Origin of the sequence: Streptomyces sp. NPDC016309, assembly GCF_043077235.1 — a bacterium.
Lineage (GTDB): Bacteria > Actinomycetota > Actinomycetes > Streptomycetales > Streptomycetaceae > Streptomyces.
Genome location: NZ_JBIBSG010000015.1, coordinates 1 through 115,343, shown reverse-complemented (window position 1 = coordinate 115,343; position 115,343 = coordinate 1). Strand labels below are relative to the sequence as shown.

Genomic DNA, 115,343 nt, shown 5'->3' with positions numbered 1-115,343 from the left:
GTGCGCCGACAGAAGGATCTTGTCGCCGGTCCGCCGGTGCCACCACAGGACGGTGTCGGCCATGACCCGGTCACGAAGGCGCTGGGCGGCGGCGACCGAGGACGGGTCTCCCGCGTCGAAGCCGGCGAAGGCGAAGGTCTGGGCGATGTTCCGCGCGTGTTGCACCGCCCACTCGCCCGCCTCGCCCCCCGAGGCCTCAACGGCGGCGGTCACCAGGTCCAGGGCCTCCTGCGCCCTGGCGGCGTTCTGCCGTCGCTCCGACGTCGGCTTCTCCAGGTAGGCGAAGATGTCGTCCATCGGGCGCAGACCCGCGTACAGCTCTTGGAGGCGCGGCAACGACGCGGGACGCGACCGGGCCACCTGGGCGGTCACCCGGTCGAAGACCCGGTCGCCGAGCCGTGGTGCCCCGATGTCGTCGCCCATGAAGTGCACCGTGCGCTCGGGGTGTCGGCGGTTGTGGTCACGCATCCAGTCGATCAGGTGCACGAACTCGTCGCGCTCCCACGGGGACCCGGCCAGGGTCTCCTCGGCGATCCGGTGCGCGCTCCCTCCGCCGCCCTGGAGGTAGTCGTCGATCTCCAGCCCGGCGGACCAGCTCATCTCGAGGGAGAACGTGGTGAAGCCCTTCTCCTCCACGAGGTACCGGAAGACCCGCTCCTTCATGGTGAAGAACTCGTGCGAGCCGTGCGTCGCCTCACCCAGGCCGACGACCCGGGCGTCGCCGATCATCGCGCCCAGCGCCCGCAGATCGGTGGTGCCACCCGAGGGTGCGGTGGAGCGCAATGGATGGGCCATGCGCTCCAGCGCGCGTACGGCAGCGGTCCGTTGACCGTCCGCCGGCGGTGTACCGGTCCCGGTGCCAGCCGGAACCGAGGTCGGCGCCGTGGCACCGACGGCAGCCGCCGGAGCCGAAGCCGCCGAAGCCGGAGCCCGAGCCGCCGGAACCGACGCCGCCGAAGCCGGAGCCGCCAGTGCCGGAGCAACCAACGCGGCGACCGCGAACGCCGCGGTCGTCCTCAGCGCCCCCTTGCGTGCGATGCCCTTGCCGTGCCTCATCGTGCGCCGCTCCCGCCATGAGAAGTCCTCGTGCTCTCGTTCCCTCGATCTTGGCGTTCGGCGGGGAGCGGCGCACTGGTGCCGTCCTCCACGTATTCCGGGGGGATAACCCCCTCCTCCCTCCAGCGTGGCCGGTGGCGCGGGCGGCCGACCGCAGCGATTCCCACCCGGATGGTATGGACCTGACAAGTAGGCCCGGCTAACCTGACGGGCATTGAGAGCGCTCTCACCAACTGGTCGGGGCCGGTGGTCGCCGGACCCCGTCGCCCATCGGAGGAAGCATGAGACGCCTTTCCATCCAGCGTGCCGCCGCCGCGGTCCTACTGCTCACGGCCGCCTTGAGCGGCACCGGACCGCAGGCCGCGGCAGCCGGGGTACCCGAGGCTCCCCGGCCGGCATCGGCCGGAATCGTCGAAGGCATGCGCCGCGACCTGGGTCTGACGCGGGAACAGGCCGAACAGCGGCTGCTGGCCGAGCGGACCGCGGTGACGGTCGAGCGGCAGGCACGGCGTCACGCCGGTTCCGCGTACGGCGGCTCCTGGTTCGACCCGGCGAAGGGCCGCCTCGTCGTCGCGCTCACCGACCGCGCGAAGGTCCGCGGCGTGCGGGCACTGGGCGCGGACACCCGGATCGTCCGGCACGACGCGGCCCTCCTCGACCGGGTAAAGAGCCGGCTGGATGCCTTGCGCGCGCCCGCCGGGGTGGCCGGCTGGCATGTCGACCCCCGGGTCAACCGCGTCGCCGTCACCGTGGTGCGTACCGACCGGAACGACCCCGCCGTGCGGGCGTTCGTCGCACGGGCCCGCACCACCGGCCCCGTCACGGTCACCGAAACGGAACGTGCCCCGATCACGTACGCGGCGGGCACCGTCGGCGGCGACCCCTACTACACCGGCAACGTCCGCTGCTCCATCGGCTTCTCCGTGCACGGGGGCTTCGTCACCGCCGGTCACTGCGGTCGTGCCGGTGCCGCCGTGCGCGGCTGGGACGGCTCCGCGATGGGAACGTTCCAGGGCTCCTCCTTCCCCGGCGACGACTACGCGTACGTGAGCGTCCACAGCGGCTGGTGGACCGTCCCGGTGGTGCTCGGCTGGGGCACGGTGCCGGACCGCCTGGTGCGCGGCTCGGCCGAGGCGCCCGTCGGAGCCTCCGTCTGCCGGTCGGGCTCCACGACACGGTGGCACTGCGGCACGGTCCTGGCGAAGAACGAGACCGTCAACTACAGCCAGGGCGCCGTCCATCAGATGACCAAGACCAGTGTGTGTGCCGAGGGTGGCGACTCGGGCGGGTCCTTCATCAGCGGGGACCAGGCCCAGGGCGTCACCTCCGGCGGATGGGGCAACTGCTCCTCCGGCGGCGAGACGTGGTTCCAGCCCGTCAACGAGATCCTCGCCCGCTACGGCCTCCGGCTCCACACCGCCTGACCGGGCCACACCCCCACGTGCGGGCGCCCGTCACGGTGCCGCCCCTTTCCGGGGAGGGGGCGGCATCGCCCCGCCCGCTGCTGCGTCCGGCAGGGCTTGGCCGGTCGTCAGTAGGACCGTGCACGGCCCTCGCCGCCGGTGGGCCGGAGGCCGCCCGGCACGGCGGTGGCCGGGCCGGGCCGTGACCCGTTTCCTCAGGAGGACAGGGCGGGGTAATCGGTGTAGCCGCGGTCGTCGCCGCCGTAGAAGGTGGCCTGGTCGGGGGAGTTGAAGGGGCCGCCCCGTTCCAGTCGGTGGGGCAGGTCGGGGTTGGCGAGGAACATCGCTCCGAAGGAGACGAGGTCGGCCGTGCCGTCCTCGATCAGGGCGAGGGCCTCGGGGCCCGTGGGGGCCGGGTGGGTGAAGGGGTTGAGGATGAAGGCGGCCGGCCAGTCCTTGCGCAGGCGGCGGGTCAGGTCGCGGTCCGGGCCCTCCAACAGGTGCAGGTACGCCAGGTCCAGTTGGGCGAGACGATCGGTGAGGGACCCGTACGTCTCTTCGAGGTCGTCCTCGGCGATGTCGTTGTACGGGTTGCCGGGGGAGAGGCGCATGCCCGTCCGGTGGCCGCCGATGGCGTCGGCGACGGCCGCGGCGGTCTCGACGGCGAAGCGGATCCGGCCCTCGGCGCCGCCACCCCAGGCGTCGGTGCGGCGGTTGCTGTGAGGAGCCAGGAACTGGTGGATGAGATAGCCGTTGGCACCGTGGATCTCCACCCCGTCGAAGCCCGCGGCGATCGCGTTGCGTGCCGCGTCGGCGAAGTCGGCGATCGTCCGCCGGATCTCGGGTTCCGTCAGTTCCTTCGGCGTCACCATGTCCTTCGGACCCTGGTGGGTGAAGACCTGGCCCCGGGCGGCGACGGGCGAGGGGCCGACGGGGACCATGCCCTCCGGCAGCAGGCTGGGGTGACCGATCCGGCCGGTGTGCATCAGCTGCGCGAAGATGACCCCGCCCTCCCGGTGGACGGCGTCGGTCACGGCGCGCCATGCGGCCACCTGCTCCGGCGAGTGCAGGCCGGGGGTGTCCGGATAGCCCTGCCCCACCACCGACGGCTGCGCTCCCTCGGTGATGATCAGCCCGGCACCGGCCCGCTGGGCGTAGTACCTCGCCATCGACGGTGTGGGGGTGGCGCCCGGGCCGAAGGCGCGGCTGCGGGTCATCGGGGCCATGACGATGCGGTTCGCCAGGCGTACGCCGCCCAGCTCGAGCGGGGTGAAAGCGGTCTTCATGATCAGGGTTCCTTCGACGTGGACGGTCTCCGCGCCCGACGGGCAGCACGGGCGGCTTTAGTATCTGTCTGAACAAGTAAATCACTCGCGTCATTCCGTACGGGGAGTGACCTGCCGCACAGGCGCGCCGGGCGGCGTCGGACACGCGCGGGGAAACGCGGGCGGCGGCGCTGGCCTACCCTGTGTGCTGTCCAGTCGGGTGCGGCGTCGAGGAGCGGGTGCGGGATGAGCGGAGCAGGCGGGGGGCGCGGCCGTCCCGGCCCGTCGGCCGGGGATGCGGCCGAGGCGGCGGAGAGTGCGGCGACGGTGCCCGTCCCCGCGTCCGCGAGCGGCGGCCCCATCAGCCACGCGATCTTCCGTGTCGCCCGGCTGCACCGCATGCTCGCCGGGCAGCTCCTGCGCCGCGTCGGTCTGCACCCCGGTCAGGAGCTGGTGATGATGCAACTGTGGGAGCTGGGGCCGCAGCGCCAGACCGACCTCGTCCGGCTGCTCGACTCCGACGCCGCGACCATGACCCGTACCGTCCAGCGCCTGGAGCGCGCGGGGTTCGTCCGCCGGCGGCCGAGTACGACCGACAGGCGGGCCGTCATCATCGAGCCCACCGCCGCCAGTATCGCGTTGCGCCGGGAGGTCGAGGGGCTGTGGGCGCAGCTCGAACACCTCGTCACCGCCGGGCTGACGCCCGCGCAGCGCGATGAGGCGCTGCGGTCGCTGGAAGCGATCGAAGCCGGCCTGTCCGAGGCTGCGGCCGCACCGGGGGAGGGGCTCTAGCTGACGACCGATTCCTGTTCGGGCAATTAATCGGGTCTGATGCCGGCGGACGCATCGGCCGGGGGTCCGCCCGGCCCCAGCCGCCGCCGCGCGCCGGCCATCCGGCGCGCGGGGGGCGGGACCGGGCCTCCTCGGCCTACGCACGGGCCTCCTCGGCCTACGCACCGGGCGTCCCCGGCCTGCGTACCGGGCGTCCCCGGCCTACTCGGTGTGCAGCACCTCGGAGATGGTGAGCCGCGCCGCCGTCCGCGCCGGTACGAGCGCGCCGAGCACGGCGATCGTGACCCCCGCGAGGACCAGCACGGCCAGGTGCGGCAGGTGCCATACCTGCTTCATGGACTCCGGGAACGAGACCACTCCCACATGGTCCACGACCAGCCGGTGCGCGGCGACCCCCAGCGGGATCCCCAGCAGCGCGCCGACCACCCCCAGCGCCGCGACGGACGCCACCGTCATCACCACGACCTGGCGCGGCGTCATCCCGATCGACTTGAGCATGCCCAGGTCGCGGCGCCGCTCCCGTACGTTGAGCAGGACGGTGTTGAAGACACCGAGGGCGGCCACGACGGTCAGCAGAACCGTGAACACCGACGCGAAGCCGACAACGGTGACGGTCGCGGTGTCGTCCGGGCGCCGCAGCGCCGCCCGGAGGGCCGGGTCGGCCGCCTCGACCGCTCGGAGGTAACCCTGCGCGTCGGCGTCGCGGGCGAGCCGGACCGTGTACTCGCCGGGCTGCACCGCGCGGTCGAGCCGCGCCAGGGTCTGCCAGTTGGAATCCAGTGCCTGGGCGTTGCCTTCCATGAGTTCGCCCACGAGGGTGACGGGCGTCTGCTCGCCGTTCAGCCGGACGGTGACCCGGTCGCCCACGGACAGCCCGTGCTGCTGGAGGAACGCGGGCCCTGCCGCGGCCTCGCCGGCACCGCTCGGCCAGCGCCCCTTCACGATCCCGGCGGCCAGGTCCCGGGTGTCCCCGCGGTAGAAGTTGACGAACGCCGTCTGCGTGTACCCGGCGAGGCTCACCTTGGTGAGGGCACGGGCGGTGACCCCGTCCGCGCCGGGCAGGGAGCGCAGTCGCCGTTCGGTCCGTCCGGCGTCGCTCCGTTCCGGAGCGGCGGCCCCGCCCCCGGCCGGGGTTTCCGCCAGTACGTCGACACGGGCCGCACCGTCGCCCTTGCCGGCGTTCCCGTAGGCGACCATGGTGCTGGTCAGCCCGGTCGTCAGGGTCACCGTGGTGACCCCGAGGACGATGGCCGCCACGGTCAGCAGGGAACGGCCCGGACGCGCGAACGGCTGGCCGAGTCCCAGGCTCACCGCACGGGGCAGCCGGGTCCCGCCGAGCCGGCGCTGGACGCGCCGCCCGCGTCCGGTCCGCGGCGCGCCGCCCGCCATCATGGTCCGGGCCGCGGACAGCCGGTGCGCGCGCAGGGCGGGGACCAGGGCGGCCAGGACGACGAGGGCCGGCATGCCCACCAGGCACAGGACGGACGGCCACGGGCTCATGCCGACGGAGGCGCTGCCGGTCTCGATGCCGGAGAAGGCCACCCGCAGGACGGGGGCGGCCACCGCGTTGCCGACCAGGGTGCCGATGACGCAGCCGATGACCGCGGGCACCGAGACCATCGTCAGGTAGACCGCCACCACTTGGTTCGGGGTGAAGCCCAGGGCCTTGAGCACGCCGATGTGCCGGTGTCCGGAGACGACGGCTCCGCTGACGACGTTCCCCACGATCAGGACGGAGACCAGGAGGCCGAGGACGCCGAAGAGGGTCATGAACGGCAGGTACGCGTCGGCCTGTGCGGAGAAGGCCCGCTTGAGGGTGAGGTAGGACTGCGTGGTGGTCGGCGAACCGGCGGGCAGTGCGGCGGTGGCGCTCGCGAGACCGGTACGGAGCCGCTCCTCGCTCGACGCGTCCGCGAAGCGGTACAGCATCTGCGCGGAGGTCGGGTGGAGCCGGTCCATCTGCTCGGGGGAGACCCAGGCCCCGGCGGACCTGCTCATGCTGGTGGCGAAGCCGACCACGGTCAGGGCCGGCGCCCCCCGGGGCCTGATCCGGGTGCCGAGCTGCCCCGGCCCGGGCGTCCCGTCCACCGGCCAGCTGACGACGATCTCACCGGGGGCCGTGGCCCAGCGCCCCTCCAGGAGACGGACGCGGTCCACCGGGCCGTCGGGAGCCGCCCGCCCCACCACGGACAGCGAACCGGCCGACATCCACAACCAGTCCTCGGGCATGTCGAGAACCACCTGCCCGTACGGACCCGCCGCGGCCTCCACGCCGGGACGCCGGGCCGTCCCGGCCAACTCCCGCTCCGTCACCCTCGACAGGTCGAACGCCGCCACCGCGTGCGCACCGCGCTGCTGGGCGAAGGCCCTGTCGAAGGGGCCCGAGGCCGCGGTGAGCAGCCCCAGCCCCAGCAGCACGGTCGTGGTGGAACACAACACGACGAGCCCGATGACGACCGTCTGGAGTCTGCGGCGCTGCACGGCCGCCCGCGCGGCCCTCCACACGGCGCTCATGCGACCGGCTCCAGGGCGCGCTCGCCGGCGACCCGGCCGTCGGCGACCTCGATCAGGCGGCCGGCGCAGCGGGTGGCGAGGTGAGGGTCGTGCGTGACGATCAGCAGGGTCTGCCCGATCTGGTTGAGGTCGATCAGCAGGTCCATGACCTGCTCGCCCGAGCGGCTGTCCAGCGCTCCGGTCGGTTCGTCGGCCAGCAGCAGGGCCGGACGGTTCATCAACGCCCTGGCCACCGCCACTCGTTGCCGCTCACCACCGCTCAACGCGGCCGGGTAGGCGTCCCTGCGGTCGGCGATGCCCAGTTCGTCGAGGAGTTCCAGTGCCCGGCGGCGGGCCTGCCGGGTGGACGTGCCGGTGAGCTGGGCGGCCAGCATGACGTTGTCCAGGGCCGGCAGGTCGTCGATCAGGTTGAAGAACTGGAAGATCATGCCGATGTGCCGCCGCCGGAACAGCGCCAGTCCCGTCTCGTTCAGCCGGCCGAGGTCCTGGCCCTGGACCCGTACCGTCCCCGAGGTCGGGCGGTCCAGCCCCGCGATCATGTTGAGCAGGGTCGACTTGCCGCATCCGGAGGGCCCCATCACCGCGACCGCCTCCCCGGCCCGGATCTCCAGGCTGAGCCCGTCCAGGGCCCTCGCGTCACCGTACTCCTTGTGCACGTCGTCCAGCCGCACGACGACCTTCTCCATGGTGTCCCGTTCCGAAGTCATGGGACGAACGTAGGAGTTGGGGGACGGGTACGACGTCCCTCCCCGGGTGTAACCGGCCGGGTGGGTCATCCTGGGGATGTAGGAGACTGGGCCCCGGGCATGACGCGGGTGGGCGGTCCGGGCTGCGAAGCTCGTGCGGTGGGGAGTACTGGGTTGATCTGGCTGGGTACGGCGTTGGCGGCGGCGTGCGCCGCGGTCGTCCTCCTGGGCGTGGCGCTCGTCCGGGCCCGGCGGCGGCACCGGGCGGCCGTCGAGGAACGCGGCTGGTTGCTGGAGCGCGAGCGGGAGAGCGCGGCGCGGAACGCGGTCGACGCCGAGCGGGCCAGGATCGCGGCCGAGCTCCACGACATCGTCAGCCACAACGTGAGCCTCATGGTGGTCCAGGCCGGAGCCGCCCGCGAGGTGCTGGCCTCCCTGCCCGACGAGGCCGAGGCCGCCTTGGGTGCCGTGGAGAGCGCCGGACGGACCGCGATGACCGAACTGCGGCATCTGCTCGGCCTCCTCGCCCCCTCGCAGAGCGGCGAGGACGAGCACCCCGGCGGGGACCTGGCACCGCAACCCGGCCTGAGCCGGCTCGGCACGCTGATCGACAGGATCGCCTTCGCCGGACTGCCCGTCGAGGTGAGGATCTCCGGGGAGCCCCGCCCGCTGCCGACCGGGATCGACGTCACCGCCTACCGGATCGTCCAGGAGGCGCTGATCAACGCCCTCAAACACGGCGAAGGAGCGCAAGCCGAGGTGACGGTGCGGTACACGGAGCGCTTCCTGCGCGTCGAAGTGCTGAACAGCGGCCCCAGCGTCCTGTCCGGCGACCTGCCCGGGCCCCGTCCCCGCCCGGCCCCGGACCGGGCCGACGGAGCGCGCCGAGGGCTGCTGGGCCTCCGCGAGCGGGTCGCCGTCTACGGCGGCGACCTGGACGCCCGGCGCCGCCTGGGCGGCGGCTACCGCGTCCGGGCGCGGATCCCCCTGGACCGGCCGTGACCACGCCCCCCGCACACGCCCCCCGCGTCGTCATCGCCGACGACCAGGAGCTGGTCCGCACCGGCTTCCGGCTGATCCTCCACGCGCGCGGCATCGACGTGGTGGGCGAGGCCGCCGACGGGGCCGAGGCCGTCGAGGTCGTCCGACGTACACGGCCCGACGTCGTCCTCATGGACATCCGCATGCCGGCCATGGACGGCCTGGAAGCCGCCCGGCAGGTCCTCGCCCGGACCCCGGGCTGCCGCGTGATCATGCTCACCACCTTCGACCTCGATTCCTACGTCTACGCGGCCCTCGCCGCCGGCGCCAGCGGCTTCCTGCTCAAGGACGTCACGCCCGCGCACCTCGCCGCGGCCGTACGCCTGGTCGACACCGGTGACGCCCTGCTCGCCCCCTCGATCACCCGCCGCCTGGTCGAACGTCACGCCGCCGCCGCACGGACCGGCCCGGGTGCGACGTCCCCCGCCGTCCACCGCGACCTCGCCGTCCTGACGCCCCGCGAACACGAGGTCCTGACCCTCATGGGCAGGGGCCTGTCCAACGCCGAACTCGCCCGGGAACTGACCCTGAGCGAAGCGACGGTGAAGACCCATGTGGCGCGGATCTTCGCCAAACTGAGCCTGCGCGACCGGGCCCAGGCCGTCGTCCTCGCCTACGAGACGGGACTCGTCACACCCGGCGGCCCCACGCGCTCCACCGACCCCGGCCGCTAGGTCGTGTCTCGCCGATCTTGCCGGGCTCGCGGTGCCCGAGCGCGCCGCCCGCGACGCGATGTAGCGCACCCCCGCGCGCTGGGGCCCTTACCCCGGGTGAAAGCGGGCATGACCGTCTGCACAGTGACGTACGAAAGCCGGCGGCGGCGGGGGATGGGTCGGATGAGCAGCGCACCACAACGGCGGCCACGCCGTCCGTCCGACGACCCCGAAGCCGGCCGGGACTCACCCGACGAGGCGGACCTCCGGGTGCTGTTCGGCGAGTCGACGGCCGTGTTCGCGTCGATGGCCGGACCCGCCCACCTGCTGGAGGCCGCCAATCCGACGTTCTTCGCGCCCTCACCAGACGGCACGGCGAACACGGCAGCGGCTTCGTCACCCTGGTGTACGGCCACTTCACCGACACCGGCGCCGGGCTGGACATCGACCTCGTCCGCGCCGGCCACACCCTCCCCGTACACCTGGGCGAGGCCGGCGCCCGGCCCGTCCATAGCGACGGCCCCCTCCTCGGCATCCTGCCCGACCCGCACCTGGCCACCCGCCACCTGCACCTCGCCCCCGGCGAGAGCCTGATCCTCTACACCGACGGCATCACTGAGGCACGCGACGCCCGGGGGGGAACAGTTCGAGGAGGACCGCCTCGTCCGGGCGCTGTCCCCCGGGCTGCGCCGGGCTCCCGCCGTTCTGGACGCCCTCACCCAGGCAGTGCGGGACTTCACCGGCGAGAACGGCATGGACGACGACCAGGCCGTCCTCATCCTGACCGCAACCGCAACCGCAACCGCAACCGCAACCGCAACCGCAACCGCAACCGCAACCGCACCCGTCGGCTCGGCCGGCACCGGAGACCGGGACTGAGGACCGGCCGGGGGACAGGACCGGCCGGGACTGGGGGACAGGACCGGCCGGGTCGGAAGACCGGCCGTCCCTCCCTCCCCCCGGCGGCGCCGGGTCAGGCGTAGCGGTGTTCGGGGAACTCCTCGACGAACCCGGCGCCCGCCGCGAACAGGTGCGCGTCACCCGGTACGAGCCGCACCGCCGCTCGCAACCCGAGCCGGAAGCGCGCCGTCGCCGCGCCCGGCGGGCCGCTCCGGGAGGCGTCGCGCACCTCCTGGGCCAGGCGGACGAAGAAGTACCCGGTCAGCCGGTCCTCCTCCCGGGCGAGCCGTGCGTCGGCGCCGGGGTCCTCGGGCAACAGCCGGCGGTCGTGGAGCACACGGCACGCCTCGGCAGCCGTACGGTCCTTGCGCAGCACGGTTCCGACCGCCGTCCAGGACGCCTCGTCGGGCGGGCGGGAGGGGAGCCCGCGGCAGAGCTGGGACACCAGGCGGTCGTTGTCCCAGCGTTCCGCCGCCCGGCACTGGTCCTCCGAACCCCACCGTGCCACGCAGCGCCGCAGCCACCGCCCCAGCCGCTCCCCGTCGGGCACACGGCCCTGGTCCACGGCCGTCCCGAACCGTGACCACCAGGCGGCGTCGATCGCCGCGAGGTTGGCCACCAGCTCCACCAGCCGCTCGCCCACCGGGGCGGGCCCGCCGACGCGGTCGAGCAGACGGCGGCGGCTGTCCGTGTGCGGACCGGCCAGGATCAGCACCGGCCGCCGGCCGCCCTCCGGAAGTTCCAGGTCGACCTCGCGTGCCGTCCCGTACGGCCGGAGCCGCGGCGCCGGCTCCACGGGCCGGGACCGGCCGCCGGTCCCGGCGGCCCCGGGGCACCTGCCCGCCGTGGGGCCCGCGCCGGCCAGCAGGTCACGGATCTCGTCCGGGCGCGCGCTCCGCCCCCTCCTGAGCGCCACGTAGTCGGGCGCCTCGTCCTCCATCTCCCGCCACAGTGCCTCCAGACGCCGCCACGCCTCGTGGTACTCGTCGCGGGACAGGCCGCCGGCCGACTCGTGCGTCCGTACGCGCCGCACCAGTTCGTGCTCCGCCTCCAGCACGGCCGCCGGGACGCCCGCCGGAGCGGGAACGGTGCCGAGACCCAGCAGCTCGCCCAGCGTGCGCGACTTGCCGCGTTCCACCCAGGTGAGCGCCTCCGTGAGGTATGCCGGGTCCTGGAGCGTGTCGGCCAGGACCAGGCAGAGCTGCACGACCTGTTCGTACAACTCGGACCGGTCCTCCACGAAGGCCAGCCGTGATCGCGCGTCACCCACGGTCGCGCGGCTGTCCTCGACGAGGCGCAACGCGGCGACACAGGTGCGGTGCGCCGGCTCGTACGCGCCCCGGGCGAGGTGCACGGAGGAGAGCTGGGCGAGGGCCTCGGTCTGCTCGGGGCGGAGCCGCTCCCCGGCGGAGAGCTCCACGGCCCGGACGGCGTCCTTCAGCGCCCCGTCCTGGTCGCCCAGCAGCATTCCCACCTGACTGAGCCGGATCAGGTCCCTGACCGCCTCGCTCGCGCCGACGTCCGGGAGCAGGGCCCGCAGCCGCGGGGCCAGCCGCTCGGCCTCGGTGAGGTCCTGGCGCCGCAGCCCCAGGGTGATCCGGCCGGACAGGGCGGCCGCCTCGGCCGCGCGGCCTTCACCGGCGTCCCTCGTGGAACCGCGGGCCCGGGCCCGCTCGGCGAGGCGCAGGTATTCCTCCTCGGCCCTGTCCCATTCCCCGCCGTAGGCGAACCGCACCCCGGACACCATCATCAGGTGGAGCACCAGGTCCGTGCGCCCGGCCTGTTCGGCGCGCGCCCGGGCGAAGTCCACGATCCCGTCCGCCTCACCGGGCGCGTTCCGCCAGGTCGCGAGCGCCGCCAGCCGGTTGGCGGCCTGCACCAGCCCCTCGATGTCGTCGGCCTCCGTCGCCAGGACCGAGGCCTGGCGGAAGGCGCCCTCCGCCTCCGCGGCATCGCCCAGTTCCATCCAGGCGGCGCCGCTGTGGAAGACGGCCCGGCACCGGTCCTGGGCGGATCCGGCCAGCTCCAGCGCTTCCGCGAACCGGGGGACCGAGTCGCCGGGCAGTCCGGCGCGCAGGAAGTACAGCCCCTGCTCCAGCGCGGCCGTGAAGCGGGCGGCGCGGGTGCCGGTGGCGTCGGCGGCCACGTCCAGGAGCGCGAGCAGCGTCACCGCGTCGGGCCCGTCCGCCGACTCGTGGGCGTGCCGGGCGAGTTCGGCCAGTTGGGCGGTCAGCCGCTCGGCCGTGCCCTCCGGCACCTTCCGGAGCAGCGCCCGGAACTCGGCGACTGCGTCCCGCACGTCGAGGACCTCGCCGAAGACGACCGTCAGCCACTCCTCGACGCCCGTCCGGCCCGCCCCGTCCGGCCGCTCCTCGACGCCCGTCCGGCCCGCCCCGTCCGGCCGCTCCTCGGCGCGAGGCCGGTGCGTTCCGTCCGGCCGCTCCTCGGCGCCCGTCCGGCGCGCGCCGGCCTTGTCAGTCCTCTTCTCCACGGCCCAGTCCCTCCTGTCGGCGGCGCAGCGCGGCGGCGCCCTCCTCGTCACCGAGCCGTTCCGCGATGAGCGCCAGGCGTCCCAGGGTGATGCGGGCGTGGGCGTGAGCCTCGGCACGCAGGTGCACGCCCAGGGCCCAGCGCTCGTAGCGGGCCGCGGTGTCGAGGTTCCCCAACCGCGCCTCGGTCATGGCCAGGTTGCTCAGGGCCGTGGCCTGGGCGACCTGGTCCCCCCGGCCGCCGGCCAGGGCGAGGGCCCACCGGAAGGCGGCCCGGGCGCACGCGGTCAGTTCGCCCGGCTCCCCGCCGGTCAGGGCGCGGGCGGCGTCGGTCAGGGTGCCCCGCAGGCCCCAGGGCACGCTCTCGTGCAGGCCTTCCCTCAACGCGGCGACGAGCCCGCCGATCGCCTGCTCCGTGGCCCGGCACGCCAGCGTCTCGTAGGCGGCGCCCATCCCGGTCAGGCACCTCGTCGTGTCGTCCGGGTCCTCGCGTTGCAGGCACACCGCCAGCGCCGGGTAGTAGCAGGCCAGGGCGTCGCCGGGGCGCCCCTCCGTACCGCGCAGCCGGTCCGCGTGGTCCAGCAGGGCCTCCAGGTCCTCGCGGCCGCCGCCCGTGACGGCGGGCCTGCCGGGTGCCCGGGCGAGCAGGGTCCGCCGGGCCGCCCGGACCACGGCGTCCACGTCGCCGTCGACCGTGAGCGCCAGGTCGCCCGCCGCCCGCCGGGCGCTGCCCAGCCGTTCGCCGTACGCGCGTGCCTCCTCGGCGCGCCCCAGCCGCTCGGCCAGTGCGACGCACTCCCGCAGCGCGCCGATCTCGGTCCGCCAGTCCTCGGCCTCACGCGCGGGCTCCAGCACGGACCGGTACCACGCCGCCGCCGCGTGCGGGCGCCCCGCGGCCCGCGCGGCGCGGCCCAACGATGTCCTCAACCGTGCCTCGGCGGACCGGTCGGCCGTCCGCAGCGCGGCCGTCAGCGCCGCGTGCAGGTCTTCCGTGCGGGCCTTCCCGGCGTGGTCCGCGGCGCAGGCGGCCCTGCCCTCGAGGCAGCGCGTCCGGACATCGTCGGCGGACCCCTCGGGCAGCAGCGCGAGGGCGGCGGAGTACTGCTCGCGCGCCTTGGCGCGCCGCCCGAGTCCCGCGAGGGCGACCGCGTGCCGTTCGTGGAGCCTGGCCCGGAGCGTCACGGTCGGCGCGGGACGCTGGGCCTTGCGGACCAGCAGCCGCAGCGCCACGTCGTGGCGGCCCCGGGCGGACAGCCGGGTCAGCTGGGAGAGGGCCGACTCGACCTCTTCACGGCTCCAGGGTTCGAGGGCGACCGGCTGCCGGGCCAGGGCCCGGAGGAGTTCGGACAGGTCGGGGAGGTCCGGCGGGGCGGGGGTACGGGACCGGAACCTCCTCCGTGCCGCGCCGTCCACCGCGGCGTCCTCGGCGCGGGCCTCCTCGATGCGCCACAGGGCCCGCAGCGACCGGGCGCGCAAGGCCCGGGCCTCCGCGGACGGGTTCTTCAGGCGCCGCAGTTCCGCCAGGGCCCGCTCGTGGTCGCCGGCCATCTGGTGGGCCTTCGCCAGGTTGTACCGGGCCCGCTTGTCCCTCGGGTCCTTGACCAGCGCCGCCTCGAAGGCATGGGCCGCCTCGGCGTACCGGCCGATCCGGCCGCTGACCACCCCGTAGTGGATCAGCTCCGCCGCGGTCGCCGACACCGGCGGCTCGGGCGGGGGAGTGAACGGCTCCTCGTCCCAGGGGTCGCCGCGCCGGACCTCGCCGGGGCGCGCCGGCCGGTCGTAGGTGCGGAGCTGTACGCGCAGACCGTGTGCGGCCGCCAGCAGGCCCATGGGCAGCGGGCTGTCGTCGGCCAGGGCGAGCAGGGTGCGCACCAGCCGGTCGGTGTGCCGGGCGGGCGGGTGGCCGGGATCCCGGCGCAGCGCCTCGGCGGCGTCCGCGCGGGCCTCACCCGTCCTGCCGAGTTCCAGCGAGCACCGGGCACGGTTGACCCGAGCGGGTACGAAGCCGGGGTCGGCGTCGAGGGCGGCCGAGAAGTGCGCGACGGCGGCACGGAACCGGTCGTGCTCGGCCAGCACGCAACCGCGGTGGTTGAGCGTATCGACGGGGGTGCCGAGGGGACCGGTCCCGGCCAGTTCGATCTCGTGCGCCACGACGGCCAGTCCCGTCGCCGCGCCCGGGTCCCTCATGGCCAGCGCGAGCGTGAGCCCGCGCAGCCGGAGGAGCGGCCAGGTGGCCTCCACCGACACGTCGTTGATCAGCCGGATGCCGGTCTCCCGGAGGACCAGGACCTCGGCCGGGCCGACCGCGGGGAGCCGGCGCAGCCCGCGCCGCAGCGCCCGCTCGTCGGATCGCGGGTCGACGAGCAGCCCCTTGAGGGCCTGTTCGAAGTTGTGGTGCCGGGTCATGTGACGGCGCCTCCCGGGTCGGGTGCGCCGACGCCGCCCGCCGGGGCGGGACTCGGCCCGGGCACGGGACGCGGCCCGGCGGCGGGAGGCGGTCCGGGCGGCAGCGGAAGCGGCCTGGTGACCACGGCCGTCGTGTCACGGGCCGCCCGCGTCAGCTCCGTGGCGAGCAGGGGTTCGACGGCCACGACGAGGGTGTCCGGCCCCGCGTCCGGCCCGATGTCCGGCCCAAGGCCCGGGCCGCCGCCCGCCCCGGCGCCGGGCCCGGAGGCGGCGGGCGCGGGCAGGTGGCGGAGCACGAGGACACCGGGGTACTCTGCGGCGACGGTGTGGTCGGCGGCGAAGAGCGAGAGGTCGACCCGGTCGCCGGGACGCAGGGTGCCGCCGAGGCCGTCCGGGCCCGTGACGGCGAGCCCCACCGCGGTCAGCGGACCGCTTCCGCCCGGGTCCGCCGCACCGTCCGCCGCGCCCGTTCCCGCCGGGCCCGCCGCCGCGTCCGCGCCGAGCAGGAGCCGTACGGGGACCGGCCGGCCGGCCTCCAGGGGCTGCAATGGGCACCGCCCCACGACGTCCTCGACGGCGGTGGCGCACAGCTCGTCCGGCACCTGGCGCCAGACCCAGCGCGGCTGGACGTCGGCCGGGGCGACCGGATGGAACGCGGGCAGCGTCCGCACGGGCACGGGGTACAGCCGGGGGGCCGGGGCACCGGCGTCGTACGCCTGCTCGGCGCCCCCGTACCGCACCAGGGACGGGTCCGGCGCGTAGCCGCGGTGCAGCAGGCCGGTCACCTCGCCCCACACGAGGCGTTCCTGCCCGGGGTCGGCCGGACGCCCCATGTGCAACTCGTCCAGCAGGCGCCACCGGTGGAGGTCCACGGCCGCCTTCACGTGCTCGCCCCAGGCGACGGCGCTCTCCACCGCCGCCCGGTACGTGGCCGTGGCCAGCAGCGCCACCACCGCGAGCCCCGTCAGCGCCCAGGGGAGGCCCACGCCGGCCCGGCCGGCGGACCAGCCGTCCGGCAGCTCCGGCACCCGTACCGCCAGCGCGGCGGCGGACAGCAGGGCGGCCGGCGCGGAACGGACGGCCACCGCGCAGAGCAGCGGCAGGAGCGGCAGCCACCACGGCATCGGGCGTACGCCGCCGAACGGTACGGCCACCGACAGCGGCAGCCCGAACAGGACGACGGACAGGCACACGTTGAGCAGCAGGTCCAGGACGGTACGCGCCTGCGCCTCCGCCTTCACCACCACCTCGGGCAGCAGCGGGTGCAGCCGGGGCCACACCAGCACCGTGTCCACCCCGTACCGCTCGCCCCCGTAACCCTCCACGGCGCGTACGACGTTGCCGAGGGCGGTGGGCATGACCAGCGACCGTTCGGCGGGGTAGGCGCCGAGCCGGGCGAGCAGTTCGGCGCGCTCCGCCTCCACCGACCGCTCCGACCTGGCGACGCGCCGGGCGAGTACGCGCACGGCGGCGTCCAGCCGGCGCGAGAGCTCCGCCCGCGCCGCGCCGTGCGTGGCGACCGGCCGGGGAGGCGCCGACCAGTCCCACCAGGCGCGCAACCGGCCCGGCAGGTCCCGGACGTCCTCGTCGCTCAGGTCGCCGGCCGACTCCGCCCGTTCCAGCAACACCTCCCGCTCCTCCTCGGTACCGGGAGGACCATCGCCACCCACGGCGGGGTCCCCGTCGCCCCGCGCCGGATCCGGTGGGGCGGGCGGATCCCGCGGGGCCGGTGGGGCGGGCGGATCCGGCGGGGCCGGTGGGGTCGGTGAGTCCGGTGGGGCCAGCAGACGGCCGGCTTCGAGCAGCGCCAAGTGCCGCACCTCCAGGACCGTGTCGGCCGCCTCCAGCGCGTCCACGGTCCTCAGGTGCCGGGCGCGCAGCCGGCCCCGGACAGCTCCCGCCGCGCCCCGCCCGGAGCCGTGACCGGCGAGGAAGCGGAGGGACCGGGTGCTCATGGCGGCGGTCAGGAAGGCCCACAGACCGCACCAGACGAGGAAGGCCGCCAGGGCCAGCCCCTGGGCGACCGCGCCCACCGCCTGCCAGCCGTGCAGCGCGGCCCGCCGGCCCACGGCGGCGTCCAGCACCGCGACGGCTGTCAGGCCCCAGAAGACCACCGCGGGCAGGAAGGCGGACAGGAGCGTCCTGCGGTCGAACACCGCCGACCCCCGGGCCAGGACGGTCGTCAGCACCAGGTGGCCTCCCGCTCCATCGGGCCGTGCCGCAGGTCCACCGGGCAGACGGGCCGCTCGCGCCCCGCCCGCGGGAGCCGGCGTACCGGCGGGTCGCAGCGCCGGCAGACGTAACAGCGGGCAGGTGTCATCGGGATCCCGCCGCCCGGCCGTTCCTGCTCGTCGGCCGGGAACGGGAGCGCTTCGGCGAGGTCGAGCCACGGGACGAACCCCACCGGCCGGCCGCCCTGGACGATCACCAGACCCTCCGTACCGTCCGACGCCAGCAGCGCCAGCGCCTCCGCCTCGCCGACGGTGAGGTCGTCGAGGTCGGAGGGCCGGTCGACGTGGAGGACGGGAGAGACGGGCGCGCGGTCCGCGCACGCGCCGACGGGGGAACCGGCCGGCAGCCCGGCCAGCAGAGCGCGGCTGAACGCCCCGGAACAGCGGGCGCCGGACCCGGGCCGCGGACGGCCGGGTGCGGGACGGCCGGTCTCGGCGTAACCGGACTCGGCATGGCCGGACGCGCGGTGACCCGGCAGGGAGTGGTCGACGACGGCGTACCCCGCCCCGGCGGCGTCGAGCGCGGCCAGGGCCTCGTCGCGGTCGCTCCCGGCGGTGAGGACGGCGAGCGGGCGGATTCTGTCGGTCAGTCGGATCACGGGATACCTCAGCAGCCCCGGGCGGGGGTCAGGACCAGTCGCCGTGCAGGACGAACGGCGCCCAGTGGTAGGGGTGGGCGAAGGGACGCCTGCCGTAGTCGGGCGCGGCGGGGAGGCGGGCCTTGAAACGCAGCAGGGCTGCCCGCCGGGACAGCCGGGGGGCCAATGACGGATCCGTGGGGCCCGGCAGGGCCGGGAGCACGTCGAGCGCGGCCAGGTATCCGGCGGCGGCCTCTCCCGGGTCGAGCGCGGCGGCCTGCATCTGCGCCCGCGCGAGCAGTGCGGTCAGTCGTCGCTCCGGATCGTCGGCGGCGGGCGCCTGTTCCCCGTCCATGGCGTCGAGGACGTCCCGCACGGTCAGCGACTTCAGGTACAACTGCGCCGCCCGCAGTGCTTCCACCGGGGACCGCGCCCGGCCGGCGGCCATGTCCGTGACGGCGGCCCCGGGCGGACCGGCGGCCCCAGGCGGACCGGCGGACCCGGGCGGACCGGCGGCCACGTCCGCTTCCGTGCGCAGCTCCGCGTACAACCGCCCCATGAGCAGCCGGGTGGAGAGGTCGGCCACGTTCCACAGGCTCAGTACGGTGGCGCGGGCGCCCGCGTACAACAGGGCCCGGGCGAGGCCGAGCAGCTCGTCGCCGGGCGCGAGCCGGTGCAGGCCGGTGCGGCAGGCGCCGAGCGTGACGAGATCGGGACGCATCCTTACGGTCAGCAGGTCCCGGACCGTCAGCCGGTCGTCCTCGCCGCCGGTCCCGAGGTCGATCCCCGAGGACATCGGATCGGCCGCGTCGAAGGAGCCGTGGCACGCGAAGTGCACGAGCGCGGGGTCCTCCCGCTCCAGCCGCGCCAGTACGTTCTCGCGGGTGGCTCGGCCCCCGATCAGCGGGTCGGTGCCCAGGACTTCGCCGACGGCCACGGCCTCCTCCCGGGCGTTCCGCAGGTCTCCGCCCGGGTCCCCCACGACGAGGGCGCCCCGGCCGTCCCCGCGGACCTTGCGCCGGCACTGCTGCATCACGGTGGCGCTGGGGGCGTAGCACACGGGGTTGCGGTCCAGCAGCCATTCGCCCCCGGGCAGCGGTGCGGCGTGCAGCGGCAGCAGGTGCAGCACGTCGTGGCCGACGAACCAGAGGACCTCGCCCGGACGGCTGTGGCGCACGGCGGGCTCGACGAGGGCACGGGCGGTCTCCGCCCACTCCTCGGCGTCCCCCAGGGGCCTGCCGTCGGGTCCCGGCGCGACGGCGGAGTCGGCCACGAGCGCCGCGGCCCGCCTGCGGTCGACCGGCAGTTCGACCACGTACGGGTGGTCGGATTCGGGCCGTAGCACGAACACCACCAGCCGGTCACCGATGGCGAAGTACTCGGCGAGGACCGCTCGTCCGGCCGGGTTCCCCTCGACGTACGGTGCCGTGCCGCGTTCCGCGGGCCACGCCGCAGCAGCCTCCGTCATGCCCCCGCCCTTCCGCCCCCCGCTGCACACCCACCGGCAGCGCGCAGTGACGCAGAGCGCCGACTGTAACGCAACGCGCCCCTGCCGCAACGGGCTTCGGTCCGATTGATCCCGCACGACGAGGGGCCGGACGGGCCTGAGCAGCGGGTTCAAGGTTTGCGGCAGGTTCCGCGAAGGCCGGCCGGGCACGGTGGTTCCGCAACGTATCCGTGTACCGCAGAGCAGAGGGGAGCAGTTGTGCGTCGAGGACGGATTCTCGCGAGCGGGCTGTTCGGTGCCGCGCTCGTCCTGGGCTTCACCACGTCGCCGGCGTCGGCGGCCGACGGTGTGCAGCGTGCGTCGGTGGTCGGCGGGAGCGGCCCGGACTCCGGGTACTGCGGGCTCATCACCTGGAACGCCACCGCGTGCTTCGAGCCGTACGGCGAGTGGTTCTGGCTGAAGGACGAAGACGCGGACGGCCTGCCCGTCGCCATCAAGTGGTCCTACAGCAACCCGGGGTACCCGAGCCGCAGCGGCGTGATCTACAACGACCACGGCAAGGCCGCCGGTTGGACGAACGTCAACAAGAGCTTCGCGGAGGACGGCCTGCTCTACTACGAAGTCTGCGAATACCACGTCCCCACCCAGCGGACGTCCAACTGTACGGGCCCGGCCTGGTCGTACACCTGAGCCACGGCCCCGCCACGGGGAGCGCTCCGGCTCGCCCCGCCCCGGGGCCAGGGGCAGGGGGACAGGCGCCGGGGCGCCCTCCGCCGGCCGCCACAACATCACGAAGCATGGCGCGGCGGACAACCGCCCCCGCCCGCACCGGTCGTGGAACGGGGCAGGGCCGGCGGCTCAGAAGTCGCCGGGAGGCAGCGGGAGGGGCAGCCCGGGCAGGCCGTCGAGGCTCCGCGCGATGTGGTCCTTCTTGGCGAAGTACGCGCTCAGGGAAGCATCGTCCTCCCGCGAGAAGCGCCTGCCGTGCAGGTCGCGATCCTCGTCGTACGACATGAAGGGCACCCCGTACCCACAGGAGTCCCGGACGAGTTCGGCCGTCACCACGATGATCGCGCGCAGGCCGTGCAGTGTCGGATCGATGTCCGGGAAGTACGCGAGCAGTTCCTTGAAGCGCGGGTCGTCACGGAACACGGGCTCGCCCCGGCCGTGCACCCGCACGATGTTGGGCGGCCCCTGGAAGGCGCACCACATCACCGTGATGCGGCCGTTCTCGCGCAGGTGCGCGATCGTTTCGGCAGTGCTGCCGGCGAAGTCGAGGTAGGCGATCCGCTCCTCGTCGAGCACCGCGAAGGAGCCTTTGAGGCCTTTGGGGGAGAGGTTGACCGTGCCATCGCCGGCCAACGGGGCGGTCGCGGTGAAGAATATGGGCTGCTGCTCCATGAAGGTACGCAGTCTGCCGTCGATGCGCTCGTAAGTCTTTCCCATGTCTAAGGATTATGTAGGGAAACTTTTCGCCTGTCTAACGAATGGCGTCGGGGTCAGCCGAGCCCCATGGCCGTGCCTCGTCGGTGCCGTCAGGGCGCAGTCGGACGGCCGTCGTCGTCAACTCCCCGGCCCCGCGCTGCCGGCGGAGCCGACGCGGGAGCGGTGCTCCCCGCGGCCTCCAGCAGGCTCCTCGGCAACCGGCGGGCGGCGCCGAAAACCTCGATGCCCAGCAGCCGTCCCTCCGAGTCGTAGTCGAGGACCGCCGTGCCGTCCTCCGCCGCTACATGCCGGACCGCTTCGCCGGACGCGATGCCGTCGGTCAGGTAGATGTACGCCATGTCCGCCGAGGCGTCGTATGCGACCCGCATCGCCGGCCCTCTCCTCTTCGTCGGCCGTGGGGCGCCCGGTCGTCCGGGTCCCCATGGGCCACAGGCTACTGTCGCCGGCCAAGGGGCCGGGGGCTCACCGGCGGGTGATGGCCTGCTCCAGGAGGCCGTGCAAGGCGCGCCCAGGGAGCGGCCCGCCACCGGCTCGCCCTTCCCCACGTGCCCCAACCCGCCGGACCCGAGCTTGTCGACGAGCCGGTAGCGGCCCGCCACCAGACGCCCCGCGCTGCCCTCGCGTGCCATCGGCCTCGTACCCGCATCCTCGGCGAAACCCACGATCGCACGGACGCGTTGCCGTCAGGAAGAGCGCCGCCACCGGGCGGCCCCGGCGGAAGGGGCAGGTCCAGCGGCGCGGGACACCGCGGCGGGCCCACTGGCGCGGACCTGCTGGCGCGGACCCACTGGCTCGGGGCCTCCTACAACATGCTGAGTGCCCGCATCGCGTCGCGTTCGATGCGCGAGAGGTCGTGGAGGAGGGAGCCCGCCCGTACGAGGTCCTCGGTGTCACCGGACTCGCCCGCCGCCGCGACGAGCGCGGCCACCTGGGTCCACAACGAGGCGGCCTCGGTGTACAGGCGGTGGCCGGTACGCAGGTGATCGCTGTCGACCAGCTCGGCGCACTCGGCCAGGAAGTCCCGGTAGAGATTGCGGAACAGGGCGCCGCCGGTGCCGGCCTTCTCCATCAGGAGGGCGGCCCGGGGCAGGTCCTCCCGCGGATCGTCGCTGCGCCGCAGCCACGTCGGCAGGAGCTTGGCGGCCTTCTCGATGCCCCGGTGACCCAGGTTCGCGATGGGCGGGTTCAGGAAGGCCTCGGCACAGGTCCTGATCGCGGGGACGACCCGGTCCTCCGGCGACGGAAGCCCCGCGGGCGCGGTGATGGTGAAGGAGCGGTGCCTGGCGGTCATGGGGCCACGCTCGGCCCGGGCCATGGCCAGGCTGGCCAGGCTGGTCGAGACGGCGCTGCCCTGCGGTTCGGTGTCCACCAGATAGGCGTGCTGTTCGTCGTAGCCGTACATGGCCACGACGTGCCCGCCGAAATGCACCTTGGTGCTGAAGTAGTCCAGGTGGTAGCTGTCGAGCTGGAGGCCGACAGGCCGACCGGCGTCGAGGAGTGCCGCGACGTTCTGCCACGCCTTGCGCGGGGACGTGGTCTCCCCGACCAGGAGCTCGGCGCCGAGGACGGCGGCCAGGTTCCTGGTGAGCTCGAACGGCTTGACCCGGCCCCCCAGGAAGGGGAAGCCCATGCTCTTGCTGTCCCAGTAGATGAAGGACAGCCCGGAGCCGAGTCCGAACAGCATGGGTTCGGACAGGTCGAGTCCCTCATGCCGCAACAGCACGCCCAGTGCCGTCGTCTCACAGTGCTGCATCCCGCGAACGTCGATGTCCTTCACCATGGCCATGCCGCCCATTCTCCTCCCTCACCGCCGGCCCCGACGCCTTCGCCGATCCGTACTTCGCACGGCCCCTCGCCACCCTCCGACGCGAGTGTGCCGCCCGTCATAACAGGCCCATGTCACGTCCGGCCGGCTGCTCCCATCCGGTGGGGGTCAGCAAGGGGGCCAAGAGCGACGGGAAATGAGCGCACGACAAAAGACGGACACGGAGACCGCGCACCGGGCCCGGCGCAGCACGGCCGGGAGGGCCGCGGCTCCCGGCAGCGGTGGTGGGACGGCGGGAGGACAGCGGCACGGGTGGCGCGGCGGGCTTGGGGCGTGGTGCACGAGGACGCACGGGGGTTCGGGCCCTCAGACGCGACGCTCCGCTGCGAGCCGCTCCAGTACCTCGATGTCCGGTACGTCGAGGGCCGGTATTCGCAGCCACCGGAAGGGGAAACCGTATGCGCCGGCTTCGCGGTCGCGGAATTCCATTCGCAGGTAGGCGCCCAGCTCCTCTTCGTGGACGCTGGCGTGGACGAAGCTGTAGCGCAGCACGGTGATGTCGTCCCACGGGATGTGGGTGTCCTGGTGGTGAAGGCCGCCTCCGTCAGCGGTCAGAGGACCGAACTCCACCCGCCCTCCCGCCGCCAGGATGGTCTCGGCCTTGGCCAGTTGCACCGCGGTCACGCGGGTGTGGATGTGCGCCAGCAGCGGCCAGATGGCGGAAGGAGGGTGATCGGCGATCCGGCCCGTGCGGAAGACGGCCCCGGGGGTGGTGACCGGCGGGTCGGCCAGCCGGGAGGTCACTACAGTGCCGTCGGCCAACTCAAGGCGCTGGACGTAGACCCACCGCGTGACGACCGAGTCGCCCTCGGTGGAATGTCCATCGAGATCATTCGCGAACCATACGTGCGTGATCTCGGCCCAGGGATACATCCGAGGGACCCGGGCCGACCGCCCCGCGCCGTCATGCGCGGTCAGCATGAGACCGCTGTCGTGCACGCGTAGCATCACCGCCCGCAGCCCGCCGGATTCGTCGACCTGTCCGGGCAGCGCCCCGTGCACGGGGTCCGTGGGCCGCTCTTGCCCCGAGGGAGCGGCTTCGACGCCTTCCGCCCTCTGCTTTCCCCGCCACCAGCGTGCCATTCGCCACCCCGCCCCACGATCGCGAGCCCCGATCGCCGAGCCTTGCTCGACGTACCATCGCCAGCATCTTCCCCAGGCCCGAGTTGATCCATTCGGGTCATCCGTCGACCTGGCGATCGGCGTCGGCGCCACCCCTGCCTTCGGCGTCCTCAGCGGCTGGTGGTCGACCGACCGCGCGATCGCTTCGCGCGGACCCTCGAAGCCGATATCGTCGCACTCCGCGAGCGGTCGGCCAGTTCTCCATGAAGAACACCGGCCGCAGCACCGTCGTGGGCACGTCGATGGCATCGTGTGCGCCTCGATCTCCGCCTTGCTCTCGAAGTGCGCGACGCCGGACCTACGCGCTGCGGCGCCCACGGAGCTGTAGAGCAGGTGCGCGACGCCTGCGGCTGCGGCCGCGTCGGAGACGTTCCTGCCCTGCCGCACCTCGACTTCGGGGTGCGGGTCGGCCTTGTCGGCCGGCTGCACGCTGAAGACGCCGTGCACGCCCTGTGCCGCCGTGCGCAGCGACTGCGCGTCGTCGAGGTCGCCGGTGACCAGTTCCGCGCCGAGCGCCTTGAGATCCTTCGCCCCCTGCTTGCCCGGGTCACGGACGAGGGCTCGTACCCCCAGCCGTTGTCGAGCAGTCCGCGGGCAACGGCGCCGCCCTGGCCGCCGGTCGCGCCCGTGACCAGAACGGTCTTGTCGTACGGCATGACGAAGTCCTTCCGTTGAAGATCAGCCGCGTGAGCGGGTGGGCGTGGGCAGCTGTCCCGCGACGATCGCGGCGAGCGCGAGCCCGAAGCCCAGGAGTTGGACCGGACCGAAGGTCTGGCCGAGCACGACGGCGCCGAGCACCGCGGCGACCAGCGGTGAGAGCAGGACGAGAACGGCGACCGAGGTGACGGGCAGCGTGGCGATGCCGCGGAACCACAGGACGTACGAGATCAGTCCGCCGAACAGGCCCATCCAGAGGTAGCCGAGGGCGGCGGTCAGGTCGATGGCTGGGGGTGCCCCCTCGGTCAGAAGCGTGATGGGCAGCAGGAACAGCCCTCCCGCGGTGAGCTGCCAGGCGGCGAAAGCGGTGGGGCCGGCCTCGGGAGGGCGTCCCCAGCGTTTGGTGAGAGTTATACCGAGCGCCATGGACGCCGCGCTGCCGAGGGCCGCCAGGATCCCGACATCGTCGAATGCCGCGCTCGGCCCGATCACCACCAGGCCGACACCGGCCATGCCGGCCAGTCCCCAGGCGAGGCGCCAGGCGGACAGCGCCTCGCGCAGGAGTGCCACGGCCAGGAGGGCGATGATGAGCGGCTGGGCCGCTGCCAGGGTGGCAGCCACGCCCCCCGGCAGGCGTTCGGCCGCGAGGAACAGCAGCGGGAAGGGGAGGCCGATGTTCAGCACGCCGAGCATCGCGGCTTTCCCCCACCACCCTCCGCGCGGCAGCGTCCGGGTGAGCGCCAGTGCGATCAGGCCGCCGGGCAGCGCACGCAGCACTCCCGCGAAAAGCGGGTGGCCCGGGGGGAGAAGCTCGGTGGTGACGAGGTAGGTCGTGCCCCACGCCATGGGAGTGAGCGCCGTCAGGACGGCACGCGGCAGATGCCCGTGCGGAACCCCGCTGACGGCCTCGGCGGGGACTCTCTGTGTCGCTGGACTGGTCATGCCCGCAGTCTCATTCCGCGGCGATCAATGAGTCCAACACATGTTCGTCATCCAATTGATCGCCAGAGAAGATGAATCCATGGAGCTCCAGCAGATGCGCTACGTCGTCGCAGTCGCCGAAACGAACAACTTCACCCGGGCTGCCGAGCGATGCCTGGTCGTCCAGTCCGCCCTCAGCCACCAGATCGCCCGCCTGGAGAAGGAGCTGGGTGCGAGACTCTTCGAGCGCACCAGCCGCCGGGTGCGGCTGACACCGGCCGGTGCGGCGTTCCTTCCCGCCGCCCGTCAGTGTCTGGACGCCGCCGAGCGTGCGGCCGCCGAGGTCGCCGCGGCCGTCGGTGAGGTACGCGGACGGCTCGCCGTGGGCCTGATCCCCAGCGTCGCCGCGGTCGACATCCCGAGCGTCCTGCGCGACTTCCGCCGGCAGTACCCGGACGTGCGCATCAGCCTGCGCGTGGGCGCGAGCGAGGAACTCGTCGAGCAGGTCAAGGAAGGGGCCCTCGAAGTGGCCTTCCTCGGGCTGCCGACCACCGCGCGACCCGAAGGTGTCGACGCCTTCGAACTCGCCCGTGATCGGCTCGTCGCCGTGGTCGCGCCGGACCACCCCCTCGCCGAGGAACCGACCGTCGACCTTCGCATGCTTTCTTCCGAGGTGTTCGTGGACCTGCCGGCCAATACAGCCGGACGTGTCCAGTCCGACCAGGCCTTCTCGGCCGCCGGTCTCAGTCGCGACGTCGCTTTCGAAGTGACCAATGCGGACTTCCTGGCTCGACTGGTCGGGCAGGGACTGGGCATCGCCATGCTCCCCTCCGCGTACGCGTCCCAGCTCACCGGTGTGACCACCATCGAGGTCACCGACGCGCCGGCCCGCATCGAATACGTCATCTGCGGCCGCGCCGGCCGCGCCGGCCGCACGCCCGCGGCGACCGCCTTCCTTGCCGCTCTTGATATCCCGTCGGCGAGGAATCACCCGAACAGTTCATCGTGCGGGACCGCGCGGCGGAGCGGGCGTTGATCGGCCTGGCCAGCGCACAGCGGGGCCGCTGGGAGGGCGACGAGGTGGTCGTGGACCTGCACGTCACCTCCGCCGGGGTGGCCGTCCGGGCATCGCACCAGCCCGGCCGGACGCGTACGGAGCCCGACGCGCTCAGCCTGTGCGGCGCCCGGATCGGCGACGGCCGATGAATTTCCTCCGCCCCCACAGTCATAGATCATGGTTGGCGCGCGGCGGCCGCGAGTGCGGTGGACGCGTACGCCGATCGACATGCCTGCCGGCCGCACACGAGACACCGAGGAAGCCACCCATGCGCACTCTGATCAGCACTGCGTTCATCTCGCTCGACGGCGTCGTCGAGGCGCCGGGCGGCGAGCCCGGATACCGTAACTCCGGGTGGACGTTCAAGCACATCGAGTTCCTTCCCGACGCCTTCGAGATCAAGGGACGGGAACAGAAGGAAGCCACGGCCATGCTGTTGGGCCGGGTCAGCTACGAGGCGTTCAGCCCGGTGTGGCCCGACATGGAGGACTTCGCCGACTACAAGGTGATGCCGAAGTACGTCGTCTCCACCACTCTCACCGAGGACGACCTGGTGCCGAACTGGGGCCAGACCACCATCCTGCGCTCGCTCGACGAGGTCGCCGCGCTGAAGGAGACCGAGGGCGGCCCGATCATCATCCACGGCAGCGCCTCCCTGAACCGGGCGCTGTCGGACGCAGGCCTGATCGACCGCTATCACCTGCTCGTCTTCCCGCTCCTGCTCGGCGCGGGCAAGCGCCTGTTCAGCGTCACGGACAAGGACGCGCAGAAGTTGCGCCTCGTCGAGCACGAGGTCTACCCCAACGGCCTGCAGAAGCAGGTCTTCGACGTCGTCCGGTGACGGGCCCCGGCACGGATCTGCGGTCGCGTCCCCGGAGGTAGGGACGTGACTGGTCGCCCTGCGGCGGCATCTCGCTCTCACCTCGGGGCATCTGAGAAGCACCCGACCCGAGGAGAGTCGCGATGCCGCCGACGGACGCCTTGCCGATCGCCTACAAGGGCCTTGACACGATGCCCACCTGGTTCGTCGTTGCCGTTGTCGTACTCGCCGTCCTCGGTATCGGCCTGGCAGTGAAACGGCGAGGGCGCTGACGCCTCCGGCGGCCCGAACCCGGCCAGGTGACGCGGCCCTAGCCGCATGCACCGTCCAGCCCTTGTCTCCCGCCCGTCGAGCTCGCATCTCATTGAACAGCCAGGACTGGTTGCGGCAGGGGCAAGCATCGATAGCCTTGTCAACTGTGAACAAGCGGTGGCCAAAGAAGCTCTCCCGTCATCTCTTCGCAGCGATCCTGGCGGCTGAACCCGCACGCGTACAGGCGCTCCTGCGGGGCGGGGCGCACCCGGAGACAGCGAGCAGCGAAGGCACCACCCCTCTGTATCTGGCTTCCGTACAGGGGGAAACGGAGATCGCGCGCCTGCTCCTGGAGGCGGGTGCCGCTCCCGACAGGGAAAGCAGGGGAGTGGGCTCGGAAGGCACACCGCTGTGCGCAGCCGCATGCTGGGGGCGCGCCGAGACAGTACGCGAACTATTGGCGCACGGAGCCGACCCGAACCTCCGTGAAGACCACGGAACCGGCTGGTCTCCTTTGGACTGGGCGACCCACGGCCCCCACCCGGAAACCGCCGCAGTCCTCGTCGCAGCCGGAGCGCACCTCACGATCGAACGATCCAGCGGCCACGCTCAGTCCCAGGCGGCGTGCACGCTGTCCACCGCGACCCCCATGACAGATGCTGCCCCTGCGACCAAGGGCTGTCCCGCTGGCTGAGCGTCGTACCTTTGCCGATCCCCGATCGGACAGTGCCGGTGGCTGGTGACAGGATCGACGGGTGCTGATCAAGGGATATGACGTCGGTCCGTTGGTGCCGGGCGAGTCACTACCGGTCCGACCGGGCTTCTGGTCGAACTACCTCTTGGCGATGTGTAGCGACGGGGAGTGTGCCGAGCGCCCGGTTCCGGAGTGGTTCGGTGAGGACGGCGCCGATGCCGATGCGCTGTCCGAGGTGCTCTTCGATCCTGAACGCTGGCCAGTGTTCAGAGTGCCGGCAGAAGACGGCCCCGGAGCCGTGGTGATCTACCGCAACCTGGATGGCGACTACGGCACCGATTACCTTCTTACCCATCCAGGCAGAAGCTACGTCGAGCAGATCGCCAGCTGGGACGGAGACTTCTCGGGGCCCGGGCTGACATGGCATGAGCTGATCCGGATCGCTGACAGCCCGCTCCTTGCGGACGACGGCGTCCAGGACACGGCCATCCGCTTCCTGCTGCTGCTTCCTCTCCTGACCGACCCGGACGTGCCGGAAACAGCAACGGCAAGGCTCATCGCCGCCCTGGCCGTTGTCGGCGCGCCGCAAGACACCGTCTCCGTCACGGCGGAGCACCTGCTGGCCCACCTCACGAGGAGATCCGGACACGACCCCACATGGGCGTCTCCGCTGAGCGGCGGCTGAGAGGCGGGGCGGTCGCCAGTCACCAGATGGCACGATCTTGATATGGCTGGTGTGGTGACGGCGTCGGATCCGTCCTGGACAGCCGTAACGGCGAGCGACCTCACGATGAGGCAGCTCGCTCCCCTGCTCGAGGTGCCCAAGTCGGCGGCGCACCGGATCACCGGACCGGAATCAGCACCGCGACAAGTCCCTCAAGCAGGCCGCACCTACGTCGAGCACGTCTTCGCCCGCACCTTCCGCCCCGTCCGGCACCTCCAGTACCCGCCCATCCGCACCTCCGCGTACTGCACGGCTTCACCGGACCGGACGCCGCCGTCAAGCTTGTTTCCCAAAGCGGTGGTCTATCGCCGTCGCAACCATCCGCCCCGGACTCGCCTGTGTGATGCGTGTGCGGCCTCCTGTACCACCAGCGGTTCGACTGGGCGCCGGACGGCCGCCGCCTTCTCCTGGCGCTGGGCGGCGAAGGTCACCGGCAGGCTGGTCAAGCGGCGTGACATCCATGTGCCCACGACCTGCAATTGATCATTGCCGACGGCGAGACGCAGGTCCGGGATGCGTTCCAGGAGCAGGTCGATACCCGCCTCCGCGATGGTGCGGCCGAGGTCCTGGCCCGGGCATTCATGCACGCCGGCGCCGAAGGCGAGGTGGGACCTGTTGCCGTGCATGGGTATCGTCGGATCAGGGCGGATACCGGGATCGACATTGCCGGCAGCCAGACCGAGCATCACCATGTCCCCAGCCATAATTCGCTTGCCGCCGAGCTGCGTGTCGCCTGTCGCCCAGCGGGTGGGGACGACCGCGAGCGGCGGGTGGTCCCACAGCACTTGTTCCAACGCGTCGGGCAGCGTCATCTGGCCCCCCGAGAGATGGCCGCGGAAGCGCCCGTCCGTGAGAACCATGCGCAGGGCGCTGGCGATGAGGTTGGCGGTGGGCTCCAGCGCGGCCACCAGCACCAGCCGCAGATGTTCGCGGACCTCTTCGTCGGTGAGGCCGGCTTGATGGACGAGTAGCCAGCTCGCGAGGTCGTCGCCAGGCTGCCGCCTTTTGCGCTCCACCAGGTCACGCACGATCTCGACAACGAGGTCGTTGCTCGCCATGGCCGACTCACCACCGCTGATCATGTCGGCTACGGCTGCTCCGACGGTCAGGGCGTCGCTCTCCTGAATGCCCAGCTGTTGGCAAACGACCTGAGCCGGCAGCTTCCTCGCAAAATCGGCTACCAGATCAGCCCTCCCCGCCGTGATGACGTCGTCGATAAGACGGGTGGCGTAGCGGGTGATGTACCGGCGCATCCGCGGGCGGTTCACACGCGCAAGGCTTTCCGTGACGGCCTGGCGCAGGCGGGCGTGCTCGGCTCCGTCGGTCAGGGCCACCAGTGGCTGTGGAGCAGTGATGGGCAGCAGCGGCGAGTCCGGCGCCAGAGTGCCTTCCTTGATGGCCCGCCAGTGCCGGGAGTCGGAGGAGAAGCGAGGTGAGCGCAGCACCTCCAGGTTCTCGCGGTGTCCCAGCACCAGCCAAGCGGGTTCGTCCCCGTAGAGCAAGACGGGCGCCACAGTGCCGTGCTCGGCACGAAGCTGCTCGTACAAGGCGTACGGCCGCGCCTCGGCCTCCGGCCCGTACAGCGCGCGCAAGCCACCGGTGGCCTGCATGTGCGCGGGACAGCCGACAGGGGCTGTCGTCTCGGGGCTGGTCCATATGGGGGGCGGGGTGGTCACGTGGCCTCCGGGGCGACGGCGGGACTGGGTAGAGACGACTCCGTACCGAGAGTGACGGCAGGTCAGCACCGCGCAGCCTACTGGCGGGTTGTACCGGCAGGTTGAGCACCCCCCGTCTCAACTGCGGTAGCCCGCTCGCAAACTGGGGTATCGCTGATCTTGGTCGGGAGTGGTCGACGTCGTCGACGCGAGGACCGCCCCCCACCGCCTGCCCGGGCGGTGAAAGCCGAGCCCTGCCAAGCACACCCCGAAGATAGTGAGGTCCTCGAATGCCACCGATCGCTCAGGCGCGGCCACTCGCCTCCGTCCCGCGCGTGCCCGGAGCGGTGCCGCTTCTCGGCCACGCCCTCGCTCTGTGGCGCGACCCGCTGGGCTTCCTGTCGTCACTGCGGCAGTACGGTGATCTCCTGCGCGTCGACCTGGGCACCATGCCGATGTACGTGGTGACCACGCCGGACCTGGTCCACGAGGTGACCGTCCGGCAAGCCGGGAACTTCGAGAAAGGCCGCTTCTTCGACCGGCTGCGGCCCCTCGCCGGCAACGGGCTCGCCAACTCGGACGGCGAGCTGCACAGGAAGCACCGCCGGATGATCCAGCCCATGTTCTCCCGCGACCGCATCACCGGCTACTCCGAGATCATGAGTAGCAACGCCCAGGCCCTGGCCGACTCCTGGGCACCCGGGGACGTCATCGACCTGGAGCCGGCCATGGCCGGGTACGCGGTCGAGACTCTGGCCCGCACGCTGTTCTCCGCCGATGTCGGTCTGCCGGCCGTCGACGCCGTGCGCAAGAACCTGCCGGTGCTGCTGACCAACCTCCTCGTACGCGCCGCCTCGCCGAAGATGTTCGACCGGTTGCCCATACCCGCCAATCGTCGGTTCGACCGGGCGGCGGCGAGACTGCGCGCGGTGATCGACGAGGTGGTAGCGACCTCACGGGCGGCCGGTCCTACGCACCACGACGACCTCTTGTCGTTGCTCCTGACCGCTCAGGACGAGGAGAGCGGCGCCCGCATGTCGGACGTCCAGGTGCGCGACGAACTGGCCACCATCCTGTTCGCGGGTGCCGAGACGACCGCGGCCACCCTCGCGTGGACCTTCCACGAATTGGCCGGCCGCCCTGACGTGGAGGAGGACCTGGTCGCCGAGGTCCGCCGGGTGGCGGGTGACGGGCCGGTCACGGCTCTGCACGTGCCCGAGCTGAAGGGCATCCGCAGGGTGATCGACGAGGTCATCCGACTGCACGGTGTCACGCTCCTGATGCGGAGAACCACGCAGCCCGTCACCCTGGGCGGCGTGCGGATGCCGGCCGGCACCGAAGTGGCTTTCAGTCTGTACGCACTGCACCGTGACCCGAGCCTGTACGACAAGGCCGACTGCTTCGACCCGGACAGATGGCTGCCCGAGAGGCAGGCCGAGGGCCCGGGTCGCCGTGCCTATATTCCCTTCGGCGCCGGCAACCGCAAGTGCATAGGCGACCTGTTCGTCTGGACCGAGGCGACCATCGCCATCGCCACCATCCTCCGCCAGTGGCGGCTCGTCCCCGTGCCGGGGCACCTGCCCCGGGAGGTCGCCTCGGCGGTCGCACATGCCGATCGCATCCCGATGACCGTGGTGGCTCGCTCGTCATACCGTCCCGTCGGTCCGACGTAGGCCGGGCGTGCCCGCGGGACCCGCGGGCTCAGACCGTGCCGACCAGACTTCCCTCCCCCGGCCGGGGAGCCACCCGCCGCCCCGCCTGGGCCGGGGCGGCGGGTACCACGTCCCACCACCACGAGACCGCGTCAATCCCGAGCGGCTCGGCGCTGCCGTCGGTAGGCGTGTCCGTGAAGCCCGAGGGGAGCTTTGCCGGGTCCTCCGGCGTGGTGTACCGGATGGAGCTGACGCCCCAGTCCTGCGAGCCGCGGATGAAGTGGCACAGGCCCTGCATGTACTGCCGCATCTGGGGACTTCCCACAACGGACAGATGGTCGGCCAAGCGGGCGAACGCCACCAGCACCCGGTCCCGCTGGGCGATGGCCGTGGTCATCGCCTCCTGGGGGGTGAGGCCCCCCGCTTCCAGGACCCGGAGCACGTTCAGGAAGTAGCCGTGCCCTGCTCGTTCCTTGTGGTCGGACAGGATGTCGTTGTCCCACGTGATGACGAAGGACGCCATTTCTTCGGCCGCTCGCACAGCGCGGTAGTCCCGCTCGTACGGCTGGAGTTCGTACCCCTGGGCCATCTCCAGCAGGGGGAAGACCACCGTCGTCGCCCCGTCGTACAGCCGCATCAGGGTGTAATCGGAAAGGCTCGGCACCGTGCCCGCGCTCCGGTGGGACGCCTCCCACACCACGGAGAAGAAGTATTCCCGCAGGTGCCCCACCCACCGTGCCGCCTGGCCGGCCGTGCCGTACCTGTCGACCCGGGTTCGTAGGTCGCGCAGACCACCGGCCATCGGGTCGTCGAGCAGTAGGGGCGCCTCCGGGTTCTGCGCCACACGCAGCAGGCGGTGCAGCGTTCCGGCGAGTTCCCCCGGGCGGCGGCCCAGGTCTCCCTCCTCGCAGCAGCCGTCGTCCACGCCGAACAGCCACAGGACGAAGTCGGCCATCAGGCCGACGACTTCCTCGCGGCCGTGCGGCATGACGCGGGCGGCGAAGCTTCCGATCTCGTGCTGTACGAGCCGCCGGCGCAGATCATCGGAGCCGATCCGGTGGGACTCGGCCCACCGGGCCGTGCGCTGGTCGAGCTCGGCGTGCCGCGGGTGGATCGCGGGCGCTATGGGGGAGAAGAGCGGCGGGACTATCACGGGTGGGGGTCTCCATCTGTAGCGGGTGGCGAGGCACCGCCGAATCGACGTGTCTCGCACACCCGTTCCTGATTCTCGACCGTGATCATCCGGCACGTACATGGCTTGATCCAGTATGACTAACTGACGCGTAGGTCTTATGTCGCCCAAACCGGTCCTGTGCATGCGGTCCACGGCGCCTGCCCGGGACGCGGTGGGGTCGGCGGCCGCGCTCCCGCCTCCGTGCCCGGGCGCCTCCTGACCCGGGTCGGCAGCGGCGCGGCATCCGGTGCCCGGAGTCAAGGGGCCACAGCCGCCTGTTGGCGCGTCCCAAGCCCGGAACCGCTCCGCTTCGGTGAACGCCAGCTTGGCCGCGAGGCGGATCGAACGGACGTTGGCGGTCTGGGTGGCGAGCACCACCGGCTCACTCGGAAGGATGTCTTGCCGCCCGCCGCGGGCCGAGCTCCTTGTGGTTGCGGACATGATCGGCCTGATCCGGTGTGGTGCGGGCCCCCTTATCCACGCGGGGAATCGGTTTCTCCGGGCGGCGTGGGTCTTGTCCGCACACGCGTCGACCTTGGCTGGAGCCCGGCAGAGCCCTCCTCCGAGGTGCCGTCCCGCTGCCAGAAGCGGTAACGGGTCGTGCACGCGGCAACCGCCCCGGCCGGTCCGGGGCTGCGGGAAGCGAACTGCCCGCCCCGCCGTACCCATGGCGAGCGGAGCCGTCCGCGGTTCAGCCCGTCGCCCGCAGCGACAGCCGAGCGTAGGCGGGGATCAGGACACCGCGCGCCGGGCGCCGCGCGGTTATCACCAACTGCGGGAAGCGGCGCAGGACGGCGGTCACCGCACGGATCTCCGCCATGGCCAGCGGCATCCCCAAGCAGAAGTGCGGGCCCGCGCCGAACCACAGCCGGCGCAGACCGGCGGTCTCGGAGGGATCCCGGTCGGGGGAGAACGGGCCGTACGCCCCCGTGCACAGCAGTGTGGCGATCACCACGCGCTCCCCGGCGTCCACCCGTACGCCCCCTATCCGCCCGGCCCGGGCGGCGCTGCGCAGCATCACCGGGGTCGGCGCGGTGACCCGCAGCGCCTCCTCCACCAGGGCGCCGGTGATCGCGTCCGGCCCCCGGCCCGTGTCATGGGCCAGTGCGACCAGCCGGGGCAGGAAGGAGACCAGCGTCTCGGTGCCCGTCAGCAGGAACAGTCCGACGGCACCCCGCGCCTCGGTCTCGTCCAAGCCCAGCGCGCGCAGTCGCCCCGGAACCGTGGACTCGTCGCCGGCCCGGTAGGCCGCCACCGCCGCCTCGGTCAGCCGGGTCAGTGCCGCCCGGGCACGCCCCATCTGGCGCCCGGTCAGTGTGGTCCGCCACAGCCGTACGGACGAGACCACCGCGGCGGCCTCGGCGAAGTCGGTACCACCGGCCGGAAGCCCGACCAGCTCGCGGATCACCTCGGCCGCCCCGTCCCGGACCACCGGGACGAGATCCACCTCCTCGCCCGCCGCCAGCCGCCGCTCCAGTGCCCCGAGCGGAGCGCGCAGCACCCGCTCGCACACGGCATCCACATGAGCCTGCGTGAACAGCCCGCTGAGCCGCCTGCGCAGCGCCGCGTGCTCGTCGCCCTCCAGAGTGATCAGCACCCGCGAGCCGAGCACCGGGCTCCACAGCGCGGCCGCCGCGCCCGGCCCGGTCTTCGTGTACCCCTCCGGGTCCGTGAGCACAGCCCGGGCGAGACCGGCGTCGCTCACCACCACACCGACCTTCGGCACCCGCACCACCGGGCCGCGGGCGGCGACCGCGCGCACCAGCCGGTACGCCACGGGATGCGCCGCCGTCTGCACCCGCCGCTCCCAGCGCTCCCAGGCCTCCATCCGGGCACGATAACGCCCCCGGTGGCAGGTAGGGAGACCGGGCACCGCACCGTCCGGCCGCCCCCTGGTGGCTGCGCACCGCCACCGTCGTGGAGAATCGGGACCATGAGTGAAAACGTCTACTTCCAGGTTTCCGCCAACGGTGAGGACCTCGGCCGCATCGTCTTCCGTCTGTTCGACGACGTCGTGCCGAAGACCGCCCGCAACTTCCGCGAGCTGGCCACCGGCCAGAACGGCTTCGGCTACAAGGGCGCGCCCTTCCACCGTGTCATCCCCGAGTTCATGCTGCAGGGCGGTGACTTCACCAACGGCAACGGCACCGGCGGCAAGAGCATCTACGGCGAGAAGTTCGCCGACGAGAACTTCCAGCTCAAGCACGACCGGCCGTTCCTGCTGAGCATGGCCAACGCGGGCCCGAACAGCAACGGTTCGCAGTTCTTCATCACGACCGTGGTGACCCCGTGGCTCGACGGCAAGCACGTCGTCTTCGGCGAGGTCGTCGAGGGCGCGGATGTCGTCAAGGCGATCGAGGCCCTCGGCAGCCGCTCCGGCACCACCGCCAAGAAGCTCGTCATCGAGGAGTGTGGCGTCGTCGCCGCCTGATCCTCACCCGGCGCGACGCCCAGGGGCCTGTCCCGGTGCGGAACAGGCCCCTGGCCGGCAGGGCCGGTCTCGCGCCGTACGCGTCCGGCCGGCGGGAGCACCTTCCGCCGGGGCGGACCGGCTCCCTATGATGATCGCCGCCGAGGCACGCGGGAAGCCCTGTGGACCGTCGACGGCGGGCGCGCTCGGGGGGAGCGGACATGACGGCGCAGGTGAACGACGGGCTGTCCGGTAGACGGACCAGGCGCACCCTCCTCGCGACGGTGGCGGTTCTGGTGGTCCTCTGCGCACCGATCGCCGGATGCTCCTCCGGGGCCGAGGGACTTGGGCGTCGTCTGGGACACCCCCGCGGACCGCAAGGCGGAACAGCAGGGCAACGGCGCCTGGCTGTCCGGCGCCACCCTGGTCCGCAGCCGCTTCGACGCGGTGCGCGGGTACGACGCCGGTAGCGGCGAGCGGAGATGGGAGTACGTGCCGCCCGGCCGCTCGGCGGTCTGCCACGCCCGCGCGGACACCGACGCCTCGGTCCTGGTCCTCACCCGCGACGGGGACGGTGCTCCCCACGCGGCCAAGGGGGAGCTCTGCGCCACCGCCGTCGCGATCGACATGAAGAACGGCCGCGAGATCTGGAAGGCCCCTCTCACCGCTGGCGAGTCCGGGCTCCATCCCCTCCAGCCCTCTCCGGTGTCCGTCGGCGGCGGCGTCGCCGTGCTGCTCACACCGGACGAGCTGCACGCCGTGGACGTGCACAGCGGGAAGCCGCGCTGGAAGGCGGCCGTGCCCAAGGGCTGCGTCCCGGGCCGGACCGCGGTGGCCGAACGCCAGGTCGTCGCGCTCCTCGCCTGCGGCGGAGCGGACGACCCCCGGGGCGACAGGATCCCGAGGGACGCCGAACTGCACGCCGCCGCCTTCGCCCCGGCCACCGGCGCACTCCTGTGGTCCGCTCCCCTCGGCGGCCGGAGCGCCGTCCCCTGGGACGCCCGGGCGGACTTCGTCTCGGCCGACCCGCTGATCGTGGCGGCTTCGGCATCGGGCGACTCCGACTTCGGCGCCTACTTCTCCTTCGACAGGAACGGCCGCCCGAACCCGCCCATCGACTTCAGCGGTCCCTACGGCGAGATCCGGCGTGAACAGCGGCTCACGGCGGTGACCGACGGCAGCAGGCTCTACGCCCTGACCCGCCATCAGGTGCGGATCAGCCGGTACGTCTACGGCCTGACCGCCTTCGACCTGGCCACCGGAGACCTGGTCTGGGGTGGCGACCCGGACGACGACCGCCTCGACGGAGACACCGGCTACCACATCCAGTCCCAGGACGGGGACATCACCGTCCTCACCTCTCGCCACGAGACGTCCTTCCTCGGCGACCGCGATTCCACCTACAGCCTCCGGGTCCTCGACGGTGCCACGGGCGAGCAGCGCGAGGTCCTTCGATTCCCCGAGGGCGACGATCCGGTGGACACCCTCTTCGCGTACGAGGACCGGTTCATCGGCGCCCGCTACGAGTCGTACGGGGCACGGAACAAGCCCTTCACCGCCTACGAACGCCGCTGACCGTCCACCCTCGCCCCCGTGGCGCGCGGGCCCGCGTCCAAGGCACCGGAGAACGCGGGGAGGCGCCTGGGCGCGCGTGGTCAGCCGTGCCCCGGCGATGGCCTCGCTCGGTGGCAGGCCCGGCCGCCCCCGTATGTCCGGTCGTCTCCGCCAGGAGCGCCGGTGCCCGCCCCCGAAGACGTCGGGGGCGGGCACATGGCTCACAGCGGCGGGTACCGGCTCACGGGGGCGGCCGCCGAGGGGCCGCCGGAGCATGCGGGAGCTCACCCCGAATGCCGTACCACCTCGCCGGTCAGCGTTCCGTATTCTCCCGAGGCTCCGCGGCGTCGGCGTCCACCGCGGCCCCGTCCGGCCCGGCCGGCGGAGCGGGCTCGTCGGTCTCCCGGGCACCGGTCATCGCTACGGTGCCGGCCGCGGGCGGCGCCGCCACGGCGGCAGTCGCTCGATCCGGTCCCCGCGCGACGACGCGCCTCGCTTCGGCGACAGCCGCGTCGAAATCGGTCGCCGGGTTCAGCCGGAGCAGCTCGGTGGCCCTGGCGTGCGTCGCCACTGCCGGGTCCGGGTGCGTCGCAGCCTTGGTCAGAGCGGGCACCGTCAGGTCTCCCAGGGATACGAGGGCCCGGGTGAGGCTCAGCCGCACATGGCGATCCCCGCGGCCGAGCTGCATGACCAGTTCGTCGACCAAGCTTTCCCTCTCGTCCTCGGGTACGAGGGCGACCGCGACCCGCCACGCGGTCCGCGCGAACTCGTCGTCGCTGTCCCGCAGCATGGACCACGTGATCCAGGCCCAGGCGCTTTTGTCACCGATCTTCGAGAGCGTGTGCAGCGCCTGGCTGCGCGCCTGAGGCCGGTCCGAGGCGAGCTCCTGGCGGAGCCGGGGCAGGGTGATCTCCGGCGAAAGGCGGGCCAGGGCCCAGGACAGCGTGTCCCGCACGAAGAAGTCCGGCTCGACCGCGCACCGCTCGACGAGCGGCTCCAGGAAGCCAGGGTCGGGGGTCGAGCCCGCCGCCATGGCCGCCCGTAGCCGGATCGACGCGTTCTCGGCGCTCAGTGCGGCGGTCACCTGGGCGTTCCGCGGGGTTCCGTTGGTCGGGTTGATGGGAAGCACCTCCTTCACTCAAGGGACACCTTGTCACGACGACAAGGGCACGGCGGGCCGGTATTTCGGCAAGGGCCCCTGTCGCCACGACCGTTGCGGCCAGGGCCTGTTGGCGCCACGACCCATTGATGCCGAGGCCCGGTGTCGCCCGTCGCGGACCGGGCGTGCCGGGAACGGGGAGGCGGGTGCACGCATGCCGCCGGGGCGGAACGCGGACGACCTGGGACTTCGCCCGGAACACGGCAGCGGTACGGGCCTGTGCCGGACGCCGCAAGCAGGTGAAGGCACGTGTCCGGTGGCGGGGCGACGGGCGTGTGGGGGAGATCACCGCAGCGACGGGGGTGTCCAGGCGTGGTGACGCAGGATCATGCGTGTGGCGATCCGGGACGGTGTCAGCCGCATCGCCGTGTTCCGCAGGCCGACGGCGAGGGGGTGCGAGAGCTGCCGGCCCATTCTCCCGGCCTGCCGGGCGGCCCGTGCGACAGCCTGGCTGCGCGGCCGGCGCTCGGCGTCGTAGCGGACGAGCGCGGCCTCGACGGTGGACTCGGAGCGGAGGGCGGCGGCGAGGGTGACCGCGTCCTCCAGTGCCTGGCAGGCGCCCTGCCCGAGGTTGGGGGTCATGGCATGGGCCGCGTCGCCCAGCAGCGCGATCCGGCCGGCCGTGAACGAGGGGAGGGGCATGCGGAGCTCGTGAACGTCGTGGTGCAGCACGGCCTCCGGCAGGGTCGCGTCGAGCAGGGCGGGGATCGGGTCGTGCCAGGTGCGGAACCGCCGGCGCAGTTCGGCCAGCGGGTCGGCGAACCACGTTCCGGCGGGGAGATCGAGGGCGGCGTGCCACTCGGCCCTCCCGTCCAGGAAGGTGATGTGTCCGAACTCCGCGCCCCGGCCCCAGGTCAGCTCGAAGTCGGTGTGGAGATCGACCGCGTGCTCGGTGATGGCCCGCAGCACCGTCGAGCCGCTGTGCACCGGGCCGGGATGGTCCGGGAAGAGGTGGCCGCGGACGGTGCTGCGGATGCCGTCGGCCGCCACCACCAGATCGGCCTCCAGGACCGTCTCGCCACAGCCGACGCGTACTGTCCCCTGGCCGGTCTGCCGCACCGAGGCCGCCTCGAAGCCGACGACCAGTGATGCGGCGGGCAAGGAGTCGCGGAGCAGGCGGTGCAAGGTGGAGCGGGGGATGCCCACGATCGGCGTGCCCACCGCTTCCTCCAGCGCCGCGCCGTCCATCCGCGTCAGCCAGCGGCCCCGGGGCGTCCGGGTTCCGCCGGTGTACTGGCCTCGGGACGCGTCCCGAAGTGCCTGGCCGACACCGAGTTCGTCCAGGGCCCGCATGCCGTTGGCCGCCAGGGAAATGCCTGCCCCGGCGTCCTGGAGCACGGCCGCACGCTCGACCACCGTCACCTCCCATCCGATCCGGTCCAGACCGATCGCGGCGGCCAGCCCGCCGATCCCGCCTCCGACCACCACTGCCCTGCTCCCCATGCCGGAGCTCCCTTCTTCTACATCTGTAGAAGAAGGGTAACTCGGCTCTCTACAGGTGTAGAAAGGAGCTATGACTACCGATCGGCGCACCCTTCTGGCGGACGCGGCTCTCGACGTACTCGCCGACGAGGGAATGCGCGGCCTGACGCACCGCGCGGTCGACCGGAGAGCCGCCATGCCGCCGGGCACCACCTCGGCCTACTTCCGCACCCGCGCCGCCCTGCTCACCGGACTCGTCACCCGCCTCGTGCACCTCGACCAGGCGGAACTGCACGCGACGGCCGAAGAGCTCCCACCCCTCCGTAACCGCGAGGACCTGGTCGACGGCATGGCGCTGCTCACCCGGCGGCGACTCACCGGTGAGGGACGCCGTCGCTCGCTCGCCCGCCATGCCTGCGCCGTCGAGAGCGTGCGCGACCCGGAGCTGCGCGACATCCTCGTCCCCCGTGAGAACGCCGGCCGCGAGGCCGTCCGCCGGTTCCTCACCGCGCACGGCGTCCCGGACGTCGAAAACCGGACCGACACGCTGCTGACGTGCCTCGACGGACTGGTCTTCGACCGACTGGTGAACGGTGGGGAAGTACGGCGCGAGGCACTCGAGGGCCTGGCCGCCGCCGCTCTGCGTTAGGGCGACGGCGATGCCCGCCATGCCGCCGGTCCGGACCGGGGGCCGGCGTCACGCCACCGTGGGGGTAGCCCTCGTGGCTCGCGCGGTGGACACCCTCGCCCTCGGCCGCGGGTGGTGGGCCACCTCCGCGATCCGTCTGCCCGCCCACGCGCGACTCCTCACCGGCGACACCGCCGGCGGTCCGCGGACCCCGCGGACGGCGGGGGAGGGGAGGGCCCTGGCGGCAGGTGCGGCCCGCCTTCCGGCCCGCGTTGCTCGCGCTGCCGGCCGGCACCGCCCGGCATGCGAGGTGGCTCACGAGGTGCCGCTGAAGAGGCTGTTCCCGGCTCCGTGTCCTCACTGTGCGCCGCTATGCTCGCTTCCGTGGGCGAGATCGTGGTGGTGCGCGATGGCTCTGGGCCGGAGGTTCTGCTGGTGCATGGCGGTGCCGGTCCGCGGACGACGTGGGGCGCTCTCGCTCCACTGTCGGACCGGTGGACGCTGGCGTACGTCCATCGCCGGGGTTATCCGCCGAGTCCACCACCGCTGGAGCGCCAGGACTTCGAGGTGGACGCCCGGGACCTGGCGCCGCTGCTCGCCGGCCGCCCCCACGTGGTCGCCCATTCCTACGGCGTTCTCGGGACGCTGCTCGCGGCCGCTGCCGCGCCGGGCGGCATGCGCTCACTCACCTTGATCGAACCGCCGCTCAACCACCTTGTCCCGGACGATCCCGATGTGGCGCGGCTCGAGCGCATCGGCGATGCGGTCCTCACCCACGGAATGGGTACGGACCCGACCGAGCTGCGCGAGTTCCTCCGTCTCGCGGGCGCGCCCATCGGCGACGGCCCGCTCCCCGAAGGCGTGGTCGCCGGCGTCCGGCGGGCGCACGGGAGCCGGCCGACCAGCGAGGCGCGCCCACGGCTCGAGGTGATCCGGGACACCGGCGTTCCGGTGCTCGTCGCGTCCGGGGACCACTCGGCCGCGCTCGAGCGGATCTGCGACGCCCTCGCGGATGCGCTCGGTGGCAAGCGCAGTGTGCATCCGGGCGCCGGTCACTTCGTCGCCGCGGCGCCGGGGTTCGCCGAATACCTTGACGCCTTTCTGCGGAGCGTCGCGCATCGAGGGTCCGGCGGCCACTGAGGACGGCGGCGAAGGCGCTGCCACAGAACGAGCGGGGCGGTACAGAAAGCTGTACCGCCCCGCTCGCGTTCAGAGGGCGCGTCCACGCGGGTGGCGTGCCCTGAGCCCGTCCTTCATATGCCGCCCGGCCGGACTCCTAGACCAGGCCCGGCGGGTACCCGTAGTGCTGTCCGCCTCGTGTGAAGGCGCGCCAGGACTCCTCCGCGCCGGAGCGGTCCGGGAGGACCTCGACCCTGAACCCGCGGCTCGCCTCCAGGGTCAGTGCCCCTGCCGGGCCCTGAAGGACCGTCTCGACCTGCGGGCAGGCCCCGCCGAGAACGCGGCTGAGGAGCGCCGCGCGGTCGTCGTACACGGTGGCGAAGGTGTCGAAGGCCTCCGGTTCGGCGCGGCCGCGCGCATACGTCATGTCGCGTGAGCCCAGCAGTACCTGGCCGTCGTGGAGCACCCGGAAGGCGCACTGGATGTGCAGCGCGAGGTCCTCCCCCTGTCCGCCCGTGAGTTCCAGCACTCCCATGTCCGCGGCGCGGCCGACCGAGCGGATCACTGCTCCGGTCAGCAGCCGCCGGACGCCGGTCGACTCCATGTCAGCATCCACCGAACAACCCCTTGGCCTCATCGATGATGCGATGGTAGTCGTACCCCTGACCGGTGATCCGGTCGTGCAGGGCACGGCGCTCGGCAGGGGTCACCTGGCGGCCGAGGTCGCGCTCGATGGACCGCAAGGCGTCCTTGAACTGCTTGTTCTCCGCCTGGTTACCGCGAGGTGAGTGGTGGCCGTCGTCGTTCTGGTTCCCCGACTGCCAGTCCCGCTTGAGCTCCTCCAGCCCCTTTTCCCAGTCGAAGCCGCCGTCGTTGTGCACGAGGACGGTGGTGGCGCCGGCCTTCACGTAGAAGGTGTGGGTGTGGGCGACGGTGAGGTTGTAGACCGTACGTGTTTCCGCCCACGCACGTGTGGCGACGACGGTACGGAGCTGCCCGTCGGCACTGCGGAGCCGGTCGCCCGGGCGTACCTGCCCGGCCTCGACCCAGGCACGTCGGTCGACATGCCACAGCGGGTGGTTGTCGGTCGCCGTGAACGAGCCCGTGGCGCCGCCGCTCGGACCATCGGTGTCCAGGGTGAGACGGACGAGGCTTTTCGGCCCGGTACCGGTGATCACTCTCTGTACCGTCTGCGGCAGCGTCAGGCCGGAGCGCGGGTCGGTCGCGAGGACCTGGTCCCCGAGTCGTACGTGCTGGATCTGCTTCTGCGTGCCGTCCGCCATGAGAACGGGTGTCCGGGGCGTGAAGCTGTTGGCCCGGGGCACCGGGCAGACCTTGGGCTTCTTGCCGAACATGCCCTTGAACATGCCGTAGGCCTTGTCACCCCACTTGCCGAACTTCACGGCGGAGGCCCCGTAGCCCGCCACCGGAACGGCCGAGGCGCAGGACAGGGCTGCGTCGACAGCGTCGCCCTCCGCCCCGTACCAGGCGCAGTTGGCGCCGTCGGCGAACTCACCGAGGCCGGGGACGAGGCCGGCGACGTCGAGCAGCAGGTGTCCGCTGTCGGACCAGGTCCACTCGTCGGCCCGGGCCTCCTCCTCGGCGGTCTTGCGCAGCGCCTCCTCGCGGGCCTTGCGGGCCTGCTCGTCCCGGCGCCGGGCCTCTTCCTCGGCGCGCCTCTTGGTCTCGGCGATCGCCTTGGCCTCGGTGGCGGCCTTGTCGGCTTCCGCCGCGTCCTTCCCGGCAGCCTCGGCGGACGCACGCGCCTGCCGCGCGGACTCGGAGGCGTCCTCGGCGGAATGGCGGGCCCACGCGGCGGAGGTGCGCGCCTTCCCCGCCGAGAGCTGTGCTTCGGCGACGGCCTTCGCGGCGTCCGCCTGCGCCTTGCGGGCCGCCTTGGCCGACTTCTGGGCCTCTGCGGCCGACGAGGACGCCTGATTGGCGGACTCGCCGGCTTCGGCGGCGTACTTCTTCGCCTCCTGCGCCGATGCGCCGGCCTTGTCGGCCCACGTCTTGGCCTCGCCCGACTTGCTCCGGGCGAGCGCGGCCACCCGCTGCGCCTCGGCGGCGTTCTGCTGGGCGGTGGCGGCGGCGGCGGCCGCCTCGGCGATCATGTGCTGGATGTCGGCGATGTGCGTCGCGGCCAGCGCATCCTGGCGTCGGGCCCGGTGCTGGCCCACCGTGATGAACTGGTGCAGTACCTGGGGAGTGCCCTCGACGGCGACGCTCGCCGCGGCCTTGAGCTCGGGGCCGCCGGTGCTGGCGAGCCGCGAGGCGCCGAGTTGCTCGTCCTTGACGCGCGCGGTGTATTGACCGGACGTGAGGAACGTCCGCAACGTGGTCGTGTTGCCGTCCAGGGCGGCGGTGGCCGCCTCTTTGGTGGCCACGTCGCCGGTACTCACGAGCTGCGAGATCCGCAGCCGGTAGTCGTTGGCCGCGGCCTCGTGCTGTCCGGTGGTGAGGAAGGCGTGTATGCGTGTGGCGTCCGTGCCCAAGGCCTGCTCGGCGGCCTTGCGCACAGCCGGCGACTCCGCTTCCTCGGCCAGGCGCTCGACACGGGCCCGCTCGTCCCGTTGCGCGGCCTCCTTCCAGCCCGTACGCATGTAGGCGACGACGTCCTCGTCGGAACCCGCCAGGACGTCGCCGGCCGCGGTGCTGCTCCACGGGCCGCGCGTCTTCATGGTCACCAGGGCGACCCAGCGGCCCTTCGCGACGATCCGTGACCGGTCCGCGTCCGGCCGGGCGGCGTACTCGGAGACCTGGTCGACCAGGGTGTCCAGGCCGTCCAGGGCCTTGGCGTTCTTGCTGGCCTGGGCCGCGTTCCGTTCGTAGGCCGCCCGGCTCTCCCGTGCGGCTTCCAGAGCCGCGGCGGTTCGGGCGGTGAGTTCTTCGGCCTCGCTCTTGCGGGTCAGCTCGAAGGTCTCACGCGCCTGCTTGACCGCGACTGTCGAGATGTCGGCGGCCTTCTTCGCCTCGTCGGCGTGAGCGGTGGACTCCTTGGCGGCGTCGGCGGACTTGCCGGCCTGCCTGGCCGCCTCCTCCGCCGCCCCGGCCGCGTTGTCGGCGTGGTCGGCGGCGCTGTTGGCGGCGTCCCTGGCCTGGTGGGCCGCTGCGGCGGACTCCTCGGCGAGGCTCTGGGACACACCCGCGGCGCGGGCGGCCTCGCGGCCCTGACGGCGGGCGGTGGCGGCGGCCGCGTCGGCCTCGGCGGAGCTCCCCCCGGCCGCACGGGCGAGAGCGCCGGCACGGTCGGCCTCGCGGGCGGCCTCGTCGGCGTTGCGGCCCGCGCTCGTTGCCGACGCGGCGGCGGAACCGGCGGCGAGCGCGGCGACTCCGGCGGCCTGGGCCGCGAGCGCGGCCTGACGTGCCTGCTTCGCGATGGACCGTGCGTCCTCCGCGGCCTTGCGGGCGGCGGAGGCCTGGCCGGCGTCGGTGGCGGCCGCTGACGCCGCCCCTCGGGCGCGGGCGGCCGCGTCCGCGGCGCCGGCCGCGGCGAAGGCGGCCTGCGATGCCGCAGCGGAGGCGACCCGTGCGGCGGCGTTGGCGGCGCGGGCTGCGGCGATGGCCTGCTGTGCTGCCGCGGCAGCACCCTTGGCGGCGCGGGCGGCCCTTCCGGCGGCGGCGGAGGCGAGCTTCGCATCCCTGCCGGCCGCCGCGGTTTCCCTGGCGGCCTGGAGCGCCGACTCCTTCGCCAGGGCAGACGCCTGGACGGCTCGGGCCGAAGCCTCCTTGGCGGCATCGGTCTGCTGCTTCGCCTGCGCTCCGGCCGCCTTCGCCCGTTCCACGAGCTCCGCGACGGTGGCCCGCTCCTTGTCCCTCGCGCGGGCGATGTACTGCCCGACCTGGAGGAACTCCCGTACGTCCTCGATGGTGCCGTCGACGGCGGCCATCGCCGCCGCCTTGGTCGCCGGCCCACCGGTGCTGACTATGCGGGAGAGAGCGAGGCGGTCGTCCGCCTCGGCAGCGGTGAACTGGCCCTTCTCCAGAAACTCACGGACCTTGTCGGGCCCCCCGTCCAGCGCGGCGACACCGGCGGACTTGACGTTCGGGCCGCCCTCGCTGATCAGCTGTGAGATCCGTAGCTGTCTGTCCTGCTGCAGCGGCTCCCGCCAGCCGTCACGCAGGAACGCGCGTGCCTGGTCGGCGTCACCGCTGTCCAAGGCCTTGACGGCCGTTTCCCGCACCTTGGGTCCGCTCACGGAGTACAGCTGCGAGAACAGCATCTGCACGTCGTGGCGTTCCGCGACGGCCTGCTCCTTGTCGAGGAACAGCCGGATGTCGGCCTCGGATCCCTGCAGGGCCACCTCTGCGGCCGCCCGAACGGAGGGGCCGCCGGCATTCCAGGCGTCCAGGATGCGTTGACGGTCGGTCACGGGAGCCGTCGCGGTGGCAGCCGGTGCGTCGTCCGCGTGCGCCGGCGCCAGGGCTCCCAAGGTCAGCGAGAGCGTCAGGGCGCCGAGGCACACCGTACGCATGCCCCGCGCCCGCCTTCTCCCAGCTCTATTCACGTTTCAGTTTTCCATTCAATAAACCTCGCCTGGTCAGGGCGAGGTCGCCGAATATCGGCCGACGCAGCATATATCTCAGGACGCCGACGTCCCTCACGAAATACGGAATAGGAAATTCCGGGGGGTGACGGGTTGTCACGCTCCCGCGTTCCATTGGTCGGTCATCTGTTATGACGTCGTTATGCTGGCCGAAGGTGTGACGGACCGGTGAATGGAGGTGATACTTTTTGGAAAGGCCCACGCGATCGGGCCTTCTTTGCGGCTGCCGTCTTGCGCCGCGTCCTTCGAAGGGAAAATCTCGTGATACTTGGCGTGCGTAAAATGATGCTCGCGGGCGTCGTCGGCACTGTGTTGACGCTCACCGGGCTCTCGGCGCTCACCTCGGCGAACGCCGCTCCACGGACCGCGCCGACGGCCCTGGCGGCCGCGAACGGAGCAGAGGCGGAGCCGCCCTTCGCCGTAGAGGACTTCACCTACCCGGACGCCGAAGGGATTCTCAAGGAAAAGGGAATCCGGCTGCACCGCGGTGACGGTCGCATCACCTTGACGGACTGTTCCGCCCCGCATCAGATCCAGGTGTGGACCCTGCAGAACACCGAGGGCCGGTACTGCTTCAGCACGTCGGGAAAGACCGGATATCTCAGCCTCGAAGTCGATCGCGTCCACGCCATCCGGACCGACGACCGTGCCGTCCGGGCCAGTCTCACGGCGGAGGGGAAGACCACGACCGTCGATGTCCCCAAGGACGACTACAAGCCCGTGGGTGAGGGCGACGAAAAGGACCCCCGCCCCGCGGTGCTCGTGGAACTCCGGGTGACGGGCTGAGGCCTGCCTGCGCTTGCGGTGCCCTTCCGCCACCAGGCCGGCCCTCCGCCCCTAAGAAGGGCACTCATCCGGCCGCCGGTGCCGCCGGTGCCGCTCACGGCCCGTTGGCCCCGCCCACGACAAGAAGATCACGGCGCTCGCCGAGCCCGAGTCGTCTCCTGACCCCCGCCTCCCGACGGTGCCCCGTGTCTCGCGGGACCGTAACGGGGCGGTGTGCCGTTGCTGCTCGGTTCGGCGCTCTCCGGCTCGGCTCTCCCCACTCCCTGCAGAAGGAATGCTCATGTTCGATACGCGTCCGCGGCGTCCGTGGATGGCGGCCGGTCTCACGCTCGCCATAGGCTGCAGCCTCCCCTTCGCCATCGGCTCCGCCCACGCCACCGTCGGCACCCCGGACACCGGTACGTACGCCTACACGGCCCAGCTCACCATCGGCGACGAGGCCCACGCCCGGGGGTGCTCGGCCACCCTGATCGCCGCCGACTGGCTCCTGACCGCCAAGAGCTGCCTGGGGACGGACGCCACCGCCGGGGCGTCGAAGCAGCCGATCAAGGCGACCGTGGGCTCGACGACCTACCGCGTCACCGAGCTCGCTCCCCGTACGGACCGGGATCTCGCCCTCCTGCGCCTGGACCGGCTCGTCACCGACGTCACCCCGGCCACGCTCACCTCCGCCGCTCCTGCCGCCGACGCCGCGGTCACCGCCGCCGGCTACGGCCGCACCAGGACCGAGTGGGTCCCCGGCAAGGTGCACACGGCCTCGTTCAAAGCCTCCGCCGGTACCGCCACCACCCTCACCCTCGACGAAGCCGGGCCGGGCGGAACCATCTGCCAGGGCGACGCCGGAGGCCCCGTTCTGAACGCCGGCGGCGAACTCGTCGCCCTCAGCAGCCGCTCCTGGCAGGGCGGCTGTCTCGGCACCGACCCCGCCGAGACCCGCACGAGCGCCATCGCCGTCCGCACCGACGACCTGCGCGAGTGGATTCTCCAGACCCGTTCCCTGGCCACCGGCTGGAAGACCGAGACCCTCGTCCAGGCCGGCAACACCGTCTACCAGAGCATCCGTCTTGCCGGTGGCGACTGGACAGGCTTCACCGACGTCCAGAGCAAGGCCGGTGACATCGGTGGCATCCGCGCCGCCGCCTCCGCCGGCATCAATGGCGACACCCACGTCCTCGCGATCAGCAAGGACGCCCGCCTGTTCCACACCATTCGCAAGGCGGACGGAACATGGGGCACCTTCGGCGACGTCGGCGCGGTCGCCGGCCGTCTCGGCAACCTCACCCAGGTCTCCGCCGTCTCCATCGGCAACGACCTCCACGTCGTCGCCCTCGCCGACGGCAAGATGTTCCACACCGTCCGCAATGCCACCGGCCACTGGACCAGCTTCGGCGACATCGCCGGCGCCGTCGGCCCGATCGGCAAGGTCACGGCCGCCGCCACCGCCAGCGCCGGCGGCCAGCTCCAGGTCACCGCCATCAGCGGCGGCAAGGCCCACCACACCATCCGCAACACCGCTGGTCAGTGGACCAAGTGGGGTGACGTCGCCGCGGCCGTCGGCTCCCCCGTCGGCCCCATCACCTCCGTCGGCATGGCCGGTACCGCCAACGACGCCCACATCGTCATCGCCACCGACAACGGCACCCGCCAGTACCACGCCATCCGCAACGGCAACGGCACCTGGACCCCCCTCGGCGACCTGAAGGGCATCCTCGGCACCGTCACCGCCACGTCCGTCTCCGCGGCCGCCGTGGACGGCGAGCTCCAGCTCGCCGTCACTACCGCCGACAACAAGGCGCTGCACACGGTCCGCCACACCGACCGCACCTGGACCGCCACCAGCCAGGTCGACCTCCGGGGTGTCCCGGCAGTGCCCGGCGCCATCGTCCTTACCGGCACCCTCTGACACCCGCGCCTTGCCCGCTGCCCCTGGCGTCTCCGGGACATCAGGGGCACCAGGCGCCCGTCGCGGGGCCCATCGTGAAGGAAAGCCCATGACTGATACCCGTCCGCGCTCGGTGCGGATGACCTGCCTGCTGGCCACGGCCACCGCGGTGGCCGCAAGCCTGGTCTCGGCGGCCCCCGCCCAGGCCCTCGCCGGTTCCGAAGCCCCGTCCGGTCAGTACGCTTCCGTCGTCAAGGTCGACATCGGCGACGAAGCGAACAGCCGGGCCTGCACCGGCACGCTCGTGGACGAGTGGTGGATCGTCACCGCCGCGAGTTGCTTCGCCACGAGCGCGGGCGGGCAGGTCCCCGCGGGGAAGCCCGCTCTGCCGGCCACCGTGACCCTGGCCGGCGGGGAGACCCGCGAAGTCACCGAACTCGTTCCCCGCGCCGAGCGCGACCTGGTCCTGGCCCGTCTCATGCTGCCGGTCAGGGGCGCGACCACGGTCAAGGTGTCCGCCACCGCCCCGGCCCCCGGTACAAGCCTCAACTCCGCCGGTTTCGGCCGGACGAGGACCGCTTGGGTGCCGGGCAAGGTCCACACCGGTACCTTCACCCTCGACTCCGCGGACGCCACCACGCTGGCGATCACCGGCAAGGGAACCGACGCCCTCTGCAAGGGAGACACCGGCGGTCCCCTCCTCGACACCGCGGGTGAACTCGTCGGCGTCAACAGCCGCTCGTGGCAGGGCGGCTGCCTGGGCACCGACCCGGCCGAAACCCGCACGGGTGCCATCGCCGCCCGCATCGCCGACCTCGCCCAGTGGATCACCAAGACCACCGAACCGCGGCGTTCCGCCGCCGCGAACGAGGCCGGCGGCGCCGACCAGATCCGCTTCGCCGACTGGGACGGTGACGGCAAGCCCGACTACATCAGCATCGCCGCGAACGGCAACGTCAGCGTCTGGCTGAACCGCGGCCCCAACGCCTGGTCGGGCATCGGCAAGGTCGCCAGCGGCACCACCACCGACCGCTCGCGCGTGCGTCTCGCCGACTACGACGGTGACGGCAGGGCCGACTACTGGGTCATCAACCCCAACGGCTCCGTCAACGTCCACATCAATCGCGGAGGCGATGGTGGCGGCGGTTGGCAGAACCGGGGCATCATCGCCTCGGGCATCACCAGCAAGCACGATCAGGTCCGCTTCGCCGACTGGGACGGCGACGGCCGCTCGGACTACCTCACCATCCTCGACGACGGCAGCGTCAGCGTCTGGCTGAACCACGGCGACAACGCCTGGGCGGGCATCGGGCGGGTCGCCAGCGGCACCACCACGGACCGCTCGCGCGTGCGTCTCGCCGACTACGACGGTGACGGGAGGGCCGACTACTGGGTCATCAACCCCAACGGCTCTGTCAACGTCCACATCAACACGGGCGGGGACGGACACGGTGGCTGGAAGAACCTCGGCCAAGTCGCCTCGGGAGTCACCACGGAACACGGCCGCGTCCACTTCGCGGACTTCGACGGCGATACCCACGCCGACTTCCTGCTGCGCGGCAGTGGCACCAGCACCGCCTACAGTGCCTGGCTCGGCAACGGCAGCGCCAACGCGTGGAACGGCATCGGACAGATCGCCAGCGGTGTGTAACCGTCCCGGGACGGCAGGCGGGTCGGAAAGCCCGCTCAGCCGTACGTCACGGACCTGACGGCGCCCCGGGGACGGGCTCGTCCCCGGGTTCCGGGGTGTTGCTTCCCGGCGAGGCGGCACCGCCCATGGCGCTCACCGCGGTCCGCGCGGCGGCCACGAACGCGGCGATCGCCGGGTGCGTGCCGCCGCCCGCGCGGTAGGCCACCCGGGAACGGCGGAAGAGGGGCAGCCGGATCAGGACCACGCCGTCAGGTGCGTGGTCGGTGGCCATCTCCGGTACGAAACCGACGCCTTGCCCGATCGCGGCCAGTGCCAGGACCGTACGGAAGTCGTTGACCTGATGGCGGATGCGCGGCTGGAAGCCGGCCGCCTGACAGGCGCGTACGGCCATCGCATGCCCGGTCGTACCGTCCCGCGCCGTGATCCACGGGGACGCCGCCCACGGTCCGAGCAACTCCGCCAGCGTGCCACCGCGGGCGGCGGGACGGGCGGCCTCACCGGGGTCGCCGGCGGCACCCGTGGCCAGGAACACCGGCTCCTCCAGCAGCGGCACCTGCTCGACCGTGGTGTCCGGCGACGCGGGGACGAAGTCGTAGTCGTGGACGAGGGCCACGTCGAGCTCGCCGGCGCGCAGCCCGTCGGAGACCCGAGCCGAGTCGATCTCCCGCACCATCGGTTCCAGCGCCGGGTGCCGCAGGGCCAGTTCGGCCAGCGCGGCGGGCACGATCGCGGGACCGCCGGAGGGGAACGTACCGATCCGCAGCGAGCCGCCGATGCCCTCGCGCGCCCCGGCCAGCTCGCAGACCGCCCGCTCAAGGCGTTCGAGAACGGCGTCGGCGTGGGCGGCGAGGGTGCGCCCCGCGGGCGTGAGCACCACCCGTCGGCCACTCCGCTCCAGCAGGGGTACTCCCGCCTCGCGCTCGAGCACGCTCAGCTGCTGTGAGACGGCCGAGGCGGTGAAGGACAGGGCCTCGGCCACGGCCGCGATGGTGCCGCGTCGGTCCAGTTCACGCAGCAGGTGGAGGCGTCGCACATCGAGCATAAGGACAGCTTACGCATGAGCCAAGAAACCTGAACTGGTTCTACTGCATCTGGTCGTCCAGGCTGGTCGCATGAAGACCGACGTCACACTCCACGGCCTGTACGTCCCCCTGGTGACACCGTTCACCGACGACCTGCGCCTTGCCCCGGACGCGCTCGCCCGCCTCGCCGACGAGGCACTCTCCGGCGGCGCACAGGGACTCGTCGCCCTGGGAACGACCGCGGAGGCGGCCACACTGACGGCCGAGGAGAAGCAGACCGTGATCCGCGTCTGCGCGGCCGCGTGCCGAGCCCACCGCGCTCAGCTGATCGTCGGCGTCGGCACCAATGACACGGCCGCCGCCATCACCACACTTCGCCGGCTCGCCGAAGGCGGCGAGGTCACCGCGGCCCTGGTGCCCGCCCCGCCCTACACCCGGCCCGGTGAGGCGGGAACACTGGCGCACTTCACCGCGCTCGCCGAACACGGAGGCCTGCCGCTGGTCGTGTACGACATCCCCTACCGCACGGGCCAGCCCCTCAGCCCCGGCGCGCTCCACGCACTCGCGCACCTGCCGGAGGTCGTCGGCGTCAAGTACGCCACGGGCGCGATCGACGCCGCCACGATGGAACTGCTCGGCCGGCCGGCTCCGGGCTTCGCGATCCTCGGCGGCGATGACGCCGTCATCTCGCCGCTGCTGGCCGCGGGCGCCCAGGGCGGCATCCTGGCATCGGCGAACATCCGCACCGCGGACCACGCCGAACTGATCGCCCTGTGGCACCGCGACGCCACCGGCCCGGCCCGCCGTCTGGGAGCCGAACTGGCCCGGCTGTCCGCCGCGCTCTTCGCCGAGCCGAACCCGACCGTGATCAAGGCGGTCCTGCACGCCCAGGGCCGCATCCCCACCCCGGCCGTCCGCCTCCCGCTGCTGGCCGCCTCCCCGGACGTCGTCCACCGGGCGCTGAACGTGTGCGCGGCCCGCACCCATCGGACCGGTGACGAGACCGTGTCGTAACACCGCCCCCCTGGGCGTCCGCCCGCAGCAGAAGGAAGCCGACCCCGCCCGGCGTTTCCGACCCGCACCGGCGGCGCTCCGTGCTCGGCGACGGCCGGCGGAGGGCCGGCGGACGTCCGACCGAGGTCCGGCCGACACCGTGCGGTTCGCCCTCACCGGGCCCTTTCCTCATCCCCTCCGCGTATCCTGCTGGCCGCCCGCGGGATCCGCGGGTGCCGTCGCCCCACGGGTGGGACGGCAGGAACGGGGGAGGGCACGTGAAACCGGTGGAGGCGACGGACCCGGCTGCCGTCGGGGGATATCCCATCCTGGCCCGCCTGGGCGCCGGGGGCATGGGCCAGGTCTATCTGTCCCGTACGACGTCCGGACGGCCGCTCGCGTTGAAGACCGTTCGCCCGGACCTGGCCCAGGCCCCCGACTTCGAGGCGCGCTTCGCCCGAGAAGTACGCAACAGCGACCTCGTCCGCTCGCCGTTCACCGTCTCCGTGATCGACTTCAGTCCGCCCGGCCACCGCCCCCAGTGGCTCGCGACCGAATACGTCCCCGCCCCGTCGCTGGCCGACTGGGTCGTGGCACACGGCCCGCTCGCGGCGGTCGCCCTCCGTGCGCTGGCCGGCGAACTGGCCGCCGCCGTCGCGGCCGTTCACGCCTGCTCGCTGGCGCACCGGGACATCAAGCCGTCCAACATCCTCCTGGGCAGGAAACGGCCCATGCTCATCGACTTCGGTATCGCGCGGGCGGCGGACGACTCACGGCTCACCCACAGTGGCGGCGTCATCGGCTCTCCGGGTTACCTGGCCCCCGAGCAGGTCTCGCGAGGCATCGTGACCGAGGCCGGTGACGTCTTCTCTTTCGGCTGCGTCCTCGTGTTCGCGGCGACCGGACGCAGCCCGTTCCAGCATCCGGGCGAGGAGGTCTCGGCGGCCTCGCTGCTGTACCGCATCGTGCACGAGCAGGCCGACATCGATGATGTGCCGCCGGATCTGTTGCCCGTCGTGAGACGCTGCCTGGCCAAGCAGCCGGAGCAGCGTCCCACCAGCAGGGAACTGACCGACCTGCTGCCCCGCCCCTCCGGCTCGACCTGGGCCAAGACCCTGCCGGCCGGGCTCGACGACGAACTCGCGGCCCGCGAGACGGAGATGACGCGCCTGATCACGGCGCCCATGGCGCCCATGCCCACGGCACCCCGCGTCACGACGGCCGCGCCGCCGCCCGCCCCGCCCGCCACCCCGCCGGCTCCGGCTGTGGCCGGCCCCGGCGGAGTCTTCGGACCCCCGCCCTCTCCCGGGGCGAATCCCGGCAGGCCGTCGGGCGGATGGCCCGCCGCCACCGGTACCAGCGGGCCTACGGCATCCACGTCACGCACCGGGTGGCTCGCTGCCGCCGCAATGGCCGTCACCCTGACCCTGGCCGTGTGGCTGTACCCGTTCGACGGAGACGACGACCGGACGGGAACGGATGCGAAGGACGGCGGGCGCCCCGCGCCTTCCGCCTCGGCGACCGTGCCGACGCTGCCGCGCGAGTGGGCGGGGGTCTGGACCGGCACCGGCCCGGGCAACCCTCGTGCCGATGGGCGACTCGCGCCCCGTACCACGTCGTTCACGGTCACCCTGACCCTGCACGCCGCCGCTGTCGGCGAACTCGCCGGCAAGCAGGTCAGCAACGTCACCGAGGCCGGCACGCGACGGGAGGTGGGCTGCACCGAAGCCCTCGAACTGCGGGGCGTACGGGGAGCCACCGTCACCCTCGAGGCGGTGACCAGCCACCCCACCGACCGCTCGGCCTCCCTCCTGACCTGCGAGAAGGGCCACCTGTACGTCGTCGAGCTGTCGGGCGAGGACACGATGACCCTCGGCGAAGAGGGCGCCCAGTCCGCGGGCGCCCCCTCCCGCCTCCACCGCAGCACCGGAACCCGATGACCTCTTCATCCGGCTGACCGCGTCACACCGGCGCCCGCTCCATCGCTCAGGCCGGTGACCGGGCCCCGTCAGGCCAGCTCGATCTGGTAGCGCAGGAAGCCGCGGTTCTCGGCGACCTTGTCGTAGAGCCGCCGCGCCGTCGCGTTGGACTCGTGGGTGTTCCAGTACACCCGTACGCAGCCCTGCTCGCGCGCCCAGTCCGCCACGGCGGCGATCAGCGCCCGCGCCACACCCCGGCCCCGCACCGCCGGGTCGGTGAACAGGTCCTGGAGGTAACAGACGTCCGGGCCGGAGGTGTTGGCGTGCACGAAGAAGTGCGTGATGCCGACGACCCGGCCGTCGAGCCGCGCCACGCGCGCGTGCATCCGCGCCCCCGCCAGGAACTCGCCCCAGGCCCGCTCGTACATCGCGGGCGGCTCGACCCGCTGGTAGAAATCGATGTAGGCGCGGAACAGCGCTTCCCAGGCTTCCCGGTCGGCCGGCTCGGGCTTCTCGATGGTGATCATGCCGCCACTGTCGCACGGACCCTCCCTGACGTCACAGAGCGCGGACGGCCCGCTTCCCGTCCCCCCTCGCGCGGCCGCCCCCTTGACAGCGCGGCCCGTGTTGTGGCTGGTCAGGGCGGTGAAAAGGCCCTTCTGACCCTCCGTCATAGTGGGCGCCATGGACTATGACGTAGTGGTGGCCGGAGCCGGCCCGGTCGGACTGATGCTGGCCTGCGAGCTCCGGCTCGGAGGCGCGCGGGTGGCCGTCCTGGAGCGCCGCACCGAAGTGGACCCGACGATCAAGGGCGGGGCGATCACCACGCCCAGCGCCGAGGCGCTCTACCGCCGGGGCATGCTGCCCGCGCTGGCCGAGGTGCAGCGGCAGACCATGGACCGCTTCCAGGCGTTCCTGCGCGAGCGGAACGGCGGGGACACAGGCGGTGCCGCGGGCCAAGGGCTCGAGTTCGTCGGGCACTTCGCCGGAATCATGCTGCGCGCCGACCTGGTCGACCGTACGGCGCCGGGCCTCGGCGACGCCGGACCCGCCGCCGAGATCGCTTTCGTGGCGCAGCAGGACATCGAGCGGCTGCTCGCCGGGCGGGCGGACGAGCTCGGCGTCGACATACGCCGGGGAGAGGAGCTGACCGGCTGCGACGCGTACGAGGAGGCCGTCACCGTGCGGACCGGCCACGGGACCCTACGCGCCGGCTGGCTCGTGGGCTGCGACGGCGGCCGCAGCGCGGTCCGCAAGCTCGCGGGGTTCGCATTTCCCGGTACGGACCCGGAGATCACCTGTCACCAGGCGGTCGTGGAGATGACCGGCGCCGAGGACCTGAAGGTCGGCTGGACCGCCACGGACACCGGGGTGTACGCCCACGGGCCGATGCCGGGCCGCATCGTCACCGTGGAGTTCGACGGCCCGCCGGCCGGCCGGGACGTGCCGGTCACCACCGAGGACCTCCAGGCGCGGCTGCGCCGTGTGTCCGGTGTGGACGTCACGATCACCAGGGTGCGGACCGCGACCCGCTTCACCGACCACGCCCGTCAGGTCACCGAGTACCGCAAGGGCCGGGTGCTGCTGGCGGGCGACGCGGCGCACGTGCACTCCGCCTTCGGGAGCCAGGGGCTGAGCCTGGGAATCGGGGACGCCATGAACCTCGGCTGGAAGCTCGCCGCGGTGATCGGCGGCCGGGCGCCGGAAGGGCTGCTGGACACCTATACCTCCGAGCGGCACCCGGTCGGCGCGGGGGTCCTGGACTGGACCCGGTCCCAGGTCGCGGCCATGCGCCCGGACCCGCGGTCCCGGGCCCTGCGCGAGATCGTCAGCGACCTGGCGGCCACGGTCGTGGGCACCACGTACTTCACCGCACGGCTCAACGGTGCCGGAGTGCGGTACGAGCTGCCGGGCGAGCATCCGCTGATCGGCCGCAGCACTCCGGACCTCGAACTCACCGACGGCGGCCGCCTCGCGGACCACCTTCACGGCGGCCGGGCGCTCCTGCTCGACCTCACCGACGACCCGGAGCTCCGGTGCCTCGCCGCGGGGTACGCCGGCCGCGTCGACACCCTGACGACCGGCTGTCCGTCCCGCCCGGAACTGGCGGCGGTCCTCGTCCGTCCGGACGGCTTCACGGCCTGGGCGGCCGACGCGGGCGCGCAGGCACCGGCGTCGACGGCCGGGCTGGCGGAGGCGCTGGAGGAGTGGTTCGGCGTGCCGGAGGGTGCGGTGACGCCGGGCTGATCCGCGGCGCTGCCGACCGACTCGAACCCCACCACGGCGGCCGCACCCGGCTCCGGCGCATCGGGCCGAGACCGTCGGGGACGTCGCCCGGCCGCTGGACCGACCAGTGACCAGTACGACGGCCCCAGCCACAGAAGTACCTCTGTGGCTGGGGTCCACCTCCGGGGCCCGGGCGCCGCACAGGCGGTCCTGCGCGAGCAGCCGCCTTTTCGACGCCGAGCGCCGGTCAGTACGCGGTGGGCCAGCCACCGCTCCACTTCAGCAGGTTGATCCCGAGCTTGGGAGCACCCTTGTCCTTGCCGTCGTAGTAGTGGTAGACGAGCAGGTCCTTGCCACCGTCGGACATGATGTCCTGCCCGCCCGGGCCGATCACGGATCCGTGTGACGACATGACCACGGTGCCGCCGCCGCGGTTCATCGCGACGCCGTTTCGGTCGTAGTAGGGCCCCGTGGGCTTGGTGGCCCGGCCGACCTTGATCTTGTACGTGGAGGTGGTACCGCTGCAGCAGGTGTCGTACGAGGCGAAGAGGTAGTAGTACCCGTTCCGCTTGACCACGGTCGGGCCCTCCACCGCCCCCGGCGCCGTGGGGCGGGAGGCGAGCGAGTGGCGGGTGGTGTCCCCCGCGTACTGCTTACCGGTCTTCGGGTCGAGGCGGATCATCTTGATCCCGCTCCAGTGGGAGCCGAAGACCAGCCACCACGTGCCGTCGCCGTCGACGAACAGGTCGGGGTCGATGGCGTTGTAGTCGCTGCCGGACGTGGAGGAGTGGACGATGCCCTGGTCCTTCCAGCTGCCCGGCTTGCCGGTCGTGGAGGTGGCGAGGCCGATGGCCGAGTTGTTGGAACGGAATGTCGAGACGGAGTAGTACATCAGGTACCGGCCGCCATGACGGGAGAGGTCGGGTGCCCACGGGTCGTTCTCCGGCGAGTAGCGCGACCACCAGCGGGGCGGCGTGGAGAAGGCGTTGCCGTTGCGGCTGAAGGCGACGCGGTCGGTGGAAGTGCGAACCTCCAGGTGGCCGTGGGTGGAGTGGAGCAGGTAGCGCCCGTCCGGCGCGCGGAGCATGGTCGGGTCGTGGACGACGACGTCGCCGGTGACCTTCCCGGGGCCGGGGTAGGGGGAGGCGCTCGACGGCACCGCCGCGGCCTTCGGCTGCGCGTCCTCTCCGAACGCTCCGAAAGCCGTGCCGTAGGCCATGACCCCGGCGGCGGCCAGCGCCAGCGGGATTCCTGACAGCAGGGCCGTCTTCCTTCTGCGGTGCCGCGCCTTGCCGTGGCCGTGCAGCTCAGTCATGCGTGCTTTTCCCAATCTGTACATGCGTGGGGGGCGCCTGTGAGGAACGGCGCTGCTCGACAGTTGCCGCCGAGTCGAGGAGGGTTGCCGTCCCGTCGAAATACGTGCCTCCGGCCGCTGCCCCCGCTCCCCGGCACCGCCCCGTGGGCGGGAGGCAGCCCGCCCCGGGAGGCGGCCGGTAGAGTCGGTGCGGTACGAAGAAGCTGCTCAGGCTCAGGGGGTGGCGTGTGAAACGTCCCCGGATGCCGGCGGAGCGGGGGTTCGCCGCTGTCCACACCCGAGCGGGCGCCGTCCGCGTCTCGGCGGCTCGCTGCGCAGGCAATGTCCTGCGAGACGACCGATCGACAGCGAGGTGTACGGGATTGGGCCGGCGTGGCCCGGCCGGTTTCGGGAAGGCGCACGACGCCGATCCGCTCGCCGCCTGCTTCGATCGCTCCGGCCGGCAGGCGTACGGCCGACGACCTGCGCGAGGGCCCCGCGCGGGCTGTCGGTAGAGTCGGGCCCATGCAGCGTACGACCGTCGATGGTGTCACCGTCCTGTGGGCTCCGGGCCCGGCTCCGCTCGGCGCGGCGCTCACCTTCGGGTGCGGGGCCCGGGACGAGACCTTCCGTACCATCGGGGTCACCCACCTCATCGAGCACCTGGTGATGAGCACGCTGCCCCGCCTGCACCACGAACACAACGCCTCCGTCGACCTGGAGGCCACCCGGTTCACCGCTTCCGGACGCCCGGACCAGATCACCGACTTCCTGGCAGCGGTCTGCGCCGCCCTGTCCGACCTGCCGCTGGACCGGATAGGTCACGAGGCGGGCGTTCTCACCGCCGAGGCGTCCTCGGTCACGTTCCCGGCCGCCGCCTTCCTGCTCAATCAGCGGTTCGGTGCCCGAGGGCCCGGCCTCGCGCCGTACATAGGGCCCGGATACGACCGGCTGTCCGCGGACGCCGTCCAGGCCCACGCTGCCGCGTACTTCACCCGCGCGAACGCCGTCCTCCAACTCACCGGCCCCCCGCCCGAAGGCCTGCGGCTACCGCTGCCCGAGGGCCGGCCGCCGCACCGCACGGCCCCCGCCGCACGTACCGGCGCGTCCTGGGACGAGGCGGCGATCGAGGGCGCCGGCATCACGCTGGCCACGCCCTTGGGCTCACCGGCCGCCGCCCTCGGCCTCGCGCTCCTCGAACACCGGCTCACCGCCGTCGCACGGCACCACCGCGGCCTGAGCTACGCGGTCCAGGTCGAGTCGAGCCTGCGCGACGAACACACCACGGACGCCGTGCTCTCGCTGGACTCCCGCCCCGGGCACGATGCCGAGATAGCGCGGCTGCTCTGGCAGGAAGCACTGCGCCTGGGCCGCGAACTGCCCACCGAGGACGAGCTCACGGAGGAGATCGAGGGTTTCCGGGAGAGCTACGAGGACCCGCGCGCCGTCCAGGCGGAACTGGACCTGGCGGCCTGCTGCGAGCTGTTCGGACTGCCGCCACGGGACGCCGCGGCCCGGCTGGCCGGCTTGCGCTCCGTCACGCCCGAGGATGTACGCGCGTGCTTCGCGCGGGCGCTGGCCACCGCGAAGCTGGCCGTCGCGCCGGGCGTCGAGCCCCGGTTGACCACCCTCGACGGCCGGCCGCTGCCTCGCGGTGGCTGCTGTGAGCCCGGCGAACCGCCCGTGGGCGAGGTGTTCCGGCCGCCCCTGCTGGCGCGCGCGAGGTACGGCGCTGCGCGCCGGTCCCGGCTGGTACTGACCAGCGACGGCGTGGCGGAGGTCGACGGGGACGGGCGACCGCACCGCATGCCCTTCGGCGAGATCGTCGGCGTGGAAAGGGACGGTGACGACCGCACCCTCTTCGGGGCGTCCGGTTGCCTGATCGAGCTGTCGCCCCAGAAGTACAGCGGCTGCGGCAAGGCCATCCGGGCGGTGGACGCGGCGGTGCCGGCCGGCCTCGCGTACGAGGTCTCGGACCTGACGCCGCAGGAACGCGAGGAGACGCAGCGCCCGAGCCCGGGCCGGCCGCCCAGGACGTGAACGCGGGCCACTGGACCTCTGATCCGTGGCGCGGAGGAGGATCACTCGGGTTCGGCAGCATGGTCCCGGCGCCGGGCGCCGTGAAGGGTGCGCGCCGTGGTGCAGTGGCTGGGCCGGACCGGCGGCTTGCCGTGAGGACGTCGTGGACGGTGCCCGAGCGGCGTGGCGATGGAGCGCGACCCGCCGGGTGACGGTGGCGGTGGCGGTCCGGGAGACGGCGGTGCGGCGCCGCCGTACGGTGGCGACGGCGCCGACGTACGTCAGTCAGGATACGACTCAGTTGTACGTGATGTCCGATGCCGAGAAGCGGCACGCGGTGCCGTCGGGGCCACTGCCCAACTGGGTGGGCTCCTTGCCGGTGTTGTTGCCCTTGAAGCGCACGCAGGTCTTGATCTTCTTCTTCGCGTCGCCGTGGATCCGGATCTTCGACAACGTCGCGGTGTCGCCGTAGTTCTGGTTGATGCCGACGATCGACTTGCCCGGCGCGGTCACGTCGATGTCGCTCAGCACGATCGTGCGCTTGTGCTGCGTCTTGCAGTTGCCGCACGAGCGGACGAGCTTGCCGAAGCCCTCGACCTGGAAGCCGGTCACGGTGAGCTTGCCGGCCCCGTTGAACTGGAGGACCTTGTCGTCGGCCTTCTTCGCCCCGCCGCCGATGACGTTGTACGTCGCCGACGCCGACTTGCCCTTGAAGGTGGCGGCGTCCTCGCCGACGTCCAGCCACCACACGTTCCGCAGCGTGCAACTGCCCTTGCAGTGGACGCCGTCGGCGGCGGGTGTGCCGATGATGACGTTCTCCAGGACGGCGCCGTCGGCCAGCTCGAACAGCGGGGACTGACCCTCGTCCTGGCCGCTGCCGCCCAGGGCGCCGGTGCCGTAGAACTTCTTCATCCCGCCGTCGTACTCACCGGAGACCGGGATGGTCTTCGGCACCGGCTTGCTGCCGGTGTCGGAGGGCCAGGACGCGGCGGCCCCGGCCGGGGACAGCATCGTCGTGGTGACGATCGCCGCACCGGTCAGCCCGAGGGCGGCGGCTCCGCTGATCACGGCCCGGCGCGTGGTGACCCGGCGACGGTGGCGGACGCGCTGTTCAGTTCGTGCAGTCATGCCCATTCCTTGCGTGGGGAAGATCTTGCACCTTCTGGCCGCCACGGGTGGGAGAAAGGTTGCCGCGTCCACGGGGCTGTCCGAGCACAGTGGTCCGTCCTGCTCACCGGCGGCGGGCGCGCCCGGCATCGGACCCGCGCCAGGGGGAGGCGTCCGCGAAGTCTCGCCCGGGCCGCGGTGTCCTGCACGAGCGCTCGCGGCGTTGTCGTCGGTCGTCATGGCGCATGGCTTCGCCATGACTCCCTCCTCCGCCTCGCGATCGCACGCACCGGACGCCGTGGTCCCCGCCCTCCGGGCGGACGCCGATACTTCGCGGACTCTCCTCAGGTCCGCTGGGGGCCGTGCCAGTCCAGACATACGGCGGTGGCATCGTCCTCGAGCCGGCCGTCGGCGGCGTCCCGGACCGCGGACGTCAGCGCCAGCGTGGTCTCCCGCGGGTGCAGATTCCGGGTCTGCTCCAGCAGGGCGGCCAGGTCGACCTTCTCGCCGTGACGTTCGAGCATTCCGTCGGTGAACATGAGCAGACGGTCACCTGGCCGAAGGTCGAGTTCCTGCACACGGTAGGGGTGGGGAGTCAGCTCCGACAGCCCGAAGGGGTGGTCGACGTGGCAGGTGATCGCCTCCACAGCCCCGTTGCGCATGCGCAGCGGCCAGGGATGACCCGCGTTGACGATCCGGGCCTGCCCGGTGCGGAGATCGATGCGCAGGAGCTGTCCCGTGGCGTGACCGTGGGCGTGGGCGATCAGTGCCTGGTCTGCCCGGTGGGCCTGTTCGGCCAGGTCGGCGCCGGCCCGGCGGGCGCCACGCAGGGCGCACACCAAGACCGTGGCGGCCAGGGCGGCGTCGATGTCGTGGCCCATGGGGTCGGTCACCGACACGTTCAACGTATCGCGGTCCACGGAGTAGTCGAAGGTGTCACCGCTGAGGTCCTCGGACGGCTCCAGGTTCCCGCACAGCGTGAACTGCGCGGCCTCACACGACAGCGAAGCAGGCAGCAGCTGGTACTGGATCTCAGCCGCCAAGGTGGGCGGCCTGGAGCGTTTGCCCCAGGTGTAGAGGTCGGTGAAGCGACCGTTGGCGATCACGATGTAGCCCAGTACATGTGCGGCTTCGCCGAGTGCCTCAAGGACGGCCTCGCCGGGGGCGGCCGGCAGCAGCAGCTCCAGCAGCCCGATCGCGTCCCCTCGGTTGGTGACCGGGACGATCACCTGGTGCCCCTGGCCGGTCGCCTCCAGGTGCAGGTGCTGGGTGCGGATCACATCCCCGTAAACGCTGCCGAACAGGGGAATCCGCTCCGCCTCCCGACCGCCCGGCGCAGCGGAGACGGACAGCCGCGCCACCGCCTTGCCCGTCAGGTCCAGGATGAGGAAGGAGACGTTCGTGGCGTTGAAACGCTGCTGCAGGTCCTCCGCGACGACGTCGACGGCGTCCGCCGGCGCCGCCGTCTCCGCTGCGGTCAGCAATCGGGGCAGTCTGCTCTGTCCACCACTCACGACCGCGGCCCCTTCCACCTGCCCCCTCCCACCAGCTTGGGAACCGCCGCGGCGAGCGTCAATCGGTGAGCAGCCGGCTGGCCGAGCAGGAACACCTCACGCGTCGGAATCCACCTCCTTCCTGGTCTCCTCGGTACGACGGCTACCGGGCGCCACTGTCGGCCCCGGCCCGGCCGGGCGGTCCGGTGCCGCCGCCGTCCCGGCGCGGCGGCGGATCCAGCGGCACTTCCCCGACCTCGTACACAGGCAAGCGCAGCGCGTCGGTCCAAGGCCCACCTCCGCGAGCTGCTCGCCCTGGACCGGCACGTCGCACGCACCACCGGGGCCGGCACCGCCCCCCCGAGCGCGATGACGCAACGAGGTACCGATGAGCAGAACGACGGTGCGGCCGAGCTCCCGCTCGACCGCACCACGCTCCGTGGCCACCGGTGTACGCCGCGCCACCGGCCGCCGGCCCGAGCGCCGCGCCGCCCCACTCTCTCGGGCCCGTACGACCAGGTGGCCCTGCCCGTCGCTGTCCCCGGTGATCTCTCCGGCCCCGGGCGAGCGGCGCAGCCCCTTGATCCGCGGCCCGGCGCGGAACGTGCGGCCGGCGCGCAGGCCCTTGACGGAGGCGGCCACGGCGGCGCCGCTCGCGAATGGACGTCTTCCGGCACTTCGAGTCGCGAGTCGGAAAGCCGCTGTGATCACGCGGTGGTGTCGATTCGCGCGGCGGCCGTAAGACGGGACCCTGGGAACCTGCCGGCGAACTCGCTGATGACCCACATAGTCGCCCCCGACACGCTCCACCTCCCCCCGTGAGGCTTCGTCCCCCGGTGCGCCCACCGTGTCCGCACGGCGGGCGCACCAGTCCGTCCGGCGTGCGGGGCAGGCCGGCAGGTGGGCCGAGCCCGCGGCCGGGGCCCCCGGGGCGATTCAGCCCGCATACGACCACGTACGACATGGGGCCCGGTCACTGGCCCGGTTGCGGGCCTGCCCCATTGGCCTTGAGCCGCACCGCCGCACCCTGCGGGTGATGTCCGCCCGACCTCGGGGGGCGCGTTTTGTCCGCCATGTGCCCCCGGCAGTGCTTCCTTCCGCCCCCTCCGGCTTCATCCCCTGCGCGGTTCTGCGTATGCCCAGCACCTCAAGCCAACGAGTATTGACCGGGCCGCGTCCTGGCGGCGGTGGAAGGGAGGCCCGCGTGAGCGACGACATTCAGGTGAAGCCGCCGGAGGGACAGTCCGCCCAAGAGGTCACCGACCTTTTCATGCAGGCGGCCGACACCCAAGGGCTCGACAGAGAAGGCTGTGCTTCAGGACCGTGACACGGTCATCGTGCCGCGCTCTCTCGCCGTGCAGATGGGCAGCAGGGGCGGGACCGGGTCACCACCTCAAGGGCAGACCTGCCAGGTCAAGGAGCCGGTCCAGCCGGCTGACCCAAGCAACTCGGATGCCCGCTCCTGCGGGACCGGTGACTGACTGACCGTTACCGAGGAGAGAGCAGAAAGCAGTCCTTCACGGGCGAGGGCGGCCCGCACCTGCTGCCCGAGGCAACCGGTGCCCACGGCTGAGCCACTCCTCGCGCCCCGCACCGATGTTCGGACTCCGGTACCTGGGCGTGGACCACCCAGGGAGCATGGGCCTTACTCGATCGCTGAAGGTGTTCGCCGACGCCCCCTGCGAGACGGCGTCCTCTTCTCCATCCCGCCCCACAGCAGCTTTCCCCGTTCCGGGATGCCGGTTCCCCGCAGCTCAGGCGCCCGGAACGGCGTATCTCCTGTTTTGTTCCGTATCGCTGAAAGGTGTACGTCATGAGCCGAGGCTTGATCGTCGTGGATGTCCAGAACGACTTCTGTGAGGGAGGCAGTGTCCCGGTTGCGGGTGGAGCGCGAATCGCGACCACTGTCGCCGATCTGGTGGAGCGCAGTGCGGGGTCCGACTATCGGTACGTCGTCGCCACCCGGGACCACCACATCGACCCGGGGGGCCACTTCTCGGACAACCCGGACTTCAAAGACAGCTTCCCCGTCCACTGCGTGGTCGGCGATGAGGGCGGTGAGTTCCACCCGAACTTCGCCCCCACGGCCACGGGCGGCAAGGTGGACGCCGTCTTCTTCAAGGGAGCCCACAGTGCCTCCAAGAGCGGCTTCGAAGGCGCGGACGAACACGGCACGCCCTTGGCGGACTGGCTGCGCTCGCGAGGGGTGGAAGACGTCGATGTGGTGGGCATCGCCACCGACCACTGTGTGCGCGCGACGGCTCTGGACGCCGTGAAGGCCGGGTTCCGTGCGCGTGTGCTCCTGGACTACTCGGTCGGTGTTGCTCCGGACACGACGGCGTCGACCTTGGAGGACTTCCGCCAGGCGGGCGTCGAGGTGTCCGGCGAGGTACCGGTAACCCAGTAGTCCGGTACTACGTGTCCGACGCCGTTCGGAGCCGGTCACAGACCGGCCTGCTGACCCGTGTCGGAGGGCGTGCGGTGCTCCAGTTTCCGCCCGCCCCCGGCCAGCCCTTGCCGGCCCTTGCTATGGGAGATGCCGTGTCCCGAATCGGTCCTGTCATCAACGAGTTGGTCGCCGCCGCGCGCGAGGCGCCTGGGGAGACAGTGAGCCGACTGCTGAACAGCACAGATGCCGCTGCGGTCCGTCTCGGTCGAGCGATCCTGGACCTGCAGGACGTTCTGCCGAAGCCGCCGGATCCGGACGCCGACGAGGGAACGCATCCGATCGACCCGGTGACCCATGACCCCGCGTGGTGAACCCCGCGGGGAAAGGGGCGGCATCGCCAGGGTGCTGGCCGCCGATCTGGACGGCACGCTGCTGGCCGGGAGCCGACACGAGCGGCGCCTGCTCTCCGAAGCCCTGAGCGAGGACCCGGATACAGTCGTTGTCTTCGCGACCGGCCGCGGCCTGCCATCGGTCCGGGCACTTCTGCGCGAGGACCCCCTGCTGCCTCCTCCGCAATGGATCATCGCCGACGTCGGGTCCAGCGTCATCGACGCCACCCGCATGACGCACGACCGAGCCCTGGAGGCAGAGCTGCGTGCCGGATGGCCGGGCGCGGGACCCGTCCGGGCGGCGCTGGCAACGTTCCCGCACCTCCTCTACCAGGAGCACGTACCGCAAGAGGGCCGCTGCTCCTTCTACCTCGCCCCGGAGTATTTCTGCGACGAATTGATCCGGGCGGTTCAGGCGCTGAGCTGCTCCTGGTCCTACGCTTCGAGCCGCTACTTCGACGTCCTGCCGCCCAACGGCGGCAAGGGGCGCGCGCTGGAACTCCTCGCCCGAAAGCTCGCTTGGCCCCGCAGCGGGGTGCTGGTGGCCGGGGACTCCCTCAACGACCTGTCGCTGTTCCGCCTGGGCACGCCCGGCGTGGTCGTCGCCAACGCGGAGCCCGCCCTCAGGGCACAGGCTCCGGCCAGCACCCTCATCCACCACTCGGCCCTCGACGGGGCCGCCGGCGTCCTGGAGGGGCTCGAACGCCTCGGCCGGCCCGCGAGGCACCCGGTGGTGGTCGGTTACCACCGCCCACCCGTACGCTGGCTCGACGGGCAATGGCAGCCGCCCTCCAGCCCGAACGGCGTCCTGCCAACCCTGCAGGCGGCCTTGGCCGACCCAGACCTGAACGCCGTGTGGGCCGCCGCCCACGTCGGAGAAGCACCCGTGCCGCCACCGCCACCTCCTGCGGCTGCCGGCGGCATGCTTTCCCTCCTGCCGATGCCGCCCGGCCGGTGGGCCGGCTACTTCCACCGCACCTGCAAAGAAACCCTCTGGCCGGCTCTGATGTCCCAACCCGACCTCATCCGTCACCCTCGCGCGCACTGGAGCGACTACCAGGCCGTCAACACCGCGTTCGCCCGGCACATCGCCTCCCTCGCCGAACACGGCGCAACCGTCTGGCTCCACGACTACAACCTGTGGCTCGTACCCGCCGTCCTCAAAGCCGACCGGCCCGACCTGACCATCGGCCTGTTCCACCACACCCCCTTCCCCCACCCCGACGTCTTCGGCCGCATCCCGCAAGCCGACCAGTTACGCGACTCACTCGCCCGCCTCGACTGGGCCGGCTTCCACACCCCCGACTGCGCCGACCACTTCCACCGGCTTCTCACCCCATCCGCCGGAGCCGCCCCGCGCATCGGCGTGCACCCCCTGGGCATCGACCGCCGCGCCGTCACCACCCTTGCCCGCGCCCGCGCCGCAGCCCGACCGCACCACCGCAACGACCCCACCCAGCTAATCCTGTCCGTGGAACGGCTCGACTACGCCAAAGCCCCCGTCCACAAGATCCACGCACTGGACACCCTCCTCACCGAAACGCCCGCACTGCGCCACAAAATCCGTTACCGGCTGATCTGCCCACCCCCCGAGCCCGGCATCCATGCCTACGACACGACCCGCACCGCACTCGAGACCGCCATCACCCGTATCAACCGACGCTGGGGCACCACCGGCTGGCAGCCCGTCGAGTACATCCCCCACAAACTCGACTTCGCCCACATCGTCGACCACTACCTGGCAGCCGACGTGTTCTGGGTGACCTCGCTCGCCGACGGCATGAACCTCACCGCCCAGGAGTACATCACCGTCCACCACGCCACCCGACGCCCGGGCGTCCTGGTCCTCTCCCGCCACGCTGGAGTGGCCCAGCACCTGGGAGACACCGCTCTGCTGACCGACCCGCTGGATCCCCACGACTTGGTGGACACCCTGCGCACCGCGCTCACCCTGACGCGGCAGGAGCGCGCCGCCCACATCTCCCGCCTGGCCGGCTCACTGAACACCCCGGAACCCGCCGCTTGGGCCCGCATGGTCATCACCGCCATCCGGGCCAGCGCCGATACGCATACAGGGGCACGTGAGAGCTGGAGAACGAGCGGTTCGACTCACCCGGCGTAGTGAGTGAGGGCAAGCACGGCGAAACCGCCGAAGGCGGCGGTGATGATGGGCCCGGGGGAAGGGGAGCGGCTTGCGCCGGCCGGCCGCAGCCCGCTTCAACCCCCACCAACACCTCCAGCGGCCCGCCAGGGCTGCACCGCCGTGGCCCACGCGCTCGCACCCGTGAACCTGAAGCAGGCCGGGACCGACAGCCCCATGCAGCCAGCCGTGACCGCGTGCGATTCTCGACGGATGAGCGCTTGGCCGTGGCCCGGTGTCCACTCTTGCGCCTCGTGCGGGGGCTACCGGCCGTCAGTGGCGTTTCAGGCGCTGTTCTGGCAGGCAGGGTGAGGGACATGGACATCTCGCCGTTCCTGCAGCGCAAGCTCGCCCGCCGCTTCGCCACCTTCGACACCAACCATGACGGCTATATCGACCGCACCGACTTCGAGTCGGCTTGCGACCGCCTCGCCGCCGCCTTCCAGCTCGCGCCCGAAACCCCCGCGCTCAAGCACATGCGGGAGCTGAGCGACGGCCTGTGGCAGCACTTGTCACAGGCCGCGGACACGGACGCCGACGGGCGCATCAGCCTCGCCGAGTACCAGGCGGCGTTCGCCGCCGGGTTGCTGGTCACGCCCGCTTCCTTCGACGCCGGGTACGTGCCGTTCCTCGATGCGCTGATGGACATCGCGGACCAGGACGGCGACGGGAAGCTGACGCGGGACGAGCAGGTCCGCTGGTCCGGCGCTCTGATGGGGCTGCCTGAAGCGGACGCTCGCGAGGTCTTCGGCCGCCTCGACCGGGACGCCGACGGCCTGATCAGCCGCGACGATATGCTCCAGGCCATCCGCGAGTTCTACTTCAACGAGGAGCCCACCTCCACCGGCGTATGGCTGCTTGGACCCCTGGACCCCGTCTAGCGAGAAGACGTGTCGCCCGAACGACTGGTCGGTGACCCAAGGCTGTTGTCAAAGTCTGCTCGAACCGGCCGTACGGGGCGATCGGCCCAAACGCTCACCCACGGCCCACGCCCCCGTACGGCTGCCGTCCCGCCGCCGGGCTGCGCCCGCGCAGCCGTCGTGCCGCCGCGTAGACTCGCCCACCATGGAAAAGATGTTCGAGCTGGGGGTCATCAGCTGCCCGTCCGGCACCCTAGTGATCATTGACGGTGGTCACCTGGGGCTGTGGAGCGGAGGCCGGTCGCCGGCGGACATCGATCCTGCCTCCTTGGGCATCGAAGACCCTGCAATGGCCGCCGACGTCGCGAGCGCCATCGACTTCGTGGTCACGGGTCCGGACGCCTCCGCGGCAGTTCGGACCTTTGACAGGCAGCCAGGCTCCAGGCTCCACGACGTTCCGGCCTCGAAGGCCGCCGCATTCGAGGCGACTTTCGATGGTCACTGCCGAAACGCCGGCCTGGATGCGCGACTGGAGGCCCTGCCGGTCCGGGAGGCCCATGCGCACAGGGCCCGCCGGACAGCCGAAGAGGGCGGCGGCAGCTTTTCGATATTCGGGGTACCCGTCGTTGCCGTGGGTGGCGTACCCAGAAACCGCCACCTGCCCGTGCTGGCTACGCAGGTCGACTTCGGCGATGGTGTCGGGGCTCGCTGGTCCGAGATCTCGATCCGGATGCGCGAGGGCCAGGTCGCGTCATCGGTTTCCTTGGGTGACATAGGAGTGGACTGGGCACGTGTGCTTTTCGGAGATGTCGACGCCCTGAACTCCTGGCAGCACGATGAGCCGGTGGACGGCTTGGCCGACGTGGCGTTCTGGGGTGGTGCCGCGGCAGACGAAGCCGCCGCGACGTTCGCCGCACCCGAACTGGGAGAGCCCGGCGAGGACGGTGTTCGCGGGTGGACCGCCCTGCCGGTCCCGGAGGCCGTGGACAGAGCCCGTGCGCTGACCAGATGGAAGGACGAGACCGGACGCCGCATGGCAGTGGACTTCCGCCCCCACTCCCATCACTGGCAGATCATGCGGGAGGTACGTGCCTCGCCAGTCGAAGCCGGATGCGTGGAACTTGGTGATGCCCGAGTGCTGTGCGCCATGACGAGCTGGGGTGACGGCTTCTTCCCAGTGATCGCTGATCTGGATTCGTCGGGTGACCTACTCGCGGTGCGAGTGCGCTTCTCCCACACGCCCTGAACAGTCGGCCCAGGGCGCCCGGGACGGGTACGAAGCCCCGTACCTCGGTCAGCCGTGTACGCCGCCGCCGGCCCTCGGGTTCGGGGCCGGCTCGCTTGTCCAGATACTGACCTCCTCGGCGACGGGGTTACGGGCCCCCGAGGCGGATGACGGTTCCTCAACTTCCCCAAGAAAGGGGAAGGATCGCTTCTGATGTCCGAATTGTGGCGATATTTGTATCGCGAGACGGCTTGACGAACACCCGCAGGAACCTCTTAGGTACGCCTTACCTAATGTTTATCCGAAAGATTTCAGCCATGCCGAGACCTGCCCCGTTCTCGCTCCTCCTCGCCGCCCCGCCCGGGTTCGCCCTGACGGCCCGTGGCACCGTCGACGCAGGCAAGACCGCCGCTGCCAAGCCGCGGGCGAAGGAGACCGCCCCGGCCGGAGTGACACACCAGCACACCGTCCTGGAGGCGCGGATCGCCGCCGACGGCGGGGAGGCCAAGGTCGGGGAGTACCGCGGCGGCTGCATCGCCGAGGCGGCCGAGCCATGGTTCCAGGCGGAGCGGGGCGGACAGGGCGAGCACTCCGGGCACGGCAAGCTCGTCAACCGCGAGCCGACCAAGGACGAGACCCGCCACATCGAGGTCATTCCGATGGAGGCCGCCACCGGCCGCATCGTCCCGGGTGTCCCGATCCGCCTCGAGGTCGTCGACGCCCAGGGGCAGGTCGCCCAGGCGCGGGGCCTGAACTTCTACCACGCCGAGTTCTTCCACAACGCCAACGACTTCTCCATCCCCACCGCCGGGAAGTACGCCCTGCGCGCGACCCTCCAGCCGTCGGCCTTCCTGTGGCGCGGCGCCAGCGGTGAGAAGCCCGCGCCGAGCGAGTCCGTCACCGCCACCTTCGCGAACGTCGAACTGAAGCCCGAAAGCTGACCGATGGCCCTCAGTACGGAAAGGCCCCTGGTCGCCGCTCCGGCGCCGCTGCCCGTCAGCGGCGGGCGGGAGCGGGCAACGCCCCTGTGGGTCCTGATCGCCCTCGGCGTCCTCAGCTCCGGCGTCATCGCCGGCGCCTGCTGGATGTCCGGCCACGTTCACCCCGACACCACCCTCCAGACGGTGGCGCGCTTCTTCCATGTCGCCGCCCTTATCGTTGGCCTCGGGGCCGTCCTCGCCGTCGACTGGTTCGGCATCCTGTGGCTGCTGGGCAAGCGCCGCCTGTCCGACATCACCGGCACCGCATGCGCCCTGCAGATACCCATCTGGATGGGAATGTCCGGTCTGGTCGTCACCGGTCTGTTCCTGCGGCCGAATCTCGATTCGCCCCTCACCCTGGTCAAGCTCGGCCTCGTGTTCGCCGTGACCGTCAACGGCCTGTACGCGCACTGGCTAGGCCAGCGCCTGGAGTGGTACAGGGACGACGCGTCGATACCCCGCCACCTGATGGTGCAGTCGGGCCTGGCCGCCGCCGTCAGCCAGAGCGGTTGGTGGGGCGCTACCCTCATCGGCTTCCTCAACAGCCAGTCCTGACTGGCGCCAAGTCGACGGGTTCGTGGATTCCTGGAGGGTAAATCCGGGGAACCGGAGGGTGGCGCAGCTCCTGAAGGCCGGAGTCGCCTGCGGGTTGCGGGCTTCCCACTGGCCTGGACAGTGTGGGCCGGCTCCCAGCCGCCAGTGGGATCCGGCCCCCCTCAGCGATCATTCGGGCATGATCTGTACGTGTGATTCCGGCCCGCCCCCACCTTCGCGGTTGGTGCGCAGTGCTGGGGTCGGTCATGCCACATGGGGGAGACGTCGGCGATGGGGAGATGCGCGTGATCGTCTGGGTGAACGGTGCGTTCGGCAGCGGGAAGAGCACGCTGGTCGATGAACTTCGTTCGCGGTGGCCCGCAGCGCTGGTCTATGACCCGGAGATGGTCGGTTTTGTGCTGCGCGAGATCGTGACTGTTCCGACCGGCGACTTCCAGGATCTGCGGTTGTGGCGGCGGCAAGTCGCGCATCTGGCTGTGGGGCTCGTCGAGGAGTATCAGCGACCCGTTCTCGTACCCATGACGTTGGTCGACCCCACGTATGTCGAGGAGATCTTCGGCGCGCTGAAGGCCGCGGGAATCGTCGTGCATCACTTCTTCCTCAAAGTCTCCGAGGAGGTCCTGGTGAAGCGGATCGACGGACGAAGCTTCACTCCGGACGATCCCGCGCAGGATGAACGGGTGCGGCAGTGGTGCAAGACCAAGATCGAGACGTGCGCGGTCGCACTGGACACGCTGCCCAGCGACACCGTACTCCTGGACGGCGAGCTGTCCCCCAAGGAGTTGGCCGACAACGTGCTGGCCCACGTCGGCGGACCCATCGCTGAGTGACGAACGGGGCAGCGAACCGGCCGGCTCGTCAGGCCTGGGTGGGGTCCTTGATGAAACGGTGCGGGTGGGCGGCGGCCACGCGAAGAAGCTGTCGATGTTGACCATGTTCTGGCGCACGGCATGCCTGGAGCAGCCGGGAGCCGGGACACCTTCGGTCCCCGGGGCGCCCTCGAGCCGGCGGGGGAGTCAGCGCGGACAGCGTGATCGACCCGGGAGCGCGGAGGCACCCGTCGCGCTTGGTTGCTCCTCACTGGGCCCGGTCGTGACGTTCCCGCCTGCCGTGTCAGGTGACGGTGGGGGCAAGGTGGTGGTCGACGCGTGTCCAGTGCTTGTCGAGATGGTGGAGGGCTTGGTGCCGGTCGCCTGTCGTGCAGGCGGTGAGGAGGGTGTCCCAGTCGGCTTCGTGGACGGTGGTGGGAGGCATGTGCAGGCGGTGTGCCCGTTGCCATACGGGGGTGAGGTGGGTGACGGCGTCGTACAGGGGCCGGTTGGCGCAGGCCAGCACGAAGGTGTCCCAAAGCGCCAGCTCGCCGGCGAGGGCATCGGCGATCTCGTTGCGGGTGGCAGCGCGAGTGTGAGCGGTGGCGCAGTTCCGCAGGGCCTGGAGGTGGTCTTCCGCCAGGGGCCAGGAGGTGGTGGTCAGGGCGGTGCGGTACAGACCGTGCAGGACGGTGGCGGTGTGCCGGCTTGCAGCGCTGTCGATGCTCGTCACGCGTGCGGCGTCGGGGCCGGTGTATTCGACCAGCCGCTGGGCGGCCAGCATGATCAGGGCTTCCCGCACCCGGGCCTTGGGGACCTGCAGGCGCTGGGCGGTGTGGGTCTCGTCCAGACCTGTGCCCGGCGGCAGGGTCCCGTCGACGATCTCGATGAGCAGGGTTTCGTGGATGCGTAGGCGCAGGGCATGCGGATCGTCGGCGCCGTGGCGGAGCGACAGGGGGATGCGTGCTGTAGGGGTCATGGCGTCCTCGTGAAGGGTGGTTGGTGCGGGGCGGAGGGTGATGGTCAGGTTCGACCGCTTGTCCGGCCGGAGGATCAGTAGCCGGTGGGGCGGACGAGTCCGGTTTCGTAGGCGAAGACGGCTGCCTGGGTGCGGTCACGCAGGCTGAGTTTGTCCAGGATGCGGCTGACGTGAGTTTTGATGGTCTGCTCGGCCACGACGAGGTGGGAGGCGATCTCGGCGTTCGAGAGACCCTGCGCGATGAGGGCGAGTACCTCGGTTTCGCGTTCGGTCAGGTTCGTGGCGCGTTCTTTCGCCGGCGCTTGTGGGGTGTGAATGCGGGTGAACTCGGCTATGAGGCGTTTGGTGATGTTGGGTGCCAGGAGCGCGTCCCCGGCGGCCACGACGCGCACGGCTTCCGCGAGCTGGTGTGCGGAGGCGTCCTTGAGGAGGAAGCCGGAAGCTCCGGCACGCAAGGCTTCGTAGACGTATTCATCGAGGTCGAAGGTGGTCAGGACGAGGACTTTCGTGTCGCTGGCGGGGTCGGTGGTGATGCGGCTGGTGGCTTCGATGCCGTCGGCGCCGGGCATGCGGATGTCCATCAGGACGACGTCGGGTCGCAGTTCACCGGCCTTGGCCACGGCGTCGTTGCCATCGACGGCCTGTCCGACGACGTCGATGTCGGGCTCGGCGCCCAGGAGGACGGTGAAGCCCTGGCGGACCATCATCTGGTCGTCGGCGATCAGTACGCGGATCGGGGTCATGCGGTCTTTCCTGTCAGGGGAGCGTTGTCGGCGGGGGTGGTGAGCAGAGCGGTGAGGGGCAGGCGGGCGGTGACTCGGTACCCGCCGTCGGGGGTCGGCCCGGTGGTGAGATCGCCGCCGAGCATGGTGACCCGCTCCCGCATCCCCAGCAGGCCGTGCCCGGCGCCGGGGGAGGGGGCAGCGGGCCGGGCTGGGGCCGTGTTGGTCATGTCGATCTCCAGCCCTCGCACGGTGTGGTGGAGATGGAGGCGGACGTGTGAGCCGGGGGCGTGGCGCAGGCAGTTGCTCAGGGCTTCCTGCACGATGCGGTACACGGACAGTTCGGCGCCCGGCGCGAGCGGCCGCGGCGGCCGGCCGGTCGTCTCGGTCGTGACGGACAGGCCGGCTCCGCGGACGTTGTCGACCAGCGTGCCGAGGTCGGCCAGGCTCGGCTGCGGAGTGTGCGCGGCGTGCGGGTCGGGGGCGTCCTCGGACCGCAGCACCCCCAGGACCCGGCGCAGTTCGGTGAGCGCGTCCAGAGCGTTGCTCCGGATACCGGCCAGGTTCTCCTTCAGCTCCGGCGGATTGTCGATGAGGTGAGGCGCCACTTGGGCCTGGATGGAGATCACCGACATGTGGTGGGCCACCACATCGTGCAGCTCGCGGGCGATACGGCCGCGCTCCTCGAGCAGGGTGCGCCGGGCACGTTCCTCGGCCGTCAGACCGGTCTGCGCCTCCAGCCTCACCTGGGTCTCTCGCCGCCCGCGCAACGTGACCCCGATCAGCACGACCACGGAGAACAGGACGAGGGTCAGCACGGTGGTGGAGCGGTGAGCGGCGCCACCACCGGTGACCAGTTCGACCCCGCCGGGCAGGAGGACGGACAGGGCCAATGCCGCGCCGGCCGCGCGGGTACGCACACGCAGCGCGAGCAGCAGGAGGATGCCGGCATGGGCGCACAGTCCGGGGATACTCCAGGGCCAGGGGGTGTTCCACAACAGGTACGGTGCGCCGGCCGCGGCGGCCACCACGGCTCCCGCCAGGGACAGCCACCAGGCGAGCACCGGGCGGGCCAGGGCGAGGAGCAGCGCACCGCCCTGCAGCAGGGCAAGCAGGAAGCCGTACCCCAGACCGAGCTGGTTGCGGTGGCCCAACTGGTCGCTGTCGGCTATGACCACGACGACGGCCGCGACGGCGACCAGGACGTGGGGCAGCCTGCTCAACCACCGCGGCCGGCCCAGGGGCGGCAGCGGGTCGGCCCTGAGGACCAGCAGATCCTCGCGTATCCCGCGCAAGGCGCTGATCACTCTGCTCTGGTCTCGTTGGTCAGTCATGTCTCATCCGGCGAGCGTCGGTCGGGGGTCATGATGATGGAACGCGAGGCGGCCCGTGTGGCTGCGGTCGGTCGCGAGCGGGGCAGGGGAGACGGGCGCGGCGGACCCGGCCGGTGTTCGTGGTCACGGAAGGCCGACCAGCACACCAGGAGCGCGGCGGCGAACACGGGCAGCCAGAGCAGCCGCGCTGCCACCCATCCCGGACCCTCGGGCACCGTGTGCAAGCCGGGCACGGGTGCTCCCCACAGCAGTGCGGTGGCGGTGACGGCCATCATCGCGGTCTGGTGCCACAGGAAGACGGTCATGGCCGACAGGTTGGTGAGCGCGACCGCCGTCCAGGCCGCCGGCCGCCGCATCAGCCGCGCCAGCAGGTCTCGGGCCAGCAGGGCGACGGCGCACTGGGCGAGGCCGAACGCGACGACGACCAGGCTGGGGGGATCGAGGTTGGAGGTCTTCTCGCCGTCGACGCCCACCATGCCGGCCGGGTAGCCGCACCATCCGACGAGCAGGGCTGCCGCCGCACCGGCGCCGGCCAGGAGCGCCACCAGCGGAGCGCGCCGGGTGAACGCGCCCCGTGCCCAGGCCGCTCCCAGGCACCAGGGGACCAGCCATCCTGACACCACATTGATCCAGCCGAGCCACGCCGGGGCACCGAGGCCGAAGCGCCCGACGTCCACCAGGGCGACGACGGTCAGCGGCCACAGCGGGCTGAGACCGGCGACCACCGGCGTCAGAGCCGTCAGCAGCGCGAACACCACCAGGAACCACAGCGGCGACAGGGCCAGCTTCAGCAGCGTGCGAGCCGTCTCCACGCCGGCCCCCAGGACCAGCATGCCGACGACGGCGACCGTCCACCAGCACACGAGTACGGCGGCCGGTCTGAACAGGCGCCCCAGCCTCCGGGACAGCCACCGCGCATAGCGCTCCCCCCGGGCGCGGGCCGACAGGTAGCTGGTGGAGCCGGCGTGCCCGCCGATGAGGAAGAACACCGCCAGAGTCTGGAGAATCCAGGAAATGGGAGCCAGGTGGGGCATGTGCCGCAGCGGGCTGGTGGAGCGCAGCGCACCATCGGCGGTGGTCAGCGCCGTGACCAGCCAGTGGCCAAGGACGACACCGAGGATCGCGAGAGCCCGGAGCGCGTCGACCGCCCGGTCGCGGTCGGGCGGCGTGCCCTCTTCGACCCTTCCCGCCGGCCACGAGAGGCGTATACCGAGATCAGGCACCCTCGGGCTCCGTGCTCGTGCCGAGGACGATCCGGGCGAGGCTTCGCAGGGACACCGATCCGGGCCGCAGGTAGCCGCTGTGGTCGGCGTCGCCCGCCGCGAACGGCCGGGCCCCGAAGGCGGGATCGGCCGGGTCGGCACCGAAACCGACCTCCGTACCCAGAAAGGTGAGGCGGGTGTGGGGCACGTTCGCGATCCAGTCGCCCCTGCCACGGCCGGCCCAGATACGAGCCGACGAGCGCAGCTCCGCAGCAGTCTCACAGCCAGTACCGGGGCTGCCGTACAGGACGATATCGGCCACCTGAAGCCCCGATGCCGCCGGTCGTCCGTGGGGTCGACCACCGTGGGGGAACCCTGATGTCCTACCTGACCGCCCGCACGAAGCAGGTCGTGTTCGTTCCAGCCGTGGTCAACCTGCCGCTGCGCCCCCCGGCGATGCTGGCGAAGGCCGCCGCCAGCTTGGATCTGTTGTCCGGCGGCCGCCTGCGCCTCGGCCTGGGAGCCGGGGCCTTCTGGGAAGCCATCGTCGCGATGGGCGGTCCCCGCCGCGGAAAGAAGGAGGCCGTCGACGCGCTCGCCGAGGCCATGGAAGTCATCCGAGCGATGTGGAGCGGGCACCGCTCCGCCCGTGCAGGCGGCGGCCACTACAAGGTGGCCGGCGTCCATCCCGGCCCGGCACCGTCCGCGGATCTGGGCATCTGGCTTGGCGCCTACGGGCCCAGGATGCTCACACTGACCGGCCGTAAGGCCGACGGCTGGCTGCCCACGCTGTCCTTTCTGGGCCCGGACCGCCTCGGCGAGGCGATCCAGCGCATCGATGACGCCGGACAGCAGGCAGGCCGCGACCCTGCCGCGATCCGCAAGGTCTACAACCTCAACGGACTGATCACCCCGGCATCGAAGGGGCCCTTCCACGGTCCGGCGCAGCAGTGGGCGGAGGAGATCACAGCGCTGGTCCGCGACCTGGGGATGAACGGCTTCGTGTACTGGCCCGACCAGGACCACCAGCGCCAGCTTGCGCTCTTCGCCCGCGAAGTAGTGCCCGTCGTCCGGCGGAACCTGGCCACCTGACCCCGGCCGGGCATCTCCGGGGCTTGGGAATCGCCCCGTCAAAGCGTACGTTGAGAGGAAAAATTGGCCGACCATTGAACAGACCCGTTAGCCCTGATTGGTCCTCTGCCCTGCGCGGACCCGCTGGGGGGAGGATCAGGAGCGTCCGGTCGAGTCGCTGGTTGATGGCGTTCAGGAATGGCGTTCAGGACAGCTCATGGGCGGCGGATGCCTCCGGCGGTTGGGGCTCGTTCGCGGTCGGCGGTAGCCCCGTGAGGAAGGTGCGTATCTCGTCGGCCTCGGGCACGACGAGGGCGGTGTAGAGGTCGAGCGCCTGGCGGGCGTGGTCGCGGGCGAGGTCGATATGGCCGAGGTCGCGGTGGACGTGGGCCAGGCCGTCATGGGCGCGGGCCTGCTCGGGGCGGTAGCCGGACTCGCGGGCGAGGGTCAGTGCGGAGTCGTGTTCCGCCGCGGCCCGGTCGAGGTCACCCATGGAGCGGGCGGCTTCCGCGAGGGCGTTGAGCGACTCGGCTTCGTCTCCGGGGAAGTCGAACCTGCGGCTCAGCTCCAGGGCCTGGTGATGATGACGCCGGGCCTCGTCGTAGCGGCCCTGCCGTTGGTACACCAGCCCGATGTTGTTCAGCACGACGGTCTCTCCGATGCGGGATCCCGTCTCGCGGTGGACGTGCAATGCCTGCCGGTGGTTCTCGTGCGCGTCCTCGTACCGTCCCTGGCGTTCGTGGACGATGCCGAGGTAGGTCAGGCATCTGGCTTCACCACTACGGTCCCCCAGCTCACGGAAGAGCATGAGGGCCTGCGCGCCGTGATCACGGGCCTGGTCGTATTCCCGTCGCCGCGTGGAGACGGCACCGAGGGCCTGCAGTGCATCGGCCGCTGCCCTCCGGTCGCCGATCCCGCGCGCGAGGTCCAGGGCGTGCCGGTAGTGCTCGGCCGCCTTCTCGTAGGCGCCGTGCCACCAGAAGTGCACCTGGCCGAGGTCGATGAGCGTGCGGGCTTCGGCGGCCGTGTCACCGCTGTGGCGGGCGGCTTGCAGTGCCAGATCGTCGAGGGCCAGCGCGTCGGCCTGGTGGGCGTGGCCCAGCAGGTAGCGGTGCAAGGTGGCGGCCAGTCGACTCGTGTGGGACAGCCAGCCGTGCTCGGCGGCGTACTGGCCGGACGCCATGAGGTTCGCGCGTTCGCTGTCCAGCCAGCCGAGCGCCTCGGGCTCGTCCCGTGGGGGCGAGGTCGGGAAGTCCGGGGCGGGGACCCGCGGCCTGCGGTTCTTGCCCTCGGGGTAGAGGTGGTCGACAGCCGTGACGGCGGTGTGGAGATAGTGGTGGAACAGTCGGCCGAGGGCCTCGCGCCGGGCGTCGGGAGCCTCCTCGGCGGCCGCGGTGGCGAGGGCGTGTTCGCGCAGCAGGTCGTGGAAGGTGTAGCGGCCGAGCTGGTGCTGGGTCAGGACGTGGGCGTCCAGGAGGTCTTCCAGGAGCGTCTCGGCGTCGTCGAGCGGGAGGCCGGCCAGCGCGGCTGCCGCCTCGGGGGTGATGTCCCGGCCCGGCTGGAGCCCCACGAGCCGGAACATGCGCTGCTGGTCCGGGGTCAGCTGCTCGTACGACAGCGTGAACGCCGCCGCCACCCCCCGCTCCGCCGTGGCCAGCTCGGAGAGTCGGCGGCGCTGGTCGCGGAGCCGGTCGGCCAGGTAGGCGACGGTCCAGCGGGGGCGATGGTGCAGACGGGCGGCGGCGATGCGGACGGCCAGCGGCAGGAATCCGCACAGTTGCAGGACATCGAGGACGGCCAGGGGTTCGGCGGCCGCGCGCTCGCCGACGATCGCGGTGAACAGCTCCACGGCGTCCGCGGCGGGCAGCACGTCCAGGGACAGCGCGTGCGCGCCGTCCAGGTCGGTCAGCCGCCGGCGGCTGGTGATCAGGACGAGGGTGCCGGAGACCCCGGGCAGCAACGGGCGGACCTGGTCGGCGCCGAGAGCGTTGTCCAGTACGGCCAGCACGCGGCGGCCGGAGAGTTCGGACCGCCACAGGGCGGCGCGGTCGGCGAGCGATGCGGGTATGTGCTGTGCGGGCAGGCCGAGTTGGCCGAGCAGGATTTCGAGCGCCGCACCGGCGTCGAGCGGCGCCTGGCCGGCGGTGTGCGCCCGCAGGTCGACGAAGAGCTGTCCGTCCGGGAACCGGTCCGCGAGGCGGTGTCCCAGGTGGACGGCGAGCGTCGTCTTGCCGACCCCGGCCATCCCGTCGATCGCCGAGATCGTCACGACGCCGGCGTTGTCGCCCGACCACAGGCGGATCAGCCCGTCGAGCTCGTCCTCGCGTCCGGTGAAGTCCGGGACGTCGTACGGCAGGAAGCTGATTCCCTGCGGCTTCGCCGGAGCGGTGACCGGCGGCCGCAGATCGGGGGCGTCCCGCAGGATGTCCTGTTCGAGCTTGCCGAACGCTTGTCCGGGGTCCAGTCCCTGCTGGTCGGCCAGGGTCTCCCGGAAGGTCCGCGCCACATGCAGCGCGTCCGTCTGGCGTCCGGCGCGGTGCAGGGCGAGCATCAGCTGGCAGCACAGCCGCTCCCGCAGGGGGTTGGCCGCCGCGTGGACGGACAGTTCGTCGATGAGGTCGTCGTGCCGCCCTCGGGCCAGTTCCAGGTCGGCCAGGCGCTCGACGGCGGTCAGCATCTGCCCGTTCAGACGTGCTCTGGCGCTCTCGGCGTAGTGGGCGGTGATGCCGGCCAGCGGCTCTCCCCGCCACAGTGCGAGCGCGGCACGTATCCGGTCCACGGCGGGACACGGGTCGTCGGAGGCGGCCGGTGCCTTGGCGGTCAGGCTGGTGAACTCGTCCAGGTCGAGTTGTCCCGGCTCCAGCGCGATCACGTACCCGGCCGGGCGTGTGGCCAGCAACCGGTCGGCGTCCGCGGCGCGCAGCATCCGCCGGATCGCGGCGATCGTGGTCTGGATCTGCGCGCGGGCGGAATCCGGCGGCAGCGGCCCCCACATCGCGTCGATCAGGCGATCCGTACTGATCACGGACCCGGCGTGCAGCAACAGATAGGCCAGCACGGCACGGTGCCGAGGGGCCAGGCCGGGCACGTCGGAACCGGGCGCCACGGCCTCCACCGGGCCGAGGATCGTGAACCGCATGCCGTCACTCCAGGGTTCGCCATCGCGTGCATCGAAGAAGCATCGGGAATGTATCAAGATCCACCGGCAGGGTTACCGGCATGAAAGCACTCCACACCGTCGAACCGGAGAGCGCGACCGGTGAGACCGCGGCCCTGTTCACCGCCACGCACCAGGCCCTCGGGCTGGTCCCCAACCTGGCCAGAGTGATGGCCAACAGCCCGGCCGTGCTGGAGGGGTACCTGGGCGTCGTCACCGCCCTGAATACGCGGGGAACCCTGCCGGCGGACGTGCGCGAGAGGATCGCGTTGCTGGTGGCACAGGAGAACGGGTCCGACTACTGCCTGTCGGTGCACGCCTTCTGCGGAACCAGGCTGGCCGGGCTGAGTGCCGCCGAGGCCACCCGAGCGCGCCGGGGCACGGCCGACGACCGCCGGATCGCCGCCGTCCTGGATCTGGCCGCCGTGGTGCTCCGTGAGCGCGGGAGCGTCACCGACGAGCAACTGGCCGCGGCCCGGCGGGCCGGCCTGTCCGACGGACAGGTCGTCGAGGTCATCGCCCATGTCTCTCTCAACGTGTTCACCAACTACCTCGCCACGGCTGCCCGAGTCGACATCGACTGGCCGCTCGTGCGCCACACCGACTGAGAAAGCGCGGCGCCGACTCGCTCCGAGCCGGACCGCCTCACTGGGATCGCCCGAGCCCCTCGACCACGAAAGCCATCACCTTGACCACTTCCGTACACGTCCATTCGCTCCAGCGAGTCTCGCCCGCCGAGGCCACCGCATGGCATCAGATCGTCGCCGCCTCGACGGCCCACGATCTGCCCGGAGCACCGGTCCCCGACCTCGGACAGATCCACGCCCGGCTCACCGGGCCCACTCTCCGCAGCCGCCTGCTGACCTGGCTGGCCACCGGGGCGGACGGCATCCCGGTCGGCGTCGCCGGCCTGCGGCTGTTCACCTCCCCCGGCCAGGAGCACCTGGCCGAGCTGGAACTCCACGTCGACCCCGCACACCGCCGCCTGGGCGCCGGCTCCCTCCTGCTGTCGGCGGCCGTGGCGGCCTGCCGGGCCGAGAACAGGCGCAGCCTGATCACCGCGGTCGCGGCCGACGGTCCGGGCGAGGGCTTCAGTGAGCGCCACGGCTTCCGCCGGGCACTCACCCTGGACCACCTCGTCCTGCGCCTCGACGAGCCGGCCGTGGCCGGCCTACCGCGGATCGCCGAGGCCGAGCACCCCGGCTACCGCCTGACCGGCTGGACCGGAACGGTCCCCGACGACCTCGCCGACGCCTTCGCCGAAGCCAAGAACGCCATGAACGACATGCCCGTCGGTGACCTCGACTACGGCAGCGTCGCATGGGACGCAGACCGCGTGCGCGCCATGGCCGAGGTGGTCGCCGGCCGCGGCGACACCCTGCTGACCATCGCCGCCGTCCATGACGACGGCACCATGGCCGGCTACACCGAGATCCTGCTTCCCCGGGGCGCCGGGCCTCGCGCCCAGCAGTACGACACCGCCGTCGTGCCCGCACACCGCGGCCACGGGCTCGGGTTGTGGATCAAGGCCGCCATGGCGTGCCGGCTGCGCGCCGAACATCCCGACGTCGTCGAGATCGAGACGGACAACGCCGAGGACAACGCCCACATGCTCGCGGTCAACCGTGCCCTGGGCTTCCGCTCCTACCGGCGCACCCGCGAAGTCCAGCTCGACGTGCCGGCCGCCTGATCCGTACGGCCGGATTCTCACAGCAAGATCGTTAAGGCATGATCATCGAAGGTCAGGCCATTCGGCACGGCCATGACGGCCCGCCACGAGACGGGATCCGCCCCGATCCGTCCTCCCTCTCGCAGGATCGAGCCAGTCCATGCGCAAGCTGACCTACTACATCGCCGCCACCCTCGACGGCTACATCGCCGGTCCCGACGACCAGTACGACTTCTTCCCCTTCGAGCGTGAGGAAGCCGCCGCGATCCTGGCCGACTTCCCCGAGACGCTGCCCGCACCCGCACGCGAGCCGCTGGGCATCGCCGATCGCGCCGCCGAGCGCTTCGACACCGTCATCATGGGCCGCGCGACGTACACCCCCGGCCTGAAGCTGGGGTGGACCAGCCCGTACGCCCACCTGAAGCAGTACGTCGTCTCCCGCACGCTCACCAGTCCCGATCCGGCGGTGACCGTCGTCGACGACCCGGTCGCGCTCGTCCGTGAGCTCAAACAGCAGGACGGCATGGACATCTGGTTGTGCGGCGGCGGCAAGCTGGCGGCGGTACTGCGCGACGAGATCGACGAACTGATCATCAAGCGGCACCCCATCGTCCTCGGCTCCGGCATCCCCTTGTTCGACGGCCCCTTCACCCCGACGCGCTTCGTCCCGGCCGGCACGCGCGCCTTCGACTCCGGCCTCACCATCACCCACCTCACCAAGGACCCGTCATGAACGTCTCCTCCTCCACCCTCTCCCTGACCGTCGCCGACGTGGACGCCTCCCGCGCGTTCCTGTGCACCCACCTCGGCTACGAGGTGGCCATGGCCGACGACGGCTTCGTGTCCCTGACCCGCGGTGACGCCGCCGTCGACGTCGTCCTCCTCCGCAGAGGTACGGACGTCCTCCCGCCCGAGCAGCGCGACCAGCGGGCGACCGGTCTCATCCTGGCCCTGACGGTCACCGACCTCGAGGCGGAGGAGGACCGGCTGCGCGCGGCGGGCGCCCCCATCACCATGCCGCTGCGTGAAGAACCGTGGGGCGAGCGGCTGTTCCAGATGACCGACCCGAACGGCGTCGTCGTCCAGCTCGTGGAATGGGCGGCCACCTCCGACGCCGCTGGTCCGGCCGATCCGGCCGAACACGACGAGAGCACCGCCGCGATCGTGATCACGCCGTCCACCGACCACGTCACCGTCTCCCCGAACGCGACCATGGCCGGTCTGGCGGCCGCCAGCCGTGGCGGCACGGAACTCAGCACCTGGACGGTCGCGATGGACGCCGGCGCCACCGGACCCGAGCACTCCATCAGTCGTGAGCAGGTCTGGACGGTCACCGCGGGTGTGCTGGAAGTGACCTGCGGCGGCCGTACGGACAAGGTCATGGCCGGCCAGACCCTGATCCTGCCGGCCGACCGCCTCCGCCGGATCCACGCCCCGGAACAGGCCGAGGCCCACGTCTCGATGCGCTCCGACGGGGTCGCCTCCGTTCCCGGCACCGAGGGCACCCGTGAACTGCCCTGGGCTCGGTAACTCAAGAAACACAGGTAACACCATTCGCTACCCGGGTCGTACCTCAGAATGGCCGGGGCCAAGGAACCACGGAACACAGGAGATTCAAGAAATGCGTGTGCTGTTGTCGACATATGGGTCGCGTGGCGATGTCGAACCGCTGGTGGGGCTCGCGGTGCGGCTGCGGGAGCTCGGCGCCGAGGTGCGGGTGTGTGCGCCGCCGGACGAGGTCTTCGCGGAGCGGCTGGCCGGGGTCGGGGTGTCGGTAGTGGGTGTCGGGCCGTCGGCACGCGCGCTGATGACCGGGGCTCCGCCGCCGTCGAAGGCCAACCTGCCGCAGCGCGCGGCCGATCTGATCGCCGGCCAGTTCGAGGTGATACCCGCGGCGGCCGAGGGGTGCGACGTGCTGGTGGCGACCGGCGCGATGCCGGCCATCGCCGGGGCGCGGTCGGTGGCCGAGAAGCTGGGCATCCACTACGTATCAGCGATCTTCCAGCAGCTGACCCTGCCCTCACCGCAGCGCCCGCCGCTGGCGTACCCGGGGCGGCCGTTCCCGCCGGAGGTGACCGACAACCGGGCGCTGTGGGACCTGGACGCCCAGAGCATCAACGCGCTGTTCGGTGAGGCGCTGAACACCAACCGGGCGTCGATCGGCCTGCCGCCGGTGGACAACGTCCGCGACTACGCCTTCGGTGACCGGCCGTGGCTGGCGACGGACCCGGTGCTGGACCCGTGGCTGGCGACGCCCGACCTCGATGTCGTGCAGACCGGCGCCTGGGTGCTGCCCGATGAGCGGCCGCTCCCGGCGGAGCTGGTGGCCTTCCTGGACGCCGGCGCGCCGCCCGTGTACGTGGGCTTCGGCAGCATGGCCGTACACGCGGGGGAGGACGCGGCCCGGGTGGCCATCGAGGCGGTTCGCTCCAACGGCCGCCGGGTGCTCGTCGGGCGCGGCTGGGCGGACCTGGGCCTTGTCGACGACCGGGACGACTGCTTCGCCGTCGGCGAGGCCAACCACCAGAAGCTGTTCGAACGGGTGGCCGCCGTCGTCCACCACGGCGGCGCAGGCACCACGACCACCGCCGCCCGGGCCGGCACACCGCAGGTGGTGGTACCCCAGTTGGCGGACCAGCCGTACTGGGCCGCCCGAGTGGCCGAACTGGGCATCGGCGTAGCCCACGACGGCCCCGTTCCGACCGTCGAATCCCTGTCGGCCGCGCTCGAGACGGCCCTCGCTCCGGAGACCAGCAGCCGGGCGAAGTCCGCGGCCGACACGGTCCGCACCGACGGGGCAACACTGGCGGCGCGACTGCTCCTCGACGCCGCACGCTGATGAACCCGCGGCGGGACCTGGAGACCGGGTCCCGCCGCACCCTTGCCGACCAGGCCGGCGCCCACGGCAAGGAGACGCACGACATGCGTGTGTTTCAGTTCGAAGGTCTGTTCGGCAGCGAGTGGTCGTCCCGTCCGAAGCTGACTCTGCTGCCCGAGTGCTTCCTCACCACGCCGGAACTGGAGGAGCGCACCACCGCTGTCGACGTCCCCAGCGCGAGCGACCCGTCAAACGCCACCGTCCGCTCCACCGTCCACCCGGCGGCCGGCCAGGCCCAGGGACTCACCACCCAGGTAGTGCTCGTGGCGGACCTGCTGGACAAGCAGGGTGCTACGGATGACCGGCCGGGCAACGGCAAGATCGTTGGGCCGTCCTGAAAGCGGCGCGGACCGGCGAGGCGGTCCGGGCCGGCTGCCAGGCTACGGAGTGACAGTGCGCAGGGAAGGGGCGAGTTACGTAGCCCACGTTTCAGTCGCCGTTTGAGCAACGGCGCGTGGTGATCCGTTGACCCCGGTAACCGGCGACCATCCCTGAGCCGGCGAGTGAGCGAGGTTCGCACATGTCCAGCACCCTCCAACGCAGCGCCCGGCGCTGCTACGTGGCCGCGGGCAGCCACCCAGCAGGCCGACCGGGCAGAGCTGACTTCCAGCGACTCGCGCACTGATCGGTCGGTCCCATGGACTACTGCGTTCCTTGCCGCCGCCCTCTCAACAACACCGTGACGTGCCCGGAGTGCGGGGCGTACGACGATGACATCGCATTGCCGGGCGGATCGGGCGACGGCGCTCCGGCGGTCGACACTGCGGCGATGGAAGCCTCCTTCGGCCTCGGACCAGACCCCGTCGAACCACCCGCGCCTTCCCCGGCGATCCCCACTCCCCGGAAACGGGCCGCCGAGAGCGAGACCGCCCCGGCCCCGGCCCCGGCCCCGGGCCCGGCTTCCCCGGCCGACGTGCCCGAGGGCCGGCGCCGTCACGGCGCGCCGCGCTGGAAGAAATACGGCGCCCGTACCCTCGCCGCGGCCGCGTTCACCATGCTGGGCGGCATCGCTGCCGGCGCGGTGTTTCCCGACCCGACAGCCAGGCCCCAGTCCGCTGACCTCCCCGACGCACCACCGGGCCCGGAACAGTCACCCACCGAACCGCCCCAAGGGCGCGCCCCCGCACCGCCGCGTGCCTCAAGTCCACCGGAACGTGCGGTCACGCACCCCGCCAGAGGCACCGGCCGGGATCGCGCTGGCGAGGTGACCCGACCGCCTCGCGCGACAGTCACGCAGCCGCAATCACCCTCTCCCACGGCTCCTCCCGCCACCCCGACTCCGCCGCCCGCGACTCCAACCCCGGCCCCCCGCCCGTCCAGCGGCCGCCCCAGCCCCTCGCCTACCCCGACGCCACCATCCACCCCGCCGCCGACTGCCACACCAAGTCCGAGCCCGAGCAGCAGTACCGGCACCCCACCCACGGCCGACCCCACCCCGAGCCCTACCGTCAGGCCGCTTGCCGATGCGCTGCGCGGTGGTACGGAGTGGCTGTTGCCGCGTTGACAGGGGGAACCTCCGACGAGGTCCGCAGCACCCGCACCCGCCGCAACGAAGCGCCAGGCGACGGGTCGCGGACCTCGTCGGCCCAGTACAGCGCTCTTGGCACCAACACCTCGCCCTCCGCGCCGCAGCACGGTCGGGAGCAAGCCCGCGAACACGCACCCTCACGACGGAGTCCGGTCACCGACTCGCCCGCCTCCCTCCCCTCACCCAGCCACGCCGTGCACGGCGCCATGGCCTGCTCCAGCATCGGCTCCTTGCGGTCACCCGCCCCATGGCCGGGCCACGCCGGCCCCCTTGACCGGCACCGCGGTGCTCGGTCGCCGTCTTCCTCGTGTAGTCGGCGGCGCGCTCGTGCTCCTGATCCTCGCCGGTCCTGGTCGGTCCTGACGCCGAAGGTGCCACCCTGGCGAGGCCTGTGGCGCCGGGCCGGGTGGCGCCACTCCTGAACCGGTGGCGGGGATGTTGCACGGCGCGGTCCGCATGCGGTCGGCGGGCGATACCAGCGACCCCGTGCCGGGTTCCCTTGACGGCTTCGGAGATCAGAATCCGTTGCCATACCGATCATGGAGTCTGTCGATCGAACGGAGGTCTCGATCGGGTGATCGCGGGCCCTGCCCGACATGAGACCAGGGCCTGGCGGTATACGGGGAAAATCCAGGGGAGCGGACGGCCGCGCGCTGCTACGGTCGGGCGCCATGAGCTGGCTTCCCGATGACTTCGTCCACCCCGTCCTGGTACCGCTGCCGGGCGGTGGCCATCACCTGCGGCCGATCCGGGAGGCGGACACCCCGCTCGACTATCCGGCTGTGATGGGTTCGCGCGAGCGGCTGTGGACCATCTTCGGCCCGGCCTGGGGCTGGCCCGCGGCCACCATGACCTACGAGGCCGACCAGGCCGACCTGTTGCGGCACGAGAAGGAGATCGCCGCACACCAGTCCTTCAACTACGCGCTGTTCGACGCGGCGGAGACAGCTCTGCTCGGCTGTGTCTACATCGACCCACCGGAGAGGGCCGGCGCGGACGGCGAGATCTCCTGGTGGGTGGTGGACGAGCTGGTGGGCAGCAAGGTCGAGCAGGCCCTCGACGCGCTGGTGCCGCAGTGGATCGCCGCCGACTGGCCGTTCGAGCAGCCGCGCTTCCTCGGCCGCGAGATCTCCTGGGCGGACTGGCTCGCCCTGCCGGAGCATCCCGACACGTAAGTGGTTGTTGCCCGTACGATCGGGTGATGCGGCGGCTTCCGCGCGTGAAACAGGGCCTCCAGGTAGCTCGGGGGTGCGATCTCATTCCGAGTGGTTCCCGGAGGCCCTGTTGTCTCAGGTTAGTACGCCAGTACGCAGCCACCAGAAGCACCGGGTCCTCCAGCGGAATCCCCCACTGTCGGCCCCGCCGAGCGACGTCGGCGCCTTCCCGTCGCAGGGCACGCACCACCCGGTTGCACTGGCGCGGAGCCACACCAGTGAACGGGGGGCTATCCAGGACGGCTCCGACGCTGTGATCACGCGTGACACGGTCGAGATCATCGCAGAGCAAGATCCCCTACGGGACAGCCCATAGCCACTGCTCGGCCACAGCTCGGTCCGTGGTCGTTGGGCACAGCGTCCACGGCGGCGCCGGGGCGCGCCCGGTGAACAGCTCTTCCAGGATGGTGCGGCGCTCGGCCCGTTAACCACACCGGTGACTCCGATTCCGGAGCGAGCTGCTCCATGTTCCCGTGTCTTGCGAATCAGGCGCACCATGACGTCTGGCACCGCGCCGCCCGCGTTCCCCTTTCAGCGGGCCGCCCACGGGACACGGCAGCGGTGGGAGGCCGTCCCCTCCGGGCACAGGGCCGCGATCACCGCGTTGCGGAGGGTTCGACGCCTCCGAAGGGAACACACCAAGCGGACACGCAACTCGATCGGCTGCCGAGCGCCACTGCTGCGGGCGGGATGTTCCACGGCCCACTGCTGCGCCAGGAAGTCGTACGCGTCGGCGGGTGACGTCTCGCTCACACCGACGATCCGGGCGCCGAGGGAGCCCACGGCGTCCTCGACAAGCGTTTTGACCCAGGCCAGCCCCTCCGTATCCGCGTACAAGCCGAACGTGAGGTCGCGCGTCCTCATGCCGCCGCCCCTGTGAACCAGGAGTGAACCGGCGCGAGGGTGGATGACGGGGGCCATCCGTTGACCGTCGCCAGGAGCTGCCAGTAGCGCTCCACGAGCGGGTCGGTGCTCGTTCGCAGGCGGGCGAGGAGCCAGCCGCCCAGATTGCTCTCCTCGGCATGCTCGAACGCTTGGGCGTAGAGCTCTGCCAGTAGGTCGGCTGGGGATGAGTCTGCGGCGGAGGCCGGAAACAGCCCGGCAGCCACAGCCTCGTCGATCCGCTCGCGCATCGCCGGGTTGAGGGCCTCTTGCAGCGCGATGCCGTCCATCCGGGAGAGTTCTTCCGCCTGGTCCTCGGCTGTCCGCCGGATCGCACGACGGAAGTCCGCTGTCTGGCAGAGTCCGGCAAGTTCCACCCACGCATCGACCTGCTCGGGCGTGGGGCCTTCGGGTAGTTCAGGCAGAACCGATTGCATCAGGCTCACGACCTCGGCATTGGTGTGGTAGCCCGTGAACGCTTCGTCGATGAAGTCGGCCACGAGTCGGTGGCGTTCGGTCCGGGAAAGTGTGGCAAGTCGGTGCACGAGGTCCATCTCCAGAGGAGTAGGGCGGCTGCGTCCGGCAACCGCTCGAAGAAGGGCGCGGCGCAGGCGCAGGGTACGGATCTGCACGTCCAGGGCGTCGGCGTGCGCTTGCATGACCTCCGACAGGGACGCCTCCCGGTCCAGTACCTTGCGCACCGTGGCCAGGTCGAGCCCCAGTTCGCGCAGTGTGCGGGCCAGCTCGAGGCGCGTAAGTGCGTCCGGACCGTAGAGCCGGTAGCCCGCCGGGCTCCGGTCGGTCGGCGGGACGATGCCCCGGTCGGAGTAGTACCGGATCGTCTTCACCGTCAGTCCGGTTCGGCGGGACAACTCTCCGATGTGAAAGTGCGTGTCGCTGCGCATGCCCCCAGCCTTTCGTCTCCCCCTACGGGAGACTCAACCGGGGCGGACACAGAAGGGCTTAGGCCGCCTCCTTGCTTCACCACGGCTGCTTGCACCTCGCCGCACTTCATTCCGCCCCCATCCTTTTCTGGACCGCCGCGTGACCCAGGGCGGCGACCAGGTCGGGGAAGTGATGCTGGCCACCGGCGCGGGGGAGTGTCTCGCGGGCCTCGGGGAGCCTCGGCTCCACCGGCGGCCGCAGCACCATCTGCCGTTCCCCTTCGGAATGTCGTTGCTGGTGCCCGCCCCTCATGGGGCGTCAACGGGGGCGGGCACCAGCTCGCGGGGCGGGCCCGAGAGCTCCCGTCCTGGCATCACGAACCACCGGGGCCGTACCTCCGGCCTACGCCGCCGGGGCGGGCCCGGCGAGAGGTGACGGCGCGTCCGGCTCCACCACGTCCCTCGTCCGGGTGGACCGGGCGGAGGCGGCGAACCGATTCCCCGGCCCGGGCCGTCGCTTCAGGACATGGACATCGGCGAGGCAGACATCGCCGAGCCGGGGCTGGTGGCCCTGGACGTCACCGCCGACGAGGACACCGTCGCCGAGGTGAGGGAAAGCCCTCCAGCAGCTATGGCCGACCTCCGGCGTCACCCTGGTGTGGCGGACCCCCGGCGAGCCGGGAGCACAGGCCCGGGTGTACGCCGACGTACGTCCCCACCCCGGCGACGCCTGAAGACGCGTGCCCGGCAGCGAAACGTAAGCAGAACGACCGGCCCGTGCGCCGGAACGTCCATCCGGTGAACCTCCCGGCCCGCGCGAGTGAGCGGTCCTCGGACCTCTATGCGAGGAAGGCGTCTGCGCCACACGGTTACGTCGATGACGCTGTCGCAGTGAACCTCGCCTGTCGGCGTGAGCCGCGGAGCAGACAAGGGGAACCCCATCCTTCGACCGGACGGAACGGTCCGTGACCATCGCACAGGAGGAGAAGTCCATGGCGAAGCAGACCTTCGATCCCAATAGGCTCACGTTCGAGCAGGGTGTGGAGCGCATCAAGAACGCGGTCCGCGAGAGCGGACTCGACGTCGAGGGCCGCATCATCACGTCGAGGGATCCGGGCGTCGAGAAGGCGCTCAAGATTCTCGAAGTGGACAATGTCCCGCCGGGATTCCGCAAGTGGCAGCTTCCGGTGTACCTGGCCTGTGAGTCCCAGCTTTACATCACGGTTGCCGAGCCAGGTGCACAGGCATCCCCACACGCGCACAACGACGGTGCCGGCATCCGGTTCATCGCGAGCGGGTCGATCGCCTACAACGGCCATGAGCTCACGGCCGGGGACTGGATGTACATCCCCGCGGGGACGGAGTACTCCTTCGAGGTCGGCCGTTACGGCGCGCTGATGTGTTACTGCTACTGCTGCTCTTGCGCCTGAGCAGGGCCTTCCGTGCCGCGGGCGACAAGAGGGCCCGGCACTTGTTCAACACCTGATGCGTCAGCTCGCTGCCCGATGAGGCGTCGGGGCGCCGGGGATTTTTCGTCCAGTCGGTGCGAGGGCCTTTGCGGTCAGTCCGGGTGGCGCGGGTGGCCGGCGCCGAACCGGCTGCCCGGGTCCGGCCGTATCCCTGCCCGACGCGAACCGCGCGCACCCCTGGGCCGCATCTCCCGCCGGTGATCCGCCCGCCCGGCCGCCTGCTCGCACGGTCCGCGGCCACGGACCGGTCAGCCGGACTTACGCCCGCTCGGCCCTCGGCCGACCCCCGTGGTGTGGCCCGGGTTCGCGTAGCGGCGTGGTTGCGGATATGGGCGGACAGCACATCGTCACTCTGATTGCAGAGAGTTACTTTCCGCTTCGTCGTAGCTTCGGAAGAGCAGGGCCGGGTCAGCCCTGCTCCTTCGCCCTCGCCGCGTAGACGGGCACGTACTCCTGGCCGGAGACCTCTGCTATGGCCTGCACGATCAGGTCGGAGACAGCCCTTCGGGCACCGGCGTCAGCGGCGGAGTCCTCGTACAGGGAGAGGTCGACGGGCTTACCGAAGGTGACCTTGACCTTGGCCGGACGCGGAAACACGCGCCCGGGTGGCAGCACGCGGTCGGTGCCGCTCATGGCCACCGGTACCACGGGCGCGCCGGACTTGAGAGCCAGCCATGCCACGCCCGTCTTGGCCCGGTAGAGCCGGCCGTCCGGGGAGCGTGTGCCCTCGGGGTAGATGCAGAAGACGCCGCCGTCCTTCACCACCCGAAGACACGCGTCAAGCGAGGCCACCGCCGCCCGCTGGTTCTCGCGGTCAACTGGAACCTGCCCACTGCCCCGCATGAAGGACGAGACGATCCGCGTCGGCCAGGAACCTCCCTCAAAGTACTCCGCCTTCGCCATGAAGGTCACCTGTCGGTCCAGCACCAGCGGCAGGAAAGTGGAGTCCACGATGGACAGGTGGTTGGACGCGAGAATGACGCCGTTCGACTGAGGCACATTCTCCAATCCCACGGCTTCGAGCCGCGCCGCGATACGCAGCACCGGTCCGGTCAGCCGCTTCAAGTGCTCATACATCAATTCGTTCCTCTATTGGATCTGTGCCGGGCTCGCGGCGTGCGAACGCTGATGCAGGCTGGGCTGCGCCACCAGCAGAACGGTGCCGTCCAGTGCGACGATCACCGCCCCGGCCACGCTGACGAGAAGCGGGACCGAGCGTCACAGCCGCCTGGTCATGAGGCCATCGGCCCGAGATGGGCGTCCAGCGCAGCTTCGATCAGCCGGCCATGACTGTCGGAACTCTCGCCGCCGTGGGCGAGTTGCAGGCTGCCCCAGGACCACAATTGGGCGATACCGTGCAGGTTCGCCCACAGGGCGGCCGCGGTGACGGCCGCCGAAGGCTCCAGCGCCTGCGCCCGGCACCGAGCGACGAGCTCGGTGACGCGCTGGAACATCGGGAGCGTCGCCTCCCGCAGCCGAAGCCCGTCCGGAGTTCCACGCTGCTCGCCGCTGTCGAGCAGGTCGTGACGGAACATCAACTCGAACATGCCGCGCCGTTCCAGTGCATAGGTGACATACACCCGCGCCAGCGCCGCCAACTCATCACGTGGCACGGTAGTCCCGGCCGTGGCTGCGGCGGACCGCGCGCCCAGCTCCTCGAAGCCTCTGCGCGCGATGGCCGACAGCAGCGCCCGGTGTGTCGGAAAGTAGCGCCGCGGCGCACCGTGCGACACACCTGCCCGGCGGGCGATCTCCCGAAGACCAACCGAAGCGGTGCCCTCAGACAGCACCAGCTCTACGCCGGCATCGACCAGTCGTTCCCGCAGGGGCCGTTCAACATCCATAGACAGTGTCTACCAGACATTCGTAGACAGCGTCTACCGGTAACTCGTCGGCGCAGACTGAGGAGGTTCGCGTGGTGCCGTGGTCAACGCGAGACCACGCGCTGAAGCCGCGGGAGAGTGTCGAGGGCCTTCAGCGCGGCGCGACGCATGACGGGACGCCGGGTAGCGGCGCTGCGGAGCCGGGTCACTGCTTCCATCTGTGCCCGGCGCGCCTTGGCCGCAACGGTGGGGCGCTCCACCCAGCCCTCTGCGAGAGGGACGTCGGAGGTTTTGATGGTGTTCTTGAACGGCTCGGTTCCTTTGCCGAGGTCGATGCGCTCGATGCCTGCGGATGCCGCGGCCTCCGCCACCTTCATGCGCAACAGCATGCCTGGTGAGAAGTGGGCTGCGGCCGGGTCGTAGGTGGAGAACCAGTCGTGCATCAGACGCCTCGATCGCAGCCCGAAGAGCCAGGCGATCGGCCGGTCGCCCGCGTAGAGCACAGACAAGATGCCTGTGCAGGTCGCTGCCTTGGTCGAGCGCAGTTCCCGCAGCAAGGCGACGGTACCGGGCCGGGAGAAGAGGTCCACTTGACCCTTCGCCCGGTAGTGGGCGGACTTGTTCCGCATGAATGCTTCAAGGGATCCGGGACTGTGGTCATCGAAGACGAATCGCACATCGCCTACCTGGTCGCTCAGTTGCCGCTCGGCACGCCGCAGTCTCTTGGTCCTGTTCGCCGACCAGGCGAGTGCGGAGAGGTAGGCATCAAATCCTCGCCAGATATCGATGACGGGGGAGCCTGTACGCAACTCGACGCCGGTTTCGAAGGGCGTCTGCTCTTGGGTGAGATGGTCGTAGCGCCACAGGGTCAGCCTGCAGGAGCGGAGCAGGCCAACAGGGTCCCATTCGAGCCCGGGGTCGTGGATCAGGCCCTGGCAGTCACACACGCCACTGCCGATCGGCAGTCCCAGGCCGAAGGGCCGGCACTCGAACGGGAAAAATCCCACCGGTCCTGCTGCTTCGGACAGGACCGCTACACGGGCGCCGCGCCGCCAGTTGCCCACGGCCTGAGCGAACTCGGGGGAGAGGAAGGGGCTCTCCAGGACGGGTGTTGCCTCCTGCATCGCCCGCCAGGCCGCGGACTCGGCGGCACCGAGCTCGTCCGGGGCGATGACCGTGATATCCATGGTTCGGCTCCTCACGTAAGCTGTTCGATGACCTCTGCGTACTCCTTCAGCGACGAGCCGGGAGTCCCGTCGTAGAGGTTTTTGTCGAAGGCCCACATGAGGCCTCCCAGCCCACAGGACGTCATCTGGTGTGCGGCGTCGTTCATCACTCCGTCGTAGTAGGGCTGGACCTGCGGCCCGGCGCTCTCCCCGTTCATGGCAAACCCGTAGTAGCGGGCCAGGTTCGCGATCCATCGCACGGATGACCAGTTGTGGATGATGTCGCTGCGCGACGGGTCCAGAAGGAGGTGCTCCTGGTCGGATGGGGAACACCCGTTGTCACGCGGTTCGCCCGATCCGTCCACGAGCGATGTCGAGACGATTTCGATGTTGTGGTTGTCGTGGATAGCCGCGAGACTCCGGAAATAGCCGACTCCCCGCCCTGCCAGATCCGGCAGAGCAGAGCCGTCCAGGTGACTGTCGATGACTTCCTCGTACTCGTACGGGCGGATGCCGGTGCCCGGCAGCAGGATCTTGATCCGCCCCTGGTATCCGAGGGCCTTGTAGTGACCGATCTGCCAGTTCACGGCTTGGGCGAGGGCATGGTGGTACCAGTCGAACCAGGCGGCCACGTCTGCTCGCGTCACGGTTCCACCTCCCGCTGTCCGCTCGCCCGGCCCCCAGCCGGGAAGCGGGTTGGGAGGGATGGCGGGGGGCCTGTCTGCGGTTCCCGGCGCCCCTTGAGCTCGGGTGTCGAATGCCCAAAAGGAGTTTTTGCGGCCTTCCTCCACGGAGGCAGGCGGATAGCTGAACTCTCCTGTCTCGCTCACACCGATCCGGATCGCCCAGAAACTGTCAAGTTCCAGCTCTTGGGCGAACCTGTCGATGTACTCCTGGACCTCAAGCCGTACGGACTGGCTGAAGACCACGTTCGGTGCTCCCGAGAAGCGGTCCCCGTACTGGTCGACGAAAGCGGCTTCTGGGCGTTCCTGGAGCCACATGGGCGGAGAGTGGATCGTGATGCCGGCCTCCACCTCCATGCCGGCCTTCTTGAACGCACCTAGCGTGCTTTTGAGAGTGCTGACGTAAGCGGTGTCGAAGAGGTCGTCCTGTGGCTCGAATCGGTCCCAGCGCACTTCCAGATGCGCCACCTGCACCCCGCTGCCGGCTTCCGTGTGCGCGCTGGCCGGGTCCGTCAGCAGCGTTCCGAAATGGTAGTCCGCGTCCCTGGCCGGCCGCAGAATCAGGGCCACCGAAGCAAGGACGGCGAGAACGGCGACCACGACCCCGCCACACTGCACATAGCGCTGGGCGCGGAGGGAGAGGACGCTCATGGCCGCTGCGGCAAACGTTCGGCAGCGGCGGATGGATCCGTCAGGGGCAGGCGGTAGACGGCGAGTGTGCCGTAGGTCCGGCCGTTGAAGGAGAAGACGAGCTGGCCCTGAGCGACAAGTCGCTGAGTACGGCCCACCGTGAGGAAGGCATAGCCCTCCCGGACCTCCTTCCAGGGGACAATGACGTACTGGACTCGCGCCGCGGCGCGGGCCTGGGGGGTGACCCACCTGCCTATGCGGTACCGGTCCTCCAGGACACTGGTCCGGCCGTCTCGTTTCGGTGACAGGGAGGGCGTGCCGTCCACGACAGTGATGGCGCTACCCGCCGGGATGTGCTTGGTGACATAAGCTCTCAGCCGTGCGTAGCCGTCATCCGGCTCCGTTCTGCCCACGAAGTACGACGTACTGGACAGACCAAGCACCACCGCCAGACCAACGACGGCGATGCTGTGGCATATCCGCGCAGAGTTTCCCTTGCGCGTCCGCAGCACAAGGCGCACAGCCACCGCCACCGCAGCCACGCTCGGCACTGAAAGCAGATACAGATAGTGCTCTTCCAGCGTCCCGAAGAACACGGCGTAAAGCAGAGCGCAGACCCCTGACAGTTGCCACAGCCCCACCATGCGTTCGGCCGGATTGCCGCGGAACAGCAGCACCACCAGCGCCACCGTGCCGGCGACCAGCAGCAGGTACGCGCCGGCGAAGGTGGGCGCCTCCTCGATGAGGCGGGACACCACGGACGGCGACTCCGCCGAGTTGAATCCGGTTGCCTGGACCGCTCCCAGCAGTCGCTGGATGCCTTGCCCCTTCACTTCCAGGAACCAGCCCAGCTGCCCGCTGAGAGCCACGACGCTCACATAGACGGCGTAGGGTACGGCACTCAGCCCTACCGCGCACAGCAGCAGCCGGCGCGGCGGCTGTCTGCCGATCGCCGTCGCGAAGAGCACGGGCACGATCGTGACGAACACCGCCCAGTCCTTGGTCAGGATGGCAAGGCCGAACAAGAGCCCCGCACTCGCCGCTCGCAGTCCCGCACGTCTTGGCGGGGGATGTGCGAACAGGGGGAGCAGCACGGCGAAACCGGCCACCACCGGCAGCATCATGGAGGTTTCCAGCAGCACGCGGCCGTTTTGCCGGATACAGAAGGCGTCGAGGGCGAACAGGGCTCCGGCCGCTGCTGCTGCCGGCCAAGAGCGGGACACCCGAGCCACCAAAACGGCCAGGGCAGCCGCCGTGGCTCCGGCGAGGAGCGCGTTGAGGATCCTCATGTCGTACACCGACGCGACCGGGTCGCCTTGATGGCCCGAGAGGAACTCCCAGCCGGCCAGAAGGTAGAAGAACCCCGGTGGATGCAGGAAGAACGGGTGCCCCGACTCGTTCGGGTAGCCGAGCACAGCGGTGCTGTGGCCGAGGTCCCGGTAAAGCACCTCGTCGGTGAAGACGTCAGCGGAACTGCCGATGTGGACCAGCCGGAGCCCGGCAGCGAGGGCGAACACGACGATGGCGACGGCCCAGACAACCGGAGCTCGGAGGGAGGAGCGCCGGGAGGCGGAGGCAGGGGCGGACGGCGCCTTGGTGCGTGTCGCGGTGCTGCTCATCACCGGCCTCCTGGGTACAAATAGGTGTCCGGCACAAGCGGGACCTGCCCCGAGGGAAACAGAGCATCGTACTGCGTCCGGTACCCCCGGATCATGGCGGCCTTGGCCTCCGAACCGGGCCACCACCAGGTCGTCATCAGTGCATGGCGGCGAGCGAAGTCGGCGCCCACTGGGTGGTGCTGGTTGTAGGGAAAGTCGCTGTAGTAGACGACAGGGCGGCGGCTCAGCTCAGCGGCAGTGCGGACCAGTAGATGGTCGGCGTGCCCGCCGACTGCGAGCGGGGCCAGGACAAGCCCCGGCTGGGAGCTTGGAGCTTGTTCCTCCAGGAACTGAACGACGTGCCGCAGTACGTCTCGGTCATACGGAGAGACGCGCCCTGCCGTGAGGTGGATTCGGTAGACCGGGTAGACATGGGCCAGCTCGGGCAGCATGCTGCTGACACGCCGGGGCCCCGCCGGCGCCCAGCCCGGCTTCCTCCGGAACAGCCCCTCGGTGAGACCGGCATGCTGCCATGCGATGCCCGCACGCTGGAGCACTTCACAGTCCTCGGCACGTCTGGCTGCATACAGCTCTTCCGCATCATGCGCGCCGAGCAGATGCAAGTGACGCCGCGCCGAGTGCGTATAGGGCGGCGGTGCCCCCTCGGTGAACACCGTCGCAACGGTGACCGGGACGCGATGCCGGGCATGCTGCAGCAGGGCACCACACGACAGGACACCGTCGTCAAGATGGGGTGACAGCACGAAGAGCGGGGTGCCATCAGCCATGGCGGTAGTCAGCGGGTCAGCAGTCACGGCAGTCTCCCGTCGGCGGCACCGGCAGTTGCTGCACCAGCTTCAGGTAGCGATCGGTCATCTCATCCCAGCTGTAATGCTGCGCTGTCACGTAGGCACGCCGGCCGAGCGCGCGACGGGCTGGTTCGTCCGAGGCGAGCCGGTCGATCTGGTCGGCGAAGCACTTGACGTCGAAATGCGGCACGGCGACGTCTCCCCTGCCCGACATCCACTGGAGGGAAGGCAGGTCGAAGTGCACCACCGGTTTGCCATACGACATTGCCTCGAGCGCGACCAGCCCGAAGGTCTCCTGGCGTGAGGGCATGACCATGAAGGCACACCGCGTCAACAGGCGGTGCTTGCCTGCCGCATCGGCGTAGCCGACCCAGCGGACATCGCGCGTGGTCGTGGCCAGCAGTTCCACCAGCTTGCGCTCCTCGGCTGGTGTCCCTTGTCCGGCGATGATCAGCGGCATGTCGGTGGTGGCCTGCCGGTAGGCGGAAACCAGCAGGGCGATGCCTTTCATCTCCGTGTCGATACGACCCAGGCACACAATGCAGGTACCGCAGCCGAAGTCCGATTCAGCGATGTCTCGCCGGTCGACGCCGTTCTCGATCAAGTGCACCGTGGCTCTCGGGCTCTGCCTCCGCAGATCGGCGGCGTCGGCCTCGTTGAGGACGACCAGGTGCCGGTAAAGGTGGAGCCCTGCACGCTCCACGAGGAACGCCGGGACGCGATACTTGCGCCACATGAGGTCCCCGCTGCGGCAGTGGGACAGACCAACGACGGGCGCTTTGGTGAATAGTGGCAGGAAGCTCGTGCCGAACGGTGGGGAGAAACTCTCCAGCCAGACGTCGTGGGGAATCCGGCGGGCCATAAGGGGAAGCGCCGCCTGGAACAGCACCTGCCCAGCCCGCGGCCCAGCCCGCCCCACCCCGAGGTACCGACGGCGAACTCCGTCGATTACCTGGGTGCCGCCGTGCTGGGCTGCCGAAAGAATCAGCACGTCGAACTCCTCCGACAGCCTGCGCGCCACCTTGTCGATGACGACGGCGCCACCGCCGTGGTAATTCTTGTTGTCCGTATAGTCGAACGTCGATATCACCACGCGCCTGCGCGGAGCCGTACCAGGGCTTTCCGGGGGAGCTACCGCGCGTTCGCGGACGAACCGCACCACCGCGAGTCCTCCGCACATCACAGCGGCGACAAGCCACCAGACCGGCAGGGAGCGGAGCGCGAACAGGGCGCCGACGACGACGACCGGCTCCACCAGCGGCAGATGGGAGACCAGAGAGAAGCCGTGGGCCCGCGCCAGCCGGTGTCCAAGGAGCACCATCGCTGCTACGGACCCGAAGGCACCGCCCACGGCCAGCCCGCGCACCCCGCCGAGCTGCCAGCCGGTCAGCAACGCCGCCATGAAGATCACCAGCCCGGCAGCCTGGATGCGCAGGCACGTACGGTCGTTGACAGCCTGGAAGAAAGTCGAGATGAGGTTGATTCCCCCCAACGCGAACCCGGACACCGCAGCGAAAAGCAGGAGTGAGCTCATCATCGTGTAGTCGGAAGGAAACACGCGGGCGATAACGGCTTCAGGAGCCGTGGCACACACCGCGGTCACCGGCAGGGCGATGCTCAGGTACATCCGCACGGCGTTTCCGGCCAACGGACTGCCCGCACGGCGTCGGGACAGAGCCGGGAAGAACGCCACGGAGACGGCGCCGGCCACGAACAGCGGTGCGCGGCCCATCATCATGCTCGCCTGAAAGCTCGCCGCGGCAGCGCCGGCTGCCGGCAGGAGGGCCACGAGCACTACGTCCACGGTGGCCATGAGCGCCACCATTCCCTGCACCGAGCTCAGCTCGAGGGCGCGACGCCACAGGTCACGGTGGGCAGTGATGTCCAGCCACCGCCGGTCAGCTCCACGGGCCCCGCGGAACGGCCACCACACGACAAACGGCAAGACCGCGATTCCAAAGGCTGCCAAAGCGCCAGTTTCGCCCCAACCGAGAGCGGACACCAGCAGCAGCCCGACGGTGAGCTTCAGCACCGCCTCCGCGGTGACGACACCGGCCAGGGTCAGCATCCGCTCAGTGCCCTGGAGCCACCCGTTGGTGACGCGGGTGACGTAGATGAGCAGGGTTACACCTGCCAGCACCAGGGTCGTCACCCCTCCGGCGAACTGTGCCGCCACAGCCGCCACGATGCCCCCGCACAGCACACCACCGGCAACAGCGATCACTATGGCGAACCGGATGGCATTGGCGCGTTCCGCCTGCGAGGCCGCACGGGCCAGGGCCTGGGCCAGGACCCATGGGACAGCAACGACGGCGATGGTGGCCGCGCACTGCACCATGCCTTGGCCGGCTGCGAATACGGCATAGGAGTCGGCGTCCAGCAGACGCGTCAGCAGAAGTGCGTAACCGTAATTCAGGGCGCCCACCACGATGGCGGCGGCAGTGATCCAGCGCGCCCCGCGCACGGCCGTGACATGATCCGGCCGAGAAGGCAGCAGACGCGGATCCGCCGCTGTGTGCTCAATCGTCACTGTTCTTGCCCTCCGACGAGAACGTCTGTCCCCACCCCAGGCCGACCGGATGCCACCCTCGTGAACAGGGCGATGCCCGCCCCACACCCCCGAGCTGCGCCCCACTCATGCCGCAGGCTCCGTGTGACCCAGCAGGATGTCGCGTCGTGTCGCCAGGCTCACCGAAGGCTGGGAGACACCGAGGCGCCGCAGGACCCTATAGGCACGGAGCTCGTCGCAATCGTGCAGGAGCAGTCCGAACGAGTCGCCACGGCGCGTGTAGTCGTCGGTCCGCCGCAGGTCATGAGCGAGAACGTGCTCCATGGCGTCCGCATCGGTGCTGTGGAATCGACCTCTGGCCGAGAGGTTTCCCGGCTGCCGTCGTGAGTGCACTCGGCGGTGCACCCGCCGTATCTCCTCGGCGACCACCGCGGCCAGGCGGTCGGCGCTGTCGTCCCACGAGAATTGCTCGGCCCACTGGCGGCATTCGACAGCGAAACGCTCCCTCACATCAGGCCGACGCAAGGTGTCCAGGGCCCTGTTGATCCCATCCGCAAGGGCCGAATCGGGCGGGAGCAGCCAGCCGTTGCGCAGGTGATCCACGGAGTCGCGCAGCCCTGGTACGTCGTAGACAAGTGCCGGGGTGCCCACGGTGTTCGCCTCGATCACCGTCAGACCCCACCCCTCCGCCACGGAAGGAACTACCGTCATCCAGGCACGGGCGAGCAGTTGTTGTTTGACCTGTTCGGTTACGCGGCCGTGGAAGGTGACGGCACGCGTGATCCGCAGGCGGTCCACAAGTGCACGCAACACTTTCAATTCCTCACCGTCTCCGCAAATGTCGACGCGAAGGTCTGGAACCTGCTGCAGCACGGCGGGCACAGCGCTGATGAGCAGGTCGACACGCTTGTGCGGCACAAGTCGGCTGATCACGGTGATGTGAGGTCTTGCGCTGCGGGCCGGAGGGGCAACCGCCGGTGCTGGGGGACTTCCGTTGGGAACGATGTGAACGGGGTTGTGCATGCCCAGCTCGCGACGCGTGCCCTCCCTGGTGGAAGGCGATACGACCACCACGGGGCGGCCGCGGTACACGACACGGCTGACCTGCTTCTCCAACAAGCGTCCCAAGGAATTGACGGGCCACCGGAAACGCAGGTCGAATTGCTGCTGGTGAATGTGGTGGATGACACAGATATCTGCAGTCCACCGGGGAACGAAGAGTGGGGAGAAGAACGGGATTCCGTTCTGGAAGTCGATGACCGCGTCGTACGTGTGCGGATTGCGCAGCAAATGACGCGCCGCTGCGGAGTACACGCTGAACGTACTGCCGTGGCGAACAACCCGCACACCTTCCTGGACCTCGGTCTCGGCCCCGCCGGGATACCGAGCGGTAAACAGCGTGACGTTCGCATCGGCCGCAGCGAATCGCTTCGCGATCTCAAAGCAGTACGCCTCGGCTCCTCCCGCCTGTGGGTGTGAAGGGTCGCGCCAGTTGAGGAACAGAAGATCCGTGCGGGCTAGCTGGTCAAGGGCGTGAGCAGCCATGGCGGTCACCCCGAGTACGACAGGCGTAGGAGGTCGGCCATTGACCGCAGGCCGTCGCGGCGGGCCGAGAAGGTGGACCCGGGCATATCCGACCACGCCACCGGCAGCTCCACCACCGGCAGATGCCGCTGCGCGAGGCGGCACAAGAGCTCGACGTCGAACGCAAAGCCGTCGACATGGCATGTCTGAGCGATCTCGCGGATAAGTGGCCCGTTGAAGAACTTGAAACCGCACTGAGTGTCGGCGATGCTGCGCACCTCCGGCGGAGCGAGATGGTGGAACAGCCACGTGCCGAATCGACGCCCAAGAGATTGTTCTATCTCATATATGGCTCCGGTCGCACGACGGGAGGCGATGACGGCTGCTGCCCGCCCGTCGACCAGGAGGGGCATGATTCTGTCGAGGGTTTCCACGGGTGTCGCGTTGTCGGCGTCGACGAATCCCAGGAAATGAGCGCTGGATGTCATGATGCCACGCCGCACGGCCGCGCCCTTACCGTGGTCACTGCAACCGATCACGTGCACGGGGACGTGGGTGCCGCCGAAGCGTGAAGTCACATCGAGCGTGCCGTCGGCACTGTCATTGTCGACGACGACTACTGCGGAGGACCAGTTCTTGTCTCCGAGGTAGCTTACTGTGGCAGCAATTGTGTCGGAAATTCGCCGTTCTTCATTGTATGCCGGGATAATGACTTCAAGGTCTACGGGCGGGCGCCGCAAAATGGCGGGCATGCTTTCTGGCTCGAAAACCTGAGGCATGGCCGCTTCGGGAGCTAGGGTATCGTGGAAAGGAATGAATCGTGCGGGCATCATGGAGACCCGCCTCCTTCACATGGGGAGCGGAGATTTTTGTACGGGTCTGATGCCGCAGAAATTTTTGACCAGGTCTTGACTGCTTGTCTCCCGCCACGTACCTCAGCGGGGCGCGCGCGAGCTGATCCGTTGGAATCCGCCGGCTCGGAGCGACCGCTTTGACGGCCGGCACTGTGTCGCACTCGCCGGCCGGCGCTGTTTCGCACTCGCGGTGTACGCGCGCACCGGCGGTGGGGCCCCTGGTGCCTGCCGAAGGCAGCCAACCTCACATAGGCCGAGCGGCGAACCTGGTCGGACGCGCGGCGTGCAGGGCGCGGACGGCGGGATCGTGCGGGAGCCGTCGAACGCGGCCCCGCAGCAGCAGGCCAGTCGGTCGCCCGCCGCACTGGGTGCGGAGCGGAAACCGAGGAGGTGGTAGTCATGGAGAGGAACACGAGGCCTCTTCCCGCGTGATGCTTGGTTTAGCCTGCTTTCCACACCTAGCATGGAATGCAAATTCCGTCAACACGGCTCAGGAGTGCGGTACTCGGTGGCCGGTCAGCAGACGGGGAAACGTGTTGCGTGGACGCTCCCGCCAGAGCAGGGCAAGGACACGGATTCCGTCCTGGAATGTGTGCCGCTGTACGTGTACCTCTCCAGGCATCTCATGGCTCGGTACTTCGACGACACGCAAGCCATAATGCAGCGCGTGCACCACTGTCTGCGGCCAAATGCCCACCGGGTCACCGTGCAGGGGGAGAGCTTCCAAAAACGGCCTGCGGAATGCGCACATTCCTGACCACAAGTCTGTCAACTGCTGACCATAGAGAATGTGGGTCAGCCGCAGCAGCAATCGGTGCGCGTAACGGTGTGTAAACGGGTGACTCAGGCTCTCTCCGCCGGCTATGAACCGGGAACCCTTGACCAGGTCGAAGCCGGATCCAAGGTAGTGCAGGTAATGGGGGATGTCATGAGGCGACATGGTGCCGTCTCCGTCCATCAGTATTATCTGCTCACCCCTGAGGGATCCGGCATCCCCTGGCCAGGTTGACGGGCCGTCAGGTGCTGTATTCACCACAACGACTTCATCGACAAAATCTGGCAAGCCATCCGACAGCCATGCAGGGCCTTCCATCCCTGGCCTGACCACGACCACGAGGCTCACGTCGATGCGTGGCTGAGCAGCATGGCCCACGGCGTTGGGCTTCCAGTCGGTGGACCGGCGAAGCGGATGAGTGATCATGAGATCATCCCCGACAGTGCAGAATCTTCCTTCGCTATCCAGCCTACAGCACCACCCCTGACGCAGTACGGCGCGAGTAATTCAGGCGCTGCGCCGAACAGCCCTTGTGCCACGACCCGCAATCGCCTCACTCTGGACATGCACATTCTGCTGCGCACCGAAGGCCCGTGATGTCAATCCCTGTTGTGTGATGTGCTTTTCGGGTCTTTGTTCCCTCCAGGTGCGTGCTTAATGGCCGGGTTCTTGGTGCAGTTGTCAAGGTGGCTGCTGATGCGTTCCTTGTGGTCCAGTGTTCCTTTGCGGGAGATCATGGAACGCCGTCATGCGGCACTGGTAGGCGTCGTCACCCAGGCCATGCTTTGAGGAGTGCTGGCCGGCCTGACGATTCGCAACCCGGGCAACCCCCTTGACTCCCATCGAGGTTCCTAGCTGGTCGATAACATGCTGGTCTCGATGAGGGCAAGGGCCGGCACGGTCAGCAAAGCTGAGGAGATTCCCCCTACGGCTCCCGCCGTCATAACCGTCCGGAACGTGGTGCCGGCCTGGTTCGCATCATCGCTCGCACGTAAACTGCCGAGTACCCCGCAGCAGTCGCAGAAACAAGATGAAGAGGACTTCACCGAGGACAGCTGGTCCAGCGGTTCCGCCTGTCCGTTACGCTGGTAGGGGGGCCGTGCACCGCCGATGTTGTGGCGTGGTGAAGATGGCACTTCCCGCTGACCCAGCCCAAGCCTTCGTGGGACGGAAGGCCGACTGCGGCGGTCGCTCAGGCGGCCCGGCCCGACGGGTGGCGTCGACGTGAACGATTGGCGCTGAACGTGAATACGCTTGCGCTCGGACCGAGCTGGCTGGACCCGGGCTACCTCATCGAGACCTTCGGCCTCATCGGCGTCCTGGTCATCGTCTTCGCCGAGTCCGGACTGCTGATCGGCTTCTTCCTGCCCGGTGACTCACTGCTGTTCACCACGGGACTCCTGATCGCCACCGGCGTCCTCGACACCCCGCTGTGGCTGGTGTGCACCCTGGTGGTGCTGGCCGCGGTCATCGGCGACCAGGTGGGCTACCTCTTCGGCCGCAAGGTCGGACCGTCCCTCTTCAAGCGGCCGGATTCCCGTCTCTTCAAGCAGGAGAACGTGGAGAAGGCCCATGAGTTCTTCGAGAAGCACGGCCCCAAATCGCTGATCCTCGCCCGGTTCGTCCCCATCGTGCGGACGTTCACGCCGATCATCGCCGGTGTGAGCCGGATGAACTACCGCTCCTTCATCACCTTCAACCTCATCGGCGGCCTGCTGTGGGGCACGGGTGTGACGCTGCTCGGCGCGTCGCTCGGCAACATCGAGTTCGTCCACAAGAACATCGAGGCGATCCTCGTCCTCATCGTGCTGGTCTCGATCATCCCGATCGTGATCCAGTACCTCCGGGCCCGCTCCCGGAAGAAGAAGGAGCCGGCCGCAGAGGACGGCACCCCTCCGACCCAGCGCGGCCGCCACGCCAAGCGCTGACCGCAACGGAGACCCCACCGGGCTCGGGAGACGATGTCCGGCTGTCGTCCGGCCCGCGGCGCGTTCCGCTTTGCGGGTGCCTGTCCCGTTGGCGGCCGCAGGCCTGGGCCATTGGGGCCGTTGTTGCCGGTCGCGGTGTTGGGCCGGCCGTCGGTGTCGGCGGCGGTTGATCGACGGGATCCGCTGGCGGATGCGGGCCGGAGCCCCGTGGCGTGATCTGCCGACTGAATACGGTCCGTGGCAGACGGTCCTATGGGCTTTTCCGCCGCTGGCAGCGCGATGGTGTCTGATCGGCGATGTTGACCGGGCTGCGGGCCCGGGCGGACGCGGCCGGGCTGATCACCCGGGAGGTCGACGTCGACTCGACGGTCTGCCGGGCTCATCAGCACGCGGCCGGTGCGCGGCGGGACGGCCAAGCCCAGAAGGAACCGCCGGGCGGCAGCCAGGCCGAACCCGACGACCATGGGCTGGGCCGGCCCCGCGGTGGCTGGACCACAGAGATTCGCCTGGTGTTCGAACAAGGGCAAAGGCCGTTATCGCCGCTGATCAAAGCCGGTCAGCGGGGAGACAAGCCCCGCAGTTCACGGCCGTGCTGGAAGCCATCAGGGTTTCCCCGCCTCGGACTGGGCCGGCCCCGCGTTCGCCCGCCGCGGGTGCGGGGCGACTAGGGCCTGTTGGGAAAGGGCTGGTCATAGCCTCGTTGATGGCTGCGACCGGCGCGGTCGCTGCGTAGCGGACGGCGAGTTTGTCGTACCGAGCGGCGACGGCCCGGTGGCGCTTGAGCCGGTTGGTTCCGCACTCGACTGCGTGCCGCTGCTTGTGGTCGTCCTTGTCGAACGAACGTCGGAGGTCTCCGGCACGCGATCCGCGCTTGAGGCGGTTACGGAACCCGTGCTGATCGGGCTGGACATCGACGGCAGGAGCCAGCTGGTGATCCCGAAGGCCGTGCAGCGACGTCCAGGACGAGACCGTGACTGTGCCGGATACCGGGGCGGGCGACTGAACGAGCGGATACGGTTCCCCTATGACGAAAACCGCCCGGACCATGAAACGTACGGGAGCCCTCGTCGCGGCAGCCGCCGTGGCCGCGCTCGCCTTCCCCGCCCCGGCCCACGCCGCTGCCGTCGCCTGCGGCGGCGGGGTCTCGACGCAGAACATCGGTGCCCGGGGCTGTATTTCCGCCGAACGCTGGAAGGACGGGAAGATCTTCTGGCGCGACATCACCGCCCACGCCCTGATCACCAACTCCCGCTCCCACGCCTCATGGGTCGAGTACGAGGCGTACCTCCACGTGCAGGGGGACGGCGACGACTGGATGAAAATGGGCAGCGGCCGGACCATCGTGCAGCGGCGTTCCACGGTCGGCCCGATCGCCATCGCCACCTCCACCCGCATCTGTGGCCCGGTCAAAATCACGATCCGCGTCCACGTGAGGCCGGCGGGGGGCGCCTGGTCGAACTGGTCCAGCGCGGTGACCTCGCAGTGCCAGACCTGACGCTGCCAGACCTCGCACACCGCAGCGCCCCTGCCTCCGCGACCAGGAGGACGGGCTCCGGGTTCCCCGGCTGGGGTCTGGCAGGCCGCGCAAGCGCCCGGACCGGGTGCGGGCCGACAAGGCGTACGACTCCCGCGGTAATCGCTCCTACCTCTGCGTAGACGCGGGATCCAGGCCACCAACCCGGTTCCGGCGGACCGGGACCGTAACTGCCCAAGCGCGGATCGCGTGACGGGAGACCGCCGACGTTCGACAAGGACGACTACAAGCAGCGGTACGCAATCGAGTGCGGGATCAACCGGCTCAAACGCCACCGGGCTGTCGCCACTCGGTACGACAATCTCGCCGTCCGCTACGCAGCGACCGCGCTGGTCGCAGCCATCAACGAGTGGCTATGACCAGTACTTTCACAAACAGACCCTAGTGCTCGTGGCGGCCCTGCCGGACGAGCAGGGCGCTACGGATAGCCGGCCGGGCAACGGCAAGGTCGTTGGGCCGTCCCGAAAGCGGCGCGGACCGGCGAGGCGGTCTGGGCCGGCTGCCAGGCTACGGAGCGATAGGACGCATGGAAGGAGAAACGGCCCGCCCTCCGAGCGTCTCCTTTCGCTTCTCGGTGTTGAGGGGCCACCGCGACCGCATCGGCCTCCGTCGAAAGGGGGCCGGGCGGCACGGAGCCTCCGTCACGCCCGGGGCTGGTCAGAAGCCCAGGAGGATCGTGATGGGCCGCCGGGGGTCGTCGGCGCTGGTGTGGATCTGCTCCTACCGCCACTCCTACGCCCAACGGCACGCCGACGCCGGAGCCTTGCCCGACGTGCTGCGCGAGCTCATGCGGCACCGGTCGTTGCAGACCACCCAGGGCTACCACCGGGTCACGGAGAAACGCACCCGGGCCACGGTCGACACACTTGTCTCGCACCAGTTCGACCGGCACGGCAACAAGATCTGGACCCAGGCCCGCCAGCTTCTGGAGCACGAGCATGCCCGCCTGCGGATCGGCCAGGTGTCCGTCCCCTACGGCATCTGCGTCGAACCGAGAAACGGCAAGGTCGGCGGCCACGGCTGCCCGTTCCGGTTCCGCTGCGTCGGCTGCGACCACTTCCGCACTGACCCGTCGTACTTGCCGGAGCTGCGGACCTACCTGGACACCCTGCTGGAAGACCGCGAACGTCTCGCCGCCGCCTCGGACCTCGACGCCTGGGCAAAGCGACTCCGTCCGACGAGGAGATCAAGCGCTTCCGCACGCTGATCCGCCGCATCGAGACCGACCGCGACGGGCTCACCGAGGACGAACGCGAGCAGATCAAGGACGCCACCCGGGCACTGCGCAAGTCCCGCACCGTCTCCCTGGGCATGCCCGGCATCCGTCCGCCCCGAGCCGGACCTGCGGCCGGAGCGTGACGCGTCAGCGCATCACCGGACCACCTGACCCGAGCGCGGGCCGCTGACTCCGACCGTCGAAGAACCCGAGTGTTCAAAGTCCTCGACCAACTGGCCTACGCTGGAGAGAAGATCAGCTTTCATCGGTAGCCCGTGCCGCCGGCGTTCACCGCAGCCTGATTCACCGCCACGGTGATCCACCCGCAGCCGCCATCGCCCGCGCGGGCCAGCCCCCGCCCAGCACGACTGCCGGAACGCAGGTCAGCCGCACGTCGCTGCTGGCCGATGTCGCGAACCTTACGGCCCGCAATGGGAGACTGGCCGCACACATCACCCGGCTCGAACGGCGCATGTCCGAGGCTCTGGGCCAGACGGCTTGGGAAGCATCCGGCCTCGGCGCCCCGGCCGACATCGAGACGCTCGCACGCCGCGCCACCGAGCTGGAACAGCAGATTTGCGACCTCCGCGGCGAACTTGCGGAACGGGGCGAAGACCTCGAAGCCGCCCGCGCGCGGGAGCTCACAGCCCCGTCCACCCCGGTGACCTTCACCGTCGGGGACGCACTGGACGAGACACCCCTGGCCCGTCATCACATGTGTTGCCACCATCCATCACCTGCCGTTCAGCGACGCCCCAACCCGCTTTCGACAGCACCTGGCGCCCGGCGGAACCCTGGTCGTCGTCGGTCTCCACCGCCCACAGTCTCGGAGCGACTACCTGATCGACGCCGTCGCCATTCCGTCGAATGTCGCCATGGCATGGAGCAAGAACAAGGGCCGCAAGTCACCGCGACCGACCTCGATGACTGCCCCGACCCGGCCGGCGACCATGAATTTCGCAGACATCGTGCGCGAGGCTCGCCATGAACTACTCGGCGTACGGCTGCGCCGGCGACTGCTCTGGCGCTCCACGCTGGTCTGGCACCAGCGCTGAACAGCCAACGCGCCACGGTCCGGCATCGGAACGGGCCAGTATCCACGACACCTGTCGCGCGCACGGCACCGAACGAGTCATGCCGCTGAGCCGGGAAAACGTGGATCAGTCCTTGGACGGTGATCTTGCTGGGCTGGGCGGCTCGTACACTGACGAAAATGGAGGACCACACGGCCACCGGGATCGCTGCACGTCCGGCGCCCGCCTTGCGGCAGTACGTCGACTCGTATGTCGGTTTCGACCTCCGCGGGCTCCCGGCGGGGGTGCACTGCGGCCCGCCGAGCCGAGCGCTCACTGCGGTGATCAGCCTGTCAGATCCTTTGGAGGTGGCGGCGGGCGTTGACGACGGGTCACCGGTCACCCGATTCGGCAGCGTGGCCGGCGGGCTGATGTGCCGGTCCGTCGCAATCCACCACGACGGACGCCAGCAAGGCGTGCAGGTATCGCTGACACCGCTCGGGGCCCGGGCCATCTACGGCATGCCTGCCGCCGAGCTCGCCCAACGACTGGTCCCACTCGACGAGCTTCTCGGAGCGCTTGCCGTCGAGCTGGTCGACCGGCTCCGAGCGGCGACAACATGGACCGCGCGATTCACCGCGCTGGACGAATTACTCCTCCGAGCTGTCGGCCGCCGCGTCGGCGGCGACCGCGTGCCCCGGGAGCGGCCCGAGGTGGCCGAGGCGTGGCGCCGCCTCGTCGCCGCGCGGGGTTGCGTCCAGGTTGGTGCGGTCGCCGCGGAACTCGGCTGGAGCCGTCGATACCTCACCGAGCGGTTTCGCGGTGAGGTGGGCCTGTCGCCGAAGACCTTCGCCCGAGTCTTGCGCTTCGAGCACGCGCATGAACTGGCGGCGGCGCAGGACCCGCTCCCGTGGGCCGATGTGGCAACCGTCTCCGGCTACGCCGACCAGGCCCATCTCGTTCGGGACTGGCGCGAGTTCACCGGCCGATCGCCGACGGCCTGGCGTCGCAGCGAAGTCCTCCTCGGAGCCGGGTAGCCGCCAGCCGTCTGCCCGTCGCGTCGGCTTCTCTTCCCTTTTCTTCAAGACCGCCCGATCGCTCTCGTGGACGATCGTCGGCATGAGACTCGTCAATCACGAACGCAATGCCATGGACCTGCGGACCACCCCCGTACACCTCGGACTGGGATCGAGAGCGAAACCCGTCGAGGGCTTCGCCTGGGACCCGGAGGTGCTCCAGGCCTACAGCGCCGCGGTCGCGGCAGACGGCGCCGAGGGCCGGATGGTGATGATCTTCGACGGCGACGGGCCCGGCGACCATTGGGAGAGCCACCCTGCAGGCGACGAACTGGTCGTTTGCCTCAGCGGGTCCGTGACGGTCACCCGCGACGTGGACGGCGTGCCCGACCGCGTTCTGCTCGGGCCGGGCGAGGCCACCATCAACCCGGCCGGGGTATGGCACGTGGTCGACATGGAGGGGCCGACGTCCATCCTGGCCATCACCGCGAGCCTCGGCACCGACCACCGTCCTCGGACCGACACCCGTCCGACGGAACGCGTCGGCACGCCCGGCCCGGACGAAGCGCCGTGACAATACGCATCGCGTGCCTCGGCGACAGCCTCACCCGCGCGCAGTTCAGCGTCGACTACCTGGATCTTCTCGGACGACGCCACCCTCCCGCTGACGTGCACCTTGCCCGCTTCGGCGCCAACGGCGACTTCGCCTACAACCTCTTGCAGTGCCTCGATAGTGTCGTCACGAACCCACCCGATGTGATCACCGTGTTGATCGGGACCAACGACGCCCGAGCAAGCCTCGCCGGCTACCCCGTCGAGCAGGCCATGAAGCGCAAGCAGCTCCCCGATCGCCCGTCGGCCGGCTGGTTCCAACAGTGCCTGGGAGCCGTCGTCGCACGGCTGCGAGCGGAGACCGACGCGACGATCGGTCTGCTGTCGCTACCGGTACTCGGCCAACAACTCGACGGACCAGCGGCACAGGCATCGCAGGCCTACAGCCGGATGATCGCCGAGGTCGCCGCCACCAACGAGGTGGCCTACCTTCCACTCCACGAACGCCAGATCGAGGAACTGCGCCAAGCGGACCCGCCGCCGATTCCATACCGGGAGGCGACGCCCACAGCGGTCGTCGGCGTTCTCCTCCAGCGCGCAGTGCTGCGCCGCAGCCTCGACACGATCTCACGGCGTCGAGGTCTCGTGCTCACGACCGACCACATCCACCAGAACAGCCGCGGCGCCACCCTTATCGCTGAGGTCATAGACGCCGGTCTGCTGACCCAGAGCGTGTAGCTGGTTCCGGCGCCCGGCCAGTCGGATGCCATCTTCCGCGCGGAGGTGGCTTGAGCAGGTCGAGGAAGTTCGGGTTGTACTGACCGTTGATGGGGGTCGTTGAATCACCGTCGCGGGCCTGGTCGTTGCGGCCGAGGGTGTCGACGATCCGGTCCGCGACGGCAAGGCGTCGCGCCGCGGCGTACCCCTGGGCGGCGGCCAGGTCGCCGTGAGTGTCGCCGTTTTCGTCGGTCAGCGCCGCTGCATCTGCGCGAACCACGGTGGCACATCGTGGGCTCGTCGGGGTCCGGACAGTGTTCGGGAGCGGTGATCGGCTCGGTACGCGGGTGTGCGGTAGCCGGGCGGAATCCGCAGCATGTTGTGCCGCACCGTCTCGCTCGCCGTCCGCGCGACGGCCGCGTACCGGTCCATCGCCTCATCACCGGCCACGTGGACCCACTTGTCCCACCGTCCGCGGCGGCGAACGTTCTCGGGGGCGTCTTCTCCCCTGGCGCGTCGTTCCTGCGTCGCGAGGTGCCTGGTGCCATGCTCCGCTGGTGGAAGGTGCCGTGTCAGGTGCTCGATGTCCCTGGCGCTCGCTCCGTAGTACTGGAGGGGTGACTCTGCGGCGTGCGGAGGAAGAGGGTTCTCAGCGCGTTCCAGCGGCTGATCGCGGACACGCTGCCGCGGAGGTAGCGGGCCGCGTCCTTCAGCGTCCGCTCGTGCGCTTTGCGCAGGGCGCGCACACAGATGTCCACGACGATCTCGATCGGCGCAGGGTTCGCCGGGCCAGCGCCGCGTGGATGAGTCTGGCCGGAGCTTCCGGCTGGCTTTGCTGTGAGGGGCAGCTCCCTGATCGGCTCCATGCGGCACCGGCAAGGGCAGTGACTGCCTCGTCCGCGTAGGGAGCGATGGTCCGCTGGGCATTCGGCCGCTCGCCCTTCATTGCTGGGGCTCTGCGGGTGGCGCCTGGAAGGACGGGGTGCTGCACGTACTGCTCCTGAAAGGCTGGAGGGTCACCGGTCGAGAAGAGTCGGTGGCGACCAGGTAGGAGCGGTTCAGGTGGAGTGGTCCGATGGGGATCCGGTCGGGGGAGAGCACGACGGATAGCCGCTGCGACCACTGACCCTTGGCCTGGCCGAGGGCGACGTCGGCACGAGGGCCGGGAGTCGCCTTGCTGTCCGGTGTGGTCATCACGGCCCATTCATTTCCCGGCCTGAGTCGGATTCGCGGCGTGGACGAGCTGGCGGAGAGCGCCGTGGTAGACCTCGTGGTCCACGACGGCGGGCACGATCGCGGTCAAGTGTCCGGTCAGTACCGGGAACTCATCTGGATCGAGCGCGGCCAGCGCCTGGCGGGTGGCGGCCTGTGCGGCCTTGGGGCCGCGGTGGTCCACGAAACTCGCGCTGCCCAGGGTGAGCAGGTACAGCCGTCGGTAGGTGATGATCGCGTGCTGGGGTGTCATGCCGGCGGCGAGGGAGTCGGCGAGCTGCGGTTCGACGAGCCGTTTGAGGAGCTGGGGGCTGAGCCAGGGGCGGGCGCCGCGCAGGGTGATCAGCCCCGGGTGGGCGGTCAGCAGCTCGTACAGCGCGGTGAACCGCTTCTCCGTGGCGGTGGGCCAGTCGGTGCCGGGCGGGATTTCGGGCAGCTGGGCGGCGAGGTGATCGGTGACGAGGTCGAGCAGTCCGGCCAGGTCGGTGCAGCGGCGCTGGAGTGACGCCAGCGAGATGCCCAGCTCGGAGGCCAGGGTCCGGAAACTCAATGCGTCGGGCCCGTGCCGATCCACGATCAGCAGTGCCTGCTCGGCGATGCGTTCCGGGGTCGCGAGGTCCAGGGAGGTGGATTGCCTAGGCATGCGAGTCAGCGTACGGTACAGCGTATCGTCTTGGTAGGTTCCCTCTCCGCATGGAGGCGACATGCCCCGCGCCACGGCGCTCGATCCGCTGTTCACGGCGTTATCCCACATCCTTCACCGACCGGCATCTGGCCAACCTCGCAGCCGGTACCCTCGCCGCCGTACGCGTCCCCGGCTTCCTCGACATGGCGGCCTGCCGCAGCGCGCTTACGGCGGTGGACCGGCTGCCGATCGCCGACTACGACCCGGCCCGGGTGCCGACCCGAATCGTCCGGTTCGGCCCGGCCCTCGACGACTACCGCGAGGACGGGCGTCTGGACGCCGCCCGGTACTGGCGCGACGCCGAGACCGCCCGCGCTTCTCGGCAGCGAGCCGGGATGCGCCCGGCCCCCATCGCCGTCTGCCTGGCACGGCTCGGCTCCCCTGGGGTGCAGCCATCACCCCGGCCGCCATCGGCGGCCGCGCCGTCTTCGGCGGAACGCTCCGCGAGATCAACGCCGGCGCACTCGTCCACTACGACGACATCAACCGAGAGTTCCCCACCCGCCTGTTCGACCAGAAAATCGTGGCGCAGCTCGCCTTCAACGTCTGGGTGACCGTCCCGGCCACTGGCGGGGCGACCACGGTGTGGCGCCACCGCTGGGAGTCGGCTGACGAGCAGCACCGGCAGGAGTACGGCTACCGGCCCGAGACGGTCGAACACTGCCAGAGGCATAAGCCTCACCCTGCAGCTCGGCGACGCGCTGCTGTTCAACCCGGCCAACACCTTCACGCCGTCGAGCCCAACCCGGCCGGGCGTCGGATCGCCTTCGCCTTCTTCCTGGGCCTGACACCAGCGGCCAGCTCATCGCCTGGTCGTAACCCCTCCCCGCAGGAGCAACCCCGTGCATCAGCTCACCTACGGCGACATCAAGGCCGCCGCCGACCGGATCTCGGGGCGCGTCCGCCCCGTCACCCTCGCCCCCCTGGACCCCGGCGCCATCCGCACCGGCCACCTCGACCCCTTGGGCGACCGCCCCGAACAGCCCTGCGAGGTTTGGCTGGCTCTTGAGTTCATGCAGCACACCGGCTCCTTCAAGGCCCGCGGCGCTCAGAATTTCCTCCAGGCCCACCGCGACGCGGACACCCTGCCGGATGCCGGGATCACCATCGCGTCGGGCGGCAACGCCGGCCTGGCGTGCGCGTGGGCCGCCCAGCAGCAGGGCGTCCGCGCCACCGTGTTCCTGCCCACCACCGCCCCGCAGGTGAAGGCGGCAAAGCTGCGCGACTACGGCGCGGACGTCCGCCTTGTCGGTACGGAGTACGCCGAGGCGCTCGCCGCCTGCGAGGAGTTCGCCGCCAGCACTGGCGCACTCACCTCCCACGCATACGACCACCCGCTGATCGCCGCCGGCGCCGGCACCCTGCTTGAGGAAATACACCACCGGCTTCCCGACCTGGACACCGTAGTGGTCGCGGTCGGAGGCGGCGGACTGTTCGCCGGCATCGCGACCGCGGCCCAGCACCACGCCATCCGTACCGTGGCGGTCGAGCCGACGAACTGCCGCGCGCTCAACGCCGCCATCGAAGTCGGCCGCCCGGTCGACGTCCCGGTCGACTCCATCGCCGCCGACTCCCTGGGCGCGCGCCGCACCTCCGCCATGGCCCTGCACGCTGCCCAGCAAGACCGCGTCCACTCCGTGCTGGTCCCCGACAACGAGATCGTTCACGCCCGCCAGGCCCTGTGGGACCACAGGCGCGTCGCGGTGGAGCACGGCGCGGCAACCGCCCTCGCGGCCCTGCTCGCCCCCGACCAGCTCGTACCCGACCGCGACCTGACGAGCCGGCCCAGGAACCTGAGCCGTAGCTACCGACCCACCAGCGGCGAGAAAGTATGCGTAGTCCTCTGCGGCGCGAACACCAACGCCGGGACCCTCATGCAGCCCTGACTAGGGTCGCATGCCGGAGGTAGTGCGGGAGCCTCCCGGCAGCTTGCCGCGCTGTCAGAATCGGTCTCGGTCCCATGCCGGCGGGGGCGGTCCTAGGGGGCGTCTTCAAAGGTGATCAGGTGATGAGGGATCATGCTTGTCGTGGTGCGTCGTCATGAGCTTTCGGATGCTGAGTGGGCTGTGCTG

94 protein-coding genes and 6 pseudogenes (1 of these 100 running past the window's edge) are annotated in these 115,343 nt (G+C 71.0%); 52 read left to right on the top strand and 48 right to left on the bottom strand.

What is annotated here, in order from left to right; translation table 11 throughout:
* On the bottom strand, nucleotides 1-795 hold the 5' portion of the coding sequence (locus ACF068_RS29295) for an erythromycin esterase family protein (RefSeq protein ID WP_392277311.1). The gene continues 423 nt to the left of window position 1, outside the view; 795 of the gene's 1,218 nt are visible here — the first part of the coding sequence; its start codon is at nucleotides 793-795; the stop codon falls past the left edge of the window.
* 542 nt (nucleotides 796-1,337) lie between these two features.
* On the opposite strand from ACF068_RS29295, the gene ACF068_RS29290 reads away from it, so the two are divergent.
* Nucleotides 1,338-2,480: a S1 family peptidase gene (locus ACF068_RS29290; protein ID WP_392277310.1), complete on the top strand. Its 1,143-nt coding sequence runs from the start codon at nucleotides 1,338-1,340 to the stop codon at nucleotides 2,478-2,480.
* A gap of 194 nt (nucleotides 2,481-2,674) precedes the next feature.
* Here ACF068_RS29290 and ACF068_RS29285 read toward each other — a convergent pair whose 3' ends face one another.
* A complete protein-coding gene (locus ACF068_RS29285) occupies nucleotides 2,675-3,745 on the bottom strand; it encodes an alkene reductase (protein ID WP_392277309.1) in 1,071 nt (356 codons plus the stop codon).
* Nucleotides 3,746-3,970: 225 nt separating this feature from the next.
* On the opposite strand from ACF068_RS29285, the gene ACF068_RS29280 reads away from it, so the two are divergent.
* Entirely contained in the window at nucleotides 3,971-4,516 is a 546-nt protein-coding gene (locus ACF068_RS29280) for a MarR family winged helix-turn-helix transcriptional regulator (RefSeq protein WP_392277308.1), read from the top strand.
* A gap of 201 nt (nucleotides 4,517-4,717) precedes the next feature.
* Here ACF068_RS29280 and ACF068_RS29275 read toward each other — a convergent pair whose 3' ends face one another.
* Nucleotides 4,718-7,030, bottom strand: coding sequence for an ABC transporter permease (locus tag ACF068_RS29275; protein ID WP_392277307.1), 2,313 nt, complete (start codon nucleotides 7,028-7,030; stop codon nucleotides 4,718-4,720).
* Nucleotides 7,027-7,737, bottom strand: a complete 711-nt coding sequence (locus ACF068_RS29270; RefSeq protein ID WP_392277306.1) for an ABC transporter ATP-binding protein — start codon at nucleotides 7,735-7,737, stop codon at nucleotides 7,027-7,029. The genes ACF068_RS29275 and ACF068_RS29270 overlap by 4 nt, the downstream gene beginning before the upstream one ends.
* 153 nt (nucleotides 7,738-7,890) lie before the next feature.
* Between ACF068_RS29270 and ACF068_RS29265 the strand changes: the two genes are divergently transcribed.
* The 3 genes from ACF068_RS29265 to ACF068_RS29255 are packed head-to-tail and all read left to right on the top strand — an operon-like array spanning nucleotide 7,891 to nucleotide 10,393.
* A complete protein-coding gene (locus ACF068_RS29265) occupies nucleotides 7,891-8,718 on the top strand; it encodes a sensor histidine kinase (RefSeq protein WP_392277305.1) in 828 nt (275 codons plus the stop codon).
* The gene (locus ACF068_RS29260; RefSeq protein WP_392277304.1) at nucleotides 8,715-9,431 is read left to right on the top strand and encodes a response regulator; all 717 of its coding nucleotides are present in this window, start codon (nucleotides 8,715-8,717) and stop codon (nucleotides 9,429-9,431) included. The genes ACF068_RS29265 and ACF068_RS29260 overlap by 4 nt, the downstream gene beginning before the upstream one ends.
* A gap of 17 nt (nucleotides 9,432-9,448) precedes the next feature.
* Nucleotides 9,449-10,393: a PP2C family protein-serine/threonine phosphatase gene (locus ACF068_RS29255; protein ID WP_392277303.1), complete on the top strand. Its 945-nt coding sequence runs from the start codon at nucleotides 9,449-9,451 to the stop codon at nucleotides 10,391-10,393.
* On the opposite strand, the gene ACF068_RS29250 is transcribed toward ACF068_RS29255, so the two are convergent.
* From ACF068_RS29250 to ACF068_RS29230, 5 genes are read right to left on the bottom strand one after another with little or no spacing between them, the layout of a single operon-like run.
* Entirely contained in the window at nucleotides 10,384-12,801 is a 2,418-nt protein-coding gene (locus tag ACF068_RS29250; protein ID WP_392277302.1) for a hypothetical protein, read from the bottom strand. The genes ACF068_RS29255 and ACF068_RS29250 overlap by 10 nt on opposite strands.
* Nucleotides 12,785-15,205 carry a tetratricopeptide repeat protein gene (locus ACF068_RS29245; RefSeq protein WP_392277301.1) on the bottom strand — a complete coding sequence of 807 codons (2,421 nt, stop codon included), beginning with the start codon at nucleotides 15,203-15,205 and terminating at the stop codon, nucleotides 12,785-12,787. Before ACF068_RS29245 ends, ACF068_RS29250 begins: the two co-directional genes overlap by 17 nt.
* Nucleotides 15,202-17,394 (bottom strand): hypothetical protein, encoded by a 2,193-nt coding sequence (locus ACF068_RS29240; protein WP_392277300.1) that lies wholly within the window; start codon nucleotides 17,392-17,394, stop codon nucleotides 15,202-15,204. Before ACF068_RS29240 ends, ACF068_RS29245 begins: the two co-directional genes overlap by 4 nt.
* A complete protein-coding gene (locus tag ACF068_RS29235) occupies nucleotides 17,388-18,035 on the bottom strand; it encodes a hypothetical protein (RefSeq protein WP_392277299.1) in 648 nt (215 codons plus the stop codon). Before ACF068_RS29235 ends, ACF068_RS29240 begins: the two co-directional genes overlap by 7 nt.
* 28 nt (nucleotides 18,036-18,063) lie before the next feature.
* On the bottom strand, nucleotides 18,064-19,482 hold the full coding sequence (locus ACF068_RS29230) for a CHAT domain-containing protein (protein ID WP_392277298.1): 1,419 nt from the start codon (nucleotides 19,480-19,482) through the stop codon (nucleotides 18,064-18,066).
* Nucleotides 19,483-19,719: 237 nt separating this feature from the next.
* On the opposite strand from ACF068_RS29230, the gene ACF068_RS29225 reads away from it, so the two are divergent.
* Entirely contained in the window at nucleotides 19,720-20,151 is a 432-nt protein-coding gene (locus tag ACF068_RS29225) for a hypothetical protein (protein ID WP_392277297.1), read from the top strand.
* Nucleotides 20,152-20,319: 168 nt separating this feature from the next.
* Here the strand turns inward: ACF068_RS29225 and ACF068_RS29220 are convergent, their stop codons facing one another.
* From ACF068_RS29220 to ACF068_RS29195, 6 genes and pseudogenes are all read right to left on the bottom strand, one after another.
* Nucleotides 20,320-20,907 carry a pyridoxamine 5'-phosphate oxidase family protein gene (locus tag ACF068_RS29220; RefSeq protein WP_392277296.1) on the bottom strand — a complete coding sequence of 196 codons (588 nt, stop codon included), beginning with the start codon at nucleotides 20,905-20,907 and terminating at the stop codon, nucleotides 20,320-20,322.
* Between the two features lie 89 nt (nucleotides 20,908-20,996).
* A complete protein-coding gene (locus ACF068_RS29215; RefSeq protein ID WP_392277295.1) occupies nucleotides 20,997-21,275 on the bottom strand; it encodes a DUF2283 domain-containing protein in 279 nt (92 codons plus the stop codon).
* 434 nt (nucleotides 21,276-21,709) lie between these two features.
* Nucleotides 21,710-22,693 carry a BtrH N-terminal domain-containing protein gene (locus ACF068_RS29210; RefSeq protein WP_392277294.1) on the bottom strand — a complete coding sequence of 328 codons (984 nt, stop codon included), beginning with the start codon at nucleotides 22,691-22,693 and terminating at the stop codon, nucleotides 21,710-21,712.
* Between the two features lie 345 nt (nucleotides 22,694-23,038).
* On the bottom strand, nucleotides 23,039-23,734 hold the full coding sequence (locus ACF068_RS29205) for a hypothetical protein (RefSeq protein ID WP_392277293.1): 696 nt from the start codon (nucleotides 23,732-23,734) through the stop codon (nucleotides 23,039-23,041).
* A gap of 429 nt (nucleotides 23,735-24,163) precedes the next feature.
* Nucleotides 24,164-24,427, bottom strand: a pseudogene (locus tag ACF068_RS29200) (NmrA family NAD(P)-binding protein); the annotation flags it as partial.
* A 105-nt stretch (nucleotides 24,428-24,532) separates the two neighbouring features.
* Nucleotides 24,533-25,453: an EamA family transporter gene (locus ACF068_RS29195; protein WP_392277292.1), complete on the bottom strand. Its 921-nt coding sequence runs from the start codon at nucleotides 25,451-25,453 to the stop codon at nucleotides 24,533-24,535.
* A gap of 79 nt (nucleotides 25,454-25,532) precedes the next feature.
* Between ACF068_RS29195 and ACF068_RS29190 the strand changes: the two genes are divergently transcribed.
* The 5 genes and pseudogenes from ACF068_RS29190 (at nucleotide 25,533) to ACF068_RS29170 (ending at nucleotide 28,940) form a co-directional block, all read left to right on the top strand.
* Entirely contained in the window at nucleotides 25,533-26,468 is a 936-nt protein-coding gene (locus ACF068_RS29190; RefSeq protein ID WP_392277318.1) for a LysR family transcriptional regulator, read from the top strand.
* Nucleotides 26,465-26,638, top strand: a complete 174-nt coding sequence (locus ACF068_RS29185; protein WP_392277291.1) for a hypothetical protein — start codon at nucleotides 26,465-26,467, stop codon at nucleotides 26,636-26,638. The genes ACF068_RS29190 and ACF068_RS29185 overlap by 4 nt, the downstream gene beginning before the upstream one ends.
* Before the next feature lie 119 nt (nucleotides 26,639-26,757).
* Entirely contained in the window at nucleotides 26,758-27,330 is a 573-nt protein-coding gene (locus ACF068_RS29180) for a dihydrofolate reductase family protein (protein ID WP_392277290.1), read from the top strand.
* Between the two features lie 397 nt (nucleotides 27,331-27,727).
* Nucleotides 27,728-28,138: pseudogene (locus ACF068_RS29175) on the top strand (ankyrin repeat domain-containing protein); the annotation flags it as partial.
* 178 nt (nucleotides 28,139-28,316) lie between these two features.
* A complete protein-coding gene (locus ACF068_RS29170) occupies nucleotides 28,317-28,940 on the top strand; it encodes a hypothetical protein (RefSeq protein ID WP_392277289.1) in 624 nt (207 codons plus the stop codon).
* A 341-nt stretch (nucleotides 28,941-29,281) separates the two neighbouring features.
* Here ACF068_RS29170 and ACF068_RS29165 read toward each other — a convergent pair whose 3' ends face one another.
* Nucleotides 29,282-30,589, bottom strand: a complete 1,308-nt coding sequence (locus ACF068_RS29165) for a cytochrome P450 (protein WP_392277288.1) — start codon at nucleotides 30,587-30,589, stop codon at nucleotides 29,282-29,284.
* Between the two features lie 335 nt (nucleotides 30,590-30,924).
* On the opposite strand from ACF068_RS29165, the gene ACF068_RS29160 reads away from it, so the two are divergent.
* A complete protein-coding gene (locus tag ACF068_RS29160; RefSeq protein WP_392277287.1) occupies nucleotides 30,925-32,307 on the top strand; it encodes a cytochrome P450 in 1,383 nt (460 codons plus the stop codon).
* A gap of 28 nt (nucleotides 32,308-32,335) precedes the next feature.
* Here the strand turns inward: ACF068_RS29160 and ACF068_RS29155 are convergent, their stop codons facing one another.
* The 3 genes and pseudogenes from ACF068_RS29155 to ACF068_RS29145 all read right to left on the bottom strand — a co-directional run bounded on the left by ACF068_RS29155 (nucleotide 32,336) and on the right by ACF068_RS29145 (nucleotide 35,288).
* Nucleotides 32,336-33,439, bottom strand: a complete 1,104-nt coding sequence (locus ACF068_RS29155; RefSeq protein WP_392277317.1) for a selina-4(15),7(11)-diene synthase — start codon at nucleotides 33,437-33,439, stop codon at nucleotides 32,336-32,338.
* 303 nt (nucleotides 33,440-33,742) lie between these two features.
* A pseudogene (locus tag ACF068_RS29150) lies at nucleotides 33,743-33,856 on the bottom strand (GNAT family N-acetyltransferase); the annotation flags it as partial.
* 295 nt (nucleotides 33,857-34,151) lie between these two features.
* Nucleotides 34,152-35,288 (bottom strand): cytochrome P450, encoded by a 1,137-nt coding sequence (locus tag ACF068_RS29145; protein ID WP_392277286.1) that lies wholly within the window; start codon nucleotides 35,286-35,288, stop codon nucleotides 34,152-34,154.
* A gap of 105 nt (nucleotides 35,289-35,393) precedes the next feature.
* On the opposite strand from ACF068_RS29145, the gene ACF068_RS29140 reads away from it, so the two are divergent.
* Nucleotides 35,394-35,891 carry a peptidylprolyl isomerase gene (locus ACF068_RS29140; RefSeq protein ID WP_392277285.1) on the top strand — a complete coding sequence of 166 codons (498 nt, stop codon included), beginning with the start codon at nucleotides 35,394-35,396 and terminating at the stop codon, nucleotides 35,889-35,891.
* Between the two features lie 324 nt (nucleotides 35,892-36,215).
* Entirely contained in the window at nucleotides 36,216-37,445 is a 1,230-nt protein-coding gene (locus ACF068_RS29135; protein WP_392277284.1) for a PQQ-binding-like beta-propeller repeat protein, read from the top strand.
* 292 nt (nucleotides 37,446-37,737) lie between these two features.
* On the opposite strand, the gene ACF068_RS29130 is transcribed toward ACF068_RS29135, so the two are convergent.
* Complete coding sequence (locus ACF068_RS29130; RefSeq protein WP_392277283.1) at nucleotides 37,738-38,562, bottom strand: HEAT repeat domain-containing protein; 825 nt, start codon at nucleotides 38,560-38,562, stop codon at nucleotides 37,738-37,740.
* Nucleotides 38,563-38,868: 306 nt separating this feature from the next.
* Nucleotides 38,869-40,026, bottom strand: a complete 1,158-nt coding sequence (locus tag ACF068_RS29125) for an FAD-dependent monooxygenase (protein WP_392277282.1) — start codon at nucleotides 40,024-40,026, stop codon at nucleotides 38,869-38,871.
* Nucleotides 40,027-40,096: 70 nt separating this feature from the next.
* On the opposite strand from ACF068_RS29125, the gene ACF068_RS29120 reads away from it, so the two are divergent.
* Both ACF068_RS29120 and ACF068_RS29115 read left to right on the top strand, forming a co-directional pair.
* Nucleotides 40,097-40,654, top strand: a complete 558-nt coding sequence (locus ACF068_RS29120) for a TetR/AcrR family transcriptional regulator (protein WP_392277281.1) — start codon at nucleotides 40,097-40,099, stop codon at nucleotides 40,652-40,654.
* A 363-nt stretch (nucleotides 40,655-41,017) separates the two neighbouring features.
* On the top strand, nucleotides 41,018-41,773 hold the full coding sequence (locus ACF068_RS29115; protein ID WP_392277280.1) for an alpha/beta fold hydrolase: 756 nt from the start codon (nucleotides 41,018-41,020) through the stop codon (nucleotides 41,771-41,773).
* Nucleotides 41,774-41,909: 136 nt separating this feature from the next.
* Here ACF068_RS29115 and ACF068_RS29110 read toward each other — a convergent pair whose 3' ends face one another.
* Together ACF068_RS29110 and ACF068_RS29105 are read right to left on the bottom strand one after the other, a co-directional pair.
* Nucleotides 41,910-42,368 (bottom strand): hypothetical protein, encoded by a 459-nt coding sequence (locus ACF068_RS29110; protein WP_392277279.1) that lies wholly within the window; start codon nucleotides 42,366-42,368, stop codon nucleotides 41,910-41,912.
* Nucleotides 42,358-46,227: a polymorphic toxin-type HINT domain-containing protein gene (locus ACF068_RS29105; protein WP_392277278.1), complete on the bottom strand. Its 3,870-nt coding sequence runs from the start codon at nucleotides 46,225-46,227 to the stop codon at nucleotides 42,358-42,360. Before ACF068_RS29105 ends, ACF068_RS29110 begins: the two co-directional genes overlap by 11 nt.
* A 333-nt stretch (nucleotides 46,228-46,560) precedes the next feature.
* On the opposite strand from ACF068_RS29105, the gene ACF068_RS29100 reads away from it, so the two are divergent.
* The 3 genes from ACF068_RS29100 to ACF068_RS29090 all read left to right on the top strand — a co-directional run bounded on the left by ACF068_RS29100 (nucleotide 46,561) and on the right by ACF068_RS29090 (nucleotide 50,618).
* Nucleotides 46,561-47,085 carry a hypothetical protein gene (locus ACF068_RS29100; protein WP_392277277.1) on the top strand — a complete coding sequence of 175 codons (525 nt, stop codon included), beginning with the start codon at nucleotides 46,561-46,563 and terminating at the stop codon, nucleotides 47,083-47,085.
* Between the two features lie 280 nt (nucleotides 47,086-47,365).
* Nucleotides 47,366-48,988 (top strand): trypsin-like serine protease, encoded by a 1,623-nt coding sequence (locus ACF068_RS29095; protein WP_392277276.1) that lies wholly within the window; start codon nucleotides 47,366-47,368, stop codon nucleotides 48,986-48,988.
* Between the two features lie 88 nt (nucleotides 48,989-49,076).
* A complete protein-coding gene (locus ACF068_RS29090; RefSeq protein WP_392277275.1) occupies nucleotides 49,077-50,618 on the top strand; it encodes an FG-GAP-like repeat-containing protein in 1,542 nt (513 codons plus the stop codon).
* A gap of 46 nt (nucleotides 50,619-50,664) precedes the next feature.
* Here ACF068_RS29090 and ACF068_RS29085 read toward each other — a convergent pair whose 3' ends face one another.
* On the bottom strand, nucleotides 50,665-51,660 hold the full coding sequence (locus tag ACF068_RS29085; protein ID WP_392277274.1) for a LysR family transcriptional regulator: 996 nt from the start codon (nucleotides 51,658-51,660) through the stop codon (nucleotides 50,665-50,667).
* Between the two features lie 70 nt (nucleotides 51,661-51,730).
* On the opposite strand from ACF068_RS29085, the gene dapA reads away from it, so the two are divergent.
* Entirely contained in the window at nucleotides 51,731-52,654 is a 924-nt protein-coding gene (gene dapA, locus ACF068_RS29080; RefSeq protein ID WP_392277273.1) for a 4-hydroxy-tetrahydrodipicolinate synthase, read from the top strand.
* A gap of 257 nt (nucleotides 52,655-52,911) precedes the next feature.
* Entirely contained in the window at nucleotides 52,912-54,573 is a 1,662-nt protein-coding gene (locus ACF068_RS29075; protein WP_392277272.1) for a serine/threonine-protein kinase, read from the top strand.
* A 68-nt stretch (nucleotides 54,574-54,641) separates the two neighbouring features.
* On the opposite strand, the gene ACF068_RS29070 is transcribed toward ACF068_RS29075, so the two are convergent.
* Nucleotides 54,642-55,079: a GNAT family N-acetyltransferase gene (locus ACF068_RS29070; RefSeq protein WP_392277271.1), complete on the bottom strand. Its 438-nt coding sequence runs from the start codon at nucleotides 55,077-55,079 to the stop codon at nucleotides 54,642-54,644.
* A 157-nt stretch (nucleotides 55,080-55,236) separates the two neighbouring features.
* Here ACF068_RS29070 and ACF068_RS29065 point away from each other — a divergent pair, with 157 nt between their 5' ends.
* Complete coding sequence (locus ACF068_RS29065; RefSeq protein ID WP_392277270.1) at nucleotides 55,237-56,799, top strand: FAD-dependent oxidoreductase; 1,563 nt, start codon at nucleotides 55,237-55,239, stop codon at nucleotides 56,797-56,799.
* Nucleotides 56,800-57,025: 226 nt separating this feature from the next.
* Here the strand turns inward: ACF068_RS29065 and ACF068_RS29060 are convergent, their stop codons facing one another.
* Nucleotides 57,026-57,997, bottom strand: coding sequence for an arabinan endo-1,5-alpha-L-arabinosidase (locus tag ACF068_RS29060; protein ID WP_392277316.1), 972 nt, complete (start codon nucleotides 57,995-57,997; stop codon nucleotides 57,026-57,028).
* Between the two features lie 600 nt (nucleotides 57,998-58,597).
* Between ACF068_RS29060 and ACF068_RS29055 the strand changes: the two genes are divergently transcribed.
* The gene (locus ACF068_RS29055; protein ID WP_392277269.1) at nucleotides 58,598-60,112 is read left to right on the top strand and encodes a hypothetical protein; all 1,515 of its coding nucleotides are present in this window, start codon (nucleotides 58,598-58,600) and stop codon (nucleotides 60,110-60,112) included.
* Between the two features lie 276 nt (nucleotides 60,113-60,388).
* Here ACF068_RS29055 and ACF068_RS29050 read toward each other — a convergent pair whose 3' ends face one another.
* Both ACF068_RS29050 and ACF068_RS29045 read right to left on the bottom strand, forming a co-directional pair.
* Complete coding sequence (locus ACF068_RS29050) at nucleotides 60,389-61,219, bottom strand: pectate lyase (RefSeq protein ID WP_392277268.1); 831 nt, start codon at nucleotides 61,217-61,219, stop codon at nucleotides 60,389-60,391.
* A 323-nt stretch (nucleotides 61,220-61,542) separates the two neighbouring features.
* Nucleotides 61,543-62,682, bottom strand: a complete 1,140-nt coding sequence (locus tag ACF068_RS29045; protein ID WP_392277267.1) for a PP2C family protein-serine/threonine phosphatase — start codon at nucleotides 62,680-62,682, stop codon at nucleotides 61,543-61,545.
* Nucleotides 62,683-63,895: 1,213 nt separating this feature from the next.
* Here ACF068_RS29045 and ACF068_RS29040 point away from each other — a divergent pair.
* The 9 genes from ACF068_RS29040 to ACF068_RS29000 all read left to right on the top strand — a co-directional run bounded on the left by ACF068_RS29040 (nucleotide 63,896) and on the right by ACF068_RS29000 (nucleotide 72,059).
* A complete protein-coding gene (locus ACF068_RS29040) occupies nucleotides 63,896-64,018 on the top strand; it encodes a hypothetical protein (protein WP_392277266.1) in 123 nt (40 codons plus the stop codon).
* Between the two features lie 486 nt (nucleotides 64,019-64,504).
* Nucleotides 64,505-65,098: an isochorismatase family protein gene (locus ACF068_RS29035; protein WP_392277265.1), complete on the top strand. Its 594-nt coding sequence runs from the start codon at nucleotides 64,505-64,507 to the stop codon at nucleotides 65,096-65,098.
* Between the two features lie 134 nt (nucleotides 65,099-65,232).
* Nucleotides 65,233-65,451: a hypothetical protein gene (locus ACF068_RS29030; protein WP_392277264.1), complete on the top strand. Its 219-nt coding sequence runs from the start codon at nucleotides 65,233-65,235 to the stop codon at nucleotides 65,449-65,451.
* Nucleotides 65,435-67,591, top strand: a complete 2,157-nt coding sequence (locus ACF068_RS29025; RefSeq protein ID WP_392277263.1) for a trehalose-6-phosphate synthase — start codon at nucleotides 65,435-65,437, stop codon at nucleotides 67,589-67,591. The genes ACF068_RS29030 and ACF068_RS29025 overlap by 17 nt, the downstream gene beginning before the upstream one ends.
* 335 nt (nucleotides 67,592-67,926) lie before the next feature.
* Complete coding sequence (locus ACF068_RS29020) at nucleotides 67,927-68,490, top strand: EF-hand domain-containing protein (protein ID WP_392277262.1); 564 nt, start codon at nucleotides 67,927-67,929, stop codon at nucleotides 68,488-68,490.
* Between the two features lie 184 nt (nucleotides 68,491-68,674).
* Entirely contained in the window at nucleotides 68,675-69,715 is a 1,041-nt protein-coding gene (locus ACF068_RS29015) for a hypothetical protein (protein WP_392277261.1), read from the top strand.
* Nucleotides 69,716-70,011: 296 nt separating this feature from the next.
* Nucleotides 70,012-70,635 carry a hypothetical protein gene (locus ACF068_RS29010; protein WP_392277260.1) on the top strand — a complete coding sequence of 208 codons (624 nt, stop codon included), beginning with the start codon at nucleotides 70,012-70,014 and terminating at the stop codon, nucleotides 70,633-70,635.
* A 3-nt stretch (nucleotides 70,636-70,638) separates the two neighbouring features.
* Complete coding sequence (locus ACF068_RS29005; protein WP_392277259.1) at nucleotides 70,639-71,229, top strand: hypothetical protein; 591 nt, start codon at nucleotides 70,639-70,641, stop codon at nucleotides 71,227-71,229.
* A gap of 284 nt (nucleotides 71,230-71,513) precedes the next feature.
* The gene (locus ACF068_RS29000) at nucleotides 71,514-72,059 is read left to right on the top strand and encodes an AAA family ATPase (RefSeq protein WP_392277258.1); all 546 of its coding nucleotides are present in this window, start codon (nucleotides 71,514-71,516) and stop codon (nucleotides 72,057-72,059) included.
* A gap of 283 nt (nucleotides 72,060-72,342) precedes the next feature.
* Here the strand turns inward: ACF068_RS29000 and ACF068_RS28995 are convergent, their stop codons facing one another.
* The 5 genes from ACF068_RS28995 to ACF068_RS28975 all read right to left on the bottom strand — a co-directional run bounded on the left by ACF068_RS28995 (nucleotide 72,343) and on the right by ACF068_RS28975 (nucleotide 76,597).
* Nucleotides 72,343-73,017 carry a GntR family transcriptional regulator gene (locus ACF068_RS28995; protein WP_392277257.1) on the bottom strand — a complete coding sequence of 225 codons (675 nt, stop codon included), beginning with the start codon at nucleotides 73,015-73,017 and terminating at the stop codon, nucleotides 72,343-72,345.
* 74 nt (nucleotides 73,018-73,091) lie between these two features.
* A complete protein-coding gene (locus ACF068_RS28990; protein WP_392277256.1) occupies nucleotides 73,092-73,760 on the bottom strand; it encodes a response regulator in 669 nt (222 codons plus the stop codon).
* A complete protein-coding gene (locus tag ACF068_RS28985; RefSeq protein ID WP_392277255.1) occupies nucleotides 73,757-75,073 on the bottom strand; it encodes a sensor histidine kinase in 1,317 nt (438 codons plus the stop codon). The genes ACF068_RS28990 and ACF068_RS28985 overlap by 4 nt, the downstream gene beginning before the upstream one ends.
* A complete protein-coding gene (locus ACF068_RS28980; RefSeq protein WP_392277254.1) occupies nucleotides 75,070-76,296 on the bottom strand; it encodes an acyltransferase in 1,227 nt (408 codons plus the stop codon). The genes ACF068_RS28985 and ACF068_RS28980 overlap by 4 nt, the downstream gene beginning before the upstream one ends.
* On the bottom strand, nucleotides 76,289-76,597 hold the full coding sequence (locus ACF068_RS28975; protein ID WP_392277253.1) for an alpha/beta hydrolase: 309 nt from the start codon (nucleotides 76,595-76,597) through the stop codon (nucleotides 76,289-76,291). Before ACF068_RS28975 ends, ACF068_RS28980 begins: the two co-directional genes overlap by 8 nt.
* A 56-nt stretch (nucleotides 76,598-76,653) precedes the next feature.
* On the opposite strand from ACF068_RS28975, the gene ACF068_RS28970 reads away from it, so the two are divergent.
* The gene (locus ACF068_RS28970) at nucleotides 76,654-77,367 is read left to right on the top strand and encodes an LLM class flavin-dependent oxidoreductase (protein ID WP_392277252.1); all 714 of its coding nucleotides are present in this window, start codon (nucleotides 76,654-76,656) and stop codon (nucleotides 77,365-77,367) included.
* A 184-nt stretch (nucleotides 77,368-77,551) separates the two neighbouring features.
* Here ACF068_RS28970 and ACF068_RS28965 read toward each other — a convergent pair whose 3' ends face one another.
* Nucleotides 77,552-80,485, bottom strand: coding sequence for a BTAD domain-containing putative transcriptional regulator (locus tag ACF068_RS28965; RefSeq protein WP_392277251.1), 2,934 nt, complete (start codon nucleotides 80,483-80,485; stop codon nucleotides 77,552-77,554).
* Nucleotides 80,486-80,565: 80 nt separating this feature from the next.
* Between ACF068_RS28965 and ACF068_RS28960 the strand changes: the two genes are divergently transcribed.
* The 7 genes from ACF068_RS28960 (at nucleotide 80,566) to ACF068_RS28930 (ending at nucleotide 87,753) form a co-directional block, all read left to right on the top strand.
* Nucleotides 80,566-81,111 (top strand): carboxymuconolactone decarboxylase family protein, encoded by a 546-nt coding sequence (locus tag ACF068_RS28960; RefSeq protein ID WP_392277250.1) that lies wholly within the window; start codon nucleotides 80,566-80,568, stop codon nucleotides 81,109-81,111.
* A gap of 80 nt (nucleotides 81,112-81,191) precedes the next feature.
* Nucleotides 81,192-82,193, top strand: coding sequence for a GNAT family N-acetyltransferase (locus tag ACF068_RS28955; RefSeq protein WP_392277249.1), 1,002 nt, complete (start codon nucleotides 81,192-81,194; stop codon nucleotides 82,191-82,193).
* 139 nt (nucleotides 82,194-82,332) lie between these two features.
* Nucleotides 82,333-82,905 (top strand): dihydrofolate reductase family protein, encoded by a 573-nt coding sequence (locus ACF068_RS28950; RefSeq protein WP_392277248.1) that lies wholly within the window; start codon nucleotides 82,333-82,335, stop codon nucleotides 82,903-82,905.
* Nucleotides 82,902-83,702 carry a VOC family protein gene (locus tag ACF068_RS28945; protein ID WP_392277247.1) on the top strand — a complete coding sequence of 267 codons (801 nt, stop codon included), beginning with the start codon at nucleotides 82,902-82,904 and terminating at the stop codon, nucleotides 83,700-83,702. Before ACF068_RS28950 ends, ACF068_RS28945 begins: the two co-directional genes overlap by 4 nt.
* Nucleotides 83,703-83,793: 91 nt before the next feature.
* Nucleotides 83,794-85,011, top strand: coding sequence for a glycosyltransferase (locus tag ACF068_RS28940; protein WP_392277246.1), 1,218 nt, complete (start codon nucleotides 83,794-83,796; stop codon nucleotides 85,009-85,011).
* An 83-nt stretch (nucleotides 85,012-85,094) separates the two neighbouring features.
* Nucleotides 85,095-85,388: a hypothetical protein gene (locus ACF068_RS28935; protein ID WP_392277245.1), complete on the top strand. Its 294-nt coding sequence runs from the start codon at nucleotides 85,095-85,097 to the stop codon at nucleotides 85,386-85,388.
* Nucleotides 85,389-87,249: 1,861 nt separating this feature from the next.
* Nucleotides 87,250-87,753 carry an N-acetyltransferase gene (locus ACF068_RS28930; RefSeq protein ID WP_392277244.1) on the top strand — a complete coding sequence of 168 codons (504 nt, stop codon included), beginning with the start codon at nucleotides 87,250-87,252 and terminating at the stop codon, nucleotides 87,751-87,753.
* An 82-nt stretch (nucleotides 87,754-87,835) separates the two neighbouring features.
* On the opposite strand, the pseudogene ACF068_RS28925 reads toward ACF068_RS28930, so the two are convergent.
* The 3 genes and pseudogenes from ACF068_RS28925 to ACF068_RS28915 all read right to left on the bottom strand — a co-directional run.
* A pseudogene (locus ACF068_RS28925) lies at nucleotides 87,836-88,062 on the bottom strand (IS5/IS1182 family transposase); the annotation flags it as partial.
* Between the two features lie 261 nt (nucleotides 88,063-88,323).
* Nucleotides 88,324-88,656, bottom strand: a complete 333-nt coding sequence (locus ACF068_RS28920; RefSeq protein WP_392277243.1) for a hypothetical protein — start codon at nucleotides 88,654-88,656, stop codon at nucleotides 88,324-88,326.
* Nucleotides 88,653-89,579 (bottom strand): MerR family transcriptional regulator, encoded by a 927-nt coding sequence (locus ACF068_RS28915; protein ID WP_392277242.1) that lies wholly within the window; start codon nucleotides 89,577-89,579, stop codon nucleotides 88,653-88,655. Before ACF068_RS28915 ends, ACF068_RS28920 begins: the two co-directional genes overlap by 4 nt.
* 635 nt (nucleotides 89,580-90,214) lie before the next feature.
* Between ACF068_RS28915 and ACF068_RS28910 the strand changes: the two genes are divergently transcribed.
* Together ACF068_RS28910 and ACF068_RS28905 are read left to right on the top strand one after the other, a co-directional pair.
* Nucleotides 90,215-90,292 carry a hypothetical protein gene (locus tag ACF068_RS28910; protein ID WP_392277315.1) on the top strand — a complete coding sequence of 26 codons (78 nt, stop codon included), beginning with the start codon at nucleotides 90,215-90,217 and terminating at the stop codon, nucleotides 90,290-90,292.
* Nucleotides 90,293-90,523: 231 nt separating this feature from the next.
* Nucleotides 90,524-90,988, top strand: a complete 465-nt coding sequence (locus tag ACF068_RS28905) for a cupin domain-containing protein (RefSeq protein WP_392277241.1) — start codon at nucleotides 90,524-90,526, stop codon at nucleotides 90,986-90,988.
* A 447-nt stretch (nucleotides 90,989-91,435) separates the two neighbouring features.
* Here ACF068_RS28905 and ACF068_RS28900 read toward each other — a convergent pair whose 3' ends face one another.
* The 10 genes from ACF068_RS28900 to ACF068_RS28855 all read right to left on the bottom strand — a co-directional run bounded on the left by ACF068_RS28900 (nucleotide 91,436) and on the right by ACF068_RS28855 (nucleotide 103,824).
* Nucleotides 91,436-92,104, bottom strand: coding sequence for a lysophospholipid acyltransferase family protein (locus ACF068_RS28900; protein WP_392277240.1), 669 nt, complete (start codon nucleotides 92,102-92,104; stop codon nucleotides 91,436-91,438).
* Nucleotides 92,105-92,259: 155 nt separating this feature from the next.
* Nucleotides 92,260-92,871, bottom strand: coding sequence for a TetR/AcrR family transcriptional regulator (locus tag ACF068_RS28895; protein WP_392277239.1), 612 nt, complete (start codon nucleotides 92,869-92,871; stop codon nucleotides 92,260-92,262).
* Nucleotides 92,872-92,954: 83 nt separating this feature from the next.
* On the bottom strand, nucleotides 92,955-94,037 hold the full coding sequence (locus tag ACF068_RS28890) for a GNAT family N-acetyltransferase (protein WP_392277238.1): 1,083 nt from the start codon (nucleotides 94,035-94,037) through the stop codon (nucleotides 92,955-92,957).
* Nucleotides 94,038-94,048: 11 nt separating this feature from the next.
* Nucleotides 94,049-95,350, bottom strand: coding sequence for a hypothetical protein (locus tag ACF068_RS28885; protein WP_392277237.1), 1,302 nt, complete (start codon nucleotides 95,348-95,350; stop codon nucleotides 94,049-94,051).
* Complete coding sequence (locus ACF068_RS28880) at nucleotides 95,347-96,948, bottom strand: phospholipid carrier-dependent glycosyltransferase (RefSeq protein ID WP_392277236.1); 1,602 nt, start codon at nucleotides 96,946-96,948, stop codon at nucleotides 95,347-95,349. Before ACF068_RS28880 ends, ACF068_RS28885 begins: the two co-directional genes overlap by 4 nt.
* Entirely contained in the window at nucleotides 96,948-97,742 is a 795-nt protein-coding gene (locus ACF068_RS28875) for a PIG-L deacetylase family protein (RefSeq protein ID WP_392277235.1), read from the bottom strand. The genes ACF068_RS28880 and ACF068_RS28875 overlap by 1 nt, the downstream gene beginning before the upstream one ends.
* A complete protein-coding gene (locus tag ACF068_RS28870; protein ID WP_392277234.1) occupies nucleotides 97,732-100,266 on the bottom strand; it encodes a glycosyltransferase in 2,535 nt (844 codons plus the stop codon). The genes ACF068_RS28875 and ACF068_RS28870 overlap by 11 nt, the downstream gene beginning before the upstream one ends.
* A 105-nt stretch (nucleotides 100,267-100,371) precedes the next feature.
* Entirely contained in the window at nucleotides 100,372-101,790 is a 1,419-nt protein-coding gene (locus ACF068_RS28865) for a glycosyltransferase family 4 protein (protein ID WP_392277233.1), read from the bottom strand.
* Nucleotides 101,791-101,795: 5 nt separating this feature from the next.
* Nucleotides 101,796-102,602, bottom strand: coding sequence for a glycosyltransferase (locus ACF068_RS28860; protein WP_392277232.1), 807 nt, complete (start codon nucleotides 102,600-102,602; stop codon nucleotides 101,796-101,798).
* A 511-nt stretch (nucleotides 102,603-103,113) separates the two neighbouring features.
* Nucleotides 103,114-103,824, bottom strand: coding sequence for a glycosyltransferase (locus ACF068_RS28855; protein ID WP_392277231.1), 711 nt, complete (start codon nucleotides 103,822-103,824; stop codon nucleotides 103,114-103,116).
* Between the two features lie 818 nt (nucleotides 103,825-104,642).
* Here ACF068_RS28855 and ACF068_RS28850 point away from each other — a divergent pair.
* From ACF068_RS28850 to ACF068_RS28810, 9 genes and pseudogenes are all read left to right on the top strand, one after another.
* Nucleotides 104,643-105,326: a DedA family protein gene (locus ACF068_RS28850; protein ID WP_392277230.1), complete on the top strand. Its 684-nt coding sequence runs from the start codon at nucleotides 104,643-104,645 to the stop codon at nucleotides 105,324-105,326.
* Nucleotides 105,327-105,516: 190 nt separating this feature from the next.
* Complete coding sequence (locus tag ACF068_RS28845) at nucleotides 105,517-106,059, top strand: transposase (RefSeq protein WP_392277314.1); 543 nt, start codon at nucleotides 105,517-105,519, stop codon at nucleotides 106,057-106,059.
* Nucleotides 106,060-106,350: 291 nt separating this feature from the next.
* Complete coding sequence (locus ACF068_RS28840; RefSeq protein ID WP_392277229.1) at nucleotides 106,351-106,821, top strand: hypothetical protein; 471 nt, start codon at nucleotides 106,351-106,353, stop codon at nucleotides 106,819-106,821.
* Between the two features lie 40 nt (nucleotides 106,822-106,861).
* Nucleotides 106,862-107,219 (top strand): annotated as a pseudogene (locus tag ACF068_RS28835) (transposase); the annotation flags it as partial.
* A gap of 320 nt (nucleotides 107,220-107,539) precedes the next feature.
* Entirely contained in the window at nucleotides 107,540-108,067 is a 528-nt protein-coding gene (locus tag ACF068_RS28830) for a hypothetical protein (protein WP_392277228.1), read from the top strand.
* A gap of 481 nt (nucleotides 108,068-108,548) precedes the next feature.
* A pseudogene (locus tag ACF068_RS28825) lies at nucleotides 108,549-109,131 on the top strand (SAM-dependent methyltransferase).
* Nucleotides 109,132-109,289: 158 nt separating this feature from the next.
* The gene (locus tag ACF068_RS28820) at nucleotides 109,290-110,126 is read left to right on the top strand and encodes a helix-turn-helix domain-containing protein (RefSeq protein WP_392277227.1); all 837 of its coding nucleotides are present in this window, start codon (nucleotides 109,290-109,292) and stop codon (nucleotides 110,124-110,126) included.
* A gap of 82 nt (nucleotides 110,127-110,208) precedes the next feature.
* Complete coding sequence (locus ACF068_RS28815) at nucleotides 110,209-110,679, top strand: cupin domain-containing protein (protein ID WP_392277226.1); 471 nt, start codon at nucleotides 110,209-110,211, stop codon at nucleotides 110,677-110,679.
* Nucleotides 110,676-111,395, top strand: coding sequence for an SGNH/GDSL hydrolase family protein (locus tag ACF068_RS28810; protein WP_392277225.1), 720 nt, complete (start codon nucleotides 110,676-110,678; stop codon nucleotides 111,393-111,395). The genes ACF068_RS28815 and ACF068_RS28810 overlap by 4 nt, the downstream gene beginning before the upstream one ends.
* A gap of 1,183 nt (nucleotides 111,396-112,578) precedes the next feature.
* On the opposite strand, the gene ACF068_RS28805 is transcribed toward ACF068_RS28810, so the two are convergent.
* Nucleotides 112,579-113,229 (bottom strand): TetR/AcrR family transcriptional regulator, encoded by a 651-nt coding sequence (locus ACF068_RS28805; protein ID WP_392277224.1) that lies wholly within the window; start codon nucleotides 113,227-113,229, stop codon nucleotides 112,579-112,581.
* 884 nt (nucleotides 113,230-114,113) lie between these two features.
* On the opposite strand from ACF068_RS28805, the gene ACF068_RS28800 reads away from it, so the two are divergent.
* Nucleotides 114,114-115,157 carry a threonine/serine dehydratase gene (locus ACF068_RS28800; RefSeq protein ID WP_392277223.1) on the top strand — a complete coding sequence of 348 codons (1,044 nt, stop codon included), beginning with the start codon at nucleotides 114,114-114,116 and terminating at the stop codon, nucleotides 115,155-115,157.
* Nucleotides 115,158-115,343 lie beyond the last annotated feature (186 nt).

Coding starts and splice junctions, on each gene's coding strand:
- ACF068_RS29285 (WP_392277309.1), bottom strand. CDS start 3,745: ATGAAGACCGCTTTCACCCCGCTCGAGCTGGGCGGCGTACGCCTGGCG.
- ACF068_RS29230 (WP_392277298.1), bottom strand. CDS start 19,482: ATGACGGAGGCTGCTGCGGCGTGGCCCGCGGAACGCGGCACGGCACCG.
- ACF068_RS28935 (WP_392277245.1), top strand. CDS start 85,095: ATGCGTGTGTTTCAGTTCGAAGGTCTGTTCGGCAGCGAGTGGTCGTCC.
- ACF068_RS28995 (WP_392277257.1), bottom strand. CDS start 73,017: ATGACCCCTACAGCACGCATCCCCCTGTCGCTCCGCCACGGCGCCGAC.
- dapA (WP_392277273.1), top strand. CDS start 51,731: ATGAAGACCGACGTCACACTCCACGGCCTGTACGTCCCCCTGGTGACA.
- ACF068_RS29090 (WP_392277275.1), top strand. CDS start 49,077: ATGACTGATACCCGTCCGCGCTCGGTGCGGATGACCTGCCTGCTGGCC.
- ACF068_RS29290 (WP_392277310.1), top strand. CDS start 1,338: ATGAGACGCCTTTCCATCCAGCGTGCCGCCGCCGCGGTCCTACTGCTC.
- ACF068_RS29025 (WP_392277263.1), top strand. CDS start 65,435: ATGACCCCGCGTGGTGAACCCCGCGGGGAAAGGGGCGGCATCGCCAGG.
- ACF068_RS28880 (WP_392277236.1), bottom strand. CDS start 96,948: ATGAGCAGCACCGCGACACGCACCAAGGCGCCGTCCGCCCCTGCCTCC.
- ACF068_RS29125 (WP_392277282.1), bottom strand. CDS start 40,026: ATGGGGAGCAGGGCAGTGGTGGTCGGAGGCGGGATCGGCGGGCTGGCC.
- ACF068_RS28960 (WP_392277250.1), top strand. CDS start 80,566: ATGAAAGCACTCCACACCGTCGAACCGGAGAGCGCGACCGGTGAGACC.
- ACF068_RS28840 (WP_392277229.1), top strand. CDS start 106,351: ATGACGAAAACCGCCCGGACCATGAAACGTACGGGAGCCCTCGTCGCG.
- ACF068_RS29215 (WP_392277295.1), bottom strand. CDS start 21,275: ATGCGGGTCGCATACGACGCCTCGGCGGACATGGCGTACATCTACCTG.
- ACF068_RS29165 (WP_392277288.1), bottom strand. CDS start 30,589: ATGCAGGCCACCGGTGGCTTGCGCGCGCTGTACGGGCCGGAGGCCGAG.
- ACF068_RS29050 (WP_392277268.1), bottom strand. CDS start 61,219: ATGACTGCACGAACTGAACAGCGCGTCCGCCACCGTCGCCGGGTCACC.
- ACF068_RS29035 (WP_392277265.1), top strand. CDS start 64,505: ATGAGCCGAGGCTTGATCGTCGTGGATGTCCAGAACGACTTCTGTGAG.
- ACF068_RS29280 (WP_392277308.1), top strand. CDS start 3,971: ATGAGCGGAGCAGGCGGGGGGCGCGGCCGTCCCGGCCCGTCGGCCGGG.
- ACF068_RS29060 (WP_392277316.1), bottom strand. CDS start 57,997: ATGGCCTACGGCACGGCTTTCGGAGCGTTCGGAGAGGACGCGCAGCCG.
- ACF068_RS29010 (WP_392277260.1), top strand. CDS start 70,012: ATGCCGAGACCTGCCCCGTTCTCGCTCCTCCTCGCCGCCCCGCCCGGG.
- ACF068_RS28855 (WP_392277231.1), bottom strand. CDS start 103,824: ATGATCACTCATCCGCTTCGCCGGTCCACCGACTGGAAGCCCAACGCC.
- ACF068_RS29180 (WP_392277290.1), top strand. CDS start 26,758: ATGCGCACTCTGATCAGCACTGCGTTCATCTCGCTCGACGGCGTCGTC.
- ACF068_RS28990 (WP_392277256.1), bottom strand. CDS start 73,760: ATGACCCCGATCCGCGTACTGATCGCCGACGACCAGATGATGGTCCGC.
- ACF068_RS29195 (WP_392277292.1), bottom strand. CDS start 25,453: ATGACCAGTCCAGCGACACAGAGAGTCCCCGCCGAGGCCGTCAGCGGG.
- ACF068_RS28830 (WP_392277228.1), top strand. CDS start 107,540: ATGGGCCGCCGGGGGTCGTCGGCGCTGGTGTGGATCTGCTCCTACCGC.
- ACF068_RS28915 (WP_392277242.1), bottom strand. CDS start 89,579: ATGCGCAGCGACACGCACTTTCACATCGGAGAGTTGTCCCGCCGAACC.
- ACF068_RS28860 (WP_392277232.1), bottom strand. CDS start 102,602: ATGATGCCCGCACGATTCATTCCTTTCCACGATACCCTAGCTCCCGAA.
- ACF068_RS29245 (WP_392277301.1), bottom strand. CDS start 15,205: ATGACCCGGCACCACAACTTCGAACAGGCCCTCAAGGGGCTGCTCGTC.
- ACF068_RS28820 (WP_392277227.1), top strand. CDS start 109,290: ATGGAGGACCACACGGCCACCGGGATCGCTGCACGTCCGGCGCCCGCC.
- ACF068_RS29220 (WP_392277296.1), bottom strand. CDS start 20,907: ATGGGAAAGACTTACGAGCGCATCGACGGCAGACTGCGTACCTTCATG.
- ACF068_RS28895 (WP_392277239.1), bottom strand. CDS start 92,871: ATGGATGTTGAACGGCCCCTGCGGGAACGACTGGTCGATGCCGGCGTA.
- ACF068_RS28940 (WP_392277246.1), top strand. CDS start 83,794: ATGCGTGTGCTGTTGTCGACATATGGGTCGCGTGGCGATGTCGAACCG.
- ACF068_RS28900 (WP_392277240.1), bottom strand. CDS start 92,104: ATGTATGAGCACTTGAAGCGGCTGACCGGACCGGTGCTGCGTATCGCG.
- ACF068_RS29085 (WP_392277274.1), bottom strand. CDS start 51,660: ATGCTCGATGTGCGACGCCTCCACCTGCTGCGTGAACTGGACCGACGC.
- ACF068_RS29055 (WP_392277269.1), top strand. CDS start 58,598: ATGCAGCGTACGACCGTCGATGGTGTCACCGTCCTGTGGGCTCCGGGC.
- ACF068_RS29005 (WP_392277259.1), top strand. CDS start 70,639: ATGGCCCTCAGTACGGAAAGGCCCCTGGTCGCCGCTCCGGCGCCGCTG.
- ACF068_RS29105 (WP_392277278.1), bottom strand. CDS start 46,227: ATGCGTACGGTGTGCCTCGGCGCCCTGACGCTCTCGCTGACCTTGGGA.
- ACF068_RS28965 (WP_392277251.1), bottom strand. CDS start 80,485: ATGCGGTTCACGATCCTCGGCCCGGTGGAGGCCGTGGCGCCCGGTTCC.
- ACF068_RS29095 (WP_392277276.1), top strand. CDS start 47,366: ATGTTCGATACGCGTCCGCGGCGTCCGTGGATGGCGGCCGGTCTCACG.
- ACF068_RS29145 (WP_392277286.1), bottom strand. CDS start 35,288: ATGGAGGCCTGGGAGCGCTGGGAGCGGCGGGTGCAGACGGCGGCGCAT.
- ACF068_RS29270 (WP_392277306.1), bottom strand. CDS start 7,737: ATGACTTCGGAACGGGACACCATGGAGAAGGTCGTCGTGCGGCTGGAC.
- ACF068_RS29275 (WP_392277307.1), bottom strand. CDS start 7,030: ATGAGCGCCGTGTGGAGGGCCGCGCGGGCGGCCGTGCAGCGCCGCAGA.
- ACF068_RS28890 (WP_392277238.1), bottom strand. CDS start 94,037: ATGGATATCACGGTCATCGCCCCGGACGAGCTCGGTGCCGCCGAGTCC.
- ACF068_RS28945 (WP_392277247.1), top strand. CDS start 82,902: ATGAACGTCTCCTCCTCCACCCTCTCCCTGACCGTCGCCGACGTGGAC.
- ACF068_RS29210 (WP_392277294.1), bottom strand. CDS start 22,693: ATGGCCATGGTGAAGGACATCGACGTTCGCGGGATGCAGCACTGTGAG.
- ACF068_RS29015 (WP_392277261.1), top strand. CDS start 68,675: ATGGAAAAGATGTTCGAGCTGGGGGTCATCAGCTGCCCGTCCGGCACC.
- ACF068_RS28920 (WP_392277243.1), bottom strand. CDS start 88,656: ATGAGGACGCGCGACCTCACGTTCGGCTTGTACGCGGATACGGAGGGG.
- ACF068_RS29190 (WP_392277318.1), top strand. CDS start 25,533: ATGGAGCTCCAGCAGATGCGCTACGTCGTCGCAGTCGCCGAAACGAAC.
- ACF068_RS29120 (WP_392277281.1), top strand. CDS start 40,097: ATGACTACCGATCGGCGCACCCTTCTGGCGGACGCGGCTCTCGACGTA.
- ACF068_RS29160 (WP_392277287.1), top strand. CDS start 30,925: ATGCCACCGATCGCTCAGGCGCGGCCACTCGCCTCCGTCCCGCGCGTG.
- ACF068_RS28815 (WP_392277226.1), top strand. CDS start 110,209: ATGAGACTCGTCAATCACGAACGCAATGCCATGGACCTGCGGACCACC.
- ACF068_RS28845 (WP_392277314.1), top strand. CDS start 105,517: ATGCGGGCCGGAGCCCCGTGGCGTGATCTGCCGACTGAATACGGTCCG.
- ACF068_RS28865 (WP_392277233.1), bottom strand. CDS start 101,790: ATGGCTGCTCACGCCCTTGACCAGCTAGCCCGCACGGATCTTCTGTTC.
- ACF068_RS29020 (WP_392277262.1), top strand. CDS start 67,927: ATGGACATCTCGCCGTTCCTGCAGCGCAAGCTCGCCCGCCGCTTCGCC.
- ACF068_RS28985 (WP_392277255.1), bottom strand. CDS start 75,073: ATGACTGACCAACGAGACCAGAGCAGAGTGATCAGCGCCTTGCGCGGG.
- ACF068_RS28805 (WP_392277224.1), bottom strand. CDS start 113,229: ATGCCTAGGCAATCCACCTCCCTGGACCTCGCGACCCCGGAACGCATC.
- ACF068_RS28885 (WP_392277237.1), bottom strand. CDS start 95,350: ATGAGCGTCCTCTCCCTCCGCGCCCAGCGCTATGTGCAGTGTGGCGGG.
- ACF068_RS28950 (WP_392277248.1), top strand. CDS start 82,333: ATGCGCAAGCTGACCTACTACATCGCCGCCACCCTCGACGGCTACATC.
- ACF068_RS29140 (WP_392277285.1), top strand. CDS start 35,394: ATGAGTGAAAACGTCTACTTCCAGGTTTCCGCCAACGGTGAGGACCTC.
- ACF068_RS29070 (WP_392277271.1), bottom strand. CDS start 55,079: ATGATCACCATCGAGAAGCCCGAGCCGGCCGACCGGGAAGCCTGGGAA.
- ACF068_RS28970 (WP_392277252.1), top strand. CDS start 76,654: ATGTCCTACCTGACCGCCCGCACGAAGCAGGTCGTGTTCGTTCCAGCC.
- ACF068_RS28930 (WP_392277244.1), top strand. CDS start 87,250: ATGAGCTGGCTTCCCGATGACTTCGTCCACCCCGTCCTGGTACCGCTG.
- ACF068_RS29065 (WP_392277270.1), top strand. CDS start 55,237: ATGGACTATGACGTAGTGGTGGCCGGAGCCGGCCCGGTCGGACTGATG.